At 71.5% G+C, this 110045-nt stretch carries 109 protein-coding genes and 6 tRNA genes (1 of these 115 only partly in view); 41 read left to right on the top strand and 74 right to left on the bottom strand.

All coding sequences use genetic code 11. The features are described from left to right. Window positions 1-119, top strand: partial view of a cation transporter gene (locus KV394_RS08545; protein ID WP_247982803.1) — the 3' end only. 565 nt of this gene lie to the left of the window's left edge; the window shows 119 of its 684 coding nt (coding positions 566-684); its start codon lies beyond the left edge, outside the window; the stop codon is at window positions 117-119. Between the two features lie 58 nt (window positions 120-177). Next, on the top strand, window positions 178-1083 hold the full coding sequence (locus tag KV394_RS08540) for an arginase family protein (RefSeq protein WP_247982802.1): 906 nt from the start codon (window positions 178-180) through the stop codon (window positions 1081-1083). 24 nt (window positions 1084-1107) lie between these two features. Here KV394_RS08540 and KV394_RS08535 read toward each other — a convergent pair whose 3' ends face one another. Together KV394_RS08535 and KV394_RS08530 are read right to left on the bottom strand one after the other, a co-directional pair. Beyond that, window positions 1108-2394: a hemolysin family protein gene (locus KV394_RS08535; protein WP_136031713.1), complete on the bottom strand. Its 1287-nt coding sequence runs from the start codon at window positions 2392-2394 to the stop codon at window positions 1108-1110. A gap of 94 nt (window positions 2395-2488) precedes the next feature. Beyond that, window positions 2489-3502, bottom strand: a complete 1014-nt coding sequence (locus KV394_RS08530; RefSeq protein WP_247982801.1) for a TerC family protein — start codon at window positions 3500-3502, stop codon at window positions 2489-2491. Between the two features lie 357 nt (window positions 3503-3859). On the opposite strand from KV394_RS08530, the gene aspS reads away from it, so the two are divergent. Further along, complete coding sequence (gene aspS / locus KV394_RS08525) at window positions 3860-5161, top strand: aspartate--tRNA(Asn) ligase (RefSeq protein ID WP_247982800.1); 1302 nt, start codon at window positions 3860-3862, stop codon at window positions 5159-5161. Between the two features lie 66 nt (window positions 5162-5227). Here the strand turns inward: aspS and KV394_RS08520 are convergent, their stop codons facing one another. Then, window positions 5228-5878, bottom strand: a complete 651-nt coding sequence (locus tag KV394_RS08520; protein WP_136031707.1) for a GntR family transcriptional regulator — start codon at window positions 5876-5878, stop codon at window positions 5228-5230. A gap of 154 nt (window positions 5879-6032) precedes the next feature. Then, a complete protein-coding gene (locus tag KV394_RS08515) occupies window positions 6033-6434 on the bottom strand; it encodes an arsenate reductase ArsC (RefSeq protein ID WP_206251770.1) in 402 nt (133 codons plus the stop codon). Window positions 6435-6759: 325 nt separating this feature from the next. Here KV394_RS08515 and KV394_RS08510 point away from each other — a divergent pair, with 325 nt between their 5' ends. From KV394_RS08510 to hrpB, 3 genes are all read left to right on the top strand, one after another. Beyond that, window positions 6760-7188: a MarR family winged helix-turn-helix transcriptional regulator gene (locus tag KV394_RS08510; RefSeq protein WP_136031703.1), complete on the top strand. Its 429-nt coding sequence runs from the start codon at window positions 6760-6762 to the stop codon at window positions 7186-7188. A 191-nt stretch (window positions 7189-7379) separates the two neighbouring features. Next, window positions 7380-8984, top strand: a complete 1605-nt coding sequence (locus KV394_RS08505) for an SPFH domain-containing protein (protein ID WP_247982799.1) — start codon at window positions 7380-7382, stop codon at window positions 8982-8984. A 234-nt stretch (window positions 8985-9218) separates the two neighbouring features. Further along, entirely contained in the window at window positions 9219-11768 is a 2550-nt protein-coding gene (gene hrpB / locus KV394_RS08500) for an ATP-dependent helicase HrpB (protein WP_247982798.1), read from the top strand. 15 nt (window positions 11769-11783) lie between these two features. Here hrpB and KV394_RS08495 read toward each other — a convergent pair whose 3' ends face one another. The 5 genes from KV394_RS08495 to KV394_RS08475 form a co-directional block, all read right to left on the bottom strand. Beyond that, complete coding sequence (locus tag KV394_RS08495) at window positions 11784-12518, bottom strand: ABC transporter permease (protein ID WP_247982797.1); 735 nt, start codon at window positions 12516-12518, stop codon at window positions 11784-11786. Beyond that, complete coding sequence (locus tag KV394_RS08490; protein WP_247982796.1) at window positions 12515-13297, bottom strand: ABC transporter ATP-binding protein; 783 nt, start codon at window positions 13295-13297, stop codon at window positions 12515-12517. Before KV394_RS08490 ends, KV394_RS08495 begins: the two co-directional genes overlap by 4 nt. Before the next feature lie 55 nt (window positions 13298-13352). Further along, entirely contained in the window at window positions 13353-13949 is a 597-nt protein-coding gene (locus KV394_RS08485; protein WP_136028991.1) for a TetR/AcrR family transcriptional regulator, read from the bottom strand. 49 nt (window positions 13950-13998) lie between these two features. After that, the gene (locus tag KV394_RS08480; RefSeq protein ID WP_247982795.1) at window positions 13999-14754 is read right to left on the bottom strand and encodes an AAA family ATPase; all 756 of its coding nucleotides are present in this window, start codon (window positions 14752-14754) and stop codon (window positions 13999-14001) included. A 107-nt stretch (window positions 14755-14861) separates the two neighbouring features. Beyond that, window positions 14862-16358 (bottom strand): L-serine ammonia-lyase, iron-sulfur-dependent, subunit alpha, encoded by a 1497-nt coding sequence (locus KV394_RS08475; RefSeq protein WP_247982794.1) that lies wholly within the window; start codon window positions 16356-16358, stop codon window positions 14862-14864. Between the two features lie 148 nt (window positions 16359-16506). Here KV394_RS08475 and KV394_RS08470 point away from each other — a divergent pair, with 148 nt between their 5' ends. Next, window positions 16507-16866, top strand: coding sequence for a hypothetical protein (locus tag KV394_RS08470; RefSeq protein ID WP_136045091.1), 360 nt, complete (start codon window positions 16507-16509; stop codon window positions 16864-16866). Window positions 16867-16929: 63 nt separating this feature from the next. On the opposite strand, the gene KV394_RS08465 is transcribed toward KV394_RS08470, so the two are convergent. Next, a complete protein-coding gene (locus tag KV394_RS08465; protein WP_247982793.1) occupies window positions 16930-18660 on the bottom strand; it encodes an L-aspartate oxidase in 1731 nt (576 codons plus the stop codon). A 71-nt stretch (window positions 18661-18731) separates the two neighbouring features. Between KV394_RS08465 and KV394_RS08460 the strand changes: the two genes are divergently transcribed. Further along, the gene (locus tag KV394_RS08460) at window positions 18732-19676 is read left to right on the top strand and encodes a LysR family transcriptional regulator (protein WP_372490570.1); all 945 of its coding nucleotides are present in this window, start codon (window positions 18732-18734) and stop codon (window positions 19674-19676) included. Between the two features lie 71 nt (window positions 19677-19747). On the opposite strand, the gene KV394_RS08455 is transcribed toward KV394_RS08460, so the two are convergent. Both KV394_RS08455 and KV394_RS08450 read right to left on the bottom strand, forming a co-directional pair. Beyond that, window positions 19748-19820, bottom strand: a tRNA-Arg gene (locus KV394_RS08455). 64 nt (window positions 19821-19884) lie between these two features. Next, on the bottom strand, window positions 19885-20469 hold the full coding sequence (locus tag KV394_RS08450) for an asparagine synthase (RefSeq protein WP_136028978.1): 585 nt from the start codon (window positions 20467-20469) through the stop codon (window positions 19885-19887). Window positions 20470-20602: 133 nt separating this feature from the next. Here KV394_RS08450 and KV394_RS08445 point away from each other — a divergent pair, with 133 nt between their 5' ends. After that, entirely contained in the window at window positions 20603-21442 is an 840-nt protein-coding gene (locus KV394_RS08445; protein ID WP_247982792.1) for an SDR family NAD(P)-dependent oxidoreductase, read from the top strand. 8 nt (window positions 21443-21450) lie between these two features. On the opposite strand, the gene KV394_RS08440 is transcribed toward KV394_RS08445, so the two are convergent. From KV394_RS08440 to KV394_RS08400, 9 genes are all read right to left on the bottom strand, one after another. Further along, window positions 21451-22314 (bottom strand): hypothetical protein, encoded by an 864-nt coding sequence (locus KV394_RS08440; RefSeq protein WP_136035606.1) that lies wholly within the window; start codon window positions 22312-22314, stop codon window positions 21451-21453. Beyond that, complete coding sequence (locus KV394_RS08435; protein ID WP_136028972.1) at window positions 22311-22556, bottom strand: hypothetical protein; 246 nt, start codon at window positions 22554-22556, stop codon at window positions 22311-22313. Before KV394_RS08435 ends, KV394_RS08440 begins: the two co-directional genes overlap by 4 nt. Window positions 22557-22650: 94 nt before the next feature. After that, the gene (locus KV394_RS08430) at window positions 22651-23313 is read right to left on the bottom strand and encodes a GntR family transcriptional regulator (RefSeq protein ID WP_136028970.1); all 663 of its coding nucleotides are present in this window, start codon (window positions 23311-23313) and stop codon (window positions 22651-22653) included. A gap of 79 nt (window positions 23314-23392) precedes the next feature. After that, entirely contained in the window at window positions 23393-24034 is a 642-nt protein-coding gene (locus KV394_RS08425) for an NADPH-dependent F420 reductase (RefSeq protein ID WP_136028968.1), read from the bottom strand. Window positions 24035-24092: 58 nt separating this feature from the next. Next, window positions 24093-24527 carry a Fe-S cluster assembly sulfur transfer protein SufU gene (gene sufU, locus KV394_RS08420; protein WP_136028966.1) on the bottom strand — a complete coding sequence of 145 codons (435 nt, stop codon included), beginning with the start codon at window positions 24525-24527 and terminating at the stop codon, window positions 24093-24095. Continuing rightward, window positions 24524-25831, bottom strand: coding sequence for an aminotransferase class V-fold PLP-dependent enzyme (locus tag KV394_RS08415; protein ID WP_136035604.1), 1308 nt, complete (start codon window positions 25829-25831; stop codon window positions 24524-24526). The genes sufU and KV394_RS08415 overlap by 4 nt, the downstream gene beginning before the upstream one ends. A 48-nt stretch (window positions 25832-25879) precedes the next feature. Then, on the bottom strand, window positions 25880-26683 hold the full coding sequence (locus tag KV394_RS08410) for a DUF1206 domain-containing protein (RefSeq protein ID WP_136028962.1): 804 nt from the start codon (window positions 26681-26683) through the stop codon (window positions 25880-25882). Window positions 26684-26750: 67 nt separating this feature from the next. Further along, window positions 26751-27386 carry a GyrI-like domain-containing protein gene (locus KV394_RS08405; protein WP_136028959.1) on the bottom strand — a complete coding sequence of 212 codons (636 nt, stop codon included), beginning with the start codon at window positions 27384-27386 and terminating at the stop codon, window positions 26751-26753. 96 nt (window positions 27387-27482) lie between these two features. Next, window positions 27483-28346, bottom strand: coding sequence for an AraC family transcriptional regulator (locus KV394_RS08400; protein WP_136044937.1), 864 nt, complete (start codon window positions 28344-28346; stop codon window positions 27483-27485). 177 nt (window positions 28347-28523) lie between these two features. Between KV394_RS08400 and KV394_RS08395 the strand changes: the two genes are divergently transcribed. Next, window positions 28524-29042, top strand: a complete 519-nt coding sequence (locus KV394_RS08395; RefSeq protein ID WP_247638346.1) for a hypothetical protein — start codon at window positions 28524-28526, stop codon at window positions 29040-29042. A gap of 94 nt (window positions 29043-29136) precedes the next feature. On the opposite strand, the gene KV394_RS08390 is transcribed toward KV394_RS08395, so the two are convergent. Next, window positions 29137-29228 (bottom strand) — tRNA-Ser (locus tag KV394_RS08390). A gap of 158 nt (window positions 29229-29386) precedes the next feature. Between KV394_RS08390 and KV394_RS08385 the strand changes: the two genes are divergently transcribed. Next, a complete protein-coding gene (locus KV394_RS08385; RefSeq protein ID WP_136028680.1) occupies window positions 29387-30091 on the top strand; it encodes a potassium channel family protein in 705 nt (234 codons plus the stop codon). A 17-nt stretch (window positions 30092-30108) separates the two neighbouring features. On the opposite strand, the gene KV394_RS08380 is transcribed toward KV394_RS08385, so the two are convergent. Further along, window positions 30109-31113 carry a LacI family DNA-binding transcriptional regulator gene (locus tag KV394_RS08380; protein WP_247982791.1) on the bottom strand — a complete coding sequence of 335 codons (1005 nt, stop codon included), beginning with the start codon at window positions 31111-31113 and terminating at the stop codon, window positions 30109-30111. 147 nt (window positions 31114-31260) lie between these two features. On the opposite strand from KV394_RS08380, the gene KV394_RS08375 reads away from it, so the two are divergent. The 7 genes from KV394_RS08375 (at window position 31261) to KV394_RS08345 (ending at window position 38532) form a co-directional block, all read left to right on the top strand. Then, entirely contained in the window at window positions 31261-32778 is a 1518-nt protein-coding gene (locus tag KV394_RS08375) for a sugar ABC transporter ATP-binding protein (protein WP_247982790.1), read from the top strand. Beyond that, on the top strand, window positions 32775-33794 hold the full coding sequence (locus KV394_RS08370; RefSeq protein WP_206251788.1) for an ABC transporter permease: 1020 nt from the start codon (window positions 32775-32777) through the stop codon (window positions 33792-33794). Before KV394_RS08375 ends, KV394_RS08370 begins: the two co-directional genes overlap by 4 nt. Further along, a complete protein-coding gene (locus tag KV394_RS08365) occupies window positions 33791-34900 on the top strand; it encodes an ABC transporter permease (protein WP_247982789.1) in 1110 nt (369 codons plus the stop codon). Before KV394_RS08370 ends, KV394_RS08365 begins: the two co-directional genes overlap by 4 nt. Beyond that, window positions 34897-35931 (top strand): rhamnose ABC transporter substrate-binding protein, encoded by a 1035-nt coding sequence (rhaS, locus tag KV394_RS08360; RefSeq protein WP_136028676.1) that lies wholly within the window; start codon window positions 34897-34899, stop codon window positions 35929-35931. Before KV394_RS08365 ends, rhaS begins: the two co-directional genes overlap by 4 nt. A gap of 54 nt (window positions 35932-35985) precedes the next feature. Beyond that, window positions 35986-36369 (top strand): L-rhamnose mutarotase, encoded by a 384-nt coding sequence (locus tag KV394_RS08355; protein ID WP_247982788.1) that lies wholly within the window; start codon window positions 35986-35988, stop codon window positions 36367-36369. Beyond that, window positions 36366-37532, top strand: a complete 1167-nt coding sequence (gene rhaI / locus KV394_RS08350; protein WP_247982787.1) for an L-rhamnose isomerase — start codon at window positions 36366-36368, stop codon at window positions 37530-37532. Before KV394_RS08355 ends, rhaI begins: the two co-directional genes overlap by 4 nt. Before the next feature lie 148 nt (window positions 37533-37680). After that, window positions 37681-38532 (top strand): alpha/beta hydrolase fold domain-containing protein, encoded by an 852-nt coding sequence (locus KV394_RS08345; RefSeq protein ID WP_247982786.1) that lies wholly within the window; start codon window positions 37681-37683, stop codon window positions 38530-38532. A 22-nt stretch (window positions 38533-38554) separates the two neighbouring features. Here KV394_RS08345 and KV394_RS08340 read toward each other — a convergent pair whose 3' ends face one another. After that, window positions 38555-39283 (bottom strand): SDR family oxidoreductase, encoded by a 729-nt coding sequence (locus KV394_RS08340; RefSeq protein ID WP_247982785.1) that lies wholly within the window; start codon window positions 39281-39283, stop codon window positions 38555-38557. A 146-nt stretch (window positions 39284-39429) separates the two neighbouring features. Here KV394_RS08340 and KV394_RS08335 point away from each other — a divergent pair, with 146 nt between their 5' ends. Continuing rightward, the gene (locus tag KV394_RS08335) at window positions 39430-41580 is read left to right on the top strand and encodes a nucleoside/nucleotide kinase family protein (protein WP_247982784.1); all 2151 of its coding nucleotides are present in this window, start codon (window positions 39430-39432) and stop codon (window positions 41578-41580) included. A 17-nt stretch (window positions 41581-41597) separates the two neighbouring features. On the opposite strand, the gene KV394_RS08330 is transcribed toward KV394_RS08335, so the two are convergent. Further along, window positions 41598-42581 carry a LacI family DNA-binding transcriptional regulator gene (locus KV394_RS08330; protein WP_247982851.1) on the bottom strand — a complete coding sequence of 328 codons (984 nt, stop codon included), beginning with the start codon at window positions 42579-42581 and terminating at the stop codon, window positions 41598-41600. A gap of 69 nt (window positions 42582-42650) precedes the next feature. After that, window positions 42651-43559, bottom strand: a complete 909-nt coding sequence (locus KV394_RS08325; RefSeq protein WP_136028602.1) for a tagatose-bisphosphate aldolase — start codon at window positions 43557-43559, stop codon at window positions 42651-42653. Between the two features lie 84 nt (window positions 43560-43643). Here KV394_RS08325 and KV394_RS08320 point away from each other — a divergent pair, with 84 nt between their 5' ends. Further along, window positions 43644-44858 (top strand): HAD-IA family hydrolase, encoded by a 1215-nt coding sequence (locus KV394_RS08320; protein WP_247982783.1) that lies wholly within the window; start codon window positions 43644-43646, stop codon window positions 44856-44858. A gap of 18 nt (window positions 44859-44876) precedes the next feature. On the opposite strand, the gene KV394_RS08315 is transcribed toward KV394_RS08320, so the two are convergent. From KV394_RS08315 to KV394_RS08260, 12 genes are all read right to left on the bottom strand, one after another. Further along, window positions 44877-45890 carry a 1-phosphofructokinase family hexose kinase gene (locus tag KV394_RS08315; RefSeq protein ID WP_247982782.1) on the bottom strand — a complete coding sequence of 338 codons (1014 nt, stop codon included), beginning with the start codon at window positions 45888-45890 and terminating at the stop codon, window positions 44877-44879. A gap of 15 nt (window positions 45891-45905) precedes the next feature. Then, window positions 45906-46640, bottom strand: coding sequence for an SDR family oxidoreductase (locus KV394_RS08310; RefSeq protein WP_136036972.1), 735 nt, complete (start codon window positions 46638-46640; stop codon window positions 45906-45908). Beyond that, on the bottom strand, window positions 46637-47392 hold the full coding sequence (locus tag KV394_RS08305) for a class II aldolase/adducin family protein (RefSeq protein WP_247982781.1): 756 nt from the start codon (window positions 47390-47392) through the stop codon (window positions 46637-46639). The genes KV394_RS08310 and KV394_RS08305 overlap by 4 nt, the downstream gene beginning before the upstream one ends. Next, window positions 47379-48863 carry a rhamnulokinase gene (locus tag KV394_RS08300; RefSeq protein WP_247982780.1) on the bottom strand — a complete coding sequence of 495 codons (1485 nt, stop codon included), beginning with the start codon at window positions 48861-48863 and terminating at the stop codon, window positions 47379-47381. Before KV394_RS08300 ends, KV394_RS08305 begins: the two co-directional genes overlap by 14 nt. Window position 48864: 1 nt before the next feature. After that, window positions 48865-49632 carry an SDR family oxidoreductase gene (locus KV394_RS08295; RefSeq protein WP_247982779.1) on the bottom strand — a complete coding sequence of 256 codons (768 nt, stop codon included), beginning with the start codon at window positions 49630-49632 and terminating at the stop codon, window positions 48865-48867. Window positions 49633-49690: 58 nt separating this feature from the next. Next, window positions 49691-50689, bottom strand: a complete 999-nt coding sequence (locus KV394_RS08290) for an ABC transporter substrate-binding protein (RefSeq protein ID WP_136028622.1) — start codon at window positions 50687-50689, stop codon at window positions 49691-49693. 51 nt (window positions 50690-50740) lie between these two features. Beyond that, window positions 50741-51823: an ABC transporter permease gene (locus KV394_RS08285; RefSeq protein ID WP_136028609.1), complete on the bottom strand. Its 1083-nt coding sequence runs from the start codon at window positions 51821-51823 to the stop codon at window positions 50741-50743. Beyond that, window positions 51820-52665 carry an ATP-binding cassette domain-containing protein gene (locus KV394_RS08280; protein ID WP_136028610.1) on the bottom strand — a complete coding sequence of 282 codons (846 nt, stop codon included), beginning with the start codon at window positions 52663-52665 and terminating at the stop codon, window positions 51820-51822. Before KV394_RS08280 ends, KV394_RS08285 begins: the two co-directional genes overlap by 4 nt. Before the next feature lie 3 nt (window positions 52666-52668). Beyond that, window positions 52669-54078 (bottom strand): FGGY-family carbohydrate kinase, encoded by a 1410-nt coding sequence (locus KV394_RS08275; RefSeq protein WP_247982778.1) that lies wholly within the window; start codon window positions 54076-54078, stop codon window positions 52669-52671. Further along, window positions 54075-55121, bottom strand: a complete 1047-nt coding sequence (locus KV394_RS08270) for a class I mannose-6-phosphate isomerase (RefSeq protein ID WP_247982777.1) — start codon at window positions 55119-55121, stop codon at window positions 54075-54077. Before KV394_RS08270 ends, KV394_RS08275 begins: the two co-directional genes overlap by 4 nt. Then, window positions 55118-56194 carry a LacI family DNA-binding transcriptional regulator gene (locus KV394_RS08265; RefSeq protein ID WP_206251804.1) on the bottom strand — a complete coding sequence of 359 codons (1077 nt, stop codon included), beginning with the start codon at window positions 56192-56194 and terminating at the stop codon, window positions 55118-55120. The genes KV394_RS08270 and KV394_RS08265 overlap by 4 nt, the downstream gene beginning before the upstream one ends. 124 nt (window positions 56195-56318) lie before the next feature. After that, on the bottom strand, window positions 56319-57326 hold the full coding sequence (locus KV394_RS08260; protein WP_247982776.1) for an aldose 1-epimerase family protein: 1008 nt from the start codon (window positions 57324-57326) through the stop codon (window positions 56319-56321). Between the two features lie 152 nt (window positions 57327-57478). Here KV394_RS08260 and KV394_RS08255 point away from each other — a divergent pair, with 152 nt between their 5' ends. The 7 genes from KV394_RS08255 to KV394_RS08225 all read left to right on the top strand — a co-directional run bounded on the left by KV394_RS08255 (window position 57479) and on the right by KV394_RS08225 (window position 66552). Then, window positions 57479-58318 carry a class I fructose-bisphosphate aldolase gene (locus KV394_RS08255; protein WP_247982775.1) on the top strand — a complete coding sequence of 280 codons (840 nt, stop codon included), beginning with the start codon at window positions 57479-57481 and terminating at the stop codon, window positions 58316-58318. Further along, entirely contained in the window at window positions 58315-59469 is a 1155-nt protein-coding gene (locus KV394_RS08250) for a Gfo/Idh/MocA family protein (protein WP_247982774.1), read from the top strand. The genes KV394_RS08255 and KV394_RS08250 overlap by 4 nt, the downstream gene beginning before the upstream one ends. Before the next feature lie 31 nt (window positions 59470-59500). Next, window positions 59501-60529, top strand: a complete 1029-nt coding sequence (locus KV394_RS08245; RefSeq protein WP_240753285.1) for a LacI family DNA-binding transcriptional regulator — start codon at window positions 59501-59503, stop codon at window positions 60527-60529. Between the two features lie 9 nt (window positions 60530-60538). After that, window positions 60539-61300, top strand: a complete 762-nt coding sequence (locus KV394_RS08240; RefSeq protein ID WP_247982773.1) for a DeoR/GlpR family DNA-binding transcription regulator — start codon at window positions 60539-60541, stop codon at window positions 61298-61300. A gap of 84 nt (window positions 61301-61384) precedes the next feature. After that, entirely contained in the window at window positions 61385-63421 is a 2037-nt protein-coding gene (locus KV394_RS08235) for a bifunctional aldolase/short-chain dehydrogenase (RefSeq protein WP_136028618.1), read from the top strand. Window positions 63422-63434: 13 nt separating this feature from the next. Next, the gene (locus tag KV394_RS08230) at window positions 63435-64844 is read left to right on the top strand and encodes a rhamnulokinase (protein ID WP_247982772.1); all 1410 of its coding nucleotides are present in this window, start codon (window positions 63435-63437) and stop codon (window positions 64842-64844) included. A 199-nt stretch (window positions 64845-65043) separates the two neighbouring features. After that, window positions 65044-66552 carry an Ig-like domain-containing protein gene (locus tag KV394_RS08225; RefSeq protein WP_282187155.1) on the top strand — a complete coding sequence of 503 codons (1509 nt, stop codon included), beginning with the start codon at window positions 65044-65046 and terminating at the stop codon, window positions 66550-66552. A 207-nt stretch (window positions 66553-66759) separates the two neighbouring features. On the opposite strand, the gene KV394_RS08215 is transcribed toward KV394_RS08225, so the two are convergent. The 4 genes from KV394_RS08215 to serS form a co-directional block, all read right to left on the bottom strand. Further along, window positions 66760-67989 carry an LCP family protein gene (locus KV394_RS08215; protein WP_136030468.1) on the bottom strand — a complete coding sequence of 410 codons (1230 nt, stop codon included), beginning with the start codon at window positions 67987-67989 and terminating at the stop codon, window positions 66760-66762. 52 nt (window positions 67990-68041) lie between these two features. Next, window positions 68042-68126 (bottom strand) — tRNA-Ser (locus KV394_RS08210). Between the two features lie 42 nt (window positions 68127-68168). Then, window positions 68169-68990 (bottom strand): HAD family hydrolase, encoded by an 822-nt coding sequence (locus KV394_RS08205; protein WP_136036384.1) that lies wholly within the window; start codon window positions 68988-68990, stop codon window positions 68169-68171. Further along, entirely contained in the window at window positions 68987-70291 is a 1305-nt protein-coding gene (gene serS, locus KV394_RS08200) for a serine--tRNA ligase (RefSeq protein ID WP_136030473.1), read from the bottom strand. The genes KV394_RS08205 and serS overlap by 4 nt, the downstream gene beginning before the upstream one ends. Window positions 70292-70347: 56 nt before the next feature. Here serS and KV394_RS08195 point away from each other — a divergent pair, with 56 nt between their 5' ends. After that, on the top strand, window positions 70348-71346 hold the full coding sequence (locus tag KV394_RS08195; RefSeq protein ID WP_247982771.1) for a diacylglycerol/lipid kinase family protein: 999 nt from the start codon (window positions 70348-70350) through the stop codon (window positions 71344-71346). 25 nt (window positions 71347-71371) lie between these two features. Here KV394_RS08195 and KV394_RS08190 read toward each other — a convergent pair whose 3' ends face one another. Then, on the bottom strand, window positions 71372-72031 hold the full coding sequence (locus tag KV394_RS08190; protein WP_136036068.1) for a TetR/AcrR family transcriptional regulator: 660 nt from the start codon (window positions 72029-72031) through the stop codon (window positions 71372-71374). 153 nt (window positions 72032-72184) lie between these two features. On the opposite strand from KV394_RS08190, the gene KV394_RS08185 reads away from it, so the two are divergent. Beyond that, entirely contained in the window at window positions 72185-72628 is a 444-nt protein-coding gene (locus tag KV394_RS08185) for a hypothetical protein (protein WP_247982770.1), read from the top strand. 596 nt (window positions 72629-73224) lie between these two features. On the opposite strand, the gene KV394_RS08180 is transcribed toward KV394_RS08185, so the two are convergent. From KV394_RS08180 to KV394_RS08170, 3 genes are all read right to left on the bottom strand, one after another. Further along, complete coding sequence (locus KV394_RS08180; RefSeq protein WP_136036705.1) at window positions 73225-73971, bottom strand: hypothetical protein; 747 nt, start codon at window positions 73969-73971, stop codon at window positions 73225-73227. A 58-nt stretch (window positions 73972-74029) separates the two neighbouring features. After that, complete coding sequence (gene cls / locus KV394_RS08175) at window positions 74030-75490, bottom strand: cardiolipin synthase (RefSeq protein WP_136029579.1); 1461 nt, start codon at window positions 75488-75490, stop codon at window positions 74030-74032. Between the two features lie 86 nt (window positions 75491-75576). Then, on the bottom strand, window positions 75577-75750 hold the full coding sequence (locus KV394_RS08170; protein WP_168387235.1) for a hypothetical protein: 174 nt from the start codon (window positions 75748-75750) through the stop codon (window positions 75577-75579). A 110-nt stretch (window positions 75751-75860) separates the two neighbouring features. On the opposite strand from KV394_RS08170, the gene KV394_RS08165 reads away from it, so the two are divergent. Beyond that, window positions 75861-76973, top strand: a complete 1113-nt coding sequence (locus KV394_RS08165; RefSeq protein ID WP_247982769.1) for a DUF4192 family protein — start codon at window positions 75861-75863, stop codon at window positions 76971-76973. Between the two features lie 11 nt (window positions 76974-76984). On the opposite strand, the gene lysS is transcribed toward KV394_RS08165, so the two are convergent. Beyond that, window positions 76985-78517: a lysine--tRNA ligase gene (gene lysS / locus KV394_RS08160; RefSeq protein ID WP_247982768.1), complete on the bottom strand. Its 1533-nt coding sequence runs from the start codon at window positions 78515-78517 to the stop codon at window positions 76985-76987. Between the two features lie 80 nt (window positions 78518-78597). Here lysS and KV394_RS08155 point away from each other — a divergent pair, with 80 nt between their 5' ends. Beyond that, the gene (locus KV394_RS08155) at window positions 78598-80511 is read left to right on the top strand and encodes a DUF2207 domain-containing protein (protein ID WP_247982767.1); all 1914 of its coding nucleotides are present in this window, start codon (window positions 78598-78600) and stop codon (window positions 80509-80511) included. A gap of 6 nt (window positions 80512-80517) precedes the next feature. On the opposite strand, the gene KV394_RS08150 is transcribed toward KV394_RS08155, so the two are convergent. The 13 genes from KV394_RS08150 to KV394_RS08090 all read right to left on the bottom strand — a co-directional run bounded on the left by KV394_RS08150 (window position 80518) and on the right by KV394_RS08090 (window position 92158). Next, complete coding sequence (locus KV394_RS08150) at window positions 80518-81216, bottom strand: DUF2520 domain-containing protein (RefSeq protein ID WP_206251817.1); 699 nt, start codon at window positions 81214-81216, stop codon at window positions 80518-80520. Then, window positions 81213-83342, bottom strand: a complete 2130-nt coding sequence (locus KV394_RS08145) for a PH domain-containing protein (protein ID WP_247982766.1) — start codon at window positions 83340-83342, stop codon at window positions 81213-81215. Before KV394_RS08145 ends, KV394_RS08150 begins: the two co-directional genes overlap by 4 nt. Continuing rightward, window positions 83339-83920, bottom strand: coding sequence for a PH domain-containing protein (locus tag KV394_RS08140; protein WP_136028521.1), 582 nt, complete (start codon window positions 83918-83920; stop codon window positions 83339-83341). Before KV394_RS08140 ends, KV394_RS08145 begins: the two co-directional genes overlap by 4 nt. Further along, the gene (locus tag KV394_RS08135; RefSeq protein WP_136045648.1) at window positions 83871-84353 is read right to left on the bottom strand and encodes a DUF3180 family protein; all 483 of its coding nucleotides are present in this window, start codon (window positions 84351-84353) and stop codon (window positions 83871-83873) included. The genes KV394_RS08140 and KV394_RS08135 overlap by 50 nt, the downstream gene beginning before the upstream one ends. Next, on the bottom strand, window positions 84350-84889 hold the full coding sequence (folK, locus tag KV394_RS08130) for a 2-amino-4-hydroxy-6-hydroxymethyldihydropteridine diphosphokinase (protein ID WP_136028523.1): 540 nt from the start codon (window positions 84887-84889) through the stop codon (window positions 84350-84352). The genes KV394_RS08135 and folK overlap by 4 nt, the downstream gene beginning before the upstream one ends. Then, window positions 84886-85281 carry a dihydroneopterin aldolase gene (folB, locus tag KV394_RS08125; RefSeq protein WP_136028524.1) on the bottom strand — a complete coding sequence of 132 codons (396 nt, stop codon included), beginning with the start codon at window positions 85279-85281 and terminating at the stop codon, window positions 84886-84888. Before folB ends, folK begins: the two co-directional genes overlap by 4 nt. 33 nt (window positions 85282-85314) lie before the next feature. After that, window positions 85315-86124: a dihydropteroate synthase gene (gene folP, locus KV394_RS08120; RefSeq protein ID WP_247982765.1), complete on the bottom strand. Its 810-nt coding sequence runs from the start codon at window positions 86122-86124 to the stop codon at window positions 85315-85317. After that, window positions 86124-86729, bottom strand: a complete 606-nt coding sequence (gene folE, locus KV394_RS08115) for a GTP cyclohydrolase I (RefSeq protein WP_168387203.1) — start codon at window positions 86727-86729, stop codon at window positions 86124-86126. The genes folP and folE overlap by 1 nt, the downstream gene beginning before the upstream one ends. A gap of 1 nt (window position 86730) precedes the next feature. Continuing rightward, the gene (ftsH, locus tag KV394_RS08110) at window positions 86731-88731 is read right to left on the bottom strand and encodes an ATP-dependent zinc metalloprotease FtsH (protein ID WP_136028527.1); all 2001 of its coding nucleotides are present in this window, start codon (window positions 88729-88731) and stop codon (window positions 86731-86733) included. 94 nt (window positions 88732-88825) lie between these two features. Beyond that, window positions 88826-89377, bottom strand: a complete 552-nt coding sequence (gene hpt, locus KV394_RS08105) for a hypoxanthine phosphoribosyltransferase (protein ID WP_136037241.1) — start codon at window positions 89375-89377, stop codon at window positions 88826-88828. Window positions 89378-89433: 56 nt separating this feature from the next. Next, window positions 89434-89961, bottom strand: coding sequence for a hypothetical protein (locus KV394_RS08100; RefSeq protein ID WP_136037242.1), 528 nt, complete (start codon window positions 89959-89961; stop codon window positions 89434-89436). Beyond that, window positions 89958-91895 carry an alpha/beta hydrolase gene (locus KV394_RS08095; RefSeq protein ID WP_247982764.1) on the bottom strand — a complete coding sequence of 646 codons (1938 nt, stop codon included), beginning with the start codon at window positions 91893-91895 and terminating at the stop codon, window positions 89958-89960. Before KV394_RS08095 ends, KV394_RS08100 begins: the two co-directional genes overlap by 4 nt. Next, window positions 91892-92158 carry a hypothetical protein gene (locus tag KV394_RS08090; protein ID WP_247982763.1) on the bottom strand — a complete coding sequence of 89 codons (267 nt, stop codon included), beginning with the start codon at window positions 92156-92158 and terminating at the stop codon, window positions 91892-91894. The genes KV394_RS08095 and KV394_RS08090 overlap by 4 nt, the downstream gene beginning before the upstream one ends. 134 nt (window positions 92159-92292) lie before the next feature. On the opposite strand from KV394_RS08090, the gene KV394_RS08085 reads away from it, so the two are divergent. Beyond that, window positions 92293-92889 carry a DUF937 domain-containing protein gene (locus tag KV394_RS08085; RefSeq protein ID WP_247982762.1) on the top strand — a complete coding sequence of 199 codons (597 nt, stop codon included), beginning with the start codon at window positions 92293-92295 and terminating at the stop codon, window positions 92887-92889. Window positions 92890-92918: 29 nt separating this feature from the next. Here the strand turns inward: KV394_RS08085 and tilS are convergent, their stop codons facing one another. Further along, complete coding sequence (gene tilS / locus KV394_RS08080; RefSeq protein WP_247982761.1) at window positions 92919-93911, bottom strand: tRNA lysidine(34) synthetase TilS; 993 nt, start codon at window positions 93909-93911, stop codon at window positions 92919-92921. A gap of 74 nt (window positions 93912-93985) precedes the next feature. Between tilS and KV394_RS08075 the strand changes: the two genes are divergently transcribed. Both KV394_RS08075 and ppa read left to right on the top strand, forming a co-directional pair. Further along, window positions 93986-94642 (top strand): TMEM175 family protein, encoded by a 657-nt coding sequence (locus tag KV394_RS08075; protein WP_247982760.1) that lies wholly within the window; start codon window positions 93986-93988, stop codon window positions 94640-94642. Window positions 94643-94685: 43 nt separating this feature from the next. Next, window positions 94686-95177, top strand: a complete 492-nt coding sequence (gene ppa / locus KV394_RS08070; protein WP_096713254.1) for an inorganic diphosphatase — start codon at window positions 94686-94688, stop codon at window positions 95175-95177. 60 nt (window positions 95178-95237) lie between these two features. Here ppa and KV394_RS08065 read toward each other — a convergent pair whose 3' ends face one another. Continuing rightward, window positions 95238-96587, bottom strand: a complete 1350-nt coding sequence (locus KV394_RS08065) for a M23 family metallopeptidase (RefSeq protein WP_136028535.1) — start codon at window positions 96585-96587, stop codon at window positions 95238-95240. Window positions 96588-96798: 211 nt separating this feature from the next. Between KV394_RS08065 and KV394_RS08060 the strand changes: the two genes are divergently transcribed. From KV394_RS08060 to KV394_RS08050, 3 genes are all read left to right on the top strand, one after another. Then, window positions 96799-96871: transfer RNA gene (locus KV394_RS08060), tRNA-Glu, on the top strand. A gap of 31 nt (window positions 96872-96902) precedes the next feature. Continuing rightward, window positions 96903-96976: transfer RNA gene (locus tag KV394_RS08055), tRNA-Asp, on the top strand. A gap of 68 nt (window positions 96977-97044) precedes the next feature. Continuing rightward, window positions 97045-97117: transfer RNA gene (locus KV394_RS08050), tRNA-Phe, on the top strand. Between the two features lie 44 nt (window positions 97118-97161). Here KV394_RS08050 and KV394_RS08045 read toward each other — a convergent pair. Continuing rightward, on the bottom strand, window positions 97162-98208 hold the full coding sequence (locus KV394_RS08045) for an alpha/beta fold hydrolase (protein WP_247982759.1): 1047 nt from the start codon (window positions 98206-98208) through the stop codon (window positions 97162-97164). Window positions 98209-98270: 62 nt separating this feature from the next. On the opposite strand from KV394_RS08045, the gene KV394_RS08040 reads away from it, so the two are divergent. Beyond that, on the top strand, window positions 98271-98729 hold the full coding sequence (locus tag KV394_RS08040; protein ID WP_247982758.1) for an anthrone oxygenase family protein: 459 nt from the start codon (window positions 98271-98273) through the stop codon (window positions 98727-98729). A 72-nt stretch (window positions 98730-98801) separates the two neighbouring features. Here KV394_RS08040 and KV394_RS08035 read toward each other — a convergent pair whose 3' ends face one another. The 7 genes from KV394_RS08035 to KV394_RS08005 all read right to left on the bottom strand — a co-directional run bounded on the left by KV394_RS08035 (window position 98802) and on the right by KV394_RS08005 (window position 104555). Continuing rightward, the gene (locus KV394_RS08035; RefSeq protein WP_247982757.1) at window positions 98802-99197 is read right to left on the bottom strand and encodes a sigma-70 family RNA polymerase sigma factor family protein; all 396 of its coding nucleotides are present in this window, start codon (window positions 99195-99197) and stop codon (window positions 98802-98804) included. Further along, entirely contained in the window at window positions 99194-100129 is a 936-nt protein-coding gene (locus KV394_RS08030; RefSeq protein WP_247982756.1) for an RNA polymerase sigma-70 factor, read from the bottom strand. The genes KV394_RS08035 and KV394_RS08030 overlap by 4 nt, the downstream gene beginning before the upstream one ends. Continuing rightward, window positions 100119-100889 (bottom strand): SDR family oxidoreductase, encoded by a 771-nt coding sequence (locus KV394_RS08025; RefSeq protein ID WP_247982755.1) that lies wholly within the window; start codon window positions 100887-100889, stop codon window positions 100119-100121. Before KV394_RS08025 ends, KV394_RS08030 begins: the two co-directional genes overlap by 11 nt. Before the next feature lie 123 nt (window positions 100890-101012). After that, complete coding sequence (locus KV394_RS08020) at window positions 101013-101576, bottom strand: hypothetical protein (RefSeq protein WP_247982754.1); 564 nt, start codon at window positions 101574-101576, stop codon at window positions 101013-101015. A gap of 236 nt (window positions 101577-101812) precedes the next feature. Then, window positions 101813-102751, bottom strand: a complete 939-nt coding sequence (locus tag KV394_RS08015) for an alpha/beta fold hydrolase (protein WP_247982753.1) — start codon at window positions 102749-102751, stop codon at window positions 101813-101815. Between the two features lie 69 nt (window positions 102752-102820). Then, window positions 102821-103564, bottom strand: coding sequence for an alpha/beta fold hydrolase (locus KV394_RS08010; protein WP_247982752.1), 744 nt, complete (start codon window positions 103562-103564; stop codon window positions 102821-102823). A 40-nt stretch (window positions 103565-103604) separates the two neighbouring features. After that, on the bottom strand, window positions 103605-104555 hold the full coding sequence (locus KV394_RS08005; protein ID WP_247982751.1) for an alpha/beta hydrolase: 951 nt from the start codon (window positions 104553-104555) through the stop codon (window positions 103605-103607). Window positions 104556-104762: 207 nt separating this feature from the next. Here KV394_RS08005 and KV394_RS08000 point away from each other — a divergent pair, with 207 nt between their 5' ends. Both KV394_RS08000 and KV394_RS07995 read left to right on the top strand, forming a co-directional pair. After that, complete coding sequence (locus KV394_RS08000; RefSeq protein ID WP_247982750.1) at window positions 104763-105551, top strand: SDR family oxidoreductase; 789 nt, start codon at window positions 104763-104765, stop codon at window positions 105549-105551. A 91-nt stretch (window positions 105552-105642) separates the two neighbouring features. Next, entirely contained in the window at window positions 105643-106398 is a 756-nt protein-coding gene (locus tag KV394_RS07995) for an SDR family oxidoreductase (RefSeq protein WP_247982749.1), read from the top strand. Window positions 106399-106492: 94 nt separating this feature from the next. Here the strand turns inward: KV394_RS07995 and KV394_RS07990 are convergent, their stop codons facing one another. The 4 genes from KV394_RS07990 to KV394_RS07975 form a co-directional block, all read right to left on the bottom strand. Beyond that, on the bottom strand, window positions 106493-106909 hold the full coding sequence (locus KV394_RS07990; protein ID WP_136045379.1) for a hypothetical protein: 417 nt from the start codon (window positions 106907-106909) through the stop codon (window positions 106493-106495). 60 nt (window positions 106910-106969) lie between these two features. Further along, entirely contained in the window at window positions 106970-107815 is an 846-nt protein-coding gene (locus tag KV394_RS07985) for a transposase (protein ID WP_247982748.1), read from the bottom strand. A 26-nt stretch (window positions 107816-107841) separates the two neighbouring features. After that, window positions 107842-109167: a VCBS repeat domain-containing M23 family metallopeptidase gene (locus KV394_RS07980; RefSeq protein WP_136029387.1), complete on the bottom strand. Its 1326-nt coding sequence runs from the start codon at window positions 109165-109167 to the stop codon at window positions 107842-107844. A 138-nt stretch (window positions 109168-109305) separates the two neighbouring features. Next, complete coding sequence (locus KV394_RS07975) at window positions 109306-109566, bottom strand: hypothetical protein (protein WP_136029385.1); 261 nt, start codon at window positions 109564-109566, stop codon at window positions 109306-109308. A gap of 169 nt (window positions 109567-109735) precedes the next feature. On the opposite strand from KV394_RS07975, the gene KV394_RS07970 reads away from it, so the two are divergent. Then, window positions 109736-110041: a DUF7882 family protein gene (locus KV394_RS07970; protein WP_136029383.1), complete on the top strand. Its 306-nt coding sequence runs from the start codon at window positions 109736-109738 to the stop codon at window positions 110039-110041. The last annotated feature ends 4 nt before the right edge of the window (window positions 110042-110045 follow it).

Below are 110045 nucleotides of genomic sequence, written 5' to 3'. Positions count from 1 at the left end.
CCGTCCGCGAGGGGATCGAGGCCTGGCGCGGTGACGCGTGCGCGACCTCGGTCGGCATGCTCCTCGAGGAGCACGACCACGAGCACGACCACGACCACGAGCACGACCACGAGCGCTGAATCCACTCCCCTCGCGCGGGCGGAGCGAATGTCGGTCGCCCCCGCCAGAGTGGACCGCATGATCACTCTTCTGTCCGCTCCCAGCAACCTCGGCCTCCGTCCGCCCGAGCCCGGGAGCGTGCCCGGCTCGGCGAAAGCGCCGGAGGCGTTGCGCGAGGCGGGCCTCTACGAGCGGTTCGCCGCCCGGGGCGCGACCGACTCCGGCGTCGTCCTCCCCGGCCGGTACGTGGCCGACGACGACGTGCGTCCGGCCGGTCGGGTCCGCAACGAGGCCGCGTTCGTCGACCACTCGCTGCGCCTGGCCGCGCGCATCGGCGACGCGATCGACGCGGGGCAGGCACCCCTGGTGATCGGCGGCGACTGCGGCATCCTCGTCGGCGCCGGGATCGCTCTGAAGAGACGCGGCGGAGCGGGACTCGTGCACATCGACGGCCACACCGATTTCCGCCACCCCGGCAACAGCGAGGAGTGCGCGGCCGTCGCCGGCGAGGCCCTGGCGGCGGCGATCGGCCTGCACTGGCCGGCCATCGCCGACATCGACGGCCTGTCCCCCTACTTCCCGGCGGGGCGCACCGCCCACGTCGGACACCGCGACGACGACGAGGAGCAGGAGGAGGTTCGCGGCCTCCTGGCACGCGTGACCCCCGCGGCCGAGGTCTCCGCGCGCGGAGCCCAGGCCGTCGCGTCCGAGTCTGCCGCAGCGGCGGGTGAGGCGTACTGGCTCCAGCTCGACGTCGACGTGCTCGACCCGTCCGTGATGCCCGCGGTGGACAGCCCCGATCCCGGCGGCCTCTCCGCCGACGAGCTGACGGCGCTGCTGCGGGGCCTCGCTCCGCGGGCGATCGGTGCGAGCATCACCGTGTTCGATCCCGACCTCGACCCCGACGGCCGCTATGCGCGGCTGCTGGTCGAGGTTCTGAGCGAGGGCCTGAGCGAGCTCGGCAGCGGGGTGCGTCCGGCCTGACCATGCCGGCCGGACGCTCCGCGCTCAGTGCTCCGCGGCGGGCTCCGGCTCGGCGTGCAGCGTCACCCGCACCCGGGCGATCCGGCGCCGATCCACCTCTGCCACCTGGATGGTCGCGCCGGGCACCTCGACCGTGTCGCCGACCACCGCGAGGCGTCCGAGCTGTTCCGTGACGAATCCGGCGATGGTGTCCGACGATCCGCGCGGCATGGCCAGCCCGGTGGCCTCCTCGAAGTCCTGCAGGTTGAGGCGTCCGTCGAGCCCGTCGTCGGCCGAGATGAAGACCTCGGCGTCGTACTCGTCGAAGATCTCGCCGACGACCTCCTCCACCAGGTCCTCGAGCGTCACGAGCCCGTCCGTGCCGCCGTACTCGTCGACGACGACCGCGATGTGGTGGCCCTCCGCGCGCATGCGGGTCAGCGTCGGCAGCACCCGGGCGGTCGAGGGGATGTAGGGGATCTGGCGCACGAGGGCCGCCAGCGGTCGCTCCGGGTCGTCGGCCGCGGCCTCGAACAGGTCGCGCACGTGCACGAACCCGGTGATGTCGTCGATCGAGGTGTCCGACACCGGGTAGCGCGAGAACGGCAGCTCCCGCACCTGCTGCATGGCAGCGCCCACGGTGGCGGCCTGGTCGAGCGCCACCACCTCGGGTCGCGGTCGCATGACCTCGCTCACCTGGCGGCCGCGCAGCGACAGCACGTCGTCGAGGATGCGGCGCTCGTCGTCGGGCAGCCCCTGGTGCGTCGCGACGATGTCGCGCACCTCCTCGTCGGTGAGCTCATCGCTGGTCTTGTGCGGGTCGCCGCCGAGCAGCCGCACGAGGGCGTTCGTCGACACGGACAGCAGCCAGATCACCGGTCGCATGACGGTCGCGAAGCCGTTCAGGGCCGGGGCGACGGCATACGCGAACTGGGCGTTGCGCTGGATCGCGAGACGCTTCGGCACGAGCTCGCCGAGCACGAGCGACAGGTACGCGATCACGAGGGTGAGCACGAGGGTGGCGACCGTGAGCGCCACGGCGGGGGCGAGTCCCCAGCTCTCGAACAGGGGCGCGAGCGACGGAGCGATCGAGGTGGCGCCGTAGGCGGCAGACGCGAAGCCCGCCACGGTCACGCCGATCTGCACCGCCGAGAGGAAGGTGTTGGGGTTGCGGGCCAGCCCGGCGACCTTGGCGCCGCGCTTCCCGCGCTGGCCGATCGCGTTGATCTGGCTCTCGCGCAGCGTGACCAGCGCCATCTCGGTCGCCGCGAAGACGCCGCCGATCAGCACGAACACGAGGACGAGGGCGATGTTCAGGAGCAGGTCGCCCATCAGCGGGCTTCCTCTCCGGGTGCGGGGTGAGCGCCCGGGATGAACCGGGCGCCCGTACTGTCAGAGTCCGAAGAGTCAGAACAGCGCTGCGCGCTCAAGAGTGCTCCTTGTCGATGGGGGTGGTGCCGGTCGTGGGGGGAAGAGAAGCGGTCTTGCGGGTCTTGAGCAGACTCGCGACGGTGGCGACGGCGATGGTCGCGGTGATGAAGAGCAGCGAGAACCAGATCGGGATCTCGGGCGCCCACAGCATCGGCTCGCCGTTATTGATGAACGGGACCTCGTTGACGTGCAGCGCATGCAGCACCAGCTTCACGCCGATGAACGCGAGGATCACGGCGAGGCCCTGGGCCAGGTAGACCAGGCGCTCCAGCAGTCCGCCGATGAGGAAGTACAGCTGGCGCAGCCCCATGAGGGCGAACGCGTTGGCGGTGAACACGATGTACGCCTGATCGGTGAGACCGTAGATCGCGGGGATCGAGTCGACGGCGAACACGAGGTCGATGAACCCGATCGCGATGATGGTCAGCAGCATCGGGGTGACGAAGCGCTTCCCGTTCTTGACGACGGTCAGCCGGTCGTTGTTGTACTCCTCGCTGACGGGGAGGTGACGGCGCACGAAGGTCATGAAGCGGCCGTTCGCGGGGTTGCTCTCGTGGTTGCTGAACGCCTGGCGGTAGGCGAGGAAGAGCAGGAGCGCGCCGAACACGTAGAAGATCCAGGAGAAGTTCTCGATCAGCGTCGCGCCGACCGCGATGAAGATGCCGCGCAGGATCAGGGCGATCACGATGCCGATCATCAGCACCTTCTGCTGGTAGATCTTCGGCACGGCGAACCCGGTCATGACGATCAGGAACACGAAGAGGTTGTCGATCGACAGGGCCTTCTCGGTGAGGTACCCGGCGAAGTACTCGCCGCCGTACGTCCACCCGGAGACCATGCCGATGCCCACGCCGAAGAGCAGCGCCAGGCTGATGTAGAAGATGGACCAGCGGGCGGATTCACCGATGGTCGGCTCGTGCGGCGTGCGCACGTGGGCGAAGAACTCGTACACGAAGAACGCGATCGTGACCGCGATCGTGATGACCCAGATGAGAGGGGTGACGTCCAAGGGATACTCCAGATTCGGCGTGGCAGAACAGCGCCAAAGTCTTCTCCATCCCGAATCGGGACCGGTGGGCCGGGATGCGATGCATCCGTAATGACGACCAGACCGTGTCGGAGTACTCCCCTTGGAGGTCCCAGAGTACGAGACGCCCATATCGGAATGCTGTGGATCTGCCGAGAACCCGGTCCCCTAGACTGGCGGTGGCGACTGCGGGGCGTGACGACCCCCGGCCTCGACGGCAAGCGGTCCCCGCGCGTCCGGCGTACCGACGAGAGGCCGGTGTCTCACCGGCGAAGGTGTGGTGGCACCGCGATCTAGCCCCCGCCCGCACCTCCAGGGCTTCCACAACCTGGAGGAAGAATGAGATCACCCGACCCCGGTCGCACGCTCGCGACCGAACTGTCCCGCACCGCGCCGGGCCGGAGCGTCACGCTCCTCGGCCACGTGCACCGCCGCCGCGAGCTCGCCTCCGTCGCCTTCCTGATCCTGCGCGACCGCTCCGGGCTGGCGCAGGTCGTGCTGCGGCCGAGCGAACTGCCCGACGGCGGCCTGCCGCCCGAGGAGACCGTCGTCCGCGTCACCGGCACCGTATCCGCGAACCCGCAGGCGCCCGGTGGCGTCGAGGTCGCCTCGCCTCGGATCGAGCTGCTGTCCGAGCCCGCAGCGACCCCCGTGGTGGACCTGTGGCGGCCGACCCTCGACGCGACGCTGCCCACGCTGCTCGACCACGCGCCGGTGCTGTGGCGCCACCCCGCCCGCCGGGCGACCTGGGAACTGGGGGCCGCGAGCCTCAGGGCCTTCCGCCGCACGCTCGACGCCGCCGGCTTCACCGAGGTCCACACGCCGAAGATCGTGGCGACCGCGACGGAGTCGGGCGCGAACGTGTTCCCCGTGGACTACTTCGGCCGTCCGGCGTACCTGGCGCAGAGCCCGCAGTTCTACAAGCAGCAGCTCGTCGGGGTGTTCGAGCGCGTGTACGAGGTGGGGCCGGTGTTCCGCGCAGAGCCCCATGACACCGTGCGGCACCTGGCCGAGTACGTGTCGCTCGATGTGGAGTTCGGCTTCGTCCGCGACCACCGCGACGTGCTGTCGCTCCTGGGGGAGGTGCTGCGAGGAATGCTCGACGGGATCCGCGCGGAGGCGGCCGCGGCCGTGGCGCAGCTCCGGGTGCCGCTGCCGACGATCCCCGAGGAGATCCCGGTCATCCACTTCCGCGACGCGCTGCGCCTGGTGGGGGCGCCCGACGACGAGCCCGACCTGGCACCGGCGCACGAGCGCGCGCTCGGCGAGTGGGCCATGGCCGAGTTCGGCAGCGACGTGCTCGCGGTCGAGGGGTACCCGATGGCCAAGCGTCCGTTCTACACGCACCCGCAACCCGACGACGAGCGCTGGAGCAACAGCTTCGACCTGCTCTTCCGGGGGCTGGAGCTGGTGACGGGCGGGCAGCGGCGGCACCGTCACTCCGAACTGGTCGCCGCGATCAAGGCCGGGGGCGAGTCGCCCGACGCTTACCGCGGCTACCTCGAGGCGTTCGCGCACGGGATGCCGCCGCACGGCGGGTTCGCGATCGGCCTGGAGCGCTGGATCGCGCGACTCGTCGACGCGCCCAACGTCCGCGAGGTCACGCTGTTCCCGCGCGACCTGCACCGCCTGACGCCGTAGCGCGAGAGCGCCGGACACGACGAGGGCGGCCGCACCGCGCGGCCGCCCTCGTTCGGTGTCCTCGTCCTACTCGGCCGTCGTGCCGGCGAGGCCCTCGGCCTCCGCGCGGTCGATGATGGAGGGCAGCACCTCGTCGAACAGCGTGACGAGCACGGCGCGGATCTTGACGGCGTCGCGCTCCTCGAGGGCGTCACGGATCGAGGCGACCACGTCGCCCACCGCCGCCCAGTCGAACACGTCTTTGGAGTGCTGGCTGAAGCGGCGGATCTGAGGACCGAGCCGCTCGATCACCGTCGCGCGCGCCGCGTTGCCCTCGATGCGAGCGAACCCGGTCGCTGCACCGCGCAGCGCGGCGCCGAACCCGATGACGTCTCGGGAATTGACCGCCGTCGCCATGTCGTCCGCGAGCTCGACCAGATACGACACGTCGTCGTCTTGGATCACCGGCAGCACGTGACGCACCGAGCCGATCCAGATGTCGCCGAACAGGTCGACCGCATTGCGGACCCGGTTGAGATCGATGGGGGCAACCCGCGTGTAGCGGTTGCGCTGCATCTCGACGAGCCCGTTGTCGGCCAGGCGGTCGAGCGCATGACGGATCGGTGTCTTGGAGGTGCCGAGGCGTTCCGCGAGTTCGTAGTCGCGCAGTCGCTCCCCCGGGGGCAGCTCTCCGCTGATGATGGCGTCCTGCAGCCGCACGAACGCCTCGTCGCTCATCGACCGACGCTCGAGCGGACCACCTGAGAGTGTCACGCGTTCCTCCAGTTGGGGAGTATTGGAGAGTGAAGTTCTACGTTTCAGCAATATATCCCACTTCGGGGGAAAGGGCGAGGAACGCCCACGCCCACGGACGGTGAGCCCGGAGCTCGGCTCAGATCAGCTCTCCCACGAGCGTCTCGATCCGCGTGCGGATGTCATCGCGGATCGGCCGCACCGCCTCGATCCCCTGCCCTGCCGGGTCCTCGAGCGTCCAGTCCTCGTAGCGCTTTCCGGGGAAGATGGGGCACGCGTCGCCGCATCCCATCGTGATCACGACATCCGACGCCTTGACGGCGTCCACGGTGAGCACCTTCGGCTGCTCGGCGGTGATGTCAATCCCGACCTCGGCCATGGCCTCCACCGCGACGGGATTGATGCGGTCCGCGGGCAGCGACCCCGCGGACCTCACCTCGATGCGGTCACCGGCGAGCTCGCGGAGGAACCCCGCGGCCATCTGCGAGCGTCCGGCGTTGTGCACGCAGACGAAGAGGACGGAGGGGGTGGTGGCGGTCATGGCGCTCCTGGGTGGATGGGTCAACGGGTGGTTGAGACCGCGAGGTGGGCGTGACTCCATATTGATGACTATCGATATAAAGAGCAAGCCGCGAGCGCCCCGCGGCGGCTTCCGGCCGACTCGGTCGGATCGGGCCCGCGCGTCGCGCGAAGATTCCGTGACCAAACCGTTGCATTCGTTACCTCGTCGTTATACAGTGATCGCACGGTGAATGTTTGCTGTGGCATCCACCGCATGTGATTGCAGGACACTCTTGGTGCAAGGGACAAGGGCCGGTCGGGAGCCTCTCCGACCGGCCCTTTACTGTGGCCGCTACGCTGTGAGGATGACCGATCGCAAGCTCGCCCTGGAGGCCTGGGAGAGCCTGTTCCGCGCGCAGCACGAGCTGTTCACGGACATGATGGCCGACTTCGATCACAACGAGCTCGCGCAGGCCGAATACGACGTGCTCCTCACCGTCACCCGCTCCCCCGACATGACGGCGCGACTGCGCGACATCACCGCGAACATGCTGATCAGCCAGCCCAGCGTCTCCCGCCTCGTCGATCGCATGGTCGCCCGCGGGCTCGTCGCCAAGTGCCCCGACCCGGATGACGGCCGCGGTGCACTGATCCGCGCGACCGACGCCGGCGCCCGGGCCTTCCGTTCCCTCGCCACGGTGCACGGCCGCTCCATCGCGTCACGCATGTCCCGGCTCGACGACGACGAGCTGCGCCAGCTGCGCGACCTCGCGGAGAAGCTCCGCAACCGCTGACCGCGACCGCGTGAACGGGGAATGAGCCCTTCTCCCCACCCCGCCTCTGCCGCATCTTCTCCCCGATGTGTCGGCGATCACCCCCGCGCAGAGCGGGCCCTCCGGGGTTTCTGGCAGGGTGGAACCGAGTCCCGGCACACCGCGCGGGCCCGTCAGACCGCCCCCTCGGGGGGGACCAAGGGAGGTCATCCATGGAGATCGCCGGAATCGTCGGCATCCTCATCATCATCGGTATCGCCGTCGTCGCAGCGGTCATCCTGCTGCTGATCCTGCTGCTCTTCGCCCGCAGCTGGATCAAGGTGGCCAGGGCCGATGAGGCGCTCGTCATCTCGGGCCGCAAGCAGAAGGTGCAGCGCGCGGTGATCGCCGCCGACGGCACGAGCCGCTCGGAACTGTCGGAGTCGCCGGTCACGGTGATCGTCAACGGCAAGTCCCTCGTCAACCCGATCACGCAGCGCCACGAGATCATCTCCCTGCGCTCCCGTCAGGTCTCGCTCAATGCAGAGGCGCAGTCGCTCGACAACGTCACCCTCAACGTCGACGGCGTCGCGATCGTGAAGATCGGCTCCGACCCGCTGCTCGTGCGGCGTGCCGCGGAGCGCTTCGCGTCGCAGGACAAGGCGATCGAGCAGTTCACCACCGAGCAGCTCGAGGGTGCGTTGCGCGGCATCGTCGCGACCCTCTCGGTCGTCGAGCTCATGCGGGAGCGGAAGAAGTTCTCCGACCAGATCGCGGCCGACGTCTCGCAGGAGCTCGCGGAGCAGGGCCTCATCCTCGACTCCTTCCAGATCAAGGGCATCACCGACAAGGTCGGCTACATCCAGTCGCTCGGGGCGCCGGAGATCCAGGCGAAGCGACAGGCCGCCGAGATCTCGCAGACCAACGCCGACCGCGCGATCAACCAGAAGAACATCGCCAACCAGGAGGCGAACCTCGTCGAGCAGACGGCGCTCGATACCAACACCGCCAACGCGAACGCCGGCATCGGACGAGCGCGTGCCGAGGCGGAGCAGGCTGAACAGCTCGCCCGCGCGCAGGCCGAGCAGGCCGTGCTGCAGCAGCAGGCGGAGAACAAGCAGGCTCAGCTCGACGCCGACGTGAAGCGCGTGGCCGACGCCCAGCGCTACGAGGCCGAGACGCGCGCGCAGGCCGAGCTCTACACGCGTGAGCGCGCCGCCGAGGCCGCCGCGATCGAGCAGGTCAAGCAGGCCGAGGCCCGCACGCGCATCGCCGAGCAGCAGGCGCAGGCCGACAAGGCCCGGGCCGACGGTGAGGCCGCGGCCGCCATCGCGAAGGCCACGGGTGACGCCGATGCGCTGCGGGCACAGGCCGAAGCCGAGGCCGAGGCCCGCCGCCTGCGCGCGAACGCCGAGGCCGAGGCCATCCGTGCCGAGGGTGAGGCGCGCGCGGCCGCCGTCGAGGCCGAGGCCAAGGCCATCGCCTCCAACCAGGACGCCTTCCTGTCGCAGCGCGTGCTGGAGGTGCTGCCGTCGATCATGGCCGAGTTCGCCAAGGGCTACGCCGCGATCGGCAACGTCTCGATCGTGGGCGGCTCCGGCGACGACGGGGCCTCCCAGGTCGTCGGCGCCGACAGCGCGAAGGCTCTGCGCTCGGTGTTCGACAGCGTGCACTCCGCGACCGGGCTCGACCTCGCCGGGATCATCCAGGGCCAGGCCGTCGGACGCGGCATCGGTGCCGGCGTCGCGGAGGCGGGTGCCCCCGCCGCGTCGGCGCCGCGTACGCCCGCCCCGACCACGCCGCCGCCCCCCGCGCCCCCGGCAGCTGCCGCGGAGTAAGCGCGATTGCCTCCGCGGAGTAGGCGCGACAGCCACCGCGAAGTGAGCGCGATTGCCACTGCGGAGTAGGCGCGACAGGACAGCGGATGCCGCGGCCCACCGGGTCGCGGCATCCGCTTTCTGCGTCCGGCGACGTTCACGACTCCTCGATTCCCGAGCCTCGGGTGGGCTGAGGGCCGGATCGGAGGCCGGCGGCGCAGGAGGGGACACGTCGTGAACCGGCAGACTGGGGCGATGACGTCCGCCGCCTTCGACCTCGCCGCGATCGGCGCTGGGCTCTCGTTCGCGGCCGCCCTCCCCGACGTCGCTGCGGCCCTCGACGTCGACCATGCGGTCGTGGTGAGCGCTCCGCCCGGCACCGGCAAGACCACACTCGTCCCGCCCCTGCTCGCCTCTCGCGTTCCCGGCCGCGTGATCGTGACACAACCCCGCCGCGTGGCGGCACGCGCAGCGGCCCGACGACTCGCGCAGCTCGACGGCTCCACCCTGGGCGAGCGCGTGGGATTCACCGTGCGCGGCGAGCGCTCCGTCGGACCGTCGACCCGGATCGAGTTCGTCACGGCCGGGGTGCTGCTGCGGCGGCTGCTCGACGACCCGGGCCTCGACGGCGTTGACGCCGTGATCATCGACGAGGTGCACGAGCGAGCTCTCGAGACCGACCTGCTGATCGGGCTGCTGTCGGAGGTGCGGCTGCTGCGCGACGACCTGACGCTCGTCGCGATGTCCGCGACCCTCGACGCCGCCCGCATCGCCGGCGTCATCGGCACAGACGAGCGTCCGGCTGCCGTCGTCGAGCACGCTGTGCCCGCCTTTCCGCTCACCGAGCGGTGGGCGCCGAGCCCCGGCCCGCGACTCGACGAGCGCGGGGTGTCGTGGGAGTTCCTCGATCACGTCGCCCGCACCACCGTCTCCGCCGCGCGCGACCTGACCCGCGACGATCCGACCGCCGACGTGCTGGTCTTCGCACCGGGAGCTCGCGAGGTGGCGGAGATCGCCCGCCGCGTCCGTGACGCCGACGGGTCGTACGACGTGCGCGAGCTGCACGGTCAGCTCCCCGCCGCCGCGCAGGACGCCGTGATCCGCGGGAGGCGCGCCTCCGACCCGCCGCGCATCATCGTCACGACGTCGCTCGCCGAATCGTCGCTCACCGTGCCGGGGGTGCGCCTGGTGGTGGACAGCTGCCTGGCGCGACAGCCGCAGCGCGACGCCGCCCGCGGGATGACGGGACTCGTCACGACTGCCGCACCCCGCTCCTCGTGCGTGCAGCGCGCCGGCCGCGCCACGCGTCAGGGACCCGGCATCGTGGTGCGCTGCGTCGACGAACGCACCTACGCCGCGGCACCCGCCCGCCCCGCCCCCGAGATCGCGGTGGCCGATCTGACGGATGCCGCACTGCTGCTCGCGTGCTGGGGTGCTCCCGGCGGCGCGGGACTGCGCCTGATCGACCCACCGCCGGCCGACAGCCTGGCGGACGCCCTGACGGTGCTGGGCGCACTCGGCGCGATCGACGACGAAGGACGCGCCACCGTCGAGGGCCGTGACCTGGCGCGGATCCCGACCGACCCGCGGCTCGCCCGCGCGCTCCGCGACGGCAGTCCGCTCGTGGGTGCGGCGCTGGCGGCCGATGTCGTCGCCCTGCTGAGCGGCGACGTGCGCATCGCCGATGCCGACGCGGCGCAGGCGCTCGTCGCTCTCCGCAGCGGACGCACTCCCGACGCCCGGTGGCGCACCGACGCGGATCGCCTCCGACGACTGGTCCCCGCGACGCCGGGCGTCCGCTCCGGTCTCGACGGCACGGGTCTCGTGATCGCCCTCGCCTTCCCCGAGCGGATCGCGCAGCGGGTCGAGCGCACGGCGGACGGGGCGACGTTCCTGCTCGCGTCCGGCACCAGGGCGGGGATGCGCGGACCGCTCGCGGCGTCGGAGTGGATCGCGGTCGCCGACGTCACGCGCGCCGCGGGGCGTGCGGCGGCAGGGTCGGGAGCGATCATCCGTGCCGCCGCTGCGCTGTCCGAGGCGCAGATGGAGCGGGCCGCACAGCACCTGATGACCGACCGGGTCGAGGCCGCGTTCACGAACGGACGCGTGCAGGCCAGGCGCGAGCGCCGCATCGGCGCGATCCTGCGAGCTTCGGTGCCGGTGCGTGCCTCCGCCGACGAGGGCAGAGATGCCGTGCGCCGGGCGCTGCAACGCGACGGGCTCGGCGTGTTCGCGTGGTCGGAGGCGGCCGACACCCTGCGTCGTCGTCTGTCGCTGGTGCGGCGCGAGCTCGGCGACCCGTGGCCCGACGTGTCGGATGCCGGCCTGCTCGCGACCCTTGACGCGTGGCTCGGGCCCGAACTCGACGCCCTCGCCGCCGGCACTCCCGCGGCACGGATCGACCTGGCCCCGCCGTTGCGCCGGCTGCTCCCCTGGCCCGAGGCGTCGCGCCTCGATGCCCTCGTCCCCGAGCGGCTCGAGGTGCCCAGCGGCTCGCGCGTGCGGATCGGCTATCCCGACGCGGACGACACGTCCGCGCGCCCCGTCGTGGCTGTGAAGCTGCAGGAGTGCTTCGGCTGGGCCGAGACTCCCCGACTCGTCGACGACCACGTGCCCGTGCTGTTCCACCTGCTGTCCCCCGCCGGGCGTCCGCTCGCGGTCACCGACGATCTCGCGTCGTTCTGGTCGGGGCCGTACGCGCAGGTGCGCGCCGAGATGCGCGGACGCTACCCCAAGCACCCCTGGCCGGAGGACCCGTGGTCGGCCGCCCCCACCCGCCATACGAAGAACCGCACGCCGCGCTGAGCGGAGGCCGCCTGGTCAGGCCGTGCGACGCCGCAGCGTGAGCGACGCGAGCACGAGCGCACCGACGCAGAACGCGACCACCACGAGCAGCGGGCGGTACACGTCCCACCCGCCGTCGCCCGCGGCGACCGCGTTGATCGTGTCGATCGCGTAGCTGAGCGGCAGCCAGTCCGAGATCGCGTGCAGAACGTCGGGCATCTGGTCGCGCGGCATGAACAGCCCGCCGAGGATGATCTGCGGGAACACCAGCACCGGCATGAACTGCACCGCCTGGAACTCCGTCTGCGCGAACGCACTCGCGAGCAGCCCGAGCGCGGTGCCGAGCAAGGCGTCGACCACCGCGACCAGGCCCAGCTGCCACAGCTCGCCCTCCACGTCGAGCCCGCACACCCCCACCGCGAACGACACCGTGATCACCGCCTGCAGCAGTGCCATGAGCCCGAAGGCCAGGGCATACCCGAGGATGAAGTCGGCCTTGCCGAGCGGGGTGGTCATGAGCCGTTCGAGGGTGCCGGAGCGGCGCTCACGCAGCGTGGTGATCGAGGTGATGAGGAACATCACGATGAACGGGAACAGTGCCAGGATCGCCCCGCCGAACTGGTCGAACACGCCCTCCTGCTCCGCGAACAGCCAGGCGAACAGCCCGACCAGCAGGCTGGGGGCGACGAGCATCAGCGCGATCGAGCGGGGGTCGTGCCGCAGCTGCGTCAGCACGCGGGCCGCGGTCGCGAACATGCGGCGGCCGTTCATTCCCCCTGCTCCTCTCCGTGCTCCCGGGCACCGCGTCGGGATCGGCGCGTGATGTGCTCTGCCGCACGGTCCCGTTCGATCAGCGTGAGGAAGGCCGCCTCCGGATCCGCGGCGCCCGTGTCGGCCAGCAGCGACGCGGGCGTCGTGTCGGCGATGATCCGCCCGTCGCGCATCAGCAGCAGCCGATCGCAGCGCAGCGCCTCGTCCATCACGTGGCTGGAGACGATCAGGGTCACGCCGCGGTCGGCCAGGCCGCGGAACAGGGTCCACAACTCGGCGCGCAGCACGGGGTCGAGGCCGACGGTCGGCTCGTCCAGCACGATCAGCTCCGGCGCGCCGACGAGGGCCATCGCGAGGGAGACGCGCGTGGACTGCCCGCCGCTGAGCGACTCGACCAGCTGGCCGGCCTGGCCCCGCAACCCGACCTCGTCGATCACGCGCTCCACATCGCCCCGGGGAGCCCCGAGCAGCGCGGCGACGTAGACGAGGTTCTGCCGCACCGTGAGGTCGCCGTACACCGCCGCACCCTGGGTGCCGTAGGCCACCCGGTTCCGGAGCTGTCGCGATCCGCCGGGCTCGCCCAGCACGGTCACGTCGCCCGATTCGACGCGCTGGACCCCCACGATCGAGCGCATGAGGGTGGTCTTGCCGCAGCCGGAGGGACCCAGCAGTCCGGTGACCTGTCCGCGCGGGATGGTGAGGTCGACGCCGTCGAACACCCGCACCTTTCCCCGTCGCACCCGGAGCTGCGCGATCGCGACCGCCGCGTTATTCATCATGCGATGAATTATGCGCCCGCCGTGCCCCCACGGTCAACGGCGAGGAGCCGCGGTCTCAGTCGAACAGGTACCGCTGCACCGTGGGACCGACGCGGTGCACGAGGTCGCCGATGTCCGCCGCCGCGAGGGGCCCGAGCGCCAGCACGTAGCGCGTCACGATCAGTCCCGCGATCTGCGAGGCCACCAGCGTCGCGCGCAGCTCCGCATCGGGAACGGCCAGCAGCTTCGCGATGCGCCCGATCAGCTCGCGCGCCAGGAAGCCCGCGAGCAGCGGCGAGGTGACGCGGCTGCCGAGCGCCGTGCGGATCAGCATGACCCCGCGGCGCCGCACCTCGGGGCGCTCGAACGCCTCCAGCACATAGCGCACCAGCCGCTCGCCCACCTCGTCCCGCGGCCCCGCGACGATGCCGGGCACGTCGATGTCGGGTCGCAGCGGTATCCCGACCGCCTCCGCGAAGAGGTCGGCCTTGGTGCCGAAGTAGTGGTGCACGAGTGCCGAGTCCACCCCGGCGCGCCCCGCGATCGAGCGGACCGTCGAGCCGTCGTACCCCTGCTCGCCGAACTCGTCGACCGCGGCCGCCAGGATGCGCTCGCGCGAGTCCGTCCCCCCGCGCGGGCGACCGCGTCGGCGGGGTGCGGTGTGCTCGGTCATGCCCGTCAGCCTACGACCCGCACGACGGCGGCCTCCCGCCGGACGCGGCTCAGTCCAGCAGGTGTCGCAGGTACCGGCCGGGCTCGCCGAGGAACGAGCGCCAGTGCCGCACGAGCTCCAGGTCTTCCCAAGCCGCCGGGCGCAGACCCCACTCCCCCACCTCCAGGATCGTCGCTCCCGGAAGAGCGGCGAGGACCGGGGAGTGCGTCGCGCACAGCACCTGGCCTCCCTCGTCGGCGATGCGCCGCAGCACGGCCATCAGCGACAGCGTCGACGTGAACGACAGCGCGGCCTCCGGCTCGTCCAGGCAGTAGAACCCGGGATCGTCGAACCGGCTCTCGAGCACGGCCAGGAACGACTCGCCGTGACTCATCTCGTGGAACGACACCTCGGCGCCGCTCGTCGACGGGTTCTCCTCCAGGTAGGTGTAGAAGGAGTGCATCGTCTCGGCGCGGAGGAAGAATCCCCAGCGATCGGCGCCGATACCGCGCTGCAGCCGCAACCAGCTCGACAGCTCGGACTCGGTCGCCCTGGTGCGGTGTCGCGCCTGCCGCGAGCCGCCCTCGGGCGACAGGCCATACGCGATCGCGATGCCCTCCACCAGGGTGGACTTGCCGCTGCCGTTCTCACCGACGAGGAAGGTCACACCGGAGTCGAGGTCGATGCCCTCCCGCAGCACTTGCGCCACCGCGGGAATGCTCGTGGGCCAGCGGCCATCGATGGGCGGGGCATCCGAGGACGCCCGGACCGAGACGACCGGCTGCTGCCTTCGCCGTGTGGACGTCGGCTCCCAGAACGAGTCCATCCGCACCTCCCGCTCTCCGGCCCCGCCACGAGGGTATCCGCCGGGTCCGACAGGCCGCGCGTCGACGTCCGCTCCGAGGCTATCGACCGGCTCCGACACCCGCCCGCTCAGCACTCGATGACGTTGACCGCGAGACCACCCTCGCTCGTCTCCTTGTACTTGGTCGACATGTCCGCCCCCGTCTGCCGCATGGTCTCGACCACGGCATCGAGCGACACGTAGTGGCTGCCGTCACCGCGCAGGGCGAGACGGGCCGCGGTCACCGCGGTCGAGGCGGCGATCGCGTTCCGTTCGATGCACGGGATCTGCACCAGCCCGCCGATCGGGTCACACGTGAGGCCGAGGTGGTGCTCCATGGCGATCTCGGCCGCGTTCTCGATCTGCCGGTTCGTGCCGCCCATCACGGCCGTGAGCCCGCCGGCGGCCATCGCGCACGCGGAGCCGACCTCGGCCTGGCACCCGCCCTCCGCGCCGGAGATGGAGGCATTGGCCTTGAACAGCGAGCCGAGCGCGGTCGCGGTGAGCAGGAAGCGACGGATGCCGCGGCGGCGGTTGGCCTCGGCGACCGCCGGGTCTTCGCGTTCCTCGGCCGCGGTGGTCGGCGGCGGCGTGCCCTCGAAGCCCAGCAGTGCGCTGCCGACGAGCTCGCCGTACGGGGTGACGGCGTTGCCGGCGCCGAGGCCGGAGTCCGCCAGGAACCGCCACCAGTACATCGCCACGGCCGGAAGGATCCCCGCGGCGCCGTTCGTCGGTGCCGTCACGACGCGGCCGCCCGCCGCGTTCTCCTCGTTCACCGCGAGCGCGAACGCCCCGAGCCACTCGCCCGGGAGCTCGCGGTGCCCCTCGGCCTCGACCGCCTCGAGCTGGCCGCGGATCGTGCCCGCCCGTCGCTTGACCTTGAGGATCCCCGGCAGCACACCGTCGGCGTGCAGCCCCGCATCGACGCACCCCGACATCGCATCCCAGATGGCGTCGAGCCCGGCCGCCACCTCCGCTTCGCTGCGCAGCGCCATCTCGTTGCGGCGCGCGACCTCCGCGATCGACAGGCCCTCCTCGTCGCACAGCGCCAGGAGCGACGCGGCATCGGCGTACGGGTAGGGGAACGCGCCCGTCGAGATCTTCGCCGCTTCGCCGTCGCGCCGGATGAATCCGCCGCCGATGGAGTAGTAGGTGTCCTCGGCCACCACGGCGCCGTCCGCGGCGGTGGCGGTCAGGGTCATGGCGTTGGGGTGACCGGGCAGGCGCGTGCGCGGCGCGAACACGATGTCGTCCTTCGCGAACGCCACGTCGTGGACCCCGCCGAGGCGCAGGGCGGCGCCGTCGGGGAACTCCTGCCACGCGGCCCGCACGGCGGCCGGGTCGCACGTCTCAGGGCGGAGGCCGCGGAGCCCGGCGACCACCGCGTCGGGCGTGCCGTGGCCGATGCCGGTCGCGCCGAGGGAGCCGTACAGCGTGCAGCCGACGCGGGTGACGCGGCCCAGCTCGCCCGGCGCCGTGAGCCGCTGCGCGAAGTCGAGGGCCGCGCGCATGGGGCCGACGGTGTGCGAGCTGGACGGCCCCACTCCGATGGAGAACAGGTCGAAGGCCGAGACGTACGCAGTCACCCCTCCAGGCTACGCCGGGTTCCGGCATCTCGGTTCATCGTGGTTAACCCGAGCGCGTCGGGGACCCGGCCGCCCGCCCGTCAAGCCCCTTCAGCTCGGCCGCTCGGCGGGGCACGCTGGAGGCACGACAGCGCAGGAAGGGACGATCATGACCACCAGCACTCCCGAACCCGAAGCCCCCGAACCGGAGTCCACGGACGAGCTCTCGGCGGAGGCGCAGACGCCCACCCCGACCCCGGCGTCGGAGGGCCAGACCACGCACGCCCCCACCGCCGACGCGGACGAGGGCGAGGCGAGCACTCCCCCGGAGGCCGAGTCGCCGGAGGACGCCGACCCGTCCGAGGTGCCGAGCACGGAGGAGCTCGAAGAGCCGAGCACCGAGAAGGCCCCCGGCCAGGAGCCGAAGGCACCGGAGCGGAAGGGCGACCCCGAACCCGACCACGAGGCGGTCGGCATCGGCGTGATCGGACAGCCCCAGGTCGGCGAGAACGACCCCTCGGGGCAGTGACGCCCCCGTCGCTCCTCCCTGGATCGCTCTGACGAACGACGGGAGGAGCGACGGGACGGCGGGTTACTCCACGAGCTTCCCGGCGGTGTCGACGTCGCGCATCAGCTCGGCAATCTCAGCGGGGACGGGCGGGATCTCCTCGCGGGTGACGCCGGTCGCGGGCGACCACACCAGGTTGACCTGCAGCGTCGGATCGGTGTCGGGGTAGTCGCTGCGGTTGTGGCAGCCACGCGTCTCGCGCCGTTCCCGCGCCGCCTCCAGCGTGGCACGGGCGGCGAGGGCGGAGGCCTTCAGATCGAACGCGTGGGCGAGGTCCTGGAACCCGGCGATGTCCGGGTGGATGCCGATGTCCTCCATGCGCCCCTCGATCAGGTCGAGGTCGGCGAGCCCGGCCCGCAGCCCCTCCTCCGAGCGCACCACGCCGGCGTACTCGGTCATGAGGTTGCGGATCGCGCGCTGCAGGGCGCGCACGTTCTCGCGCCCCTCGGCCGCGAGCAGGTCGTCGATCTCGGCGCGGGCCGCCGCGACCGCCTCCGCCGACCGCCGCTGGGCGTCGAGCCCCGCGGCGTGCGCCATCGCCGCCTGACCGACGATCCGCCCGTACACGAGCAGCTCGATCAGCGAGTTGCCGCCCAGCCGGTTCGCACCGTGCAGCCCGCTCGACGCCTCGCCGATCGCGTAGAGGCCCTCGACATCGGTGCCGTGGTCCTCGGACCGCACCCAGACGCCGCCCATCGAATAGTGCGCGGTGGGGGCGATCTCGATCGGGTCGGTCGTGATGTCGAGCATCTGCAGCTCCATCATCGTCTGGTAGACGCGCGGCAGCCGGGTCATGATCGTCTCGCGCGGCAGGTGCGACACGTCGAGCCACACGCCGCCGTTCTCGGTGCCGCGCCCCTCCTGGATCTCGGTGTACGCGGCGAGCGCGACGCGGTCGCGCGTGGAGAGCTCCTTCCGCTCGGGGTCGTAGCGCTCCATGAATCGCTCGCCGAGCGCGTTGCGCAGGATGCCGCCCTCGCCGCGCGCCGCCTCGGAGATGAGCGTCCCTGCCGCGTTCTCCGGCTCGATGATGCCGGAGGGGTGGAACTGCACGAGCTCGGGATCGCGCAGTCGCGCGCCCGCGTCGACGGCGAGCCGGAAGGAGTCGCCCGTGTTCTCGTCGCGTCGGGAGGAGGTGCGCCGCCAGATGCGGTTGTGGCCTCCGGCCGCGAGGATCACGGCGTCGGCGTGGATGAGATAGCGGGTGCCGTCGGCCTGGTCGAAGCCGTACGCGCCGAACACGACGTTGTCGCGCACGAGCAGGCGGGTGATGTAGACGTTGTCGAGGATCGGGACCTGGAGCTGCTCGGCCCTGCGGACCAGGGTGCGCTGGATCTCGAGCCCCGTGTAGTCGCCCGAGAACGCGGTGCGACGGTAGGTGTGCGCGCCGAAGAACCGCTGGGAGATGCGACCGTCGTCCTCGCGGGCGAAGTCCATGCCCCAGCGCTCGAGGTCGCGGATGCCGCGCTCGGCGCCGCGCGTCACCACCTCGACGGTGTGCGGGTTGGCCAGGAGGTAGCTCTCCTTGATGGTGTCGGCGGCGTGCTGCTGCCAGCTGTCGTCGGCGTCCATCGTGCCGAGGGCCGCGTTGATGCCGCCCGCCGCGAGGGAGGTGTGGGCGTCCTGACGGGGGCGTTTGCCCACGGCGAGCACGTCGACGCCGTGTTCGGCGACCTCGATCGCCGCCCGCAGGCCGGAGCCGCCGGTGCCGATCACGAGGACCGTGGTGGAGATCTGTCGTTCGGGTGCAGTCATGGTCTCGACGCTAGTTAGGACAACCTAATAACTCCAATGCATAGTTCGAGTGGAAACCATACGGGTAGGCTATGGCCATGAACCTCGAGCAACTCCGCGGGTTCGTCGAAGTCGCCCGCCTCGGACACTTCACCCGCGCCTCCGAGCACCTGCACCTGGCCCAGCCCTCGCTGAGCCGACAGATCTCCACGCTCGAACGCGAGCTCGGCGCCGAGCTGTTCCACCGCGCCCGTGGCCACATCGCGCTGACGGCGGCCGGGGAGACGCTGCTCCCCCGCGCCCAGCGCATGCTCGCCGAAGCCGACGCCATCCGCGACGAGATGGGCGAACTCGCGGGGCTCCGGCGCGGCCGTGTGCGGCTCGGGGCACCGCCCACGCTGTGCATCAGCCTCGTCGCCGAAGCCCTCAGCTCGTTCCACGACTCCTACCCCGAGGTCGACCTGCACCTGATCGAGGGCGGCTCCCGCCTCCTGGTCGAGCAGCTCGCGGTCGGCGCCGTCGACATGGCCCTCATCACCCAGTCCGACGGTCCGCCGCCGGCCGGGGTCAGCCTCACCCGCACACCGTTGCTCGCGGAGGAACTGGTCGTCGTCTCGTCCGCCGCACGCCCGCCGGTCGCGCGCACCCCCGCGATCCCGCTCAGCCACCTGGCGACCCTGCCGCTCATCGCCTTCGACGAGAGCTACGAGCTGCGGGCCACGACCGATGCCGCCTTCCGCGCCGCCGACCTCACCCCGAACCTGGTGCTGGAGGGCGGCGAGATGGACTCCGTGCTGCGCTTCGTCGAACGAGGGCTCGGCGTCGCCGTGGTGCCCGCGATGGTCCTGTTCGACCGGCCGACGCTGCGGTCCGTGCGGCTCGCCCACCCCGCCATGACCCGCACCGTCAGCCTGGCCCACCGGTCCGACGTCAGCCCCGCCGTCGCGGTCGCCGCCATGCGGCAGGTCATCCTGACCACGGCGTCCGACGTCGCCCGCCGCGACCCCGCGATCACGAGCCTGCTCGACACGGACTGAGACATCCGCCCGGGATGCAGAAACGGCCCCCGCCGAAGCGGAGGCCGTATCGTCACTGTCTCAACACAGTGTGCGCCCGAAGGGACTCGAACCCCTAACCTTCTGATCCGTAGTCAGATGCTCTATCCATTGAGCTACGGGCGCCCAGCCCGCTCAGCGGGCCGTAGAACAGCCTACAACAGTCGCGAGACGAAAGCGAAACGAGGGGTCAGTCGCCCTTCGCTGCCGCCTTCTCCTGCTTCTTGCGGCGCTTCTCCTTCGCCCGCTGCGCCGACGACAGGGCCTGCAGGTCGACCAGGCGCAGCGCCTGCATCCGGGCCTCGCGCATCCGCGCGTAGTCGGGGTCCTGCTCCGGTCGCATGCCCTCCACGCGCAGCCGCCGGTCGAGGTTGTGGCGGACGTCGGCCCATGCCGCGGCCCTCGCCTCCTCGACGATCGCCTCGAGCTGCTGCCGGTCGTCCATCATCTCCCGCAGCCGCTGGGCCACCCCGGTCGACTGCTTCGCGCGGCGACGGAGGTTGCGCACATCGCGGTCGCGGTAGTCGTGCGTGCCGACCGGATCGGAGTGCCGCCCCCTGGCCCGCTTGCGCAGCGCCGTGACGGTGGCCGCCGCCTCCTCCGACTCCTCGGCCATCGCGCGCAGGGCCTCGCGCGCGTCGTCGACGTAGCGGTCGAGATCGAACACGCCGCCCTCTGCAATGGTGCCGATGAGGATGTGGTTCTTCACGGCGAGGCGCGCGGCGGCCGTCGCGATCGCGACGCCTTCGGCGATGGCATCCGCAGTCCGTCCCACCGGCACCTCCTCTCCACGAGCGTACCGGTATCGATGCGGCCCGGTCTCGGCCAGAATGGTTCGGCATCCAGCATCTCGCAGGCGTCCGACATCGGTCGGCGACCGCCCGGATCGCACGCGCAGGGAGGCGGCGATGAAGCATCTCGACCTGGTCGGCAGCACCACCGTCATCACAGGCGCCGCGAACGGCATGGGGGCCGAGATCGCGAGGCTGCTCGCTCCCCGCGGCGTGCACCTGGCCCTCCTCGACCACGACCGTGCCGCGCTCGACGCCCTCGCGACCGAGCTGGCCGGCACCACCGTGACGACGCACGTGGTCGACCTCCGCGACGACGACGCGGTCTTCGCGACCGCCGCGCAGATCACCGCCGTGCATCCGCGGATCACCGCCCTGATCACGTGCGCCGGCTCGTCCATGCTCGGCGACCTCGACCAGCTGACCATGGAGGAGATGCGCTGGCTGACCGACGTGAACCTCTGGGGCACCGTGTCGATCACCAAGGCCCTGCTGCCGTCGCTCCGTGCCGCGCCGGCCGCCCACATCACGCACCTGGCGAGCGTGTACGCCCTGGCCGCTCCCGCCGGCCGCATCCCGTACGCGCTGAGCAAGTTCGCCGTCCGCGGCTTCTCCGAGGCGCTGCGCCACGAGCTCGAGGGCACGACCGTCTCGGTCGGCGCGGTCTACCCGGCGGGCGTGCGCACCGGCATCATCCTGCACGGGCGGTACGCCGCCGCGATCGACCCCGCGGTGGCCGCCCGCGCCGCCGCCGCGCAGGCCGCGATGTACCACACCGACCCCGCCGACGCGGCTGCGCGCATCGTCCGCGCCACCGAGCGCCGGGCCGCCCGCACGATGGTCGGACGGGAGGCACGACTGATCGACGCGCTCGTGCGGCTCGCCCCGACCGCCTACTGGCGGGCCCTGCGCCGGCCGCTGCGTGCCGCGATCGACACCAGGACCCCGGTCGACTGAGCGGAGCCTCAGCGCACCGCGCCCACCCAGATGCCCGACGCCCAGGCCTGCTGTTCGCCGTTGCAGCCGACCGATCCGGGGAAGCCGCGTACCACGGCCATGCAGTTGGCGAGGAACTCCGGGTCGTTGCCGAACAGCGCCCCGTAGGAGCCCGACGAGGTGAGGGCGCCCCACACGCGGAACTGGTAGATATGCGCCAGCTCGTGCGCCATCGCCCAGTTCAGGCGGCCGGTGCTCCAGCCCGCGATGTCGGCGCGGTACTTGATGTACCCGTTGCTGTTCGCGCACGCGGGGGCGTTGCCGCCGGCGCACGACGACGACTCGTACAGCCCCACGCCGCCACCGCCCACGCGGTCGAGGGCGGCGCGCACGCGCGCGTAGCCGTCCGGCCCGCTCGTGCTCCAGGCGGGGCCGCCCGGGCCCGGGTTCTGCGACGCCTGCCACGACGCGACCTCGGTGCCGATCTTGGCCGTGATCGCATGGATCGTGGCCGTGGCCGCGACCACCGTGGCGGGGTCGTCGTCTTCGGCGAGCACGGTCTGCTGCACCGACAGCGCCGAAGCGCGATGCGTGGCCGTGTCGACCTTGCCGTCGGCGCCCTGCAGGGCGGTATTCAGCGCCGCGAGCTCGGTGAGGAACGCCGGGCGCACCTCCAGCACCGCTGCCCGATCGGACGTCGTCTGCTCGGCGCCTTCGATCGAGGCGGCCAGATAGTCGGTGCGCTGGGTGGCATCGCGGTACTGCCCGGTGAGGGCGCGCAGCTCGGCGATCGCGTCGAGCCGCTCGTGCTCCAGTGCGTCGGCGCGGGCGAGCACCCCGACGGCGAGCAGCACGGCGGCAGACAGCGTGACCGCGAGCACGCGCCGGATCACTTCAGGAACCCCGTGGTGTCGGCGATCTTCGCATCCTGCTCCGCGATCTGCGCGCGCAGGGCCGTGAGCTGCGCGGCCAGCTCCAGGTTGTCTCCGCGCGACGCCTCCAGCGCATCCTCGACGCGCGCGATCTCCGCCTTCACCGCGGCGACGGAGGCGGCGCGCTCCTGATCGGCGACGACCACGAGCGCGGCACCGCCCAGCAGCAGCAGGCCCCCGATGACGACAGCAAGACGGCGCATCCCGCTCCCCAGACAGCGACAGTGACCGGACCGGTTCCGACCGCACCAATATACAGCCGCGGTCCCGCGCTTCGTGGGCCGGTCGCGCGACGGATCAGAGTGCGACGTCGGCGCGGAACAGCCGCCGCTCGGCGGCCGCCTGCCCGCTGGCCAGGTGCGCGGGAAGAAGCGTGCGCAGCCGTTCGACGTCGCGCGCGGCGACGGCTTCCAGGATCACCCGGTGCTCCTCGGCCATCGCGACCAGGTCGTCGTGCTGCCCGAACAGCCAGCGCAGCCGGGTGAGGAACACCGCGATGAGCTCGCCGAGCATCTCGTTCCCGGCCAGGTCCACCGCGACCTCGTGGAACTCGGCGGCCGTGCGGCGCGCGGTCTCCGCGTCACCGTCTCGGGCCGCCGCCGCCTCCCGCTCATACGTGTGACGCAGCCGGGCGAGGCCGACCTCGTCGTGACGCTCCGCCGCGAACACGAAGATGAGGGTCTCGATGGCCTCTCGCACCTCAGCGAACGCGCGGATGTCGTCGTGCGTGAACTCCCGCACCACCGCCCACGAACGCGGTCGAGCGGTCACGACGCCCTCCGCGACCAGGGTACGGATGGCCTCGCGGACGGGAAGCCGCGAGACGTGCAGCTCGGCCGCGATGTCGCGTTCCACGAGCCGGGCGCCGGGGGGTCGCCGGCCCAGCACGATGTCGTCGCGCAGGATCCTCGTGACCCTGACCGACTCGAGCTCGCCGCCCGCCCCCATAGCCCCCGCCATCCGGGCATTGTCCCACCCCGGCCGGGGTTCCTCAACTTTTGGTATCCCAGCCGGGGTGGACGGGCTCGCCCGCGGCGACTCAGGGCAGGCGGTTCGCCTTCGCCAGGTTCGCCGTCAGCTCCTCGGCGTTCTGGCGCGTGACGTACGCGGGACGGTCGCGCTCGACCCGCCACGACTCGCTCAGCGGGCCGATGTTCACGGTGTCGAAGCCCGCCTGGTCGTAGAACCGGGTGACGAACGCCACCGCCTCGGCGTCGTCACCCGCGGTCGCCAGCGCGCGACGGTCCGGGGTGCCGGCCGGGGTGCCGCCGGTCGTGATGTCGCTCGCGTAGATGTGGTTGAACGCCTTGGCAATCTTCGAGGTCGGCAGCTGCTGCTGCAGCAGCTCGGACGTGGTCGTCTCGCCCCGGTCGAGAGCCTCGATGTGACCGTCACGCTCGAAGTAGTAGTTGTTGGTGTCGAGCACGATCTTGCCCGCCAGCTGCTCGGTCGGCAGCTGGTCGATCGCGTGCAGCGGCACGGTGACCACCGCCACGTCGGCGGCCGCCGCCGCCTCCTCCGCGGTCGCCGCCCGCGCCTTCGGGCCCAGCTCCGCGACGAGGTCGGCCAGCGTCTCCGGGCCGCGCGAGTTCGCGATCACCACGTCGTAGCCGTTCGCCACCGCGACGCGCGCGACCTGGCTGCCGATGTTGCCTGCACCGATGATTCCGAGAGTAGTCATGTTCGGCCCAACGCCGAGCGGGCGACTCTATTCCCGTGAATCGGTCATCGGGGACGGCTCACAGGCGCGTCAGTGCGTCCTCGGTCGCCACCCACGCGAGCATCGCGCACTTCACGCGCGCGACGTACTTCGAGACCCCGCCGAGCGCGGCCGCGTCGCCGAGCAGCTCCTCATCGGGTGCGATCGTGCCGCGCGAGCGCATGGCGTCGCGGAACGCCGCGATGCGCACCTCGAGCTCCGGCACGCTGAGCCCCTCGGCGAGCTCGGCCAGCAGCGACGCGGACGCCTGCGAGATCGCGCAGCCGTGCCCCTCCCACGCGATGGCATCGATCGTCCCGTCGTCGCCCCGGTGCACCTGCAGGGTGATCTCGTCACCGCACGTCGGGTTGAGCTGGTGCGACTGCGCCGGGATCTCGTCGCGCAGCCCGTAGCCGTGCGGCGTGCGCGAGTGGTCGAGGATCAGTTCCTGGTACAGGCTCTGCAGGTCGCTCATGCGCCCCTCCGGAAGAAGTCGATCGCCCCGGCGACACCCGCGATCACGGCGTCGACCTCGGCCTCGGTCGTGTACAGGTACGTGCTGGCCCTTGTCGACGACGTGACCCCGAGCCGCCGGTGCAGCGGCTGCGCGCAGTGGTGCCCGACACGCACCGCGATGCCCAGGTCGTCGAGGAACTGTCCGACGTCGTGCGCGTGGATGCCCGCCACGTCGAAGCTCGCGAGTCCCACGCGCGGCAGATCGATGCCGGCTCCGAGCACGCGCACGCCGTCGATCGCGCGGAGCCCGTCCACCAGGCGCCGGCCGAAGGCGGCCTCGTGCGCGGCGATGCGCGACATGCCCACCTCGTCCAGGTAGCCGACCGCCGCGGCGAGCGCGATCGCCTGCGACACCCGCTGCGTGCCCGCCTCGAAGCGCTGCGGCGGCGGCAGGTACTCGGCCTCGGTCGTGGTGACGGTCGTGATCATCGAGCCGCCCGTGAGGAACGGGGGCATCGCGGCCAGCACCTCGCGCCGGCCGTACAGCGCACCGATGCCCGTCGGCCCCAGCATCTTGTGGCCGGAGAGCACCGCGAAGTCCACGCCCAGCGCCCGCACGTCGAGCGGCAGGTGCGGGGCGGACTGGCACGCGTCGAGCAGCGTCAGGGCACCGACCCCGCGGGCGAGCGCGACCAGCTCGTCGACCGGGTTGATCACGCCGAGCACGTTGGACACGTGCGTGAAGGCGATCAGTTTCGTGCGCTCGGTGACGAGCTCGGCGGCGACGTCGAGCCGGAGGGCGCCGTCGTCGTCCAGCGGGATCACCCGCAGCGTGGCGCCCGTGCGCGCCGCGAGCTCCTGCCACGGGATGAGGTTGGCGTGGTGCTCCATCTCGGTGGTGACGATCTCGTCTCCCTCGCGGAGGCGCAGGCGCTCCGCGGCCGTGCCGCCGCGTCCGAGCGAGGCGTTCGAGAGGGAGTAGGCGACGAGGTTGATCGCCTCGGTCGCGTTCGAGGTCCATACGATCTCGTCGTCGTCGGCACCGACGAAGCGGGCGACGGCGGCCCGCGCATCCTCGAACAGCTCGGTCGCCTCGGCCGCCAGCGTGTGCGCACCCCGGTGCACCGCGGCGTTCATCGTGGTCGCGTAGTCGCGCTCGGCGTCGAGCACGGCGTCCGGTCGCTGCGACGTCGCGCCCGAGTCGAGGTACACCAGCGGATGGCCGTTCACCTGCGCGCGCAGGATCGGGAAGTCCCCGCGGATCCGCTGCACCTCGGTCTCGGTCAGCGGTGCGATCACGTCGACTCCGGGAGAAGCGCTCATCGTTCCAGTCTCCCATCTCCCGGACGCGGCCGGCGCGGGGGTCTGGGGCTACGACATGCGCGCGAGCCGGGCCCTGGCCATGCAGAACACGCCGTACAGAGCGAACCCCACCCCCACCGCGCCGAGCACCAGCCCGCCCAGCGGCAGCGCGAGCAGACTGTGCAGCGCCGCATCCAGTCCCGCGGCCTTCTCCGGGTCCTGGGTGACCGCGGCGACCACGAAAAGCACCCCCGTCACGGCGACCGCGACGCCCTTGCCGAGGTAGCCCGCCACCCCGAGCACCACGATGCCCGCGCGCCCCGCGCCGGTCGGCAGCTCGATCAGCTTCTCGAACGACCGCGTGATGCCGCTGCCGATGAAGCCGAGGCCCACGCCGACCACCGACAGGCCGAGGATCACCAGCAGCGCCACGCCCCCGGGCGCCGACAGCACGATCTCGCTGAGCGTGCGCGACGCGTCCTCCGACTCGGCACGACCGCCCACCGCGTAGATGATCGCGAGGACCGCGACCACGAGATAGGAGCCCGAGATCCCGGCGAGCTTGATACGACGGCCCCACTTCTTCGTCTCCGCGGGGTCGGCGGCGAGGAAGGCGCTGGCGATCTGCCAGGCGGCGAGCGCGATGAGCCCCACCGCGATCGACAGCAGCAGCAACCCGCCGATGGGGTTGTCGCGGATGCGCTCCATCGCCCCGTCCTGGTCGGCGTCGCCCGAACCGCCCACCGCGATGCTGAGGGCGATCGCGCCGATCACGACGTGGATGAGCCCCAGCACGACGAAGCCGACACGGGCGGTCCTCCGGAACGCGGTCGAGTCCTTCGCCGCGCGCGCCGCATGCTTCACGCTGCTCATGGGGGAAGCGTATCGCTCGGCATCCGAGCCGAAGAGGGGGTTGCTTTCGTCCGCGCCCGCGGTGAACTCACTCGACCCGCGCGACCGGCTGCCGCAGGATCGTGCGGAGTTTCGCGGGGTCGGTGCGGCGGATGTCGCTCAGGTACACCTCGTGGTGCCGACCGGTCATGCGCAGTCCGTGCTCCGGGATGAAGCGGTGGTGCAGCTCATCGAGCACCGGGGCCTCGTCGTCGAAGGGGCCGACGTGGAGCGTCTGCACGCACAGCCCCTCGTGCAGGGTCTCCAGCCGCACGGAGCGCAGGGCCGGCAGGGGCTCGCGCTTCTTCGCGCTCTTCGCCTCGACGGTGTCGACCGCCCGCGCGAAGAGGTCGGGGGTCACGTGGTCGCCCACCAGGAGAAGCAGCGTCCACTCCCACTGCGACTTGTCCCGGCGCGACGTGAACGACTCCATGTCGGCCGCGTGCCACAGCCCCTCGAGCGGCATCACGACGGTGTCGATGCCGAGCTCTTCACGGCTCGCGAACTTGAGCGTGTACGCCAGGGGGAACAGCGCCGCCACGGCCTGCGCATACACGGGCGACGTGTTGGGGTCTCCCGCGCCGTCGATCATGAGGTACCGCAGCGGCGGCACCTCGAGCACGCGGAACTCTCCGCGTCGTGCGCGGTAGGAGTCGAGGGTCTTCTTGGGGTCGATGGCCGCCATCGCCTGCCTCTCCGGGTGGGACTGCTCGGTGCGGCACAGTGTGCCAGGGGCCTCCGACACCGGGGCGGGACGGCTCGGCCGCCCCGCCCCGGTGACTCACTCCGCTTCCACGGGCAGCCACAGCTCGCACGAGGCCGTGTCTCCGCGGAACTCGCGATACCGCACCATCGACGGACCGGGGCGCAGTCGCCACGGGTTCGACGGGAACCACTCGGTCGCGGTGGCCGCCCACAGGTCCTGCAGGGTCTGCGGGAACGGGCCGTCGGCGGCGAACACGGCCCAGGTGCCCGCCTCGAGCCGCAGCACGTCGAGATCCTCCGGCACCGGGGTCGTCTCCTCCAGCGCGACGCCGTGGAGATACGTGAGCGGTGTGCCCTCGGGCGCGTCCGGCTCCACGTCGGCTGTCACGGCGAGGATGCCCGAGGGCTCCGCGTCGTTCAGACGCTTGAGCCGCGCGTGCTCCTCCGCCGGGATGGCCGCGATGTGCTGCTGGATGTGCGGGTTCTCGCCGCGGTGGATCAGCGGGACCTGCGTGGCATGACCGACCAGCTGGAGGGCGGGTCGGGGGGTGATGGTGACGTCCATCGGGGTGCTCCCTTCGACGCTCAGGCGGAACCGGAGCGTGGGTTGTGTACGGAGAGGACCCCCGTCACGGCGCGCCTCGGCCGGACCGATGCCGTGCACGGCGCGGAACGCCCTGCCGAACGCCTCGACCGAGCCGTAGCCGTGCCGCACGGCCACGTCGAGCAGGCTCGGCGCACCGCCGACCAGTTCCGCGGCGGCGATCGTCATCCGCCGACGGCGCACGTACTCCGACACGGGCATGCCCGCGAGGGCGGAGAACATCCGCCGCAGGTGGTACTCGGTCGTGCCGTGCGCACGCGCGACGGCCGCGACGTCGAGCTCCTCGTCCGGCGCGGCTTCGACGCGGTCGATCAGGGCGTTGAGGGTGCCGATCATGGGTTCCTCCTTTCCCCACCAGCGTGTCCGTCCATCGGGGTGCGGCACCCGATCATTCTGGTCCGTTCCGGTCGTGTGCCGCCGCTCCCCCGCAGCGTTCACACCCCGTTTGACTGCACTGTGAACACGCATCCCGTATCGTCGGAGTTTCTGGGGGAGCACGGGGAGCGAGTCGGCATGCAGGTGAGAGACCTCCTCTTCGGCGTCCCCTCCGGCCTCCCGCCGCTCGCAGACACCGAGGATCCGTTCGCCGACGCCCTCGCTCTCGTGGACGCTCAGGTCACGCGCGTGATCGTCGACATCCCGGCCGGTGTGGTCGGGGTGCTGCTGGAACTGCGCCAGTCGACCCGGCTCCGCGGCACGACGGCCCTGCTGCGGGTGACCGGGGCGGTGCGCCAGGAGTGGACGGGCTCCGCGTCGGCCAACCGCTTCACGGCGTGGTCGATCACGGACGCTGCGGTCGACCGCGACCTCACCGCGATCCGCATCGCCCTGCACTGCCTGCCGGCGGGGTCGCTGCACCTGACGGGGACCGCGGCGGACTTCGTGCTGCTCTCCGCGCGACCCGATCGCACGCCGCCCTCCTCGACCGATCCCGCCGCCCTGCTCCGGTTCGGCGTGGTCGACGAGTCCACCGTGTGCGACCCGCTCGGCGCCGCGCACCTGCGCTCCTCGGCACCGTTCCCGCGCCACTGAGCGGCGACCGCACGGGCGGACCGCGGGCGACTCGTGCTGCGCGATCGCTCGAGATCGAGCGCCGTACCGTGATCGCGGTTCGCGGGGGAAGAACTGGCGGAGACGAGGGGATTTGAACCCCTGGTCCCCGTAAGGGGACTCCACCTTAGCAGGGTGGTGCACTAGGCCGGACTATGCGACGTCTCCAGGCATCCGGCCCGAGAGCGCGGATGCACTCGACCAGTGTAACGGGTTCGACGCGCCCTGACGAACCGCGGCCACGGCCGCGCCTCCCGACCCGCGCGCGACCGGCTGGGATACTGGCCGCGCGCGGGAGTCACACCACCGCGACGGAGAGGATCGCCATGAATCCGCACCCGCACGTCGGCGCTTCCCTGGGCACCGAGGACAGCGCCTGGAGCTACCGGGCGGTCGGCTACGCGATCGTGCTGCTGCTCTTGGGCGTCTCGTACGGCCTGTGCGCCGCGCAGCCGAGCGCCGACCCGAGCCCGTGGGCGTTCCTGGTCATGCTCGCGACGGTCGCGATCGTGTTCCGCGTGACGGGCGCCCGTGCGCTCGTGCAGCGGGTGACGTGGGTCGTGCTGTCCACCGCGGGCGCGGCGGCCCTGCTGGCGACCTTCTTCGGCACCGGCAGTCCCGCCCTGGCGGTCGGGTTGTCCGCGGCCTCGATGGTGGCACTGCTCGTCGCACCGTGGGCGATCATCGCGCATCAGGTCACGCGACGCGGGCTCGACATCGAGGCGCTGCTCGCCGCGGTGACGGCGTACATCCTGGTGGGGATGTTCTTCGCCTTCGCGTACAACCTCGCCTCGCAGTTCCTGTCGCAACCGCTCTTCATCGGAGCGGAGACCGACTCGCTCGGCGATCAGCTGTTCTTCTCCTTCACCGCCCTCACCACGACCGGCTACGGCAACCTCATCCCCCGGGGCGCCGGCATGCAGGCCGTCGCGGTGGCCGAGGGCATCACGGGGCAGCTGTTCCTGATCACGGCGGTCGCCCGCATCATGCGCGGCGCGAGCGCCCAGCACCGGTCGTCGGCCTCAGCCTGACGGCATCGCCGGCGGGGTCACGCGCCGGTCGTGGAGCGCCGCGCCACCAGCTCGGGGCGGAACAGCACGTGCTCGGGCTCCGGCGCCCGCTCCCCCTGACCCTGCAGCAGCAGATCGACCGCGGTGGAGCCGATCAGGGCGGCGGGCTGACGCACCGAGCTGAGCGGGATCACGGCGGCCGCGGCGAAGTCGATGTCGTCGTAGCCGATGATCGCGATGTCGTCGGGCACCCGGGCGTCTCCGGTCATCACGAGGCTCTGCAGCAGGCCGAGCGCGACGAGGTCGTTCGCCGCGAACACGGCATCCGGACGATCCGCCGGGGAGCGGCCGAGGATCCGCGACCCCGCCTGCCTCCCCTCCTCGACCGTGAGAGCGGCGGTCGCGAGGAACTCCAGGGCGACCCCGGCGTCGGCGGCCGCGGCCTGTGCCCCGCTGAGCCGGTCGGACACCTGCCGCAGTGACACGGGTCCCCCGACGAAGGCGATCCGCCGACGGCCGACCGCGAGCAGATGCTCCATGGCGATCCGGCCGCCCTCCACGTCGTCGACGGCGACCGAGGCGAAGCGCTCGTCCTGCGACTCCCGGTCGACGAGCACCGCGTGCGTGCCGCGCTCGTGCATGCGCGCCAGGCGCGGCAGCGACTCGGCCACGGGCGTCACCAGCACGCCCGTCACCCGCTGCTCCTCGAACAGGTCGAGGTGCATGGCCTCGCGTTCCTGCTTCTCGTCGCTGTTGGCCACCAGCACCGAGAGCCCGTGCTGATCGGCGCGCTCCTCGGCGCCGCGGATCACCTCAGCGAAGAAGGGGTTGCGGATGTCGAGCACGACCAGTCCGATGGTGCGGCTGCGTCCGGCGCGGAGCTGCCTGGCCGCGTCGTTGCGCACGAAGCCGAGCCGATCGATCGACGCCTGGACCCTGGCCACCGTCTCGGCGGCCACCTTCTCCGGCCGGTTGAGGACGTTCGACACCGTGCCGACCGAGACACCCGCGTCCTCCGCGACCTCGCGCACGCTGACCGCCATCCGCGACCTCCCGTCCTCCGGCGTGTGAAACGACTCACATTCCGCTCGGGACTCACACTCTCATGCCGTCTTGACAGCAGTCAACACATCGCCTAATCTCATCTCCGACAGGGTTTGAAACGATTCATTCCCTCAATGGAGAGAGAAATGATGTCCTCACCCGCGACGGCGCCCGTGCTCGAGCTCGCCGGCGTCCAGAAGGCCTTCGGCTCGGTGATCGCCCTGCGCTCCGGCACGATCACGGTCGACCCCGGCTCCATCCACGCGCTCGTCGGCGAGAACGGTGCCGGGAAGTCCACGCTCGTGAAGATCGTCGCCGGCCTCTACCAGCGCGACGCCGGAACGTTCCGCCTGAACGGGGCCGGCGTGGACTTCACCTCCACCGCCCAGTCCAAGGCAGCCGGTGTCGCCGTCATCTACCAGGAGCCGACGCTCTTCCCCGACCTGTCGGTGACCGAGAACATCTTCATGGGCCGCCAGCCCCTCGGACGCTTCGGCCGCATCGACCGGAAGGCCATGCGGCACGAGGTCGAGCGGCTCTTCACCCGCCTCGGCGTCACCATCGACCCCGACCGCCCCGCGGAGGGGCTCTCGATCGCCGACCAGCAGGTGATCGAGATCGCCAAGGCCGTCTCCCTCGACGCGGCACTGCTCATCATGGACGAGCCCACCGCCGCCCTGTCCGGCGTGGAGGTCGAGCGCCTGTTCGCGATCGCGCGCAGCCTGCGCGACGAGGGGCGCGGCCTCATCTTCATCTCGCACCGCTTCGACGAGGTGTTCGCCCTCTGCGACACCGTCACCGTGATGCGTGACGGCGCGTACATCGCCACCTCCGCCGTGGCCGACACCACGGTCGACAAGCTCGTGCGCCAGATGGTGGGCCGCGAGGTCGCCGAGCTGTTCCCCAAGCAGGAGGCCGCGATCGGCGAACCGCTGCTCGAGGTGGAGGGCCTCACCAGCCCCGGGCTCTTCCACGACATCTCGTTCACCGTGCGCGCGGGCGAGATCGTCGGACTCGCCGGGCTCGTCGGCGCGGGACGCAGCGAGGTCGCCCGGGCCGTGTTCGGCGTGGACGGCTACCGCGAGGGCACGGTCCGCATGACCGGCCGGCGCATCCCCCCGCGGCGCCCCGTCGACGCCATGCGGGCGGGACTCGCGCTCGTCCCCGAGGACCGTCGCAAGCAGGGCCTCGTGATCGAGTCCGGCGTGGGCGGCAACATCACCCTCGCGATCCGCCGGCGTCTGGCCCGGCTCGGCCTGCTGACGACCGCGATGGAGAACCGGGCCGCCCGTGAGTGGGCCTCGCGCCTCGAGGTGAAGACGCACGCGCTCGACACGGTCGCCGCCACGCTCTCCGGCGGCAACCAGCAGAAGGTCGTCCTGGCGAAGTGGCTCGCGACGCAGCCCCGGGTGCTGCTGATCGACGAGCCCACCCGCGGCATCGACGTCGGCACCAAATCCGAGGTGCACCGGCTGCTCTCCCAGCTCGCCGGCCAGGGCATGGGCATCCTCATGATCTCGTCGGAGCTACCAGAAGTGCTCGGCATGGCCGACCGGGTGCTGGTGATGCGCGAGGGCCGCATCACCGCCGAGATCCCCCGCTCGGAGGCCACCTCCGAGAACGTCATGTTCGCCGCGACGCACGCATCGGAGCTCTCCTCGTGACCACCGCCATCCCCGTCTCCGCGCTCACCACGCGCATCTCCGGCATCGGCAGGGCGCGCGAGTTCGGCATCCTGCTCGCCCTGGTGCTCGTGATCACCGCCGCGACCCTCAACAACCCGAAGTTCCTGTTCAGCGCCGACGGCTGGCGCGACCTGCTGCTCACGCCCTCGATCCTCGTGCTCGTCGCGGTCGGTCAGGCCATCGTGCTCATCACCCGCAACGTCGACCTCTCCGTCGGCTCGGTCATGGGACTCACGGCCTACCTCACCGGACGGCTCTTCATCGACGTGCCCGGCATCCCCATCGTGCTCGTCGTGATCGCCGCCGTCGTGCTCGGCGCCCTCCTCGGACTCGTCAACGGCGCCCTCGTCGCCTACGCGAAGGTGCCCGCCATGGTCATCACGCTCGGCACGCTCTACGCCTACCGGGGCATCAACGTGCTGTGGACCGGCAGCGACCGCGTCAACGCCTCCGACCTCCCCCGCGACTTCCTGGCGCTGGGCACCGGACAGCTCCTGGGCATCCCGATCCTCGCGGTCGTCGCGGTGATCGTGCTCGCCGCGGCCGCCTGGTACCTGAAGAACACGCGCGGCGGGCGGGAGTTCTACGCGATCGGCTCCGACCCCGCAGCCGCCGAGCTGTACGGCCTGCGCGTCACGCGCCGCGTGCTGACCGCGTTCGTCCTGTCGGGTGCGCTCGCCGGGCTCGCCGGGGTGTTCTACGCGGCACGCTACGGCACCATCAACTCCCAGGCCGGAGCCGGATGGGAGCTCGACGCGGTCGGCGCCGCGGTGATCGGCGGCGTCGCCATCACGGGCGGCATCGGCTCGGTCTGGGGTGCGGCGATCGGAGCCGTGCTGCTGCTCACCATCAACCGTGCCCTGCCGATCCTCGGCATCCCCGACTTCTGGCAGCGCGCCGTCGTCGGCCTGCTCATCATCGGCGCCATCGTGCTCGACCGCGTGCTCGCGGTCCGGCAGAGACGGCGGCTCATCGAGGCGAGGGACCAGTCATGACCACCGCGACCACCACCACCGCGAGCGCCCGCGTCATCCGCGACTACGACAAGCCGCTGTGGCGCCGGCTGCTCCTCACGCGCGAGGCCGCGATCGTCGGGCTGCTGATCGTCGTGGCCGTCGTGGCCGCCACGAGCATCCGCGGCTTCGGTCAGCCGATCACCCTCACCTACCTGCTGCTCGACATCGCCCCGATCCTGCTGATCGCGCTGCCGATGACGCTGATCATGATCACGGGCGAGATCGACCTCTCGGTCGGCAGCATGGTCGGACTGTCCAGCGTGGTCACCGGAGCGCTCGTGCAGGGCGGCCTCCCGTTCGAGATCGCCGCGCTCGCCGCGCTCGCGGTCGGCATCGTCGGCGGCGCGTTCAACGGCTTCCTGGTGACCGTCGTCGGGCTCCCCTCGCTCGCGGTCACGATCGGCACGCTCGCGCTCTACCGCGGCCTCGCGGTGGGCCTGCTCGGCACGGCCGCCGTCACCGACTTCCCGGAGTTCTGGAGCGACCTCGCGAAGGCCAAGATCGCCGGCACGCCCATCCCCGTCATCACCATCCCGTTCCTGGTGCTGGTGGCCGTGTTCGCGGTCCTGCTGCACTTCACCCCGTTCGGTCGCGGCGTGTACGCGGTGGGACTGTCGAAGGACGCCGCGCACTTCTCCGGCGTGCACGTCGAGCGCACCAAGCTCGTGCTCTTCGTGCTCTCCGGCGCGGTCGCCGCCTTCGCCGGCATCTTCTACACGCTCCGCTACGGCAGCGCCCGCGGCGACAACGCCACGGGCCTCGAGCTCCAGGTGATCGCCGCCGTCGTCCTCGGCGGGGTGTCCGTCTTCGGCGGTCGCGGCAAGATCTACGGCGTCATCGCCGCCGCCTTCCTCATCGGGGCGCTCGCGAGCGCGCTCCGCCTGGTGAACGTCACCTCCGACGTCATCAACATCATCACCGGCACGCTCCTCGTGATCTCGGTGGTGGCCGCAAGCGTCCTGGCCTGGCTGCAGAAAGCACGCCGCCGACCGGGCAGAACCCCCGCCGGTGCCGGCACCACAGCGCCAGGGGCACCGATGGACGCCGCGACCGCGGCATCCCCCGACGAAAGGAACGAACAATGACGTTTGCACGCAAGCGCGTGACCGCCTTCGCCGCCCTCGCGGTGGCCGCGGCGGTCGCCCTCACCGGCTGCGCCGGATCCGGCGACGGCGGCAGCGGCAGCGGCGGAGAAGGCGGCGGCGACGCCTCGATCACCTTCCTGCCCAAGAACCTCGGCAACCCGTACTTCGACACGTCCAGCGAGGGCGGCAAGAAGGCCGTCGAGGAGTTCGGCGGCACGTTCTCCGAGGTGGGACCGGCCGAGGCCACGCCCGACGCCCAGGTCAGCTACATCAACACCGCCACGCAGCAGGGCGTCGGCGCGCTCGTCGTCTCGGCGAACGACCCCAAGGCCATCTGCGACGCCCTGAACGAGGCCCGCGACGCGGGTGTCAAGGTCGTCACGTTCGACTCCGACACCAACACCGAGTGCCGCGACCTGTTCATCAACCAGGCCGACTCCGAGGGCATCGCGAAGGTGCAGATCGACCAGATCGCCGAGCAGATCGGCGGCGCGGGCGAGATCGCGATCCTCTCCGCCTCGGCCAACGCGACCAACCAGAACGCGTGGATCGACCTGATGAAGGAGTACGTCGCGAGCGACTACCCCGACATCACGATCGTCGAGACCGTGTACGGCGACGACGACGACCAGACGTCCTTCGACAAGACCGCGGCACTGCTGCAGAGCCACCCCGACCTGAAGGGCATCGTGTCGCCCACCACGGTCGGCATCGCGGCCGCCGCGCGCTACCTCTCCACGTCCGACTACAAGGGCACCGTGGCCCTCACCGGGCTCGGCACCCCGAACCAGATGCGCGAGTACGTGGAGGACGGCACCGTCACGTCGTTCGCGCTGTGGAACCCGGAAGACCTCGGCTACCTCGCCGCGTTCGCCGCCCACGCCCTCATCGCCGGAGACATCACCGGCAAGGAAGGCGACACGTTCGACGCGGGCGACCTCGGCGAGTACACGGTCGGCGCCGACGGCGTCGTGCTGCTGGGCGACCCGTTCGTGTTCGACGCCGACAACATCGGCGACTTCGACTTCTGAGTCGCCCGTCCGGCCGGTGCCGCGTGGCACCGGCCGGACACCGAAAGGACCCTCATGACCCGCGTGGCCTTCCAGCTCCAGGTGCGCCCCGAGCTGCTCGACGAGTACGTGGCCAGGCACTCCCCCGTGCGGCCGGAGATGCTGGCGGAGATCGCCGCCGCCGGACGACGCGACTACAGCCTCTTCCTCGGCGCCGGCGGCACGCTCTTCGGCTACTACGCGACCGACGACGACCGGGCGGCCCAGGCGTACCTCGCCGCGTCGCCCGTCGCCGCGCGGTGGGAGGCCGAGATGAGCCGCTTCTTCGTGGGCCTCGACGGCCGCCCCGATCAGGCCGCCACCTCCCTCACCGAGGTATTCCACCTCGAAGACCAGCTCGCCGCGGCGAGCGCCACCGACTCCTCCGCCACCACCGACACCGAAGGCCGTGCATCGTGAGCATCCTCACCCTCGACATCCTCGCCGCGCTCGAGAAGCAGAGCATCGAGCTGCCCAGCTGGGCCTTCGGCAACTCCGGCACCCGGTTCAAGGTGTTCGGCACGCCGGGCACCCCGCGCGACCCCTACGAGAAGATCGCCGACGCCGCCCAGGTGCACGCGCACACCGCCCTCGCGCCGACCGTGGCGCTGCACATCCCGTGGGACCTGGTCGACTCCTTCGACGACCTGCGCCGTCACGCCGAAGACCACGGCGTGACGCTCGGCACCGTCAACTCCAACACCTTCCAGGACGACGACTACAAGTTCGGCGCGCTCACGCACGAGGACGCCGCGATCCGCCGCAAGGCCATCGACCACCACCTCGCGTGCATCGACGTCATGGACGCCACGGGCAGCCGCGACCTGAAGATCTGGCTCGCCGAGGGTTCCAACTACCCCGGGCAGGCCGATCTGCGCGGTCGTCAGGACCGCCTGCACGACTCGCTGCAGCAGATCTACGCGCGCCTCGGCGACGACCAGCGGCTCGTGCTCGAGTACAAGTTCTTCGAGCCCGCGTTCTACCACACCGATGTGCCGGACTGGGGAACGTCGTACGCCCAGGTGAGCGCGCTCGGTGACAAGGCCCTCGTGTGCCTCGACACCGGTCACCACGCGCCGGGCACGAACATCGAGTTCATCGTGATGCAGCTGCTGCGGCTCGGCAAGCTCGGCTCGTTCGACTTCAACTCCCGCTTCTACGCCGACGACGACCTCATCGTCGGCGCGGCCGACCCGTTCCAGCTGTTCCGCATCCTGTTCGAGGTGATCCGCGGTGGCGGCCTGAACAATCCCGACGTCGCCTTCATGCTGGACCAGTGTCACAACGTCGAGGACAAGATCCCCGGGCAGATCCGTTCCGTGCTGAACGTGCAGGAGATGACCGCGCGTGCCCTGCTGGTGGACCGCGAGGCGCTGTCTGCCGCGCAGCGCTCGGGCGACGTGCTGACGGCGAACGCCGTGTTCATGGACGCGTTCTCGACCGACGTGCGCCCGGCGCTCGCGGAGTGGCGCGAGTCGCGCGGCCTGCCGGCCGACCCGATGGCCGCCTACGCGGCGTCCGGGTACCAGCAGCGCATCGCGGAGGAGCGCGTGGGCGGCGTGCAGGCCGGCTGGGGAGCCTGACCCACCGGCGCGAACCGTCGCTCGTCTGCCATGCTCGACGCATGTCCTCCCCCGACGAGAAGCCCTCCCGCCGCGGCGCGATCATCGGTCTGCTGTTCTTCGTGATCGGCACCCCGCTCGCGGTCTGGCTGCTGTACACGGTGCTGCCGTGAGCGCGGACCTCCACATCGCCGACCGGGTGCTGGACGGACCGCACGGCGCGCTGCGCGTGCGCCTCTACACCCCGGCGTCGCCGACCGGCGCGGGTCTCGTCTGGGCGCACGGCGGAGGCTTCGCGGGCGGCGACCTCGACATGCCGGAGGCGGATGCGGTGGCGCGGGCCTTCGCGGCGCACGGCATCGTCGTCGTGAGCGTGGACTACCGCCTGGCGCCGATGACCCCGGACTGGACGAGCCGCCTGGGCTCGCCGGAGCGCGGCGGCATCCACTACCCGGTGCCGCACGACGAGATGGTCGCCGCGTTCCGCTGGGCCGTGTCCTCCCCGATCGCCGCGCGGGGATGGGCGATCGGCGGCGCGAGTGCGGGCGGCAACCTCGCCGCCGGCGCCGCCCTGCGACTGACCCACGACGGCGGACCGGTCCCGGGCCTCGCGGTCCTGGCCTATCCGACGCTCCAGGCCGTTCAGGACGCCCCCACCCGCGAGCTGCGCGCCCTGCTGGACGCGCAGCCAGACGCCGACGTCTTCACCCCCGCGTTCGTGCGCGGCATGTACGAGAACTATCTGGGCGGACCGCTGGACGGCGCCGACGTCTACGCGATCCCGGGGACAGCCGCGCCCGCGCAGCTCGCGGCCTTCCCCCCGACGATCATGGTCAACGACGAGACGGACGAGCTGCGCATGTCGGGAGAGGCCTTCGCGCGCGCCCTCTCGGCCGCCGGCGTCGACGTCGACGTGTCGACCGAGCCGGGCACCACCCACGGGCACCTCAACCGCCCGGACGCCCCCGCGTTCGCGGCCACCGTCGAGCGCTTCGCCGAGCGCCTGCGACAGCTTCCCTGAGGTGCCGGGCGCCGTGGCCGCCTCAGCGGCTGGTGTAGCCGCCGTCGATGGGGAGCGAGACCCCCGAGATCATCGCGGCGCCGTCGCCCAGCAGGAAGACGATGGGGGCGGCGATGTCGTCTTCGGTGGCCCACCGGTGCAGAGGCATCGCGTCGAGGAAGGGACCCTCGATCTCGGGGCGTCCCCAGTACCAGGCCGACATCGGCGTCATCACCACGGTCGGGTTGACGCTGTTGACCCGGATGCCGTGGCCGCCCAGCTCGAGCGCCGAGACGCGCGTGATGTTGTCGAGCGCCGCCTTGGACGAGCCGTAGGAGATGTGCCCGGCGAGGGCGACGAGGCTCGCCTGGCTCGACACGTTCACGATCGCGCCGCCCTTGCCCACGCGGATCATCTCGCGCGAGGCGTACTTGGTCACCAGCAGGGCCCCGCGCGCGTTGATGCTCATGACCCGGTCGAACACCGAGATGTCGGTGTCCATGGGGGTGGCGATCTCGCCGCCCCAGCCGCCGCAGTTGACGACGCCGTAGAGGTCGCGGCCCTCGATCGCCGCGCGGATCTCGCCCTCGTCCTCGAGGTCGAAGGCGAGCGGCGTGGCGCCGGTCTCGCGTGCGATGTCGGCGACGCTCTCCGCGGTGCGGCCCGCGGCGAGCACGTCGGCGCCGGCCGCGACGAGGTGGCGGACGGTCGCGCCGCCGATGCCGCCGCCGGCGCCGGTGACGAGGATGGTGCGGCCCTGGAATTCGGTCATGCGCGTCTCTCTCCATCGAGGGGTGTTGTCCGGTGCCCCGGGTCGCTTGACACCGGTGACATGGCCAGCGTAGCGTGCTCCGCAGTCGCCCACATCGTCCCTCGCCCTCCGATGCCCCGCGTCGACCACAGGAAGACCACGAAGCCGTGATCCAGACCCCGCCGCCCGCGCCCGACTCCGACGTCGCGCTCTCCGACCTCGTGGAACGGGCGCGGCGCCTCGTCGCCGACGGCCGCCGCCGCATCCTCGGGATCGCCGGCACCCCCGGCGCCGGGAAGTCGACGGTGAGCGCCGCCCTCCTCGACGCGCTCGGGCCGCAGGCGGTGGTCGTGGGCATGGACGGCTTCCACCTCGCGAACGCCGAGCTCGTGCGCCTCCATCGCCGCGACCGCAAGGGCGCCCCCGACACCTTCGACGTCGCCGGCTACCTCGCCCTGCTGCGGCGGCTCCGGGCCCCGGCCGACGGCGTCGTGTACGCCCCCGCGTTCGACCGCGGGCTGGAGGAGCCGATCGCCTCCGCGATCCCGGTCCCCGCCGACGTGCCGCTGATCATCACCGAGGGCAACTACCTCCTGCACACCGGACACGGATGGGAGCGCGTGCGCGAGCTGCTCGACGAGAGCTGGTTCCTCGACATCGAGCCGGACACGCGCCGGCGGCGGCTGGTGGCACGACGTCGCAGCCACGGCCATCCCCTCGACGAGGCGACCGCGTGGGTGCGCGACGTGGACGAGGCGAACGCCGCCGTGGTCGAGGGGAGCCGCGCGCGCGCCGACCTCGTCGTGCGGCTCTCGTCACCCGCCGCCCCGGTCGCCCCGATCACCCTCTCGGCCGGGACGCTGCAGCGGCTGCCCGCCGCCGTCACCCGCCCCGCCTACGACCGCGCCCGCGTGCGACCCGGCATCGTGCACCTCGGCGTCGGCAACTTCCACCGCGCGCACGAGGCCATGTTCGTCGACCGGCTCCTGGCCGCGGGAGACGCGGACTGGGGTATCTCCGGCGTCGGCCTGCTGCCCCACGACGCCGCCATGCGCGACGCCCTCGCCGCGCAGGACGGGCTGTACACGCTCGTGACCGTGACGCCCGACGGCACGGAGTCGGCCCGCGTGATCGGCGCGCTCACGGAGTATCTCTTCGCGCCCGACGACCCCGAGGCCGTCCAGGCGCGCCTGAGCGACCCCGCCACGCGCATCGTCTCGCTCACGATCACCGAGGGCGGCTACGGGATCGACGAGCGCACCGGCGCCTTCGTGCCGCAGGACGCCGGGACCCTCGCCGACCTCGACGACGCCGCGCACGGGCGCGGTACCCCGCCCCGGAGTGCTCTCGGACACCTCGCCGCCGCCCTCGCCCGCCGCCGCGCGGCCGGGATCGCGCCGTTCACCGTCCTGTCGTGCGACAACATCCCCGGCAACGGCGGCGTCGCCCGCACAGCTCTCAGCGGCTTCGCCGACCGGCTCGACCCGGAACTCGGGGCCTGGATCCGCACGAACGTGGCGTTCCCCCCTTCGATGGTCGACCGCATCACCCCGGTGACCACCGACGAGACCCGCGCGCTCGTCCGGGAGCGCTTCGGCGTGGACGACCGGTGGCCGGTGCGCTCCGAGGACTTCGTGCAGTGGGTGCTCGAGGACCGTTTCCCGCTCGGCCGCCCGGCGTTCGACACGGTCGGCGTGCAGCTCGTCGACGACGTCGAGCCGTACGAGCTCATGAAGCTCCGGCTGCTGAACGCCTCGCACCAGGCGATGAGCTACCTCGGCATCCTCGCCGGGGCGACCATGGTGCACGAGGTGTGCGCGGACCCGCTCTTCCGCACCTTCCTGCGCGGGTACATGCATCAGGAGGCCGTTCCCACCCTGCGACCCGTACCGGGCATCGACCTCGACGCGTATGGGGAGCAGCTGCTCGCCCGGTTCGGCAGCACGGCCGTGCGCGACACCCTCGCCCGGCAGGTCGTGGACGGCTCCGACCGCATCCCCACCTTCCTGCTCCCGGTCGTGCGGGAGCGGCTCGCCACGGGCGGCTCGATCGCGCACGCCGTGCTCGTGCTCGCGGCCTGGAGCGTCTTCCTCGAGGGTGTCGCGGAAGACGGGACACCGACCCCGGTGTCCGACCGCCGGCTCGCCCTGCTGCGCGCGGCGGTGGCCGCCGAGGCCGCGGAACCCGGCGCGTTCCTGGACTGCACGGAGGTCTTCGGCGATCTGGGGCGCGACGCACGGCTGCGGGCGGAGTTCGTCGCCGCGCGCGCCTCGCTCCGCACGCTCGGGGCCCGCGCGAGCATCGCCGCCCTGGGCTGACCCGCGGGTCGAGGGGCTCAGACCGGGGCGGCCCCGGTGCGGCACGACTCGCGCTCGACCAGGTCGACGTCGATCACCGCGACCGCCGGCCCTGCGGGCTCCGCACCGCCGAGCCGGTCGAAGATGCGCTCCGCGGCGAGCGTGCCCAGGCGATACGGGTCCTGGTCGATCACGGTGAGCGCCGGCGTCAGAACGTCGGCCATCGGGAAGTCGCCGAAGCCGACGATCGCGAGGGGCTCGTCGCGCAGCGCCGCGGCGAGCGCCATCGAGCACCGCGCGTTGGCCGAGAAGAGGGCGGTGGGCGGGTCGTCGAGGGCCCGCAGCTGCGCCACCGCCTGCCGCGCCGCCTCCCGATCCGAGACGCCGGACCGCACCAGCTCAGCGTCGGCCGCGATCCCCGCCTCCGCGAGCCCGCGTCGCCAGCCCTCCAGCCGGTTCGCCTCGGTGGACAGGTGCACGGCGTCGCCGACGTAGGCGATCCGCCGGTGCCCGTGGCCGATCAGGTGCTGCACCGCCACCACGGCCCCGCGCTCGTCCGCCTCGACGAACGTGTCGGCGTCGAGGCCGACGGGCGCCCGGTCGACGAACACGATCGGCGTGTGCTCGCGCCACCGCTCCAGCCAGGAGTGGTCGACCCCGACCGGGGCGATCACCAGTCCCGACAGCTGCCGGCCGAGCATCGACTCGATCGCCGGACGCTCCCCCTCCGGGTCGGACCCCAGACTCGTGACGAGCGTGGACAGTCCGCGCCCGCGCGCGACGTCTTCGATGGCGCGGGCGATCGAGGCGAAGAACGGGTCGACGATGTCGGGCACCGCGACCCCGATGACCGAGGTCCGCCCGGCGCGGAAGGTGGTGGCCAGCACGTTGGGGACGTAGTTGAGCTCGCGCATGGCCTGCTCGACCAGGGCTCTGGTGTGCGGCAGCACGTGCGGGTCGTCGTTGAACACGCGCGAGACCGTCTTGGTGCTCACGCCGGCGCGCGCGGCGACGTCACGCATGGTCGTCACAGGTACCTCCTCGCCCCCGGGGCGGGGCAGCCTCCGGCCACCCTACCGGCCGCGCCGCGCTCAGCCGCGCCCGTCGACCGCGGCGGCCAGCTCGCGAAGTCGCGGCAGCGCGCGGGTCGTCAACAGTTCCTCGCGGCGGGCGGCGTCGTACGAGAGGCTGTCCTTCCACAGCGAGCGTCCGGCCATCGCTCCCGCCGCCCCGTTCGCGACCGCCGTGGTGACCTGACCGATGAAGGTCTCGTGGTCGACCCCGGCCGACAGCACCGCCCACGGCACCCCCTGGGCCGCCTCGGTCACCGCGGCGCTGGCCTCGGCGGATCCCGGGTACTGCAGCTTGAGGATCTTCGCACCGGCCGCGACGGCGAGCGCGGCCCCCTCGGCGACGAGCGCCGGGAAGGCGTCCGCGTACTCCTCCTCGGTCTCGTCGTCGAGGCGGTAGGTGAGCAGCTCGACGATCAGCAGGAGTCCCTCCGCCTCGCACTCGGCGATGAGCGCGCGCATCTCGTCGGCGACGCGGGAGTCGCGCCCCTGCCGGTCGGGCCGCGTGTAGTAGAGCATCTTGGCGACCCCGCCGCCGAGCTCGCGCACCGTGCGCGGGGTGACGCCGGGCACGAAGCGGGTGTAGCGCAGACCGTCGACGGTCTCGAAACCGGACGCGTCGAGGCCCACCACGAGGGCGGTGTCGCGGTCGAGCACGCCGTCGTCGACGACGGCCGGCAGGGCGACCTCGGGGTCGAGCAGGATGGCCGGCGCGTGCACGGCCAGGTGGCGCACGAGGTCGGCCTTCACCGCCGACAGCTCTTCGCGGGTGATGGCGTCGGGGCCGCCCGGTGCGTCGGGGATGGCGGCCTTCATGCCGTTGCGCTGGTCGGCGGCGACGATGAGCATGCCGCCGTCGGGGGTGGAGAGGGACTGCAGGGCACGGCGTTCGAGCGTCGTGAGCGGGTTGGCGACGGTGCGGGTGAGCATGGGTTCCTCTTCTCGTGGGCAGAAACCGATGATCCGCGGAAAATCAACCATGACACCGGTGTCTTTCTCTTCTATGGTGGGGGTATGACCGAGACCTGTCAACCGTCGGACGCCCGCGTGGTCGTCGTGGCCGGGGTCGCGGGAAGCGGCAAGACCACCCTCGGCCGCGCCCTCGCCGCCGAGCTCGGCGTCCCGCTCCTCGACCTCGACGCCGTCACGACCCCCCTCCTCGATGCGCTCCCGCCCGAGCTCTGGGACGGCCACTGGCTGCGCGGGCCGCACGCCGCCGCCGTACGCGAGGGTCGCTACGCCGCGCTGCGGGCCGTGGCCGCCGACGCCGTCGCCACCGCGGGCGGAGCCGTGCTCGTGGCGCCCTTCACGCGCGAGCTGCAGGGCGGAGCGGCGTGGGAGCTGCTCCGCGCCGCGGTGGCTCCGGCGACCCCGCACGTGCTCCACCTCACGGGCGACCCCGACCTGCTCGCCGCGCGACGTGCCGAACGGGCGACCCCGAGAGACCTCCACCGCGCCGACGAGACCCCGCCGCCCCCGGCGATCCCGGTGACCCGCATCGACGCCGACCTGTCGACCGCGCAGCAGCTCGCGCGCGTGCGCGTCGTCGTCGGGCCGCGTCCGTCGCTCGACCCCGACGCCGTGGTCTTCCGCCGGACGTTCGACGCGGTGCTGTTCGACCTCGACGGCACCCTCGTCGACTCCACCGCCTCGGTCATCCGGTCGTGGCGCCGCTTCGCCGCCCACTACGGCGTCTCCGCCGAGGCCCTGCACGAGAACCACGGGCAGCCCGCTCACGTGCTCGTGTCGCGGCTGCTCGCCCCCGCGCAGCACACCGAGGGCCTCGACCGCATCCTCGACCTGGAGCTCTCCGACGCGGTCGACCTGCCGAGCGTGCCGGGAGCGCGGGCCCTCTACGACGCGGTCCCCGCGCACCGGCGCGCCATCGTCACCTCGGGAGCCGCACCCCTCGCCGCCGCGCGACTGGCGGCCGCCGGGTTCGCGGCACCGGGGGTGTTCGTCACCGCCGACGACGTCACCCGCGGCAAGCCCGACCCCGAGCCGTTCCGCACCGCGGCGACCCGCCTGGGAGTGGACCCCGCGCGCTGCCTCGTGGTGGAGGACGCAGCCGCGGGGATCGCGGCCGCCCGGGCCGCCGGCTGCACGGTGCTCGCGGTCACCGGCACGGTCGACGCCGAGGCGCTGCCCGCCGACCTGGTCGTGGACGGCCTCGACCGCGTCGCGCTCACCGCCGACGCCGACGGCCTGCACCTGCGCCCGCTCGGCTGACGGGCGCCCGGGGCGGGGTCAGACCGCCGGTTCGGTCAACCGCGTCACCGGGTCGGGCTCGTCCGTGACGACCGCGCGCGGCGCCGCCTCCACCGCGTCGAGCAGCGTGGTCGGACGGCTCACGGCGAGCGCCCCCCAGGAGGCCGCGGTCGCCGCCGCCGTCGTCAGCGCCGCCCGTCCCCCGGACGCGCCGCCGAGACCGTGCAGGAACCCGGCGAGAGAGGCATCGCCCGCGCCCGCCGTGTTCACGACGGCCGGAGCGACCGCCCGCGCGTGGACCACCGCCGCGTCCGTCACGACCAGCACGCCGTCGGCCCCCATGCTCGTGTACACCGTGGCGACACCGCGGGCGACCAGCTCGCGCGCGGCCGCCGTCACCTCGCCGACCGTGCGCAGCGGACGCCGCACGAGCTCGGCGAGCTCGTGCGTGTTCGGCTTCAGCAGCGCCACCTCCGCCGGGTCGGCCACCAGCTCCGCGAGCGCGGCGCCGCTGGTGTCCACGGCCACGCGCACCCCGGCGCCGCGCACCGCGCGTACGACGTCGGCGATCCGGGCCTCGGCGCCGGTCACCTCCGGGAGCGTGCCCGACACCACCAGCCACGAGGCGGCGAGCGCGCGGCACGCCCCCACCACGGCGGACCGCGTCTCCTCCCAGGCCGCGGGTGTGAGCGGCGGCGTCGGCGCGTTGACCTTCGTGGTGGCACCGCCCGCATCGATGATCGACGTGTTGACCCGGGTGGCCCCCGGCACGGTCACGATCCGCAGCACGTCGGCCAGCGGCGACTGCGCCGCGAACGCCACGTCGTCCGCCCCGAGCACCACCACCGCCGCGGTGGCCACCCCGGCCGCGCGCAGCGCCGCCGACACGTTCACGCCCTTGCCGCTGACCTCCCGCTCCCAGCCGGACGCGCGCACGAAGGCTCCGCGCTCGAGCGGGACGGGCAGCCGGTATGTGGCATCGATCGCCCCGGCCGCCGTCAGCGTCACGACGGGCCCGGCGGTCGCCTCCGGCAGCGCACGCGGCTCGGTCACGGCTGATCCCCCCGCTCAGATCGGCTGCCCGGTCGGCAGCAGCACCAGGTCGCGCACGACCACGTGCGCCGGCCTGGTCAGCATGAACAGCATCGCATCCGCCACGTCCGACGACCGGATGCCCGTGCCCTCGGCGATGCGCTCCGCCTCCTCGGGCGAGCCGTGCGCGAAGCCCCACAGCGGATTGAGGACGACCCCGGGCGCGATCGCCCCGATGCGCACCCCGCTGTCGGCGTACTGACGACGCACCGTGTGCACGAACGACTGCACGGCGTGCTTGCTGGCGGAGTACACCGGCTCCCACTCGATGTCCTGGTGCCCCGACACCGAGCTCGTGACGAGGATGTCGCCGCTGCCCTGCGCGAGCAGCGGGGGGAGCGCCGCGCGCACCAGCGCCATCACACCGGTGACGTTGGTGGCCACCACCGCCGCGATCTGAGCGACCGTCGCATCGGCGAGATCGCCGCCGAGATAGATCCCCGCGTTGGGCAGCACGATGTCGAGGCGGCCGTGGCGGCGCAGGGTCTCGGCCACGACGTCCTCGGCGCTCTGCGGCTCCGACACATCGGCGGCGATCGTCGTGACCCGCTCCGGATGCTCCGCGGCGAGCGCCGCGAGCCGCTGCTCGTCGCGCGCCACAGCGACCACGTGGCAGCCGGCTGCCGCGAGCGCCTGCGCGGTCGCCAGCCCGATGCCCGAGCTCGCCCCGGTCAGCAGCGCCACCCGGTCCTTCACCGACACACCGCTCATCGTTCCCCTCCTTCTGCGAGCAGCGCCCGCCGGTAGATCTCATCGGGCCGGGTGTCGATGCGCCGCACCTCGTCGGCCGGCATGAACCGCACCCCGCCCAGCGTCTCGGCACCGATGATCGCCCGCGCGCACTTCTGCGCCATCGCGGTCATCCCGATGACCTGGTCGGCCGTCGCGCCGGTGGCGAACATCCCGTGGTTCTGCAGGTACACGGTGACGGGCGGCGAGCCGTGGGCGTCGATGTGCCCCGCGAGCCGCGCCCGCACCTCCCGCGCGAGGGCGAGACCCGGATCGATGTAGGGCACCAGCAGCGGGGTCGCTCCGAGCACCACGATCTGGTCGGGGAACAGCGCACCCTCCACCAGCAGCTCGGGTCGCTGCGAGCACAGCACGGCGTTCACCGCGGTCGGATGCGCGTGGGCGATCACCCGCGCCGGCGTCTGGTCGTAGAGCACCACGTGCAGCAGCGCCTCGACCGAGGGCCGTCGTCCCTCCGCCTCCGCGACCCGGTCGAAGTAGCGGTCGACATCGGCGCCCGTCGCGCGCTCGTCGTCGATGAGCTCGCGCGCCTCGGCGAGCACCAGCGGCACGAAGTCCTCCGGGCGGGCGGCCCCGAGCACGGCGCCCGAGGCCTTGACCAGCATCGTGTCGCCCTCGCGCATCGAGGTGTTGCCCTCGCCGAGGACGGCCGCGTCGAGGGCGGGGTCGCCGAGGCGGCGGCTGAGGGCGGCGAGCAGCTCACGCGAGGTCATGCAGGGGCTCCGATCGGGTGGGGGCGGGGTGGTGGACGCGCGGCGGGCCGTCGCCGTCGTCGACCGGGAGGGCACGGGCGGTCGCGGCGTCGGGCAGGTCGCCGGCGGCGAGCGCGACCTGCAGCAGCACACCGCGGACGGATGCCTCGACGGGCCCGGCGATGACGGGAAGCCCGCCGCGGGCGGCGGTGCGGGCGCACAGCAGGGCGTTGCGCGCGCCGCCGCCGACGATGCGGATGCGCTCCAGGGTGCGTCCGCTCCGGCGGGCGGCGAGCGCGACGGTGTCGGCGTAGGCGACGGCGAGGCTGTCCACGATGGCGCGGACGAGGTCGGCCCTGGTGGACGGCGGCTCGGCCCCGCCCTCGACGCACGCCCGCACCAGCCGCGCGACCAGGTCGTCCGGGGCCTGCAGCGCGGGGTCGGCGGGATCGAAGAGACCGGGGTAGGACGACCGGGCCGCCGCGTCGAGCAGCGCGGTGAGCATGTCGAGCGACGGCTCGGCCTCGCCGTCGGCGGCGGCCCACTCGCGCAGCGTCTGCTGCAGCAGCCACATGCCGCTGAGGTTCTTCACCAGCAGGGTGTCGCCCCCGGCGCCGATCTCCTGGGTGAAGCCGTCGCGGCGGGCGCGGTCGTCGCGCAGCAGCGCGGGCAGGGCCACCCCGGCCACCCCCCAGCTCCCGCTGGAGACGACACCGGTCCCCTCGTCGTCGGCGGCGGTCACGGCCATGAATGCGGCGGCGGTGTCGTGCGCCGTCACCGCGAAGACGGGCACCGGGTGCGCGGCGCCGATCGCCGCGGTGACCCGGGCGGTGGTGGGCCCGGCCGACGATCCCGTCGGCACCACGGGAGGGAGCCGGGCGGGAAGACCCGCGGCGAGCGCGGCCGACCAGTCCCCGGTCGCCCGGTCGAGCAGCGCGGTGGTCGAGGCGAGCGACGGCTCGGCCCCCACCCGCCCGGTGAGCAGGTGCACGACGATGTCGGCGGTCAGCAGGATCGTGTCGTCGGGGTCGCCGATGCCCGCGGACTGGTCCTGCCGCAGCTGATGGGCCGTGTTGATGGCCTGGTCGAGCACCCCGGTGACGACGTAGTCGGCGGCGAGGTCGCGGCCGGCAGAGGTGCGGGCCGCGAGGTCCGGGTCGGCAGCGCGGTGGTGCCGCACGAACGGACGCAGGGCGCCGTCGACGGTGAGCCGGGCGTAGTCCACGCCCCACGCGTCCACGCCGATGCCGCGCAGCTCCGCTCCCTCCTCCGCGGCGATCGCGACGCCCGCGCGGAGTCCGGCGAGCACGCCGTCGAAGAGCGCAGGCACGTCCCACCCGAGCCCCTCGGCGCGCGGCACCGGGGTGTTGGGGAACCGGGCGGCCTCCCGGACCTCCATCCGGGGCCCTTCCGGCGCGTCGGGGCGCAGCAGGCCGACCATGATGCGCAGGCTCGACGAGCCCAGGTCGACGGCTAGGTAGGCGGCCGTCATGTCAGATCGCGGTGTAGCCGCCGTCGATCACCAGCGTCTGCCCGGTGAGGTACGACGAGGCCGACGAGGCGAGCAGCAGGAGCAGGCCGTCGAGGTCGGCGGGCACGCCCATGCGGCCGGCCGGGATCATCGACACCCAGTCGGCGGCCAGCTCGGGGTTGGCCTCGGTGAACTGGCGGGTCATGTCGGAGAGGATGTAGCCGGGCGCGATGGCGTTGACCCGGATCGCGGGCGCCCACTCCACGGCGAGCGACTTCGCCAGCTGGTCGACGGCGGCCTTCGACGCGTTGTACGACGCCTGATGCTGGGGCACGTTGACCACCCGGCCCGACATCGACGAGATGAGGATCGCGGACCCCTCGCGGCCCTCCGCCCGCAGCGGTCGGGCGAAGGCCTGCGAGCAGTAGAACGTGCCGCTGAGGTTCACGTCGACGACCTTCGCCCACGTGCCGGGATCGACCTCGGTCGAGTCGCCCCAGATGGTGATGCCGGCCGCGGTCACCAGCAGGTCGGCGACGCCGAGCTCCTCGCGCACGGCCGCGAAGGCGCGCTCGACCGAGTCGGCATCGGTGACGTCGACCAGGGCGGCGGCGGTGCGGGCTCCGGTCTCGGATGCCAGCCGCGCGGCGGACTCCTCGACCTCGGGCAGCAGGTCCAGCAGCGCCACGCGCACACCGGCGCGGGCGAGGGCGGTGGCGAGCGAGTAGCCGATGCCGCGGGCGCCTCCGGTGACGACGGCAACCTTTCCGGCGAGATCAGGGAAGCTCATGGGGTCCTCTCGGGGGTGACTCCGGCGACCGGGGGATCCCCGGTCGCCGGAGGGGGTGTCAGCAGGTCGACTTGTAGACGGCGTCGGCGCCGTCGGTGTCGATGTTCTCCTTGGTGATGACCGTGAACCCGGTCTGGATCTTCTCCTCGGTGGCGTCTCCCTCGAGGGCGGCGAGCGCCTGGGCGACGCCGTCCTTGCCGATGGTGGCCGGCTCCTGGGCGACGAGCGCCTGGACGACGTCGTTGCGGAGCGCCTCGACCTGCGCGGGTCCGGCGTCGAAGCCGACCACGGTCACCTCGCCCTGCTTGCCGGCCTGCTGGATGCCGGTCGCGGTGCCCTCGGCGGCGAACAGGTTGGCGGCGAAGATGCCGACGATGTCCGGGTTGGCCTGCAGCGCGGCGGTCACGATGCGGGCGGCCTCCGCGGGCTCGTTGTGCGAGTACTCGATGCCCAGCGACTCGAACTTCGAGTCCTCGGCGACGGCCTTCTCGAAGCCCTCACCGCGCGCGTCCGACGTGGAGATGCCGGGGTCAATCGAGACCACGAGCACCTTGCCCCCCTCGGGGTGCGCCTTCTGGATGGCCTCGAACGCCGCGGCGCCACCGCCCTCGTTGTCCGACGCGATCTGGGAGACCGCCATCGACGGGTCCTCCAGGGTGGTGTCGACGAGGACGACCTTGATGCCGGCGTCGGCCGCGGCCTGGATGGGCGCCTGCATCGCGGTCACGTCGGTCGGGGCGATGAGCAGCGCGTCGGGCTTGGAGGCGACGAGCGCATCGACGATCGGCTTCTGCAGCGTCGGGTCGAACTTCTCCGGGCCCTGCACCTGCACCGTCGCTCCGGCCTCCTTGGCCGCTTCTTCGATGCCGCACTGCATGGAGATGTAGAACTCGTCTCCGGCCACGCCCTGCACGAACGCGATGTTGTAGCCGTCGTCGCCGCCGCCGGATCCGCCGTCGCCGCCCGCGTCTCCGCCCCCGCCTGCGCAACCGGCGAGGATGAGCGTCGCGGACGCGCCGAGTGCGGCGATGCTGATCGCTTTCCTGTTCCACTTCATTGTGATCACCGTTCTTCTCTTGACTGTGTGTGGATGGTGGTGGGCCGGGCGTCAGGTACGCCGGCCCCCGCTGACGAACTTGCGCCAGAGGCTCTGGGAGTTGCCGCGCATGGCGGCCGAGCGGCGGACCTGGTCGACGTAGACGGCGGTGATGAGCACCGCGCCGACGGCGACCTGCTGCCAGAACGGCGGCACGCCGGTGATGACGAAGCCGTTCTGCAGCACCGCGGGGATGAACAGGCCCACGACGGTGCCGACGATGGTACCGACGCCGCCGAAGAGGCTCGTGCCGCCGATGACGACCGCGGCGATCACGTTGAGGTTGGTCTGCGACTGCCCGGCGATCGCGGTGGTGGAGAACTGCGACAGCGAGAGGATGCCCGCGACGCCGGCGAGACCGCCGGAGAGGGTGTAGATCGCGATGAGGTGGCGGTCCACCTTCACGCCCACCCGTCGCGCGGCGAGCTCGCTCGATCCGACCGCGTAGGTGTGCAGGCCGAAGCGGGTGAAGTGCAGCACCACTCCGCCGATCACGATGATCACGAGGGCGATGACCGAGATGGTGGGGATCGTGCCGAGCACGTTGCCGTAGCCGATGGTGGTGGTCAGCACGGCGGGCACCTCACGGATGTCGACGCCGCCGGTGAGGATCTGCGCGAGGCCGAGCGACATGCCCAGCGTGCCGAGCGTGACGATCAGCGGCGGGATCTTCGCCTTGGCGATGAGGAACCCGTTGAGCAGTCCCCAGCCGATGCCGCAGGCGATCGCGACGAGGATGCCGACCACGGCCGTGCCCCAGCCCGCCCCGCCGATGGCGCGCATGACCATGGCCGAGACGACGCCGGAGAACACCAGCACCGAGCCGATCGACAGGTCGATGCCGGCCGTGATGATCACGTACGTCATGCCGACGGCGAGCACGGCGAGGATCGAGGCGTTCTGGATGATCAGCCGGAAGTTCGACCACTGCGCGAACGTGTCGGGTGCCAGCAGGCTGAACACGACGACGATCGCGATCAGCACGAGCAGGATCTGGAAGGCCTGGGCGCGGAGCAGGTTGCGGAAGTAGCCGTTCTTCGGCTCCTCGAGGGTGCCGATCGCCACGGTCTCCGTGGGGGGCTTCGTCGTGCTCATCGGTTCGGCTCCTTGTCAGCGGCGGAGGTCTCGGCGACGTCGCCTTCGGGGGCGACGTCGGCCACGGGCGGGGCGGCGTCGCGGGTCACGGCGCCGGTCATGAGGCCGACGAGCTCCTCCATGGAGGTGTCGGCGGCGGGGATGTTGGCGACGCGCGTGCCCAGGCGCAGCACCTGGATGCGGTCGGAGACCTCCATGACGTGCGGCATGGAGTGCGAGATGAACACCACGGCGATGCCCTTGTCGCGCACCCGGCGGATCGTCTCGAGCACGTTCTGCGTCTGCCGCACGCCCAGCGCCGCGGTGGGCTCGTCGAGGAACACCACGCGCGAGGCCCAGTGCACGGCGCGGGCGATGGCGATGGCCTGCCGCTGGCCGCCCGACATCTCCCCCACCGGTGAGGTGAGCGAGCGCACGGTGGCGCCCAGCTCGTCGAAGGCGGCCCGCGACTGGGCGCGCATCTCCTTGGTCTTCATGAAGCCGAGGGCGCCGGCGACGCCGGTCTGGCGCAGCTCGCGGCCGAGGTACATGTTCTGCACCGGATCGAGGTGGGGCGCGAGCGCGAGGTCCTGGTAGACGGTCTCGACGCCGAGCGCGCTCACCGCGGACGGCGTGGACATGTCGGCCTCTTCGCCGTCGAACAGGATCGTGCCGGAGTCGACGGCGAGGTTGCCCGAGAGCGCCTTGACGAGCGTCGACTTGCCGGCGCCGTTGTCGCCGATGAGGGCCGTCACCTCCCCCGGATACACCTCGAAGTCGACGTCGTTCAGCGCGCGCACGTGGCCGAACTGGCGCGAGAGTCCGCGCGCCTGGAGAACCGGAACCGTAGAACTGAGCGACATGGGTCAGCTCCTTCCCTTGCTGTTGTCGTGATCGGAGTGGCCGGAACGGAACGCCGCGGCCACGCTCTCGAAGTCGGTGCGGGTGCTCGCGGCGAACGCGGCGAACAGCGCGGCTCCGTAGGCGGTGGCCTCGTCGTGCGTGGCGACCGTGACATCGGGCAGCACGAGTCGGCGCGCGCGGACGACGCTCGCCATGCTCGACCAGCCCCCGGTCAGCACGGTCGAGGTGGGCGGCGCGACCTCGCGGTCCATGACCTCCATGAGCTCGGCGCACATGTCGTTGCCGTGCAGCAGCGTCGCGGTGAGCAGTTCCGCCGGGTCGAGGCCGTCGCCGTTCGCGACGATCTTCAGCTCGCCGTCGTCGTTGCGGGCACCGCTGACCGCGAGGGCCCCGTCGGCGAGGGTGCCGGTGACGGGCAGCGCCATCACGGCTTCATCGATCCGCGCCCGGCCCGCGGCGTCGGCGATGCCCAGCAGCTGCAGCACGCGCCGCATGAGCAGACCGGACTTCGTGCCGGCGAGCAGCACGTATTTGCCCGGCAGCACATGACGCACGGTGTTGATGCCGGCGAGGGCGAGCCGTTCGCGCGCGTCGAACGGCAGCGGGCCGTCGAGCACCCGCACCAGCGCCTCGGCCGTGCCCATCGAGTCGTACAGCTGTCCGCTGTGGACGGCGCCCACCGCGACGGCGGAGACGAGGTGGTCGTGGCCGGCGACGGTGAGCACGGCGCCGCGGAAGCCGTCGGGCATGGCGTCGTCCGAGAGGATGCCCACGGCGCTGCCCGCGCCGACGCGCTCCGCGAGCAGGTCGTCGCCCACGCCGAGCACCTCGAAGGCGGCGTCCCACGGGGTGCTGTCGTCCTGGTCGAGCAGCCCGGTGCGCGACGCCAGGGAGTACTCGGCGACGCGGGGGCCGCCGAGGGCGTGCACCACCAGCTCCGGCACGGTGAGGAAGGTGCGTCCGCGCAGGTCCACCCCGGACTCGCGCAGGTGCAGGATCTTGGCGATGGAGGCCAGCGGGCCCACCGGCAGTCCGGTCCGTCCGAGGAACTCCGCGCGGAAGGCGTCGGGGGTGGCGAGGATCTCGGCGGCACCGCGCGGGTCGAACCAGGCCATGACGGGCGCCGCGGGCTCTCCGGCGGCGTCCAGCAGCACGCCGGCCTCGGCCATGCCCGACACTCCGAGCGCGAGCACGCGGTAGGGGCCGTGCACGCGCAGCAGGACGTCGGCCTCGTGGGCGAGCTCGCGGACGGTGTCGACGGCGACCGTGGCGGGCATCTCGGCGCGGCCGTGCTCACGGCTCGTCCACGGCGACCGGCGGCTCGCGACGAGCACCTGGCGTCCGTCGGTGTCGGCGACGAGGAGCTTGATGCTGGTCGATCCCATGTCGACCCCGACGACGTAGCCGTTCATCGGATCCCGGTCCCGGTGAGCGTGGTCGGCCATCCCGCGCCCGGCTCGGCGACGAGCACGCGCGCGTCACCCGCGAGATGCCAGGCGCCGAAGGCGTGCGGCACGGCGAAGGCCTGGCCGTGCGAGACGGCGATCCGGCCGGACGCGCCGACCAGCTCGCCCTCCCCCTCCTGCACCAGCACGACGCCGAAGCCGGCAGGGCGCTCGGTCGAGACGTTCCCGGCGACGGCCGCGTCCCAGAGACGGAAGAAGGGGTCGGCGGCGGCGGGCAGGAGCGAGCGGAAGCGCGGGCCGGCGGGCGTCGTGCCCGCGTCGCTGATCAGTGCGGCGAGCTGCTCGGGGGCGAGGCGGTCGGCCGAGACGGCGGGCATCACGGCGTCGAAGCCGAGGTCCAGGTGCGACTCCTCGCGGGTCGAGGTGGTGACCGACCACTCCAGCAAGATGGAGAAGTCGGTGGGCTCCTGCACCTCGGCGACGAAGATGCCGCCGTCGATGGCGTGCGCGGTGCCGGCGGGCACGAGGATGCCCATGCCCTCGCGCACGACGACGCGGTTCATGTGTGCGAGCATCCACTCGCTGTCCTGGGCGTCGCGTCGGCGGTCCAGCTCAGCCCGGTCGAGGTCGGTGTTCCAGCCGAGGTGCACAGCACTGTCGGGCTCGGTGTCGAGCACGAACCACGCCTCCGTCTTGCCGTACGGGCAGTCCAGGTGGCTCGTGGCGAACGCCCGGTCGGGGTGCACGTGCACGGGGAGGCGCTGCCGGGCGTCGAGCAGCTTGACCAGCAGTCCCACGTCGCCCGCGTCGGCTCCGCTCTCCGGGCCGGTCCAGGCCGCGGGGTCGGCGGTCACGAGGTCGCGCAGCGGGGCGCCGTCGGCGGTGACCGCGAGACCGGTGTCCGGCGTCCCGAACCGCGACACCGTCGCGCCCAGCCACTCCTCGGGCTGGTGGTCGGTCTCCGGCTCGATCCCGCGCAGCGCCGCGATGCGGTCGCCGCCGCGGTAGAAGTGCTGGACGGGGTTGGGCGGCAGCAGGACCGGGTTCATCGCAGGTCTCCGATCGGGCGGGCCGATGCGTCGCGCTCGGGGGCCATCTCGCCCGAGCCGCGGGCGATGAGGCGGGTGGGGACGACGATGTGCTCCGGCTCGGCCTGGGGGTCGGCGCCGAGCTGCATCAGCCGCCGGAACGTCGCCTCGCCGATCAGCCGGGGGTCCTGGTCGACGCAGGTGATGCCGGGGGTGAACACGTCGGCGAACTGGAAGTCGCCGAACGAGATCAGCGCGGGCATCGGCACGCGGTCGGCACTGAGCACGTGGATGGTCGCGATGGCGGCGGGGCTGGTGGCGCAGAAGAGGGCCGTCGGCGCGTCGGGGCGGGCGAGCAGCTCGCTAATCGACCGCTCTTCGCGGTGGCGGCCCTGCGCGATGATCAGGCTCTCGTCCACCTCGACCCCGGCCTCGGCGTGGGCGTCGCGGTAGGCGCTCAGGCGCTCGAACACGGTGGGGTACGGGATCTCCTCGCCGATGAAGCCGATGCGGCGGTGCCCGCGGGAGAGGAAGCCGCGGACGGCTTCGAGCGTGGCGCCGTAGTCGTCGACGACGATCGAGTCGATGCCTTCGCGCGAACGGTCGACGCAGATCACCGGGAACCGCTGCCGCAGCGCCGCGAGCTCGGCGGACTCGATCGCGAAGGGCGAGATGATGAGCCCGCGCAGGCGGTCGCCGGTGAGACGTTCGAGCTGTTCGCGCTCCTGTGCGGCGTCGTGCACGGTGCTGGCGAAGAGCACGTTGAGGCCCTCGGCGACGGCGAGCTCCTCGACGGCGCTGACGAACGCGGCGAAGAACGGGTCGGAGATGGCGTCGATGAGGATGCCGATGGTGTCGGTGTCGCCGCGCTTGAGCGACCGGGCGCGACGGTCGGGCACGAAGCCGAGCTCGAGCACCGCGGCGGCGACGCGTTCGCGGGTCTCGGGAAGCACGCCGCTCTCGCCGTTGACGACGCGCGAGACGGTCTTGATGCTCACGCCGGCGAGCTGCGCCACGTCGGTGATGCGCGCCCGGCGGCGCCCGTCACGCTGGGTGCCCACCGTCGCGCTCGACTCGTCGCGCTCGTGCTCCATTGCCACCTCGACATCGTTGTCATCGTTGAATCCGCGGCCATCGCGAGTTCGATGGGAACATCATGCGACCGGGTCGACAACGTTGTCAAGCGCCGATTCGAACGCAGCCCACCGCTGCGAGCGGTCACGCGCCGGGCATCACCTCGACGTCGACGCCCAGTTCGAGCACCCCGCCGGGCGCCAGCGGGCGCAGCAGTCCGCGAGCCCGCGCATCGGCCCGGCCGAGGATCGTCGGCACGGTCGCCGGCTCGATCCCCAGGACGACGTGGCCGCGCTCCTCGGCGACGCGCCACTGGAACAGCGCCGGCAGGCGTGCGGTGTCGACGGCGATGCGGACCGCCGCCCCGCGCGGGCTCGCGACGACGATGTCGACCCGCTCCCGAAGCGGCAGCTCGTGGCGGAACACCTGCTCGGGATACGACTCCGCCGGGGCCGGGAACCGGTCCCACGAGCCGAGGCCCGCCCGCGCCTGCGCGTCCCGGGGCTCGACAGCGGTCGCCGGCGAGTGCAGCACGGTCCCCTCGTCGACCAGCGGCCAGCCGAGGTTGAGGTGGTAGAGCACCATGGGCTCCACGGCGGCCGCCCCGCGGTTGACCACGTGGTCCTGCACCCGGACCAGGCGCGACCCGATCGGCGTGCTGATGCGGCGCCGGAGTTCGAGGTGCACCCCGAAGACCTCGACCTCGCGGACCGTGCCCTCGACCACGACCTCGCGGTCGGTCACCTCGGTGCGCGTGACCTCGGCGCGCAGCGACGAGTATCGGCCGTGCAGCGGATGCGCCTCACCCTCATCGACGGACGGCGCTCCGAAGCTGCGCAGTCCGCAGGTCGTCAGCAGCCCGCCCCCGAACGACCGGAGCCAGCCGTCGTCGTCCGGCCCGGGGACGATCGGGGGGAATCCGGTCGCCGAGGTCCACGCGAAGGGCATGCCCGCGACCCGCAGCTGCGCCAGGTCGAGGCCGCGATCGGGCAGGATCTCGAGGTCGAGGTCGCCGTTGACGACCCGGATCCGACGGCTCCCCGCGTCCGGTCCGTCGGTCCGCAGCGACGACTCCACCGTCACGGCCTGCCCGCGGTGTCCGAGCCGTCGCCAGGCCTCGTCGATCGGCGCCCCGTACAGCTCCGCCACCATCGCCCGCCCTTCTCCCGCGCCGTCCTGGCGCGCGTGCGGCCACCGTAGCAGGCGCTCGTCCGGCCCGGATCGTCGCGATTGACAACGTTGTCTCGTCTCTGCATACTGATCGTGCGCATCGCCGCGCCACCCTCACGCAGAGAGCACCATCGATGACGAAGCCTCGCCTCCACCGCCTGTTCCACGCCCGCTCCGGTCGCGCCCTCGACGTGGCCGTCGACCACGGGGCCTTCCACGAGCACTCGTTCCTCACCGGCATCGAGGACATGGCCGCGACCGTCCGCACACTCGTCGACGCGGGCCCGGATGCGATCCAGCTGACGCTCGGACAGGCCCCCCTGCTGCAGTCCGTTCCCGGCAAGCAGAAGCCGGGCCTCGTGCTGCGCACCGACATCGCCAACGTCTACAACGACCCGCTGGAGTCGCCGCTGCACTCGATCCACGTGCCCGACGCGATCGAGGTGGCGGTGCGGCTCGACGCGGTCGCCGTGTGCGTGAACCTGCTCGACCTCCCCGGCCACCCCGAGGTGCGCGAGCAGTGCATCCGGTCGATCCTCGCGCTGCGCACCGACGCCGAGCGCTACGGCATGCCCCTGATGATCGAGCCGCTGGTGATGCAGACCCGGGCGGGCGCGGGGGGTTATGCGGTGGACGGCGACACCGCCAAGATCGTCACGCTCGTGCGGCAGGCCAGGGAGCTCGGGGCCGACCTCATCAAGGCCGATCCCACCGACGAGATCTCCGACTACCACCGCGTCATCCAGGCCGCCGGCGACACCCCGGTCCTCGTGCGCGGCGGCGGACGCGTCGACGATCGCACGCTCCTCGAGCGCACGGTCGCCGTCCTCGCGCAGGGTGCCAGCGGCATCGTGTACGGCCGCAACGTCATCCAGCACGACGACCCCCGGGGCATCACCGCAGCCCTGATGGCCGTGGTGCACGACGACGCCTCGGTCGACGACGCGCTCGGCCTGATCGGAGCCGCGCGATGAGCGGGCGCCGCGTGAACGTCGGCATCATCGGCGGAGGTCTGATGGGCCGAGAGATCGCGGCGGCCCTGCGCCGCTGGCCCGCGCTCGTCGACCACCCCGCCGACCCGCAGCTCGTGGCGGTGTGCGACATCAACCCCGCGGCCCTGGAATGGTTCGCCGGGATCGACACCGTGCGCCTCACCACCACCGACCACCATGAGCTGCTGGCCGATCCCGACATCGACGTGGTCTACATCGCCGTCCGCCACGACCTGCATGAGCAGCTCTACGTCGACACGATCCGGGCGGGCAAGGCCCTGCTGGCCGAGAAGCCCTTCGGCATCGACGGGGCCGCCGCCGACGCGATCCTCCGGGCGATCGACGAGACCCCCGGGTCGTTCGTACGGGTGTCGAGTGAGATGCCGTACTTCCCCGGCGCCCAGTGGGCGGTCGACTACGTGCGCTCCGGGGCGCTCGGTCGCATCGTCGAGGCGCGCTGCGCGTTCCTGCACGCCAGCGACCGCGATACGGCGAAGCCGCTGAACTGGAAGCGCCAGCAGCGGTTCTGCGGCGAGGCCGGGGTGCTCAACGACCTCGGCATGCACACCTGGCACGTGCCGCTGCGCCTGGGCTGGATGCCCGAGACCGTCAGCGGCGTGCTGCAGGACATCGTCACCGAACGGCCGGGACCCGACGGCACCCCGCAGCCGTGCGACACCTGGGACAACGCCGTCCTGCACTCGTGGGCGACGCACGACGGGGCGCGGTTCCCGCTCACGACCGAGACCAAGCGGATCGCCCCCGGCGAGAAGAACACCTGGGAGTTCGAGGCGATCGGCATGGAGGGCGCCGTGCGCTTCAGCACCAAGAACCCCAAGGAGGTGCAGGTGTTCGCGCTGATCGACGTGCCGGGGGTCGGGCGCGAGCAGAGCTGGCAGCGCATCGACGCCGGCAGCCAGTCGGTGTGGCCCACGGTGACCGGGCCGAACTTCGAGTCGGGCTTCTCGGATGCGATCCTGCAGATGTGGGCGGCGTTCCTCGCCGAGCATCAGGGGCTCCTCGGCGACGGCTTCGGCACCGTGCGACCGGAGGAGGCGGCCGCGACGCATCGGATCTTCGCGGCGGCCATCGCCTCGCATCAGTCGGGCGCGGCCGTCGCGCCGCGCGGGTGAACGGCGCGCACGCTCCTATCGTGGAGAGGTGGTGAGCGGAGGGCGCACGATGCGCGGCAGCGGCAGGCCGACGATGAACGACGTGGCCGCCGCGGCGGGGGTCAGTCTGAAGACCGTCTCGCGCGTCATCAACGCGGAGCCCAACGTCGACCCCGCCCTGGCCGACCGCGTGCGCGAGGCCATCGACCGCCTCGGATACCACCGCAACGCCCTCGCGGCGAGCCTGCGCTCCGGCACCAACGACACCATCGGGTTCCTCGCCGCCGACCTCTCCAACTCCTTCTCGATGGGGATCGCCGCGGCCGTGTCGGCCGTCGCGTCACAGCGGGGTCTGCACGTCCTGATGGCCTCCAGCGAGGAGGATCCCGCCGTCGAGCGCCGCCTCGCCCTCGACCTCTGCCAGCGCCGGGTGGGCGGGCTGATCCTGGTCCCCGCCGCGACCGATCACGGCTACCTGGCGCCCGAGGTCGCCCACGGCACGCCGGTCGTGTTCCTCGACCGCCCGGGCGACGGCATTCCCGCCGACACCGTGCTGCTCGACAACCGCGGCGGTGCACGCGCGGCGGTCGCCGAACTGCTGGGCGGGCATGAGCGGATCGGGCTCCTGCTCGACGCGACGGAGATCTACACGATGCGCGAGCGGCTGGCCGGGGCCGAGGAGGCGTTCGCCGCCGCGGGCCGCGCGCTCGATCCGTCGCTCCTCGTCACGGGCATCCACACCCCGCAGGACGCCGCGGCTGCCACGGCGCGCCTCCTCGACGGCCCCCGCCCGCCGACGGCCCTATTCTGCGGCAACAACCGCGCGACGGTCGGAGCCCTCGAAGAGCTCACGCGGCGTGACGCCGACGTCGCGGTGACCGGCTTCGACGACTTCGAGCTGTCGTGGATGCTGCCGCGGCCGCTGCGCGTGGTGGCTTACGACGTCGCCGCACTGGGCGCCCTGGCCGCCACCACGCTCCTCGACCGCATCGCGGGGGACGCCGCCGCGCCACCCGCCCTGCACCTCGTGCCGACCACGCTCGTCGATCGCGGCGGTCGGCAGCGCACGCCCACCGGCTAGATTCCCGGTATGGCTCTTTCCGGAAACCTCGACGCTCAGCGCCGCCGCGACGAGCTGGTCACGATGGCCGAAGGCCCCGAGGGCGTCTCGATCGACGGGGCAGCGGAGCTGTTCGCGGTGTCGTCGATGACGATCCGGCGCGACCTCCTCGAGCTCGAGGCCGAGGGGCGGGTGCGACGGGTGCGCGGCGGGGCGACAGCGGCTCCCCGCGCCCGGCCCTTCGACGCCCGGCGCAGCATGCGGGCGAGCGCCAAGAGGGTGATCGCCGAGAAGGCGCTGCACCTGGTGCCGGCCGCCGGGACGGTGGCCCTCGACGCGTCGACGACGATAAGCACGCTCGCCGCGGTGCTCGGACCGCGCGACGCACTCGCCGTGTACACCAACGCCGTCGAGACCTTCCAGCTGCTGCAGCCGCGGGAGGGGGTGACCGCGGTGCTGTCGGGCGGCACCGCCGAGCCGACCACGGGCAGCCTGATCGGACCCCTCGCCCTCCGCAGCCTGCAGGCGGTGTACTTCGACGTGTTCTTCGCCTCGGCCGATGCCCTCGACGAGGGCGACGGCTCCTCCGAGGTGTCGGTGGAGGAGGCCGAGGTCAAGCGGGCGCTCGCCGCGCAGGCGAGCACCACGGTGCTCTGCGTCGATGCGACCAAGCTGGGCCGTCGGTCGGTCGCCCGCGCCCTCGAGCCCGCGCAGGTGGACGTGCTGATCACCGATCTCGATCCGGCGGATGAGCGCCTCGACCCCTTCCGGGGGATCGCCGAGGTGCGCTGACCCTTGGCGCTCGCGTCAGATCGTGTTATCTTTCACAGGACTTAACAGCGCTGCGGCGCTCCCCCGATGGTGCAGGAGATCGTCATGACCAACCCGACCGCCGCCGAGCTGATCGCGCGGAGCAACCGTCTGGGCGCAGACCCGAAGAACACCAACTACGCCGGGGGCAACACCTCGGCCAAGGGCACCGAGATCGATCCCGTCACCGGGCAGCCCGTCGAACTGCTGTGGGTCAAGGGCTCGGGCGGCGACCTGGGCACCCTCACCGAGAGCGGCCTCGCCGTGCTGCGCCTCGACCGGATGCGGGCGCTCGTCGACGTGTATCCCGGAATCGACCGCGAAGACGAGATGGTCGCCGCGTTCGACTACTGCCTGCACGGCAAGGGCGGGGCAGCCCCCTCGATCGACACGGCCATGCACGGACTCGTCGACGCGGCACACGTCGACCACCTGCACCCCGACTCGGGCATCGCGATCGCGACCGCCGCCGACGGCGAGGCCCTGACGACCGCGATCTTCGGTGACCGCGTGGTGTGGGTGCCGTGGCGGCGCCCTGGTTTCCAGCTCGGACTCGACATCGCCGCCATCAAGGCGGAGAACCCCGCCGCGATCGGCTGCATCCTCGGCGGGCACGGCATCACGGCGTGGGGCGACACCTCCGACGAGGCCGAGGCGAACTCCCTCTGGATCATCGACACCGCGGCGGCGTACCTCGCCGACCACGGCCGCGCCGAGCCGTTCGGTCCCGTCCGCCCGGGGTTCGAGGCGCTCCCCGAGGCCGACCGTCGCCGTCGGGCCGCGGCCCTCGCCGGCACCATCCGCGGCATCGCCTCGACCGACAAGCCGATGGTGGGGCACTTCACGGACGATGCCGTCGTGCTCGACTTCCTCGCAGCCGAGAAGGCGCCCGCCCTCGCGGCCCTGGGCACCAGCTGCCCCGATCACTTCCTGCGCACCAAGGTGAAGCCGCTGATCCTCGACCTGCCCCCCACGGCGACCGTCGACGAGCAGATCGCGCGTCTGCACGAGCTGCACACGCAGTACCGCGCCGACTACCGGGCCTACTACGACGCGCACGCCACCCCCGACTCCCCCGCCATCCGCGGCGCCGACCCGCTCATCGTGCTCGTGCCCGGCGTGGGCATGTTCTCCTACGGCGCGAACAAGCAGACCGCGCGCGTCGCCGGCGAGTTCTATGTCAACGCGATCAACGTCATGCGCGGCGCCGAGGCCGTGTCGAGCTACGCCCCGATCTCCGACGCCGAGAAGTTCCGCATCGAGTACTGGGCGCTGGAGGAGGCCAAGCTCCAGCGGCTGCCGAAGCCGAAGACCCACCAGGGTCGCATCGCGTTCGTCACCGGCGCCGCCTCCGGCATCGGCAAAGCGATCGCGACCCGATTGGCCGCCGAGGGCGCCTGCGTGGTCGTGGCCGATCTCGATCTCGAGAAGGCGCAGGCCGCGGCCGCCGAGCTCGGGAACACCGACGTCGCGATCGGCGTCGCCGCGAACGTGGCGGATGCCGAGGCCGTGCAGGCCGCGCTCGACGAGGCCCTGCTCGCGTTCGGCGGCGTCGACCTGGTCGTCAACAACGCGGGGCTCTCCCTGTCGAAGCCGCTGCTGGAGACGACCGAGAAGGACTGGGACCTGCAGCACGACGTCATGGCCAAGGGCTCGTTCCTGGTGTCGAAGGCCGCGGCCCGTGTGCTGATCGATCAGAAGCTCGGCGGCGACATCATCTACATCTCGTCGAAGAACTCCGTGTTCGCGGGCCCGAACAACATCGCCTATTCCGCGACCAAGGCCGACCAGGCCCACCAGGTGCGGCTGCTCGCGGTCGAGCTCGGCGAGCACGGCGTGCGGGTCAACGGCATCAACCCCGACGGCGTCGTGCGCGGCTCCGGCATCTTCGCGTCGGGCTGGGGCGCCAACCGCGCCGCCACGTACGGTGTCAAGGAAGAGGACCTCGGCCAGTTCTACGCCAACCGCACGATCCTCAAGCGCGAGGTCGTGCCGGAGAACGTCGCCGATGCCGTCTACGTGCTCACCGGACCGGAGCTGAGCCGGACCACCGGCCTGCACATCCCCGTCGACTCCGGCGTCGCCGCCGCGTTCCTGCGATGAGGGTCACCGGCCGATGAACGACACGAGGGTCAGGGCGGTGGCCGCGGTCGACCTGGGCGCGACCAGCGGCCGGGTCATGATCGGGCGCATCGGCCCCGGGGTGCTCGACCTGGAGCCCGTCTCGCGGTTCCCGCACGGAGCGGTGGAGCGTGCCGACGGACTGCACTGGGACTTCGCCGCCCTGTACGAGCACGTGGTGGACGGGCTCGCCGAGGCCGTCCGCCGCGAGCCGTCCATCGAGAGCATCGGGATCGACTCCTGGGCCGTGGACTACGGGCTGCTGCGCGACGGCGAGCTGCTCGGGGAGCCGTTCCACTACCGCGACCGCCGCACCGCCCGTGGCGTGGCCGAGGTGCATGGCGAGGTGCCCTTCGCGGAGCTGTACGAGCGCAACGGCCTGCAGTTCCTGCCGTTCACGACGCTGTACCAGTTCCGTGCCGACCCGCGTCTCACGGAGGCGGACACGGCTCTGCTCATCCCCGACCTCCTCGCGTACCTCCTCACGGGCCGGCGCGTGGCGGAGCGCACGAACGCCTCCACCACCGGCCTGCTCGGGGTGCGGTCGGGCGAATGGGACACCGAGCTCGCGGTCAGGGCGGGGATCCCGCCACGGCTCCTGCCCGAACTCGTCGACGCCGGCACGGTCGTCGGCACGCTGACCCCCCGGGTCGCGGCACGCATCGGTGCGAGCCTGCCCGTGGTGGCGGTGGCCTCGCACGACACCGCGTCCGCCGTCGTCGCCGTTCCGCTGGAGTCGTCCTCGTCCGCGTTCATCTCGTGCGGGACCTGGGGCCTGGTGGGCGTCGAGCTGCGCGCACCCGTGCTCACCGACGACGCGCGGGAGGCGAACTTCACGCACGAGCGCGGAGCCGACGGCCGGTATCGCTTCCTGCACAACGTCACGGGGCTCTGGCTGCTCAGTGAGACGGTGCGCGCGTGGGAGGCCGAGGACGGTGCACCGATCGCACTGCCGGAACTGCTGGCCGCGGCGTCGGCCGTCACCGACCAGGTCCCGGTGTTCGACGCGAACGACCCGTCGCTGAGCGCGCCGGGAGACATGCCCGCCCGGATCGCCGCCCTGCTGCCGCAACCGGCGCCGTCGACGCGTGCGGCGTTCGTGCGCTCGATCATCGAGTCCATCGCCGCGGCGTTCGCCGAGGCGGTGCACACGGCCGCCGAGCTCTCCGGCCGCAGTCTCGACCGCATCCACCTGGTCGGGGGCGGCGCGCTCAACGACCTGCTCTGCCAGGCGACCGCCGACCGCTCTGGCCTCCCGGTCCTCGCGGGCCCGGTCGAGGCGACCGCCCTGGGGAACGTCCTGATCCAGGGCCGCGCACTCGGTGCGACCCGCGGCACGCTGGAAGACCTTCGCGCCCTCGTCGCCGCCACCCATCCCCCGAAGGTCTTCGCGCCCGGCGCCTGATCCGAACGGCGAAAAGGGGCGGTTCCTTTCCCGTCGGAGAGGAACCGCCCCTTGTTCGTCGCACCGCTGGTGCTTTCGCGCCTGCCGAGCTCGGCCCCTCCGCGAGCTCGACGGGCTCGACCCTCCCGACCATAGGGTAACATGCTACGCGTTAGTGCCACCACTCGCCTCTTCAGGCAGCGCTCACAAAGGACAATCAATGACGAAGACCAGATATTCGCGCGCCCTCGCCACCACCGGCGCTTTCACCGCTCTCCTCGCGAGTTCCCTCGCTACCGCGTCCACCGCCTCGGCGGCGACCATCGATGGAGCCATCACCAGCGTGGAGGTGGTGCAGAGCAGCGCCGCCGCCGGGTCGGACGTGCAGATCGATCTCGCGTGGAGCGTGCCCGACGGCTCGCACGCGGGCGACACGTTCACGCTGCAGCTCCCGCCCGAACTGCTCGCGCTCACCCAGGGGTTCGCCCTGACCGACACCGATGGCGCCGAGGTCGCGGAGGCGTCCCTCTCCCCCGACGGGCTCGCGACCTTCACCCTCACCGACTACGTCACCACGCACCCGCTCTCCGTGCACGGCACGGCGCACTTCTGGGCCGAGTTCCAGACCACGCAGACCGGCACGACCGTGCCGATCACGTTCACGGGTGACGGGGGCGTCACGTTCGACGATGGCATCGAGGCCACGGGCGTTCCGGGCATCGACCGCACCGCCCCCAGCAAGGCCGGCGCCTGGACCGACCTCGCCGATCAGGGCACGACCCACCCGCAGGGTGCCCTCCAATGGACCGTGGCCTCACCCCGCGGCCCGTTCTCCTCCCTTGTGTTCGACGACCCGGCACAGCCCGGCCAAGAGGTCGATTGCACGTCGCCGATCCTCGTGCGGCACACCTCGACGGCGGATGCCGACGGCTTCCTCACCGATCTCGTGCCGGTGGACGCCGGCGACTACACGGTCGACTGCACCGCCCAGCAGCTCACGGTCACGATGGGCCGCGCCGTGGCCGACGGCGAGATCGTGCAGGTCAAGTTCCAGAACAGCGTGACCGACCCGTCGCTCGACGTGTACCGCAACACCCTGTCGGTCACGGCGGACGGCGAGTCCTGGAGCACGCCCGGATCGATCCGCCGCCTGAGCGCCGGCGGCGAGGGCGCCGGCACCGGTGTGGGACAACTGGCGATCACCAAGAGGGTCGAGGGGGCCGGGACGCCGACGGGGCCGTTCGCCGTCGTCGTCGACTGCCAGTGGGCGGGGGAGTCAGCACCCGACTATCCCCGCACCCTGACCTTCACCGGTGCCGAGACGCAGACCCTCACGGCACCGGTCTCCAGCGTGTGCACCGCCACCGAGACGGAGAACGGCGGCGCGGCGAGCGTCGCCGTCGGCCCAGCGGCGACCGTCACGGATGAGGCCGCGGGTACGGCGGAGATCGTCGTCACCAACACCTTCCCGGCGGCCCCGCCGGTGGACCCGGCCGACCCCGGCACTCCGGCCGACCCCGGCACCCCGGCCGACCCCGGCACTCCGGCCGACCCCGGCACCCCGGGCACGCCCGCGCACCCGGCGGCTCCGGCCGATCCGAGCGCCGGATCGCTCGCGACCACCGGCGGCAGCACGTCGCCCTGGGTCCTGACCGGCGGAACGGTGCTCGCGCTCATCGGCGCCGGGCTCGTGGCAGCGCACGTCGCGCGCACACGTCGCGCGCGCTGAAACACCGCAACTCCGCCGCAGACATGAGGGCGGGGCCAGGTTCTTACGGACCTCGCCCCGCCCTCGCTTCGTCTCCGTCCGACCGGGCCCCCACACTCGGCGTCGCAAGCGATCGTCCCCGCCCTCCGTGCATGCCGGCTGGAGCCTCGATCGCTCTGGGGCGGACGGGTCCGCGCCCGGCCGCGCGCAGAGACGACGCCTGGCGCGTCAGCGCACGTTGCCGTTGGAGCAGGTCTGCTGTGCGGCCGAGTTGCCCTTGATGCTGTCGGGCAGCGCCACCACGTCGCTCGGCGTCGCGTTGGGATCGGGCGTCGCCTCCACCGGGGTGGTGGGCTCCGCCACGATCACCCCGTCGTTGCTCGTGTTCTGATGCGTGACCTGGAGCTGGGCGTTCTTCTCGATCGCATCCCACATCACGTCAGCCGCCTGCGTGTTCGGAACCACCTTGTTGGGGTCGGCGCTGTCCTGGTTCGTCGGGTACTGGAGGAACACGATGTCCTCGAAGGGAACGGACTTCACGGCGAGCGCGATCTGCGCGATCTTCATCGGATCGGCGAGCGACGTGCTGGTCTCGAGGTTCTGGAGGCCGATGTTGGCGAGCTTCAGCATGACCGGGACGTTGCCGAGGGTGTCGCTGCTGATCAGGGCGCGCGCGAGGCTCGACATGTACTGCTGCTGGTTGCCGATGCGTCCCAGGTCGCTGCCGTCGCCGACGCCGTGCCGGGTGCGCAGGAACTGCAGCGCCTCGAGCCCCTGGAGCCAGTGCGTGCCCGCCTCCATGTCGAGGCCCGTGTAGCGGTCCTTGATCGGGTTGGCCAGGCAGACCTCCACACCACCGATCGCGTTGGTGATCTCGATCACGCCGCCGAACGTGACGGATGCCGCGAACTGCACCTCCTGGTCGGTCAGCTGCGAGATCGTCTGGACGACGCAGTTGAGGCCACCGTCGGTGTAGGCGGTGTTGAGCGGCTGCTTGCTCATGGCGGAGTGGACGTTGCCGTCCTCGTCCTCGCACTCGGGGATCGGCACCATGAGGTCACGCGGGAAGCTGACCACCGTGATCCGCCGGGGTTCCTGCGAGACGTGGACCAGCAGGTTCACATCGTTGAGCGTGCCCCCCGCGTCGCGACCCGTGCAGCGATCGCCGAAGAGATCCTTGTACTTCTCCTCGCACGTGTCGACGCCCGTGAGAACGAGGTTGAAACCACCCTTGTACTCGCCGATGTCCGGCGGAACGTCTTCCTGACCGTCGAGGTCGACCGCGTTGGCGGAGACCGTGCTGGAGAAGTCGTAGAAGATGTAGGTGCCGACACCGATGCCACTGACCAGCACCACGGCCAGGCCGATCGCGATGAACTTCATCAGCTGACCCAGGGTGCCGGGGGTGTGCTGCTGACCGTGTCGCGCGAGGGTATGACGGCGTCGGTTGTCGCTCACTCGGGCCCTTTCGGATTCGGCACGGCGCGGAGGGTTCGCCGTGCTCGGTATGCGGAGGGTGTGGGATTCGAACCCACGAGACATCTCTGCCCACTGGTTTTCAAGACCAGCTCCATCGGCCGCTCGGACAACCCTCCCGACAGATACGTCTGCCGACCAGGCGTGAGTCTAGCCGAACTCTATTCTCGTGCGTCGACCTGGGCGGGCGCTGGAAGCGTGTCGAGCGCGGTCGCGAGGCCCCCCGTTTCGACGTCGGTCGTGACCTCTCCCGCGGCGTCCTTCACCTCGTCCGGTGCCTGCCCCATCGCCACCGCACGGCCCCCGCCCGCGAGGGCCCAGCCGAACATCCCGATGTCGTTGCGACCATCCCCCGCGACCAGCACGCGGTCGCGCTGCAGTCCGAGCTCGTCGCGCACCCGCTCCAGCGCCGTTCCCTTGTCGACGCCCTGCGGAGCGATGTCGAGCCAGGCGGTCCAGCCGATCGCGTACGACACCTCGTTGAGCCCCGCGTCGGCCACGAGCCGGTGGAAGTCGTCCTCGTCGTGATCCGGCGAGACGACCACGATGCGCGACACCGGGAGATCGCCGAGCCGGTCGAAGTCGACCTGCCGTCCGCCGTCGAGCGTCCAGTCGTCGAGCTGCTCGGTGAAGAGCCGCTGTCCGGAGCCGAGCTCGACCATGTATCGCGCGTCCGGGAGGCGGTCACGGAGCAGAGCCAGCGCGGGAGTCGGGTCGAAGGTCTCGACGTGCCAGCGCTCCCACCGGTCGCCCACGCGCCGCATCGTCACTGCGCCGTTCGAGCAGACGACGAGATCCGCCGTGAGACCCAGCTCCTCCACGTAGCGCTGCGTCCCCATCCAACTGCGCCCCGTCGCGATCGTGACCAGGTGTCCGGCGTCGCGCACGCGGGCGATCGCCTCCGGCACACCGGGGCTCATGGTCTCGTCCTGGAGCAGGATCGTGCCGTCGACGTCGAGGCCGACCAGCCAGGGCGCGCTCACCGGGCGGCCTGCGCGTCGGCGAGCGGGCGGATCACCTCGAGTCCGCCGAGGTAGGGGCGCAGCACCTCGGGCACCCGCACGGAGCCGTCCGCCTGCTGGTGCGTCTCGAGCAGGGCGACGATCCACCGGGTGGTCGCGAGCGTGCCGTTGAGCGTGGCCACGTGCTGCGTCTTCGGCGCGGACGCCCCCTCCTCCACCGGCGGCCGGTACCGCACGTCGAGGCGCCGGGCCTGGTAGGTCGTGCAGTTCGAGGTCGACGTGAGCTCGCGGAACGCACCCTGGGTGGGCACCCACGCCTCGATGTCGTACTTGCGCGCGGCGCTCGAACCGAGGTCGCCCGCGGCGACATCGATCACGCGATACGCGAGGCCGAGCGCGGTGAGCATCTGCTCCTGCAGCGCGACCAGCCGCAGGTGCTCGGCCTCCGCGTCCTCGGCCGAGGTGTAGACGAACATCTCGAGCTTGTTGAACTGGTGCACGCGGATGATGCCGCGGGTGTCCTTGCCGTGCGATCCCGCCTCGCGGCGGTAGCACGTGGACCAGCCCGCGTAGCGGAGGGCGCCGTCGGACAGGTCGACGATCTCGTCCTTGTGGTAGCCGGCGAGCGCGACTTCGCTCGTGCCGACCAGGTACAGGTCGTCGTCCTTGTCGAGGTGGTACACCTCGTCCGCGTGCTCGCCGAGGAAGCCGGTGCCCTGCATGATCTCCGGCCGCACGAGCGTGGGCGTGATCATCGGCACGAAGCCGTTCTGCAGCGCCGTGTCGAGCGCGAGGTTCATGAGGGCGATCTCGAGCCGGGCGCCGATCCCGCGCAGGAAGTAGAAGCGCGCGCCGGAGACCTTCGCGCCGCGCTCCATGTCGATCGCGCCGAGCAGCTCCCCGAGCTCGAGGTGGTCGCGGGGCTCGAAGTCGAACGCCGGGACGTCGCCCACCCGCCGCAGCTCGACGAAGTCTTCCTCGCCCCCCGCCGGCACACCGTCGATCACGACGTTCTCAATGCGCGCGAGGGCCGCGGCCGCGTGCTCCGAGGCTTCGTTCGCGGCGTGCTGCGCCTGCTTCACGCGGTCGGCGAGGTCCTTCGCCTGGGCGACGAGCGCCGCCTTCTCCTCCTTGGGGGCCTTGGCGACCTGCTTGCCGAAGGCGTTCTGCTCGGCGCGCAGCTCTTCGAACGCGGCGAGCGCGGCCCTGCGCGATCGATCGGCCTCGAGTGCGACGTCGACGGTGCTCTGGTCGTTGCCACGGGCAGCCTGCGAACGGCGGACGATCTCCGGGTTTTCGCGGAGGAGTGCGAGGTCGATCATTCCGCAAGTCTACGAGGTGCGGCGGAGCCCCTCGGCTGCCGGTCTAGAGTAGCGCCATGCGCACGAGCCCCCCTGTCACCTCGCAGGCGGCACTCGTGTACAACCCGGTGAAAGTGGACGGGAAGCGGCTGCGGGCGCAGGTTCGAGACCTGTGCCGCGAGGCGGGCTGGCAGCACCCGGCGTTCTACCCGACGACGGTCGACGACGCCGGGCAGGGAGCCACGGCCGAGGCGCTCGCCCGTGGTGTGGACGTGGTGCTGGTGGCGGGCGGCGATGGCACGGTGCGCGCGGTCGCGGAGGCCATCGCCGGCACCGGGGTGCCGCTCGCGATCCTGCCGAGCGGCACCGGCAACCTCCTCGCGCGCAACCTGGGACTGCCGCTGACCGACCCCGCCGAGATGATCCGTGCCGCTCTGGGCGACTTCCGCCACCCGATCGACATCGGCTGGGCACGGCTCACCCGCGCGGACGGCGAGGAGGTCGAGCATGCCTTCGTGGTGCTCGCCGGCATCGGCCTGGATGCCGACATGATCGCGAACACGCGCTCCGACCTGAAGCGATCGGTCGGGTGGATCGCATACGTCGACGGTGCTGCGCGATCGCTCCCCCGGGCCCAGCCGTTCCGCGCCGTCTACCAGATCGGTGAGGGGCGCCTGCACTCCACCAAGGTCCACAGCATCCTGTTCGCGAACTGCGGCACGCTGCCCGCCGGCATCTCGCTGATCCCCGACGCGTCGATCACCGATGCCGCACTCGACGTCGCCGTGATCAAGCCGACCGGTGTGCTCGGCTGGCTGGGTGTGTGGCGCAAGATCTGGTGGGACAACTCGGTGCTGCGCCGCTTCCGCGCGGGACGCCTCGTGCTGGAGCGCCGCGGCACGGACGCCTCGGTGCACTACTTCCGCGGCGCGGCGGCCGAGGCGGCGGCGCCCGCTCCCACGCCCGTCGAGCTCGACGGCGACGAGTTCGGCGAGGCCGTGCGGGTGGTGTGCCGCGCCGACCCGGGCGCCCTGCTGCTGGCGCTGCCCGCCGGCCACCCCGTGCACATCCTCTGACGGGTAGCGGCGCGGTCAGCGCACCCTACGCGCGAAGCTCACGCGCCCGCGGGCCGACGACGATGTGAGCGAGCCGGTCGCGAGTGAGCAGCACAGCGTCTTCGACAAGCCGCAGGTAGGCGCCGCTGTCCCTTGCCAACTCGGCAAGTCCGATGATGCCAGATAGGAGGTACTTCGCCTCTCTTGGCGGATCGGCATCCGGAGCGATCAGCTCTTTCCGTTGCGCTTCTTCGAGGTAGTCGGTCAAGCGCGCGAGCCACCCGCTGAACTTGGGACTTGCGGGCGGCGAGCCGTCGGTCCTCCGATCCATCAGCATGAGCGACACTCGCGCCAGCGGGTCGTGCAGGAGGCTGTCGGTCACTTGCTCCGCTACGGCGACGATCGCATCGAGCGGGTCATCATCCGTGCGTTTGGTTCCCATGAAGACACCGCCGGGGAAGGCGAGATCGACGATGGTCCCAACCAAGGCCTGTTTGGTTGGGAAGAAGTAGGTGACGAGGGACTTCGAGGTTCCCGCAACCTCCGCAATGCGACGGAAACTCGTGCCCTCATAACCGAACTCGTCGAACACACGCACGGCTGCCTCAATGATCTCGGGTGCCGCGTTCAAGTCCGGGCTCATCACCGAGCGGGCATTGAGCGCCCTCAAAGCCGTTGTGCGCGCGCCGTTCCGTTTCGCGCTCATCGCTCCACCTCCTCGTGGCCACTGTGAGTGACCCTACGCACTGGACAGCCGGTCAGGAGGTGGCGCGTAATACTTCAGTTCCCTAACCGATTGGTCAGTTCGTAGCTTCCCGGACATCGCGGCGCTCACCGCGATCGAGAAGGGAAGAGCATCATGAAGAGAAGTGTCGTAACCCTGTGTGCCGCCGCGTGCATCGCCATCGCAGCGGCTGTGGCTCCGCAAGCAGCGAGCGCGGCCACAAGCGCACAGACCGAAGTACGCGCGGCCAGCCCCATCGGCTCCGCAACGATGAGCACGGGTCAGTACGAGTACATCTGCATCGGCTCGGACGGAAGCAGTTGGTCGCTGCGCGTCGGAGAGCCAACCACGGACTGCCACGGCAGCTTCCTACACAAGTACATCAACGGAGTGATGGTGGCGAACTACAAGTTGTCGGTGACAGGAACCGTGATTGATCACCCAAAGCCGGACCCGATCGGGTGTCTGATGTCCATCGTCAGCGGCGTCTTCGGCGTACTTAGCGCAGACGGATCGCTCATCTGGATTTCCGCGCTCGGCTTCACCGGAATGGGAGGAATCATGACCTGCCTCGCGTAACGCTCATTGATCAGAGGGGGCGACGGTGAGCCGGCGTCCCCTCGCCCTGCGAGGGCAACTGAAGGAGTACGAGCAAGCAGGTGGTGACGATCATGAGCACGAAAGTCGCCACGGGCACGTACCACGTGACCCAAGGTCGCAGAGGGACCCCCAAAGACCGCAATGGAATGACGATCCCCAGCATCGCTGGGATGAGAATCGCCGCGAACGAGAAACTCCTTGCGTCCCATGCCCTCTGACGCCTACCGCGACTTCGCCGATCAGAGGCTTGTGCCGCAGTTCGGCTGGATGCGCCGAGGATCACGAGAGCAATCGGCCAGACCCAGAAGTCGCCGACCAGAAGTAACAGAGCCCCGACTGCGGCGAACAAAGCCGCGACCACCACGCGGGCAAAAACTTCCCACCTCCACCGGGCAGTGATGCCAGTCGGTAACACTTCACTTTCGCGCATGTCTGCGAGCATACGCCCGTCGAGCTCGACGGCGACGAGTTCGGCGAGGCCGTGCGGGTGGTGTGCCGCGCCGACCCGGGCGCCCTGCTGCTGGCGCTGCCCGCCGGCCACCCCGTGCACATCCTCTGACGGGGCGGCGCCGGGGTCAGCGCACCTGCACCGTGCCGTCGAGTCCGCCGCCCACGAGCGTGAGGGTGAACGGCGCGTCGTCGTCCACGTCGTCCTCGGGGAACTCGATCACGGTCGCACGCGGCGCCATGTCCATCGTGCACACCTGGGTGTCGTCGGTGACGAAGGTGACCGTGCCCGCGGAGCCCGAGCCCTCGGCCGATTCCACGACGGGCGGGCATCCGGACGAGCCCCACGTCAGCAGCACCAGCCCGCCGTCGTCGAACCATCCCGCGGACGGCTCGTACGACGTCGGGTCGCCGGGGGTGCCGGTCGCGTCCGGGTCGCCGTCGAGGTCGATGTCATCGGAAACGTCCCCGTAGGTCACCTGGAGGGTGATGTCCTTGGTCGGATCCACGCCCTCCGGCAGCGCGCCGACGCTCGCGCGGGGAGCGAGATCCGCCGTGCACGCTTTCTCCGTCGCGCCGTCACCCTCGGGTTCGACCAGCGTGACCGACACCGTCTGGCCCTCCGCGGAGACCTGGTCGACCTGGGGCAGGCACGTGGAGGAGCCCCAGCTGACGACCGCGAACATGCGCCCGTCGTCGAGCAGTGCGCCCTCCAGGTCGCCCGAATCGTCACCGCCGCCCGCGTTGCCCGGACCGCTCGACGGCTCCGATGTCGAGTTCGGGGCGGTGTTGCCCGGACCCACCGTGCAACCGGCGAGGAGCAGGGCCGCGGCGAGCGCGGAGGACGCGACGAGGAGGAGCCGGCGAGGAGTCATGCCCTCAGGGTACTCGCGGCATCCTCCCCTGCCTACGGGGCTCGGCGCGCGGGGCCGGTCACTGCAGCGCCGAGGTGAGCCGCGCCAGGTTGTCGAGCACGGTGGACCGCAGCGGCTGCTGCATCCACTCCTCGAGCGTGAGCTCGCGGCTGAGCGACCGGTACTTGTCCTCCACCTCGCGCATCTCCCTGACGAACTCCTCGCCACGGACGAGCATCGACACCTCGAGGTTGAGGCCGAACGAGCGCATGTCCATGTTGCTCGAGCCGATCACCGCCACCTCGTCGTCGATCGTGAGGCTCTTGGTGTGCAGGATGTAGGGCTTGCGGTACATCCAGATGCGCACCCCCGCCCGCAACAGCACCTCGTAGTAGCTGCGCTGGGCGTGGTAGACCATCGCCTGGTCGCCCTCCTCCGAGACGAACAGCTCGACCTGGACGCCGCGATCGACCGCTGCGGTGACGGCCAGCAGCAGCGCCTCGTCCGGGACGAAGTACGGGCTGATGATCATGATCTGCTTCTTCGCCGCGTACAGCAGCGCGAGGAAGAGCCGGAGGTTGTTCTCCACCTCGAACCCCGGACCGGACGGCACGACCTGGCAGTCCAGATCGCCGGAGCCGATGTTGGCGTGCGCGATGTCGATCTCCTGGAGGACCACATCGGTCTCGCTGTACCAGTCGCTCAGGAAGATGGCGTTCACGCTCAGAACGACCGGCCCGTCGAGGCGCACCATGAGGTCGACCCAGTGCAGTCCGCGGCGGATGTTCTTGCGCAGGTTGTAGGTCGAGTCGGTGATGTTCTGCGACCCGAGGAACGCGATGTTCCCGTCGACGACGAGCAGCTTGCGGTGGTTGCGCAGGTCGGGGCGCTGCATCTTCCCCTTGAGCGGCTGCACGGGCAGCATCAGGTGCCAGTCGGCCCCCATCGCGTTGAGTCGTGCGACGGTCTGGCGGTAGCGCGGCTTGCCCCGGTTGGCCCAGTGGTCGAGCAGGACGCGCACCGCGACCCCGCGTGCCGCGACCTCTTCGAGCGCGCGGAAGAAGTTGTCGGTCGATTCGTCGGACTGCAGGATGTAGAACTCGACGTGCACGTAGTCCTGGGCGGTGCGGATCGCCTCCGCCATCTCGTCGAGCGACTCCTGGTAGTCGGAGATCAGGTGCGCGCCGTTGTCACCGGAGAGCGGGAGGGCTCCGAGGCGCTGGTTCATCTGCACGATCGGCCCGAACCACGCGGGGGCGTTCGGACGCAGCGTGCCGAAGTGCAGGTGCTCGCTGGTCTCGGCGATGTACTCGTTGATCTGGTCCTGCTTGCGGCGGCGGGCCCGCGGCAGTCGCGGGTTGCCGATGAGGAGGAAGAGGAACACGCCGACGAAGGGGATGAAGAACACCGCCAGCAGCCACGCCATCGCTGCCGTGGGACGCCGGTTGCGCGGGATCACGATGATGGCGGTGACGCGGATCGTGATGTCGAGGAGCAGGAGGAAGACCGCGAACCACCAGCCCCAGGTCCAGGCTGTCATCGCACCCCCTCGCCCGCATCAGGGGTCATGACCCCGGTGCGCGCCAGACCAGGCACGCTCGCTTCACAGTAGCGGATGGGTCGGACTCAGGTGCGCGGCGGGAGTCCGCGCGCGGCGCGTTCCTCGGCCTCGATCTGGGCGTGCACCTTCCGCTCGGTGCGGTCGAAGCGCAGGATGCCGCGGAGGACGACGACGAACACGATGCTGACTCCAATGGTCGGCAGGAGCGACCATGCCGCGGCGAGCCAGAAGTTGTCCATGACTCCATGGTACGCGAGGGTCTCCTCCACAGAGCCCGGTTCCCACGAATGCTCCCCCGACTGCGGGTTCGCGGCCCGCCACGCGATGCCGACCGGGCGATGCTCTCGGGATGACCACCGTGCTCAACGCCTCCGACTCCGCCCAGTTCCTGGGCATCGTGCCCACCCTCGCCGGGTTCACTCCGCGCCGGAGCATCGTGCTCCTGCCGTTCCGCGGCTCCCGCACCGACGGGGCGATGCGGCTCGACCCGCCCGACGACGCGATGCCCCCCGGCCGCTACGCCGCCTCGGCCGTGCGGCTCCTGCAGCGCGTCCGCGGCACGGACGGCGCCGCCGTCGTCGTGTACACGGACGAGGAGAGCGTCACGACGGCGGACGGCCTGGTGCTGCCCGGCGCCGTGGTGGTGGATCATCTTCTCGCCGGCCTGCGCGGTGCGGGCATGCGAGTGATGGATGCTCTCTGCGTGACGCCGGGCGGGTGGAGCAGCTACCTCGACCGGAAGCCGACGCTGAAGCCGCTCGCCGAGATCGGCCCCACGCCCGCGCACCCCTCGATCGGCGACGTGTCCGGCGACCAGCTCGCGGGAGCCCGGGTTCCGCGCGTGGGGGCACCCGAGCGCCAGCGCGTCGAGCGCGCGCTGACCGGGCTCCGCGGCGCGCTGGACGGGAAGGGCCGCGTGTCCGGTCGGGAGGATCCGCAGGCGCTCGCCGCGCTCGCGCTGCTGGACGACCTCCCCGGGCTCTTCGAAGCGGTGCTGAAGGGCCCGGACACGATCCCGCCCTTCGCCTGGGCGGCGCTGCTCTGGTGCCTTCAGCGCCCCGCGCTCCGCGACGCCGCCCTTGCGCAGTGGGCGAGCGATCGAGAGGGCGGTATCCGCGCGCTCCAGGCGCAGCTCGCCTTCCCCGCCTCGGGCAGCCCGATCCCCGACGAGCTCGGGCGGGTGTTCGTCGGCCGCGGACCCGCACCCGATCCGAACCGGCTCCGCAGCGCGTTGCAGGTGGTGCGTCATGCCGCAGCGAGGGCACCACGCACGGCGCGACCCGCGCCCCTCACCGCAGCGGCGTGGCTGTCGTGGGCACTCGGCCGCGCCATGCACGCCGGTCGCTACGTCGAGCTCGCGCGCGACATCGATCGGGAGTACAGCCTCGCCATGCTCCTCGAGAGGCTGATCGCCGAGGAGGCGCTACCCGACTGGGCCTTCCGCGGACGGACCCGCCGATGAACGGGTGCCGGTCACTTCACGAGGGGGAAGAGGATGGTCTCGCGGATGCCCAGGCCGGTGATGGCCATCAGCAGACGGTCGATCCCCATCCCCATGCCGCCGGACGGCGGCATGCCGTGCTCGAGTGCCCGCAGGAACTCCTGGTCGATCGGCATCGCCTCGACATCGCCACGGGCCGCGAGCTTCGCCTGCTCCTCGAACCGCTCCCGCTGGATGACAGGGTCGACCAGCTCCGAGTACCCCGTCGCGAGCTCGAACCCGCGGATGTAGAGGTCCCACTTCTCCACGACGCCCGCGATCGAGCGGTGCTCGCGCACGAGGGGCGAGGTGTCGACGGGGAAGTCCATCACGAAGGTCGGGCGCACCAGGTCGCCCTTCACGAAGTGCTCCCAGAGCTCCTCCACCAGCTTGCCGTGCGTGGCCTGCGGCGGCACGTCCACACCGTGGGCCTGCGCGAACGAGATCAGGTCTTCCACCGCGTCCTGCGGCGTCACCGTGCGGCCCGACGCCGCCGACAGCGACTCGTACATGGAGATGCGGTCCCACTCGCCGCCGAGGTCGTACGCGGTGCCGTCCGCCCAGGTCACGGTCGTCGAGCCGGAGACCGCGATCGCCGCCTGCTGCACGAGCTCCTGCGTGAGGGCGGCCATCTGGTTGTAGTCCCCGTAGGCCTGGTAGGCCTCGAGCATCGCGAACTCGGGGCTGTGCGTCGAGTCGGCGCCCTCGTTGCGGAAGTTGCGGTTGATCTCGAACACGCGCTCGATCCCGCCGACCACGGCCCGCTTGAGGTACAGCTCCGGGGCGATGCGCAGGTAGAGCTCGGTGTCGAACGCATTCGAGTGCGTGACGAACGGACGCGCCGACGCCCCACCGTGCTGCACCTGCAGCATCGGGGTCTCGACCTCGAGGTAGTCGTGGCTCGCGAACGTCGCCCGCAGGCTGGCGTTCACGGCGGCGCGCGCCCGGACGGTCGTGCGGGCCTGCTCGCGCACGATCAGGTCGAGGTAGCGGCTGCGCACGCGGCCCTCCTCGCTGAGCTCCGCATAGGCGTTCGGCAGCGGCAGGATGGCCTTCGACGCGATCGCCCAGTCGTCCGCCATGATCGACAGCTCTCCGCGGCGGCTCGAGATGACCTCGCCGTGCACGAACACGTGGTCGCCGAGGTCGACGTATTCCTTCCAGTCGGCCAGCGACTCCTCGCCCACGTTCGCGAGCGAGACCATCGCCTGGATGCGGCTGCCGTCGCCGGCCTGCAGCGTCGCGAAACAGAGCTTGCCCGTGTTGCGGCTGAAGACCACGCGGCCAGCCACCCCGACCACGACACCGGTCTCCGCGCCCGCCTCCAGCTCGCCGTACTCCGCACGCAGGGCGGGGATCGAGTGGGTCACCGGCACGCCCACGGGGAACGCGCCGCCCCCCGCATCCGAGCGTCGGGCGATCAGGCGCTCGCGCTTGGCGAGTCGCACCGCCTTCTGCTCGTGGACGTCGTCCTCGGGGGAAGAGTCGGTCGTGGCCGATTCGGGCGCGGCGGACGCGTCAGTCATGTGCGGGGCTCCTTGGAAGTCTCCCCCAGTTTACCGAGGCGCGATGCGGGTCCGCGGCCGTCGCTGGGTAGCCTCGGTGCATGGCCCTCTCCAGGATCGCCCGCGCTTCCGCCGCCCTCGTCCTCGCCGCCGGCGCCATCGTCCTCCCCGTCGCATCGGCCTCCGCCGCTCCGGCACTCGCCTCCGCCCGGTCGGACCGCGCTGCGGTCGCGCCGGCGGCCGCGGCCGCCGCGGCCGCCGCGGGCACCGCGGCGCGCACGGTCGCCGCCGACGTGGACGACTTCTCGTACGCGTCGTGGGACGCCACCTACGACCTGAGTCTCGTCGACGGTCGCGCTCGCCTCCACGTGACCGAGACGCTCGTGGCACGGTTCCCTGAGTTCGACCAGAACCGCGGGATCGTCCGGGGCCTCGCGACCTCGTACGAGAACGCCCGCATCGACACCCGCGTGCTGTCCGTCACCGACGGCGAAGGGCGCGACGTCCCGTTCGAGACCGACGACGAGGACGGACTGCTGCTGGTGCTCACCGGCGACGACCAGTACGCGCGCGGCCTGACGACGTATGTGATCGAGTACGAGATGAGCGATGTCGTCCTGGCCACGTCGCCGAGAGACTCCGCGACGCCCGCGGTCGACGAGTTCTACTGGAACCTCCTTCCGCTGGACAGCACGCAGCCGATCGAGCGGTTCGACGCCGAAGTCCACGTGGACGCCGCGCTGGCCGCGAGGCTCACCGGTTCGACCCGCTGCTACCAGGGGCCGGCGGGATCCACGACCGCGTGCACGCTCGACGGTCCAGAACCCACGGGCGACGGCGCCACGTTCCGCACGTCGGCGGCAGATCTTGCGGCCGGGGACGGCGTGACGGTCGCGATCGGGTTCGAGGCGGGCACCGTGCAGCAGCCACCGGCCCGCACGCCCGACCCGGTCGCGGACGTCGGGCCGCTGGTGGCGGCGATCGGCGCGGTCGGCGTCGCGGTCGCGGGGTGGCTCGCCGTTGCAGGTTTCACCCGACGTCGCCGCCGCGCGACGGGGATCGTCGTCGCCCAGTACCACGTGCCCGACACGCTGCCGCCGCTCGTCGCCGCCGCGGTCATCCCGAAGGTGCAGGACGTCATCCCCGCGGAGATCGTGCACCTCGCGGTCCGCGGAGCGCTGCGCATCGAGGAGGGGGACAGCCCCGAGCAACCCCGACTTCGCCGTCTTCCTGCTGGTTCCGCACCGGACGAGCTCGATGCGGCCGCCCTCGACGCCCTGTTCCACGGCGCCGACGCGGAAGGCGTGGTCGACCTGCCGACCGCGAGCGAGAGCTTCGCCGCCCGCATGTCGGCGCTCACCACCGCCGGGTCCACGGCCGCCGCCACGCGGGGCCTCACGGAGCGGGCCCGGAGCCGCGGCGCCGTCGTCGTGCAGTGGTGTGCCATCGCGATCGCGCTGGCGGGCCTCGGGGTGGGCATCTGGGCCGTGGCGAGCGGGCGGCTGGCCGCGATCCCGGGGCTCGTCGCCGCGGCGTTCGCCGTGGTGCTGGTCGGCATCGCCGCCTTCTACTCGTTCTCGAAGCACACCGTGCTCACCCCGGAGGGTGCCCGGACGCTCGAATACCTCCAGGGCGTGCGAGAGTTCATCCGCGTGGCCGAGGAGGACCGCCTGCGCATGCTGCAGTCGTACACCGGTGCGGAACGCCGTGAGGTCGATGGTGCCGAGGTGATCCACGTGTATGAGCGACTGCTGCCGTACGCGATGCTGTTCGGGATGGAGGACGAGTGGGGCGAGGTCCTCGAACGCGCCTACACCCGAGAGCAGCGCGGCGCGGCCTGGATCGGCGATCCCACCTCGCTCGCGCTGCGCGTGCAGCTCGCGGCGTTCATGTCGTCGTCGCAGTCGGCGGCGACGTACACGGCGCCGACGACCGGGTCCTCGTCGAGCGGCGGATCGTTCGGCGGCGGCTTCTCGGGCGGCGGGGGCGGCGGCGGCTTCTCGGGCGGACGGTGAGCGCCGTCAGATCAGGGGTGGCGGCTCGGACGATTCGCGCAGCGCCCGCTCCACCGTGGACTGCACGAGCGCAGACAGGTACCCCCCGGGATTGTCGACGCCGATCTCACGCAGCCGGGACGTGGACTGCCCGATGATCGACCGCGAGAACTCGGTCACGGTCGCGATCGCATCCGCGTACGCGGGCCGGTCCGCGTCCGCGATCACCACCGGTTCGCAGCCCATCTCCACGGCCAGCGCCTGCGCGATGGGGAGGACGGCCGCGGGAGCGGTCACCGCGGCATAGCCGGCCTGCAACTGACGGAGATCGATCGATGTCCCGGTGAACGTGATCGCCGGGTGCACCGCCAGCGGGATCGCTCCGCGCTCAGCGGCAGGACGGAGCACCTCGATGCCGTGCGCCGCATCGGTGTGCAGCACCAGCTGACCCACCTGCCACCCGCCCACTTCGGCGATGCCGGCGACAAGCGCCGGGAGCTGCTCGGAGGGCACGGCGAGGATCACGAGCTCGGCCCGGCGGACGACCTCCTGCGTCTCGAGCACGGGCACACCGGGGAGCACGGCCGAGGCTCGTTCGTCGTCGGATCCACTGGTCATACCGACGACGGCGTGACCTGCACCGGCGAGCGCAGCGCCCAGCACGGGCCCGACGCGACCTGCACCGACGATGCCGACGCCCAGCCGGCCGTCCCGCATGGCGCTCATTCCTCGGTCGGAGCCGGCCTCGACGACCGACGGGTCGGCGGAACCACGGGCGGCTGCACGGGGGGCGTCGGCGGCGGCTGCACCGCGGGAGGCTGCACCGGCGGCACCGGCGGCGGCTGCACGGCAGGCGGCTGCACCGGCGGCGGCTGCACCGCAGGCGCCCCCACCGGAGGCGCCGCGGGAGGCTGCACCGCGGGCGACCCCACCGGAGGCACGGCGGGCGGCTGCACCGGAGGCGACCCCACCGGAGGCACCGCGGGAGGCTGCAGTGCAGCGGGCGACCCCACCGCAGGCGGCGGCACCGGCGGCGACTGCACCGCAGGCGACGGCACCGGAGGCACCGCGGGAGGCTGGACCGCGGGCGACCCCACCGGAGGCACCGCGGCCGACCCCACGGGCGGGGCGAAGGGCGCAGGCCGTGCACCCGGAGGTGGCGGCGGACCGGTGAACGCCTGGGGCTCCGGCGCGACCGCGTGCTCACTCCACCGGTGCGTGCGGTCGCGCGACGCCGCCTCAGCGGCCGCGCGGCTGACGTCGTCCAGCAGAGCAAGGGCGTCCGCGCGCTCCAGCCCCGCGAGGATCCCGGTGATCGGTCCGGGGACGGTGTGCACCTGCGCGCCGGACACCCGCTGCGCCCGATCGATCGGCCTCTGGTTCAGCGACACGCCCTGCAGTCGGGCCAGCGGGAACACCGCGAGCTTGCGCCAGACGATGCCCCGCCGCAGCAGCAGCCCGTCCGAGGTCACCGCGTACCCGTGGCGTCTCCAGGAGAAGGGCCGCCGCCACCACGCGCGCTGCGGCATGGTGCGGTAGGGGTCGTCCGCAGCGGGACCCACGACGCCCTGCTCCCACAGCAGCGGGATGCTCGCGGGCGGAAGGTCGGGAAGCACCAGCGCGAGCACCCGCTCGACATCGGCGCGCTTGCCCACCGGCAGCACCACGTTGAACTGCTGGCCGCTGCCGGAGGACTGCTGCGCCGCGCTCTTGCCGCTCATCCGGTTGATCTTGATGGTCCACCAGCCGAATGGACGCCACAGCAGCGACTGCGACACCTCGACCGCGAAGATGCGGCCGGGCGGAAGCGTCTCGGTGACGGTGGTGAGCAGCCCGTAGGTGATGCGCACGCCGTCCGGCGTCGGCGCGATCGAGTAGCGCAGCGACTTGGAGATCTGCGCCCAGGTGATACCGACGACGGCCACCACCATCGGCACGCCCATGCCGAGCCCGATCCCGAGCAGCACGATGCCGCCGTCCGGATCGCCGTCGACGAGGATGCCGATGATCGTGCTGCCGATCGCGATCGCGAAGATCGCACCGAAGAACACGAGCCACAGCAGACCCGAGATCACCTGCGAGCCGATCAGACGCCCCGTGGGGATCTTCACGACGCTCTCCGGCACCACGTCTTCCAGATCGACGCCCGCGATGAGGCCGGTGACTCCCTGGTTCATCGAGCCGACGAGCTGCGACCGTGCCGACACCCGCTCCCCCGGCACCTCCGCACCCGGGTTCATGGCGGCGTGCCGGGCGGCCCGTGCACCCGACGCCAGACGCAGGATCTCCGCGCGCACGCCCTCTGCACGCGGCGTGGCCAGGTATTCGAGCTCGACGTTGGCGTCGTTGCCCGCCCCGACCACCTCCAGCTTCGCGAGACCGATGATCCGGGCGGGGAACGGGCGCGTCAGGTTCACGCCCTGCACCCGGTCGAGCGGCGCACGCCGGTGCGACCGGAAGATGATGCCCTTTCGCACCTCCACGTGGTCGCCCGTGATGCGGAACTGCTGGAAGCGCCACACGAACCAGAAGATCGCCACGAGCACGACGACGAGCGCCAGCACCCCGAGCAGCGCCACGAGCGCGAGGTTGTTCGAGAGCACCCAGTCCACCGGGTCGCCGCCGGTGTAGTCGCCGTAGTGCGCCTCCTCCGGCGTGAACATGCCGACGAGCCATGCGATCACACGATCGCGCATGTTGGCGATCACGATGCCGGCCACGATGATCAGCGCCAGGCCGCCCTTGAACAGCGGTGTGAGCGGATGCATGCGGTGCCACTCGCCGTCGGCGAGGTTCGTCGACGGCGCCGCGGCCTGACCGACCGCGGAGCCGGGGAGCTGCGCCTCGCTCACAGGCCGGTCCGGCGGGTCTCGGCCACCTGGATGAGCGTGTCGCGCAGGGCCTCGGCCGCCGCCTGGGTGAGTCCGGGGATCTGCACGCCCGTCGTCGCCGCCGCCGTCACCATCTTCAGCTGGGACACGCCGAACGCCCGGTCGAGCGGGCCCTGCGTGATGTCGACCAGCTGCATGCGCCCGTACGGCACGGCGATCATGCGCTGCCACAGGATCCCCTTGCGGAACACGATGTCGTCCGCGCGCAGCATGTAGCCGATCGCGCGCGCCTGCCGCGGCAGGATCACGAGCGTGATCAGGGTGATCAGGATGATCGCGCCCGCGGGGATCCAGACCCAGTCCTGCTCGAGCACGACGTTCAGCACCACCGCGGCGACGGCGACGATGACCAGGAAGATGACGTTCTGCACGATCTGCGACACGACGTACCGCGGCGAGATCTGGTGCCACGTGCCGTCGAGCTCGAGGCGTGCCTCGTTGCGCGCCGTGCGCAACTGCGTGTACGTGCCGCGGTCCAGCGCGTCGAGGTCAGTGCCCTCCGCCGGGTTCAGGGGCGCGGTCTCTGGGTTCTGAGTCATCAGGATCCTTCGGGAGGGTGCAGAACTGTTCAGCGATGAGGGCGGCCACGACGAGCACGACTGCACTCGCGATCAGCGCGGCCATCGCCACTGTCGACCCTACCGGCGGATCGATCGGCCTCGTCAGAAGGAAGAGCAGCAGTCCTGCGCCGAAGCCGGCCATGATCGCGCCGAGCAGGCTCGACGCCCGCGCCAGTGTCGCGGCACGAAGCGCGCGGAACGGGTCGATACGCCTTCCGGAGCGGACGCTGCGGCGCACCGGCCAGGCGACCCCGAGCGCCGCGATCGCGATGAGCACGAGCAGCACGGGCAGCAGGAGCGACGGCGTGAACGTGGCCCGCCCTCCCGCGGTGAGCATCTGGTCGAGCGCGAACCCCACGGCACCCCCGAGGAGGGCGAGCACGGCGAGCAGCCCGGCGGACGTGCGCTTCATGCGTCGCCCCGCGCGCGCAGCCCCGCCACGAGGTCGTCGACGCGTCCGTGTCCGACCAGTGCGGCGCCGGGGTCGACGTCGAGCCACGGCTCCAGCACGAACAGGCGCTCGGCCGCGCGCGGATGCGGCAGCTCCAGCCGCGGGTCGTCCGATTCGACATCGCCGTACGCGATGAGGTCGAGATCGAGCGTGCGGTCGCCCCACCGTTCCTCCCGCACGCGCCCGTTCTCGTCCTCGATCGCGTGCAGCATGCCCAGCAGGATCTCCGGCGCCAGCCGCGTGGTGACGAGCGCGACCGCGTTGACGTAGCCCGGGGCGTCGGGGTCGGGACCGTCGAGGCGCACCGCCACCGTCTCGAACAGCCGCGAGACGCGCACGTCGCTCACCAGCGGCAGCCGACGGATGCGCTCGACGGCCGCGCGGATCGTCTCCTGCCGGTCGCCCAGGTTCGCCCCGAGGGCCACGACCGCGACCGTCTCCGGGCGACCGGGACGCGGGGCGGGAACGTCGGGCGGGCGCGTGAGATTGCGGCTCATACCGTGATGTCCTCCAGGGTCTCCGGCGCCCGGGTGCGGTGCACCGTGACGGCCACATCGGCGAACTCCAGCGGGATGGGCGCGTGCGGCTTGTGCACCGTGACGGTGACACCCTGCACGCGACGGTCGTCGAGGGCGACCGCGGCGATGCGCTCCGCCAGGGTCTCGATGAGGTTGACCGGCTCGCCGGCGACCACTGCGGCCACGCGTTCCGCCAGTTCGCCGTAGTGCACAGTGTCGGCCACGTCGTCCGATCCGGCGGCCTGCTCCAGCGAGAGCCGCAGACGCAGGTCGATCGTGAACTCCTGCCCCTCCTCGCGCTCGTGCGCGTAGACCCCGTGGCGGCCGAACACCGTCAGCCCTGTCAGCACGATCTCGTCGAGGAAGTCCATGCCTCTAGCGTACGGCGCGGCTCCGACGCCGCCTCAGCCGCGCCAGGCTTTCGCGACCGCGAGCGCGTCGCGCGTCGCGGCGACGTCGTGCACCCGGACGGCCCACACCCCGGTCTGCGCGGCGAGGGCGCTCGTGACGGCGGTCGCCAGATCGCGTCGCGCCTGCGTCACCTCGCCGTCTTCGGGCCGTGCGCCCTGCAGCACCTCGGCGAGGAACCGCTTGCGCGAGGTGCCGATGAGCACGCGCGGGCCGAGCGCGACGATCTCGTCGAGGCCGCGCAGCACGTCCCAGTTCTGTGCCCCGGCCTTCGCGAAGCCGATCCCGGGGTCGAGGATCACTCGCGACGGGGCGATGCCGGCGGCGGCGGCCTCCCCCAACCGTTCCTGCAGCTCGCCCGCGACGTCGCGCGCCACCCTGCGGTACTCCGCCCTCGCGTACATGTCGTCCGAGAAGCCGCGCCAGTGGCCGATCGCGTAGTCGGCACCCGACTCGGCGACGGCCGCACGCATGTCCGGATCGGCGAGGCCGCCCGACACGTCGTTCACGATCCGGGCGCCCGCGCGCACGGCCGCCGCGGCCGTGGCGGCGTTCAGCGTGTCCACGCTCACCGGCACACCGGCCGCCGCGAGCTGCTCGATCACGGGGAGCACGCGACGCTGCTCCTCGTCTGCACCGACACGCTCCGCGCCCGGCCTGGTCGACTCCCCGCCGACGTCGAGCACGGTCGCGCCGTCGGCCCGCAACCGCAGGCCGTGCTCCACCGCGCGCTCCACGTCGAAGTAGCGGCCGCCGTCGCTGAACGAGTCGGGCGTGACATTGACGATGCCCCAGATGCCGGTCATCAGCGCGCGCCGGCGGACGGGACGGACATGCCGATCAGGGTCACGAGCTCGGCCCTGGCGACGGCGTCGGTGTACTCCCCGCGCGCGGCGATCGTAAGGGTCGACGCCTCGGTCTGCCGTCCGCCGCGCATCGTGACGCAGCCGTGGCTCGCATCGAGCACCACCAGCACGCCCCGCGTGTCGAGGTGCTCGGCGATCGTGTCGGCGATCTGCTCACCGAGCCGCTCCTGCACCTGCGGCCGTGCCGCGAGGATCTCGACCACGCGCACCAGCGCCCCGAGGCCGACGACCTGCTCGCCCGGAAGGTAGGCGATGTGCGCGTGCCCGGCGAACGGCAGCAGGTGGTGCTCGCACACCGAGCGGAACCGGATGTCGCGCAGCAGCACCGCACCGGACGGCAGGGTGTCGGGGGCAGGACCGCGCGTCACGCTGATCGTGTGCGCGAGGGGCGCTCCAGGGTCCTCCCCCACGCCGGAGAAGAACTCCGCGTAGAGCTCCGCCATGCGCGCCGGGGTCTGCTTGATGCCCGGTCGGTCCGGGTCCTCGCCGATCGCCTCCAGCAGCTCGCGGGTGAGCCGCTCGACGCGCTCCCTGTCGACCGTCACGTCACGCCGTCGCGGGGCGGGGGTTGCCTGCTCCTGCCGATCCCTGCTGCGCACGCGGGGCAGCGGACGGCGCCTCGACGGAGGCCGCGAGCGACACGTCCTTCTTCGGGACCTCGATCGGCGGGCGCTCCGACACCGGACGGTCTTCGCTCGACAGCCACAGCGGGCGCTCGGGCAGCTTCTTGACCTCGGTGAAGATCTCGGCGATGCGGTTGTGGTCGAGGGTCTCCTCCTCGAGCAGCGCCAGCGCGAGACGGTCGAGGATGTCGCGGTTCTCGCTGATCACCGCGTACGCCTCGTTGTGCGCCTGCTCGATGAGGGCGCGCACCTCGGCGTCGACCCGCTCCGCCACCTTCTCGGAGTACTCGCGACCGCGGCCCATGTCCCTGGCCACGAACATGTCGCCGCCCTCGGTGCCGAGCTTGACCGGGCCGACCTGCGTGGTCATGCCGTACTCGATGACCATCTTGCGGGCGATCGAGGTCGCCTTCTCGATGTCGTTCGATGCCCCGGTGGTCGGGTCGTGGAAGACGATCTCCTCCGCGACGCGGCCGCCCATCGCGTAGGTCAGCTGATCCTGCAGCTCGTTGCGGGTGACGGAGTACTTGTCGTCGATCGGCAGCACCATCGTGTAGCCGAGGGCCTTGCCGCGCGGGAGGATCGTGATCTTGGTCACCGGGTCGGTGTAGTTCATCGCGGCGGCGGCGAGCGCGTGACCACCCTCGTGGTACGCCGTGATGAGCTTCTCCTTGTCCTTCATCACGCGGGTGCGGCGCTGCGGGCCGGCGATCACGCGGTCGATGGCCTCGTCGAGGGCGCGGTTGTCGATCAGCTGCGCGTTCGACCGCGCGGTGAGCAGAGCGGCCTCGTTGAGCACGTTCGCGAGATCGGCGCCGGTGAACCCCGGGGTCTTGCGGGCGACGACCTCGAGGTCGACGCTCTTCGACAGCGGCTTGCCCTTGCTGTGCACCTCGAGGATCTTCTGCCGGCCCTTGAGGTCGGGCGCGTCCACGCCGATCTGGCGGTCGAAGCGACCGGGGCGCAGCAGCGCGGGGTCGAGGATGTCGGGGCGGTTGGTGGCCGCGATCACGATGACGTTCGCGTTCGGGTCGAAGCCGTCCATCTCGACGAGCATCTGGTTCAGCGTCTGCTCGCGCTCGTCGTTGCCGCCGCCCATGCCGGCGCCGCGGTGGCGGCCGACGGCGTCGATCTCGTCGATGAAGATGATCGCGGGGGCGTTCTCCTTCGCCTGGCTGAACAGGTCGCGCACGCGCGAGGCGCCGACGCCGACGAACATCTCGACGAAGTCCGAGCCGGAGATCGAGTAGAAGGGGGCACCGGCCTCCCCGGCGACGGCACGGGCGAGGAGCGTCTTGCCGGTTCCGGGAGGGCCGTACAGCAGCACGCCCTTCGGGATGCGGGCGCCGATCGCCTGGAACTTCGCCGGGTCCTGCAGGAACTCCTTGATCTCGTGGAGCTCCTCGATCGCCTCGTCGGCACCGGCGACGTCGGCGAACGTGACGGTGGGCGTCTCCTTGTTGACGAGCTTGGCCTTGGACTTGCCGAACTGCATGACCTTGCCGCCACCGCCCTGCATCGACGACAGCAGCCACCAGAACAGCAGGCCGAGGAGCACGAGCGGGAGGAGGAGCGAGAGGAAGCCGTCGAACCAGGTCGCGCGCGGCACCGCGTCGTTGAAGCCGTCCTTCGGGGCGGCCGCGTCGATCGCGGAGACGACCTCGTCCGCCCGCGCCTCGACGTAGTAGAACTGCACGTTCTCGGAACCCTCGAACGGCTTCGACAGGGTCATGTCGACGCGCTGGTCGCCGTCGGTCGTGACGACCTCGGTGACGGTCTTGCCCGAGAGGAGCTCGAGGCCCTGCTGCGTCGTGATCTGCTTCGGCGCACCCAGGTTCGAGATCAGCAGGAATCCGCCGAAGAGCAGCACGCCGATCAGTGCGACGTAGATCAGCGGGTTGCGGGTGAGCTTCTTCACATCCATGGTCGGATCAGCGTATCGCCTCCCCGCTAGGGGGCCGCTGTGCGTTCACCCACGGCGCAACGGTTCCGCGGCGTGCGCGGAGGTGTGCGGAGGCTCAGCTGTAGACGTGCGGCGCGAGGACCGCGACGTCGCGGAGGTTGCGGTAGCGCTCGGCGTAGTCGAGGCCGTAGCCCACCACGAACTCGACCGGGATGTCGAAGCCGACGTACTTGCAGTCGATCTCGACCTTCGCGGCCTCGGGCTTGCGCAGCAGCGCCAGCACCTCGATCGACTCGGCACCGCGCGACTCGAAGTTCTCCAGCAGCCAGCTCAGGGTGAGGCCGGAGTCGATGATGTCCTCCACGATGAGCACGTGCTTGCCGTGCAGGTCGGTGTCGAGATCCTTGCGGATCTGCACGACGCCGCTGGACTTGGTGCTCGCGCCGTAGCTCGACACCGCCATCCAGTCCATCGGGGCGTGGAACGGCAGAGCCCGCGCGAAGTCGGCCATGACCATGACCGCCCCCTTGAGCACGCCCACCAGCAGGAGGTCTTTGCCCTGGTAGTCGGCCGCGACGCGCGCGGCGAGCTCTTCCAGCTTCGCGGTGATCTCCTCCTCGGTGACGAGGATCTGTGCAAGGTCGTCCTGGATCTCCGCGGCGCGCATGGATCGATTTTAGGCGACGTCGCCGGATGCTCCGACCCCGACGGGCGGCATCGGCGTCAGGAGCGGATCTCGTCGTGGTCGCCGCGGGTCGTGCGGGGGCTGAGGACCGAGAGCTCGACGGTCTCGAACTTGCCCTCCTCCGTGCGCACCCAGGTCACCTCGACGTACCAGTCGTCCTTCGCGTAGGCGTCCGCGGTCCGCCGGCCCTCTCCGGTCTCGCGCGCATCGGTGTGCTCCCACCCGTCGTCGAGCAGACCCGCCGCGATCGCCTTCGCCGCGTCCTCGGAGGCTGCGGCGCGCTGCACCGGCTCGACGTAGACGTCCACCTGCCACCACACCTGGTCGTCGGGCGACGGGTCGGCGGAGACCGGGTTCTGCACCATGCGTCCGCTCGACTCGACGTCGGGAGCGGTCGTCGGGGCCAGCTCCGCCGGGATCATGCCGACCATCTCGTCGGCCAGCGCCTCGGCCTCTGTCCGGTATTCGTCGAGTCGGCTCTCGTCGGTGGTCATGGTGCATCCTCCCAGCGTCAGGGCTACGAGGACGCCGGCCATCAGCGCGATGGCACGTGCGGTCCTGGTCATCCCTCGATCCTCGCGTACTCCGGCACGAAGTCCGGCTTGTCGATGCCGTCGGTGCGCACCGGGGCCTGGACGATCGGGGCGCCACCCGGCACCACGATCGGCCGCGGGTTGTAGACGTCGTCCGGTGCGAACAGCATCGCGTCGCCGCCGGTGATCACGGCGATGATGTTGTCGAACGCCACGGAGCGCGGGTCGTACACCGAGCTGTGGCTGTCGATGCCGCGCGGTGTGCCGTTCCCCTCGACGTTGTAGTCCTCCAGGTCGACGACGCGGCCGCCGCGCTCGTCCTGGATCCACCCGGTCTCCAGGCGCGTCACGCCGTCGGCCGTGAGCGGCGACTGCCCGTGCATCTGGCCGGCGCCGTTGCCCTGGATGAGCCCGACGACGAGATCGCCGCGCGCCATCATCGAGTAGTGCGGCACGGCCGAGGTGTGCGGGAAGTCCTCGACGCCGCTCACTCCCGCCCCCATGCCGGCCGCCGAGACGTAGAGGATGCGGTCGGCGACGAGCCCGGCCTTCTCCGCGAGGCCCACGGTCGCGCCGCCGTAGCTGTGCCCCAGCACGGTCAGGGTCGAACCGCTCGGCTTGTCGATCCCGGCGACGAAGTCCACGAGCTTCGGGGCGAGGTCGCGCGAGTAGGAGGCATCGGTCGGACCGGGGAGCTCCAGCTGCGGGAACGTGCCGCCGGCCCACTGGAACACGGCCGTGTCGGGTCCCGCCGAGCGGTACAGCTGCGCGCCGGTGCCGTCGCCGAAGCTGGTCATCGTGGTCGTGGTGCCCGGCACCGACACGGCGACGTTGCGGATCCAGGCGGGGATGTCGCCGGTCGTCGGGTCGATGGGGCCGTGGTAGGTGCCCACCGCGTCGGCACCAGGGTCGAACACGACGACGCGCGCACCGGCGCCCTTGTCGGTGTGCTTGCGTTCGCTCTCGTCCCACCACGTGTAGTCCTGGTCGAGCAGGCTCTGCCAGTAGTCGATCGGCTCGCGCAGCTTCGCGATCTCGTCGAGGTAGCCCTTCGCCTCCCACGCGTCCGCGCGGTCGCCCGTCTTGAGGCTGTCCACGAGCGCCTGCAGCCGGGCGATCTCAGCCTCGCGTCGCGCGATCTCGTCGCGGATGTTCTTGTGGTTCGCGGTGACGCGGTCGCGGATCGGGATGCCGTTGAGGTTGCCGAGCAGGAGGGAGGATGCCGCCAGGAGCGCCGTGCGGGTCTCCTCGTCCATCGCGTTCCACGTCTCGCGGATGATGCCGGGGTCGCCCAGCCCGGCGAGCGACTCCGCCGTGATGCCGTTGACGTCGCCGGCCCAGATGAGCCCGGCGGCCGAGAAGCCGCCCGGGCCGACCTTCCCGCCCTGGGTCACCGCGACGACCAGGGGCACCGCGGCGAGCGCGGTCGCGGCGCGCTGATCGATCGTCGCGCGCTCGTCGGCCAGCGCGTTGTAGGAGGAACGGGCGGCGTGGTACGCGTCGATCGCCGCCTGCCAGCGGTGCAGGTAGCCCGGGTCGTCCAGGTACATCCACGACGGCAGCACCGCGTCCCAGGGCAGCGCCCACCCGGCGACGAACTCGCTGGCGGCGTTGAGCGCCTCGGCGCGTCGGACGAAGATGTGGTCGTAGGCGTTCTGCGCGGTCCTGAGTCGACGGGCGGCCTCGCCCTTCAGCGCCTCGAGGTCGGTCGCGTACGTCGTGATCGCGGCGGAGATGCCGTCGAGGCCCTCCGCGGCCTCCCCGAACCGCTGCGCGAGGAGCAGGACGCGTGCACCGAGGGCGTCGGACGCGGAGGCGGTCATCGACGTCAAACCCGCGAGCGCGGTGTCGGCGTCACCCTTGCGTGCACGGGCGGAGGTCGCGCGGGTGGTGAACGCGGTGGCCGCACCGGTCACCGCACCCACGTCGCCGCGGGCGGGGTCGTCGATCAGTCCGGGCAGGCTCATCGTGCCGCCTGCGCGAGAGTGTCGTCCGACGCGGTGAAGGTGCTCGCCGCCGCAGCCGCGTCGGAGGCCGAGTTGGCCGCCGTCTGCGCGAGGGCCGAGAGGGCCTGCGACACGAGCGACTCGATCTCGCCGAGCGCCGCCTCCACCGTCGGCGAACCGGTACCGGCGAAGGACAGGCACGAGGTGATGACCGGCGCACCCGCCGCGGTCAGTCGCGCTCTGGCCGCCTCCAGCGTCTCGCCCTGCACATCGAGGTCCGTCATCGATGCTCCTTCCCCCCGTGCCTTCACGATAGGAGCAGGCCCCGGTCGCGGTCGATGGGGACATCTCCCCATCCGCGCACGAGCGCACTACTGTGAGCGGGAGACGGGCGGACGCCCCCGACGGAAGGATCCCCATGGCCCTCGACGACATCCTCAGCCAGGTTCCGATCGACGACATCGCGAAGAAGCTCGGCGTCTCGCACGACGAGGCGAAGACCGCGGTCGAGCAGGGCGGCGCGGTGCTGCTCGGCGGGCTGGCGAAGAACGCGGAGACCCCCGAGGGCTCCGACGCGATCCAGAAGGCGCTCAAGAAGCACGAGGGCGCGACGGGCGCCGCCTCGGTCGACGACATCGACCAGGCCGACGGCGGCAAGATCGTCGCGCACATCCTCGGGTCGAAGGAGAAGGAGGTCACCACGCAGCTCACCGAGTCGAAGGCGACCCCGGGCATCGACTTCGGCAAGCTCCTGCCGATCCTCGCCCCCATCGTGATGGGGCTGATCGCGAACGCGACGAAGGACAAGACGGCGAAGACGGAGCGGACGGCCGAGGGCTCCGGAGGGATCGGCGATGTGATCGGCGGCATCCTCGGCGGCGGCGGTCAGAGCGGCTCGGGCTCGGGCGGCGGCCTGGGCGACGTGCTGGGCGGCCTGCTCGGCGGCGGCAGTGGCTCGGGCGGCGGGATCGACCTGGGCGGCATCCTGGGCGGGCTGTTCGGCGGCAAGAAGTAACGCTCGCCCGACCTGCCGCGCCCGGCGACTCAGCGCCCGGCGGCGGTGAACACGAGGCGCCCACCCTGGCGCCGCGCCGAGCAGCCGGGCAGGTCGATGGGGCCCTGTCCGCTCCAGTCGGTGACCAGGCGGGCGACCTCGACCGTCTGGGTGCGGGTCAGGCTCACGCCGAACTCGCTGTCCACCACGAGGCGGATGATGCGGTTGCGCAGCGCGGCAGGATTGGCGGCGAGGGCGGCGACGCTCACGGAGATGCCGGCCTCGGCGTGCTCGACGATGTCCTCGATGGTCTCGTGGATCATCTCGTCGAACGCCTCCGCGTCCTCACGCAGCTGCTCGGCCGTGCGGGCCAGGGCCTCCGCGATCCCGGGGCCGAGCTCGGCCTCCAGCACCGGCAGCACGCGGTCGCGCACGCGGACACGGCTGTACCGGTCGTCGCTGTTATGCGGGTCGTCCCAGGCGTCGAGCCCGGCCGCCGCGCAGAACGCCCGGGTGGTCGCACGGCGCACGCCGAGCAGCGGCCGAAGCCACCGCACACCGTCGTCGTCGGCACGCTCGACGGCCATGCCCTGCAGGCTCGCGGCGCCGGAACCCCGGGCGAGCCCGAGCAGCACGGTCTCCGCCTGATCGTCGAGCGTGTGGCCGAGCAGCACCGCCGCGGCCCGGAGGTCGTTCGCCGCGTCGCGCAGCACGCGGTACCTCGCGTCGCGGGCGGCCGCCTCCGGTCCGCCATCGCCCGACACCTCGACCCGGACGACGAGGGGGTCGAGGCCCAGGTCCGCAGCGGTTCGCGCGGCCCGCTCGGCCACCGCGGCGGAGTCGTCCTGCAGCCCGTGGTCGACCGTGACGGCGGCGACGCGGAGACCTCGCTTGGCGGCCTCGAACGCGGTGGCGGCGGCGAGCGCGAGGGAGTCGGCACCGCCCGACAGCGCGACGATCACGGTGCTCCCTTCGGGGAGGTCGGCGAGCGCGGTGCGCACGGCGAGGCGGATCTCGGCGACGGCGGGATCGAGCGACGGCATCACTCCACGCTAGGGCACCGCCAGCGCCTCGCGACCCCCTGGCTCCCGCCCACCCTCGCCGATATTCTGGCGCGGTGACCGAGAACGCGAGGCCGTACCTGTATCGGACCGAGCGGTTCACGGCCTTCGTCGACGCGGTCGTCGCGATCGCCATGACGCTGCTCATCCTCCCGCTGCTGGAAGCCGTCTCCGACATGGCGGCGGGGAATCGGAGCACGGCCGAGTTCTTCACGGAACACTCCGGCCAGCTGCTGAGCTTCGCGCTGAGCTTCCTCCTCATCGCGGTGTTCTGGATGGGGCATCACAGCCAGTACCGCGACGTCGAGCGGATCACCCCGGCGCTGCTGTGGATCAACGTGGGCTGGATGGCCACGATCGTGTGGCTGCCGGTGCCGACGGCGATGCTCGGCCAGCTCGACTCCGATCCGCTGCAGGCGGTCGTGTACATCGGGACACTGATCGGCACGCAGGTCACGACCCTCGGCGGCTGGCTCTACCTGCTGCGCCACCCGCAGCTCACCACGGCGTCCGCGTCGGTGCTCCGCGCGGGCATCGTCGGCGACCTCGCCGCGATCATCCTGTTCGCGATCGCCCTGGTCATCGCCGCGCTCGCCGCGCCGAACGGCTACGCCGCGCTCCTGCTCCTGCTGCTGAACGGGCCGCTCGCGCGCCTGCTGAACCGGCGCGCACGCGGTCACCGCACGGACGTCGAGCCGCCGGCCCGCGAGTAGGCTGGTCGGCGGCATCCAACCGAACTTTCTGAGGAGCACACGCATGGGCGCACACGACGCCGTCATCGAGATCCCGCGCGGCAGCCGCGTGAAGTACGAGGTCGACCACGAGACGGGGCGCGTGCACCTCGACCGCGTGCTGTACACGACCTTCGGCTACCCGGCCGACTACGGCTACTTCGACAACACGCTCGGCGAAGACGGCGATCCGCTCGACGTGCTGGTGCTGCTCGACCACGCGATCTACCCCGGTGTCGTCGTCGAGGTCCGCCCCGTCGCGGTGCTCAAGATGAGCGACGAGGCCGGCGGCGACGACAAGCTGGTCGCGGTCCTGTCGAAGGACCCGCGCTGGGCCCACATCCAGGACATCGACGACATCGCCGAGTACACGAAGAAGGAGATCGCCCACTTCTTCGAGCACTATAAGGACCTGGAGCCCAACAAGTGGGTCAAGGTGGACGAGTGGGGGAACGCCGCCGAGGCGCAGCGCATCCTCGACGAGGCGATCGCCCGGTTCGGCGAGCAGGGCCACTGAGCTGATGCAGAAGACCCCCGGAGCACGGTGCTCCGGGGGTCTTCTGCTGCGCGACCGATCTCAGACGGAGATGCCCCGGTCGGCCATGAAGTTGATGGGGTTCGTGTAGCGGCCGTTGATGTACACCTCGAAGTGCAGGTGGCAGCCGAACGAGCCGCCCGTGTTGCCGGCGTAGGCGATGACCTGTCCGGCCTCGACCCACTGGCCGTTGCGGACCGCGAAGCCACCCGGCTTGATGTGCGCGTAGCCCGTGGCGACGCCGCCGCCGTGCTGGATGCGCACGTAGTTGCCGTACCCGCCGTTGTAGAAGGCCGCGTCGACGGTGCCCGAGTGCGCCGCGTAGATCGCCGCCCCGCAGCCGTTCGCGAGGTCGACCCCGTAGTGCCAGCTGGACGAGCAGCCGCGGGAGTTGCACTGCTGCGAACGGGGACCGTAGCCGGAGCTGCGGTAGCCGCCGTGCGGACGGACCCAACCCCCGGAGCCCGGGGTTCCTCCCCCACCGCTGTTGCCCCCCGCGTTCGCGGCGGCCTCCTCGGCGGCACGGCGCTCGGCCTCCTTGCGGGCGGCCTCGACGCCGGCCTGGTACTGCGCGACGGTGGTGGCGGTGGTGTCCTTGAGCGCGGCGAGCTGCGCCTGCATGGTCGCCAGGTTCGCGGACTGCTCGTCGAGGGCGGCCTGCGCCGCATCGGCCGCCTGCTGCGCGGCGACCATCTTCTCCTCGGCGATCTTCTGCAGCCGGTCGCGCTCGTCTCGCGCGACGACGGCCTGGTCGCTGAGCGACTGCGCGGCGTTGCGGGCGGCGACGGCGTCGTCGTACACCGAGCGGTTGTACTCGAGCAGCTTGTCCATCGAGCCCAGTCGCGCAAGGAGCTCATCGGCGTTGCTGGCCGATCCGGCGAAGAACAGCTCGAGCGAGGTGTTGTCGCCGCCGTTGCGATACAGCTGCGCAGCGACCTGCCCGGCCTTGCGGGCGGACTCGTCGGCCGCGGCGGCCTGGGCGTCGGCCTTCTCCTGCAGCGCGTCGGCTTCGGCGATCGCGGCGAAGTAGGCCTGCTGGGCGTTGTAGAACTCGTTCGACGCAGCCTCGGCGGCGGCCTGGGTCTCGGCGACCTTCTGCGTCAGCGACTGGATGAGGCCTTCGATCCGCGAGACCTCGGCCGCCTTGGCGGCTTCGTTCTGCTTGGCGCGCTGCACGTCGTCCCAGCTCGGGTACGACGCGGCATAGGCGGCGGAGACGCCCGACGAGATGCCGAAGGCGCTGAGGGCGACCACGCTGAGGGCGCCGAGGCCGATGGCCCCGCGACGGCTGATGCCCGCCTTCCAGAACGCATGGCTCTCGGCCGGGCTGGGCGCGCAGCCGCACTCCGCGGAGGCGGCGGAGGCAGCATCCACCGGATTCTTGTCGTTCACGCGGCCCCTTCCGCCGGTTTCACAGATGTCACACTAACAACAACATTCACATCCGCACCAGCGAAATGGCACGGCCCCCGCAGCACCATCGTGACCTCCATGGTCCTCCCGAAACACGCCCGGGGGAAGACGCATCGCCCTCGATTCGCGATTTGCTCGCGTCATCCCTTATGCTTGAGCGTCGGCAAGGAAGTCCTCCCGGGACTGACTCGGCCCCATCGTTTAGCGGCCTAGGACGCCGCCCTTTCACGGCGGTAGCACGGGTTCGAATCCCGTTGGGGTCACTCCATCCGATACAATTGAAAACACCAGTATGGCCCTGTAGCGCAGTTGGTTAGCGTGCCGCCCTGTCACGGCGGAGGTCGCGGGTTCAAGTCCCGTCAGGGTCGCTCCGTGCGACGAGCTCTTTCTTCGGAGAGGGCTCTTCGTCTAGGACGCGGCAGCACCATCGCCGCGCGGCTCTGTAGCTCAGTTGGTAGAGCGTTCGACTGAAAATCGAAAGGTCACCGGATCGATGCCGGTCGGAGCCACAAGGCTGATCATTACAATCAGCCCAGAAACCCTCGCCTAGCTTCTACATGGCGGGGGTTTTGCTTTGCCCGCCCACCGGCATCGCGTCGACCGCATGGGGCAGCGCGTGGGTGACGAGACTCACGAGGAACGTGCCCGGCTCCTCGAGCATGCACAGATGCGCCGAGTTCTCGAACCAGACGACGTGCGTCGACGGTGCCGTCACGTGCTCGAGCCAGCGCACGACGGGGCCCGTAGGCGTCGTCCAGTCGTGGCGTCCGAGGAACTGCAGCATCGGCACCTCGAACGCCGTCTGATCGCGGGCGTCGAAGCCGAGCAGGGCCGGGAGCACCGCGGTCATGGTCACCTGCTGCCCGACGCCGATCAACCCCAGGTCGGCATCGGTGTAATACGGAGACAGCTCCTGCGACTCCGTGAAGTACGCGAAGTCGGACCGATACGCGGACAGCCCCCCGTAGTGCTGGGCCCACCTCCGGCAGGTCACGATGCGTTCGACGGTCAACGGCTCCGCGCCGGGATACTCCCCGAGCGACTGCAGCTCCGCAACCGCCCGCCCATTCCCATCCGCGACGGCACTCCGCATCGCGTGACCGAAGCTGTCGACCTCGTTCTCGGGACCGGAGATGACCTGGCCGACGCCGATGTACGCCCACAGCAGGTCGGGTCGCTGCCTGGCCACAGTGAGGCCGATGATCGTCCCCCAGCTGTGGCCGAGCACCCCGACCTTCCGGACGCCGAGCTCGGCCTGCACCCACGCGATCAGCTCCACGAGATCGTCGACATACCTCTCGACACGGAGATCCAGCCCGTCGGACACGGTCGCCGCGGACTTGCCACTGGCGCGCTGGTCGTAGTTGACGACGGTGAAGTACTCCTCGACCCCGCGCTGCCAGATCCACGACGACGGCAACGACGGGAGCGCCGGACCGCCGTGGCACACGACGAGCACCGGGTTCGCCCTGCTGCGGCCGCGGATCGAGACGAACTGCTCGACGCCGCCGAGCTCGACGAACGCCGTGCGGTCGATCGCCTCGGGGTTGGGAAGGCGGCACAGATCCGCGATGACGGTGCGGCCGAGGTCTTCGCTCATGTCGGTCAGCCTAGGAGGGCCGCGCATCCGCGGCGACGCGACGATGTCGTAGAGTGCCCGACGTGGAGCTCACAGACGCACTCGCCGCCGTCGGCCTCGTCCTTCTCGCGCTCGGAGGCGGCACGTTCTGGTCCTTCTCGACCGGGGTCATGCCGGGCCTCGGGCGCACGGACGACCCGACCTTCGTCGCTTCGATGCGCGCCATCAACCGCGCGGTGGTGAATCCGCTGTTCCTCCTGCCGATCTTCCTGCCCCCGGTGTTCCTGGTGTGGGCGGGGCTGCTCGCGCTGGACTCTGCGCGCGGGTGGCTGCTCGCCACCGGCGGGGTCGTGTTCTTCCTCGGCGCTGTCGTCGTCACCGTGGCCGGCAACGTCCCGCTGAACAATGCGTTGGACGGCTCGACGACTTCTGCCGCGACCACACGCGCCGCGTTCGAACGCCGATGGAACGCGCTGAACGGCGTGCGCTCGGTGGCGTCCGTCGTCGCGATCGCGGTCGCGGTGTGGGCTCTGCTCGTCTGAGCTGCGCGTCCGCTCCGCGCGATGACGACCGCTCATCGCAGACGGCCCCGACGGCACAGCAGACTGACGCGGTCAGCGATTCCAGTGTCGGAGCTTGTCGGGATTGCACACCAGCCACACCGTGGCCAGCCGACCAGCCGTGACCTCGGCCGTGAGCACGCCCACCACCCGACCGTCGCGGGCGAGGGTGATGCCGGGCGTTCCGTTGATCGAGGCGGCGGCGACCGAGGTTCCGGCGGTCATCACGGCCGCGAGCTCCGCCGCCGCGGCAGCCCGACCGGCGAGCGGGAGGGACGCCGTCTGCCCGCGGCCGCCGCTGTCGACGACGAGGGTCACCGCGCGGCGCATCACGTCGCGGATCGCGAGCTCGTCACGTGCCTCCAGGGCGTCCGACAGCGCCCTCACGGTCTCCTCCGGGGCGCCACGACGCCACCGGCGCGACCACGCCGGGCCGTGCCTGCGGGTCATGCGCCGACCGCAGCCACATGCCGCAGCTTCGGCGGGCTCATCACCCAGAGGAGCTGCAGGATGCCCTCCTCCGACGTCGTCGCGGTCACCACCGTGGTGATGCGCCCGTCCTCCGACAGCGTCGCCGCGGGCTGCCCGTTGACCTCGACCCAATCGATGACCTTGCCCGTCCAGAAGTGATGCGCGAACGCGGAGACGAACTTCGCCACTCTGCTGCGTCCGATCATGGGGATGCGCGCGGCCAGCTTCACTCCGTTGCCGTCCGTGTAGCTGACGACGTCCGCGGCGAAGAGGGACTCCAGCTGGCCGACATCCCCCTTCTGCGCCGCCGTGAGGAACGCTTCCAGCAGGCGCTTCTGGGCGGCCGGATCCACGGTCGCGTTGCGCGCCGACGACAGGTGCGCGCGCGCCCTGCTCACCAGCTGCCTGGCGCTGGCCTGACTTGACGAGATCACCTCCGCGATACGCGGATACGGGTAGTCGAAGGCCTCGCGGAGGATATAGGCGGCTCGCTCGGTCGGCGTGAGCTTCTCGAGGGTGAGGAGGATCGCGAACTGCAACGCCTCGGCACGCTCGGCGCCCAGGGCCGGGTCGTCCTCCGTGTTCACGGGTTCCGGAAGCCACGGCCCGATGTAGGTCTCACGACGGACACGGGACGACTGCAACACGTTGATCGACAGCCTCGTCGCGATGGTGGTGAGGAAGGCCACCGGCTCCTGCACCTTCGAACGATCCGTGTTCTGCCAGCGGATCCAGGTCTCCTGGACGATGTCCTCCGCGTCGGCGACAGTGCTCAGCATCCGGTAGGCGATGCCGAACAGACGCCGTCGGTGCGCGTCGAACGTCTGCAGCGCGTCGTCCAGTTCGGTGCACACACCCAGATTGTCGTCGGTCGGCGCCCGTTCCTCCAGCTCCACCTCGTCAGCGCTCATGGGACACCGTGCGCCGGCCCTCTTCACGGACCCAGGTCTCCAGGGTCGTCGGCGCCTCCACGGACGGCGGATGCGGGAGCAGCAGATCCCCGGAGATGGTGAATCCCACCGGGGTGATGTCGTCGTCGGCCACGACGTACCGCGGGTCGTTGTCGACGCGGAGTACGCGGTTCACGAACGCCGGCAGCAGCATTCGCTCCGGCCCGCCCATGTCCAGGGCACCGTCCAGCGGAGAGCCCAGCGCGAGTTCGACCAGCTTCTCCGCGACGTCGGACGCGGCGACCGGCTGCACGGGCTTCGCGGGCAGACGCACGGTGTCCTGATCGGTGTTCCACTCGGCGATCATGCGTGCGAAGTCGTAGAACTGCGTCGAGCGCAGGATGGAGGAGCGAATCGACCCCGAGCGGACAGCGACCTCCTGCGCTCCCTTGGCCGCGAAGTAGCCCTCTTCACCGGTGTGATCGGCGCCGACGATCGAGAGCAGCACGTGGTGCTTGACCCCGGCCTTCGCTTCGGCCTCCATCACCCGGTGCGTCGTCTCCTCGAAGAAGCGCAGGGCGTCGGGGCTCGACACGTCCGGGGCGTTGGTCACGTCGATCACGGCATCGGCGAGCTCCAGCGCGGCATCCAGGCCACGACCCGTCCGCGCGTTCACCCCGCTCGTCCGCGATGCGACCACCACGGCCTGGGCTCGTCGCTCCAGGTTCTCGACGACCTTGCGGCCCACCTGCCCGGTCCCGCCCAACACGACGATTCGCATATCTCGCTCGCTCCATTCTCGACGACGTCGGCTCCTGCACAAATCGTCTCTAGGTCTGACAGCACGCCCCGCCGATCTGTGACAGCTTCGCGAAAGAAGTCCGGACGGCGGGAACCGTCGGCATCAGTCGGGGTAGGCGTCCCGGATCCGACGTCGCTCGTAGGTGAGCGTCGCGATGAGCAGCAGCGACCCGACGACGACACCCGACGCCTGTGCGAGAAGCGACGGGACCCCGATGAAGATCATCAGCAACGCGACGAGGGCCCCGCCGAGGACCGAGTTCACCGTGCCGATCATGCTCGCCATCGTGAACAGGAACGACGACCGCTCGTAGCGCACCCCGAGCTCCCCGGTGCGCGGGTTGTCGAGGACGATCAGGTCGGGCCCCGAGGGGTGCAGACCGATGAGATGTTCACGGATGCGCACCATGCGCCGGCGCACCGTGATGTTCTCGACGCTGGTGTCGACCAACCGCACGACGGTGAACCAGCCCAGCAGGAAGATCGTCGGGAACACCGTCGCGGTGAGGGCCGCGAGCAGCGCGGGCGACCCGCCGGCGAAGCCGATCGCCACCAGCCCGCTCGACAGCGTCGACAGGTAGATCGAGCTGCGCGTCCCCGCCTCCGAGATCGTCGAGCTGGCGACGGACTGCAGAACGAACAGCTCCGTCCCCACGGCGCTGTTCAACGCCGCTGCGTCCGGATTCGGCCTGCCGACCGCGGTCACGGCGCGACCCGATGTGCGGGGGCCACGTCGTGCCTCGTGACCGCGAACCGATTCGTCATCCTGCTCCCTTTCCGTTCGGGGCGTGACAGACCACGCCCTCCGTTCACATCGATGACCGGTCGCACCGGCGAACTGTGACACAGACCTCGGCACACCGGGCGTGCGGCGGCAGTCACTGCGCTGACGCGTCCCGGGATTCAGGGTGTGCCGGCACCGTCACCGGGCGGCTCGGCGACGTCAGCGACCGCCTGGGCGAACGCGTGTGGCGCCTCGGCCGGCAGGTGGTGCCCGGCGTGCGGGATCCGCCGATGCTCGCGGGTGCCGGTGAACAGGTGCGCCTGCGGGGTGCCGTCGGTCGCCGGGAAGTTGCCGTCTGCGGTCCCGTCGAGCGTGATCGCGGGAACGCTGATCGGCGGGGCCAGGGCCAGCCGTCGCTCGAGCTCCTCGTACTCCTCTGCCCCTGGCGCCAGGCCCAGCCGGTGGCGGTACGAGTGGATCACGACATCGACGTAGTCGGGGTTGTCGAAGGCGAGCGCGGCGCGGTCGAGCTCGGCGTCGCTGAACGCCCACTCCGGCGAATTGCGCCGCCAGATCACCTGGGCGATGTCCCGCCGGTTCGCATCTAGTCCCCGTCGGCCGCGTTCGGTGGCGAAGTACCAGAAGTACCAGAACCCGGCCTCCAGGTCCGGACGGATCGGCGACTCCTCGCCGGCGATGTTCTGGATGAGGTAGCCGTTCACCGAGACCAGCCCCGAGATGCGCTCCGGCCACAGCGCGGCGACCACGCACGCGGCGCGTCCACCCCAGTCGTAGCCGGCGAGCACGGGCTCGTCCAGGTCGAGCGCGTCGATGAACGCCCGCAGGTCCGAGCCGAGCGCCGCCTGCTGGCCGGTGCGCGGGCGTCGATCGTCCAGGAACCGGGTGGGTCCGTGTCCGCGGAGGTAGGGCACGACGACCCGATAGCCGGCTTCGACGAGCAGTGGTGCGACCTCGACGTAGCTGTGCACGTCGTAGGGGTAGCCGTGCAGCAGCACGACCGGGTCGGCGGACGGGTCGCCGAGGTCGACGTAGGCCACGGACAGGTCGCCCGCGTGGATACGGTCGACCGTGCGGAAGAGGGAGGTGTCGGAGCTCATGCGTGATCCTTCTCGTCGGTGGTGTGGCGCCCCGCGCCGGCGCACGCCGTGCGGGACGCCACGATCTGCTCAGGCCGCGCTCGACGCGGCGCCGGCGACGTACGCCTTCCCGGCGGCGGCGATCGTCTCGGCGATGACCTCCGGGTGCGACACCAGTGCCGCGTGCGAGGCCCCGGTGATCTCGCGCGTCCCGCGAGACGCTGCCCGCTCCGCTCCCGCACGGAAGATCGCGACCGGGATGTTGCGGTCCTGGTCTCCGAAGACGTGCCACGAGGGGATGTCCTTCCACGCCGGGCGCGTGGTCGGCAGGGTGTCCGTGAGTGCCGCCTCCGCGACCGGGCGCTGCGTGGCCGCCATGAGCGCTGCCGTCTCCGGCGCCACGTCGGCCGCGAACTGCTGGTGGAAGGCTTCAGGGCGGATGGCGAGCTCGTTGCCGCCCGCCGTGAGCAGGTACACGGACAGGGCGTCGCCGAGGGTGCTGCCGGGTGCGCTGTTCGACAGCCCGAAGGCGCTCTCACCCGTCTCGGGGGCGAACGCCGACACGTAGACGAGCCCGACGACGGCGTCGTTCCCCGCCGCGGCCTCCGTGATCACCAGACCGCCGTAGGAGTGTCCGACCAGCACGATGGGGCCGGCGATCGACGCGATCACGTCGCGCACGTAAGCCGCATCGCCCGCGAGGCTGCGCAGCGGGTTGGCGACGGCGACGACGTTCACGTCATGGCTCTGCAACTGGGCGATGACGCCGTTCCAGGAGGCGGATTCCGCGAAGGCGCCGTGGACGAGGACGATGGTGGGCTTCTCGATGGTCATGATCTGTTCTCTCTGTTGGGGGTGGGAGGGGTGGGGTGGGTCATGCGGCGGCGAAAGCCGTGCGCAGGACGCGGACGGCCTGCTCGATCGCGGCGGTGCTGGCGGCGGAGCTGCGCAGCGGGTTGAGCATCATGAAGTCGTGGATGGTGACGTCGTAACGCACGAGGGTCGTGCGCACGCCCGCCTCGATGAGCCTGCGGCCGTACGCCTCGCCCTCGTCGCGCAGCACGTCGTTCTCGTCCACGACAAGGAACGCCTCCGGCAGTCCCCGCAGCTCCTCAATCGATGCCCGCAACGGAGACACGGTGACGTCGTCGCGGGCGTCGACCGCCGGCACGTAGCTGTCCCAGAACCAGGCCATCGCGTCGGCGCGGAGGTGATATCCCTCGGCGAACTCGCGATAGCTGTCGGTGTCCTGGCCGGCGTCGGTCACCGGGTAGTACAGCGACTGCTGGAGGAAGGTGACGTCGCCGCGACGCTTCGCGAGGATGGCGACGACGGCCGCCATGTTGCCTCCGACGGAGTCTCCGGCGATGGCGATGCGAGAGGCATCGAGACCATGCGCTGCGCCGTTGCTCGCGATCCAGCGCGCACTCGCATACACCTGCTCGATCGCGACGGGGTGGTGCGCTTCCGGAGAGCGGTCGTACTCGACGAAGACGATCGCCGCGTCCGTGCCGGTTGCGAGGTCGCGGACGAGGCGGTCATGCGTGCCTGCGTCACCGAGCACCCATCCCCCACCGTGCACGTAGAGGACGACCGGGAGCTGCCCGGCGGAACCGACCGGCTTCACGATCCGTACGCGGACGTCACCGATCTCGGCGGGAACGGTCACCCATTCCTCGTCGACGTCCGGCTTCGCGATCGGGGCAGCCTGTACGTCGTCGAGCAGCTTCCTGGCTCCGTCGACGCCGAGGTCGGCGAGGAACGGGGGCGTGGAGGTGGCGTCGGCGAAGGCTTGCGCTTCCGGCTCCAGAACATGGTCGGTCATGACGGTTCCTTTCAGATGGGAGGGTGAGCCGTCTCCGATCGCGGCCGATCCTGTGGCTCATGCAACAAACGACCAGGTGAGCGCGGCGATTGTGACAGTTCTCCTCCCGCGACTTTTCTCGACGGGTCCTGTCACACCGGGCACGGCTGCGCGGTCACACAGGTACCGGCCGCTTCCCTGACGGCCATCGACGAGTGAAGGAGCACCATGAGAATCACGGTCATCGGCGGGACGGGACTTATCGGCAGCCGACTCACCCGGGCACTTCGGCAGGCCGGCCACGACGTTGTGGTCGGCGCACGTGCCACGGGCGTGAACTCGTACACGGGTGAAGGGCTCGCGGAGGCGCTGGACGGTGCCGATGTGCTCGTCGACGTGTCGAACTCGTCGTACACCGACGAGGCCGCCGCCCTGGACTTCTTCTTCACCTCCACGATGAATCTGCTCAGCTACGGCAGCGCGGCGGGCGTCGGGCATCATGTGGCGCTGTCCGTCGTCGGAACCGACCGCCTCGCCCGAGCCGAGGGCGGCTACTTCGCGGCGAAGGCGGAGCAGGAGCGGCTCATCGTGAAGTCGCAGCGTCCTTACTCCCTCGTGCACGCGACGCAGTTCTTCGAGTTCATCCGGAACATCACCGACCAGGCGAGTCGTGGCGGTCGAGTGCGCGTCGCTGACGTCCTCGTGCAGCCCATGTCTGCCGATGACGTCGCGGCGGCGGTGGCAGAGACAGCTGTCGGTGAACCGCTCTTCGGGATGGTGGAGTTCGGCGGGCCCGAGGTGTTCAGCCTCGAGCAGATCGCCGCGCAGGATCTGCGCTCCCGCCAGGACGACCGCGAGGTCGTCGCCGATCCCCTCGGAACCTATTTCGGGGCGCGCCTGCACAGCCGCGACCTGCTTCCCAAGTCGACGGCGCGGATCGCTCCGACCCGATACCACGACTGGCGCACTCTCCCCCGCGAGGGCGACATCAGCGAGGCGCTGCTGCGCGCGGAGTGACCGCTCCCGCACTGCACGCCGTCACAGACCCGACCGCACCGCGGTCACCACTGAAAGGCACCTCTTCCGGTGCCGCGAGAGGAAGACAGAAATGGCAAAGATCGTCGTCATCGGAGGCACGGGCCTGATCGGCTCGAAGGTCGTCTCGAAGCTGAACGCCCACGGGCACGAGGCCATCGCGGCTTCGCCGAACACCGGGGTGAACACGCTCACCGGCGAGGGAGTGGCGGAGGTGCTCGCCGGCGCCGACGCCGTCGTCGACGTCTCCAACTCCCCCTCCTTCGCCCCCGACGATGTGATGGAGTTCTTCACCACGTCGACCACCACGCTCCTCCGGGCGGAGAAGGCCGCCGGGGTCCCGCACCACGTCGCACTCACGATCGTCGGCACGAACCGTCCGCAGAGCATCCCCTACTTCGCGGCCAAGGTCGCTCAGGAGAAGCTGATCCGCGAGTCCGGCATCGGGTACTCGCTCGTGCACGCCACACAGTTCTTCGAGTTCATCGGGAGCATCGCCGACATCTCCACCGAGGGCGACACGGTCCGCCTTCCCGGCGGCCTCGTGCAGCCGATCGCCGCCGAGGACGTCGCCACCGCCGTGGCGCGCACCGCGGCGGGAGAGCCGCAGGGCGACATCGAGATCGCCGGGCCCGAGGCGTTCGGCATGGACGAGTTCATCCGTCGCGGCCTCACGTTCCGCAACGACCCGCGCCACGTGGTCCGCGATAACACCGCGCCGTACTACGGGGCGCAGATCGAGGAGCGCACGCTGGTGCCGCTCGACGGCGCGCAGATCTTCGAGACGACGCTCGAGGAGTGGCTGCCGCTGAACCCGCCGCGCTCCTGACGCGGCGCGCCGGCGCCGTTCGCCGAAGCGGTGAGCGTGCCTTCACGGTTTCGGTGTTCGGCGTCGGTGCTCCCGCGCCTGAATCCGCTCGCCCTCACCCCGCCGGCACGAACACGTTGTCGAACAGCCGCTCGGTCCCCTCGGGCGTGGGCGAGCCGTCCGGCGCGACCTCGTACGTGCCCAGCTCGCCGCTGAGGCGCACCCAGGTCCCGTTGTCGGCACAGCCCGTGGCGTACGCGTCATCGCTCTGATACGCGACCACGCAGATCCCGCTGCCGGACGCGGGTCGTGCGAGCCACAGCGACACGTCGCCGTCCTTCCCCACGAACCGGGCGGTGTCCGGCGCGACGACGCCGTCGTTGTCGTCGACCGCGGCATCCGGCAGGGCGTCAGCCGCCTGAGGCTCCTTCTCGAGCACGGCGAAGTCCGCCCCGCCCATGCATCCGGACAACACGGTGGCCATGACCACCGCGGCCACGCCCACAGCGCCGACCCTCGTGCTCCGCTTCACGGTGCCCCCTCGCCTCTCCGTATGCCAGCCATCGTCGCACACGTGCCGCGCAGACCGGGGTCAGAGCGCATCGAGTGCCCGCTGCGCCGCCTCGCGATCCCGCGCCGCCTCGTCGCGCGACGCCACGGCCTCCTCCTGACGCTCGGTCGCCCCCGGCAGCTCTCCCGCGATGCGCTCGGCCTCCCTGCGCAGCTGTGCGAGCTGCGCCTCGAGGTCGGCGATGTCGTCGTCGAGCTCCTCGGCGCGCGCGCGAAGCGTCCGCAGCACATCGTCCTGTTTCGCCACTGCACGCTCCGCCGCCGCGAGCTCCTTCTCCGCCGCGGTCACGCGCCGTTCGGCCTCGCGTCGAGCCCGCCGCGCGGAGAGCTCGTCCGCGCGGCGCGGCGCGGCGGGCGCGAGTGTCGGCACCTCCCCCGCCACGGCCTCGCGGACGTCGTCGCCCGACGCGTTCGGCTCCAGGGCGCGCAGGAGTCGTCCCGACGCCACCGCCGCCGCCGCGTCGGGGTCGAAGAAGGCGGCGGAGATCGTCTGCTCGACCGCGTCCAGCGTCGCCGTCGTCACGCGTTCCCCGCGCGACTGCGCGAGCTGTCCCGCCGCCTGCGCCAGCCGTCGCGTGAGGGCGCGCCGCTCACGTCCGAGCTTCGCCAGCGCTGCGGCGTCGAGGTCCGCCTGCGCCTCCCGCAGCTCGGCGGCCAGGCTCAGCGCCTCCCCCAGCTGCTCCGCCCTCTCCCGAGCGAACACGTTCACGACCCACGCCGCGACCGAGGGCTTGCGCAGCTCTCGCACGGCCGCGGCGGTGGCGGCATCCGCGGTGTCCTTCGCACGAGCGGTGCGCGCCGCCACGAAGTCGCCCGGCGACGCCGCGTACAGGTCCGCGACGATCTCGTCGAACGTGGAAGCCGCCATGCGCCCACGATACGCGGCGCCAGACCCTACTCGATCGTGAGGTGTCCGCCCCAGTCGGAGCCCACGAGCGTCTTGGTCCCGAAGGTCCCGTCGCCGAGACCGCTGTACAGGTAGACCTCGCCCGCAGGGGTGCGTCCGAGGAGGTCCGCCCGGCGGTCGCCGTTGTAGTCGACCCCGCCCGTGAGCGCCGTGAACTCGATCCACCCTTCGCCGACGACCCGCGCCGTCTGGAAGCCGTAGTTCGCACCACGGTAGAAGTAGAGCGTCCCGGTGTCCGACGCGGCGATCAGGTCGCCCTTCCCGTCGTTGTCGAAGTCGCCGCCCACGATGAAGTGGAAGCCCTCCCACCCGACGCCGAGTGTGGTCACGCGCCCGGTGAAGCCGCCGGAGCCGTTGCCTTCGTACAGCGACATCGCCCCGTTGGGGGCGACGCCGATCACGTCCTGTCTGCCGTCGCCGGTGAAGTCGGCGCCGGAGACGATGTGCAGCAGGCCGTACCAGCCGTTCCCGATCGCGGTCCCGGCCGCGAATCCTCCCGCACCGTTCCCGGCGTAGAACTCGAGCGTGCCGTCGGATCTCGCCGCGATCAGGTCGGCCTTCGTATCGCCGTTGAAGTCGGCGTGGGTGACGTGGCGACGGCTGCCGCCCCAGAGTCCGAGGGCCGTGGTCGCCGCGGCGAACGACCCCTGGCCGTTGCCGGTGCGCAGACGCAGGTCGCCGTTGCCGGCGACCACGAGCACGTCCGCGTTGCCGTCGCCCGTGTAGTCCGCGGAGGCGACGGTGCCCGAGCCGGTGCCGAGACCGGGGAAGAACAGCGGGATGGTGGCACCGCGCGTGACGTTCGACAGGCACGTGAAACCGTTGTTGATCTGCGAGTAGACGCGGCCGTTCAGCCAGACCTCGAAGTGCAGGTGGTAGGCGGCGGAGTTGCCGGTGTTGCCGACCACGCCGATCTGCTGGCCCCGCAGCACGCGGGTGCCCGGCGGGTACCACGCGGTGCTGGCCATGTGGGCGTAGCGGGTGACGTAGCCGCCCGCGTGCTCGATGTCGGTGTAGTTGCCGTATCCGCCGTTCGACGTGCGCGTGCGGACGACGCCGTCGTAGGCCGCCAGGATCGGGGTGCCGCCGTTGCGTGAGATGTCGATGCCGTCGTGGGCGCGGTAGTTGCCCAGACAGCCGTCACCGACCTTGGACTGGATGTTGCCAGACGCCGGGTAGACCATGTAGCCGTCGGGCGCGGCGGCCGCGGCCGGGTCGCCCGTGGTGAACGCAGGAGCCAGGGTGCCGAGCATCACCGCGAGCACGGCGACGATCCCGATGCGGCCAAGGCGCAAGCGGGACGTGCGCTTCATCGTGACGTTCTCTCTTGCTCAGCGGCCCCAGGGACATCATGTCCACCGCGGTCACCGTACCAAGCGCGGAGCGCGATACCCGTCAACGCCACCCCGCGGGCGACGGATCGGTCGGGGCGGGTTCCGGCGCTGTCCGCGTCAGAGCAGCTCGTGGTCGAAGAAGTCGCCTCGGGGGAAGATCGCGACCGGAGGCTCGTCGGGTTCGGCGTCGTGCGGTTCGACCGAGATCACGACGTGACTCATCGGGGAGACGAGCACGTTCACCCGCGACCCGTCCGCCACGGTGAACGCGACGAACCCGCCTCCCGCCCGGACCGCGGCATCGATCTCCTGCTTCATCCCGTCCGCCGACTCACCGGGTGCGAGCACGAAGCCGACATCGTTCACGACGATCCGCACGCGCGCCGTCCTCTTCGCCTCATGTGTCACTGCCGTCACCTGTCCCGTCTGCGCGTTTCCGAGGCCCGCCTGTTCGGCGACAATAGGCCTCCGGTTCCTCGCACCGAAGGGGGTTGCGCCGATCAGGGATGAGAGGCAGAGGGCCTCGGAGCGGTGTACGGTCAGCACTATGGGCAGACTCCGCTACGACGGTCATTCCGACCCGATTCTCATCGAGGATGAGACCCTGGCGCACCTGAAAATCGTGATCTCCACGAAGCTCCGTCGACAGGAGAGCTTCATGATGACCTGGCTGCCCGTCGCAGCCGGGGTGGACAAGCGCGCGACGATCTGGATCCACCCGGCCATCCCGCTCCAGTTCGGCTTCGACGCGGCGGAGCCGCCCCGCATCGACCCGCACCGCGTGCAGGAGATCATGCAGGCGCTCAACTCCTCCGGCGAGCTCGTGCTGGACGCGCTCACCGCACCCCGCTGAACGG

This window comes from Microbacterium sufflavum, from assembly GCF_023101165.1.
Lineage (GTDB): Bacteria > Actinomycetota > Actinomycetes > Actinomycetales > Microbacteriaceae > Microbacterium > Microbacterium sufflavum.
Note: the sequence above shows the minus strand (reverse complement) of the source record. Positions and strands in the feature narration are given on the sequence as shown.

What these genes read in the sequence shown, in the direction of transcription:
- KV394_RS08135 (WP_136045648.1), bottom strand. Translation starts at nt 84,353, where the DNA reads ATGAAGCGCACGTCCGCCGGGCTGCTCGCCGTGCTCGCCCTCCTCGGG.
- cls (WP_136029579.1), bottom strand. Translation starts at nt 75,490, where the DNA reads ATGACAGCCTGGACCTGGGGCTGGTGGTTCGCGGTCTTCCTCCTGCTC.
- KV394_RS08030 (WP_247982756.1), bottom strand. Translation starts at nt 100,129, where the DNA reads ATGAGCGCTGACGAGGTGGAGCTGGAGGAACGGGCGCCGACCGACGAC.
- hrpB (WP_247982798.1), top strand. Translation starts at nt 9,219, where the DNA reads ATGACGTCCGCCGCCTTCGACCTCGCCGCGATCGGCGCTGGGCTCTCG.
- KV394_RS08170 (WP_168387235.1), bottom strand. Translation starts at nt 75,750, where the DNA reads ATGGACAACTTCTGGCTCGCCGCGGCATGGTCGCTCCTGCCGACCATT.
- KV394_RS08465 (WP_247982793.1), bottom strand. Translation starts at nt 18,660, where the DNA reads ATGACTGCACCCGAACGACAGATCTCCACCACGGTCCTCGTGATCGGC.
- KV394_RS08415 (WP_136035604.1), bottom strand. Translation starts at nt 25,831, where the DNA reads ATGAGCGCTTCTCCCGGAGTCGACGTGATCGCACCGCTGACCGAGACC.
- KV394_RS08035 (WP_247982757.1), bottom strand. Translation starts at nt 99,197, where the DNA reads ATGACCCGCAGGCACGGCCCGGCGTGGTCGCGCCGGTGGCGTCGTGGC.
- tilS (WP_247982761.1), bottom strand. Translation starts at nt 93,911, where the DNA reads ATGCCGTCGCTCGATCCCGCCGTCGCCGAGATCCGCCTCGCCGTGCGC.
- hpt (WP_136037241.1), bottom strand. Translation starts at nt 89,377, where the DNA reads ATGCGCGCCGCGGAGATCCAGGACGACCTTGCACAGATCCTCGTCACC.
- KV394_RS08235 (WP_136028618.1), top strand. Translation starts at nt 61,385, where the DNA reads ATGACCAACCCGACCGCCGCCGAGCTGATCGCGCGGAGCAACCGTCTG.
- KV394_RS08015 (WP_247982753.1), bottom strand. Translation starts at nt 102,751, where the DNA reads ATGAGCTCCGACACCTCCCTCTTCCGCACGGTCGACCGTATCCACGCG.
- KV394_RS08285 (WP_136028609.1), bottom strand. Translation starts at nt 51,823, where the DNA reads ATGAGCACGACGAAGCCCCCCACGGAGACCGTGGCGATCGGCACCCTC.
- sufU (WP_136028966.1), bottom strand. Translation starts at nt 24,527, where the DNA reads ATGAGCGACCTGCAGAGCCTGTACCAGGAACTGATCCTCGACCACTCG.
- KV394_RS08400 (WP_136044937.1), bottom strand. Translation starts at nt 28,346, where the DNA reads ATGATCGGCACCCTCAACGCCCTGATCGACCGCGTCGAAGCCGCGCCG.
- KV394_RS08195 (WP_247982771.1), top strand. Translation starts at nt 70,348, where the DNA reads ATGCGCACGAGCCCCCCTGTCACCTCGCAGGCGGCACTCGTGTACAAC.
- KV394_RS08495 (WP_247982797.1), bottom strand. Translation starts at nt 12,518, where the DNA reads ATGAACGGCCGCCGCATGTTCGCGACCGCGGCCCGCGTGCTGACGCAG.
- KV394_RS07995 (WP_247982749.1), top strand. Translation starts at nt 105,643, where the DNA reads ATGGCAAAGATCGTCGTCATCGGAGGCACGGGCCTGATCGGCTCGAAG.
- folP (WP_247982765.1), bottom strand. Translation starts at nt 86,124, where the DNA reads ATGACCGGCATCTGGGGCATCGTCAATGTCACGCCCGACTCGTTCAGC.
- KV394_RS08395 (WP_247638346.1), top strand. Translation starts at nt 28,524, where the DNA reads ATGCAGGTGAGAGACCTCCTCTTCGGCGTCCCCTCCGGCCTCCCGCCG.
- KV394_RS08240 (WP_247982773.1), top strand. Translation starts at nt 60,539, where the DNA reads ATGGCTCTTTCCGGAAACCTCGACGCTCAGCGCCGCCGCGACGAGCTG.
- KV394_RS08280 (WP_136028610.1), bottom strand. Translation starts at nt 52,665, where the DNA reads ATGTCGCTCAGTTCTACGGTTCCGGTTCTCCAGGCGCGCGGACTCTCG.
- KV394_RS08470 (WP_136045091.1), top strand. Translation starts at nt 16,507, where the DNA reads ATGACCACCAGCACTCCCGAACCCGAAGCCCCCGAACCGGAGTCCACG.
- KV394_RS07970 (WP_136029383.1), top strand. Translation starts at nt 109,736, where the DNA reads ATGGGCAGACTCCGCTACGACGGTCATTCCGACCCGATTCTCATCGAG.
- KV394_RS08445 (WP_247982792.1), top strand. Translation starts at nt 20,603, where the DNA reads ATGAAGCATCTCGACCTGGTCGGCAGCACCACCGTCATCACAGGCGCC.
- KV394_RS08085 (WP_247982762.1), top strand. Translation starts at nt 92,293, where the DNA reads ATGGCCCTCGACGACATCCTCAGCCAGGTTCCGATCGACGACATCGCG.
- KV394_RS08410 (WP_136028962.1), bottom strand. Translation starts at nt 26,683, where the DNA reads ATGAGCAGCGTGAAGCATGCGGCGCGCGCGGCGAAGGACTCGACCGCG.
- KV394_RS08100 (WP_136037242.1), bottom strand. Translation starts at nt 89,961, where the DNA reads ATGACCAGGACCGCACGTGCCATCGCGCTGATGGCCGGCGTCCTCGTA.
- KV394_RS08460 (WP_372490570.1), top strand. Translation starts at nt 18,732, where the DNA reads ATGGCCATGAACCTCGAGCAACTCCGCGGGTTCGTCGAAGTCGCCCGC.
- KV394_RS08515 (WP_206251770.1), bottom strand. Translation starts at nt 6,434, where the DNA reads ATGACCGCCACCACCCCCTCCGTCCTCTTCGTCTGCGTGCACAACGCC.
- KV394_RS08150 (WP_206251817.1), bottom strand. Translation starts at nt 81,216, where the DNA reads ATGAGCGCCATGCGGGACGGCCGGCTGGGCGTCGGCATCGTCGGTGCA.
- folB (WP_136028524.1), bottom strand. Translation starts at nt 85,281, where the DNA reads ATGGACTTCCTCGACGAGATCGTGCTGACAGGGCTGACGGTGTTCGGC.
- KV394_RS08325 (WP_136028602.1), bottom strand. Translation starts at nt 43,559, where the DNA reads ATGCTCACCCGCACCGTCGCCAACCCGCTCACGACGCTCGAACGCCGT.
- KV394_RS08425 (WP_136028968.1), bottom strand. Translation starts at nt 24,034, where the DNA reads ATGACTACTCTCGGAATCATCGGTGCAGGCAACATCGGCAGCCAGGTC.
- KV394_RS08490 (WP_247982796.1), bottom strand. Translation starts at nt 13,297, where the DNA reads ATGATGAATAACGCGGCGGTCGCGATCGCGCAGCTCCGGGTGCGACGG.
- KV394_RS08095 (WP_247982764.1), bottom strand. Translation starts at nt 91,895, where the DNA reads ATGAGCCTGCCCGGACTGATCGACGACCCCGCCCGCGGCGACGTGGGT.
- KV394_RS08365 (WP_247982789.1), top strand. Translation starts at nt 33,791, where the DNA reads ATGACCACCGCGACCACCACCACCGCGAGCGCCCGCGTCATCCGCGAC.
- KV394_RS08165 (WP_247982769.1), top strand. Translation starts at nt 75,861, where the DNA reads ATGACCACCGTGCTCAACGCCTCCGACTCCGCCCAGTTCCTGGGCATC.
- KV394_RS08250 (WP_247982774.1), top strand. Translation starts at nt 58,315, where the DNA reads ATGAGCGGGCGCCGCGTGAACGTCGGCATCATCGGCGGAGGTCTGATG.
- KV394_RS08375 (WP_247982790.1), top strand. Translation starts at nt 31,261, where the DNA reads ATGATGTCCTCACCCGCGACGGCGCCCGTGCTCGAGCTCGCCGGCGTC.
- folK (WP_136028523.1), bottom strand. Translation starts at nt 84,889, where the DNA reads ATGAGCCGCAATCTCACGCGCCCGCCCGACGTTCCCGCCCCGCGTCCC.
- KV394_RS08025 (WP_247982755.1), bottom strand. Translation starts at nt 100,889, where the DNA reads ATGCGAATCGTCGTGTTGGGCGGGACCGGGCAGGTGGGCCGCAAGGTC.
- KV394_RS07985 (WP_247982748.1), bottom strand. Translation starts at nt 107,815, where the DNA reads ATGGCGGCTTCCACGTTCGACGAGATCGTCGCGGACCTGTACGCGGCG.
- KV394_RS08520 (WP_136031707.1), bottom strand. Translation starts at nt 5,878, where the DNA reads ATGAGCGACGAGGCGTTCGTGCGGCTGCAGGACGCCATCATCAGCGGA.
- KV394_RS08000 (WP_247982750.1), top strand. Translation starts at nt 104,763, where the DNA reads ATGAGAATCACGGTCATCGGCGGGACGGGACTTATCGGCAGCCGACTC.
- aspS (WP_247982800.1), top strand. Translation starts at nt 3,860, where the DNA reads ATGAGATCACCCGACCCCGGTCGCACGCTCGCGACCGAACTGTCCCGC.
- KV394_RS08505 (WP_247982799.1), top strand. Translation starts at nt 7,380, where the DNA reads ATGGAGATCGCCGGAATCGTCGGCATCCTCATCATCATCGGTATCGCC.
- rhaS (WP_136028676.1), top strand. Translation starts at nt 34,897, where the DNA reads ATGACGTTTGCACGCAAGCGCGTGACCGCCTTCGCCGCCCTCGCGGTG.
- KV394_RS08260 (WP_247982776.1), bottom strand. Translation starts at nt 57,326, where the DNA reads ATGGTGGCGGAGCTGTACGGGGCGCCGATCGACGAGGCCTGGCGACGG.
- KV394_RS08405 (WP_136028959.1), bottom strand. Translation starts at nt 27,386, where the DNA reads ATGGCGGCCATCGACCCCAAGAAGACCCTCGACTCCTACCGCGCACGA.
- KV394_RS08510 (WP_136031703.1), top strand. Translation starts at nt 6,760, where the DNA reads ATGACCGATCGCAAGCTCGCCCTGGAGGCCTGGGAGAGCCTGTTCCGC.
- serS (WP_136030473.1), bottom strand. Translation starts at nt 70,291, where the DNA reads ATGATCGACCTCGCACTCCTCCGCGAAAACCCGGAGATCGTCCGCCGT.
- KV394_RS08005 (WP_247982751.1), bottom strand. Translation starts at nt 104,555, where the DNA reads ATGACCGACCATGTTCTGGAGCCGGAAGCGCAAGCCTTCGCCGACGCC.
- KV394_RS08380 (WP_247982791.1), bottom strand. Translation starts at nt 31,113, where the DNA reads ATGGCGGTCAGCGTGCGCGAGGTCGCGGAGGACGCGGGTGTCTCGGTC.
- ppa (WP_096713254.1), top strand. Translation starts at nt 94,686, where the DNA reads ATGGGCGCACACGACGCCGTCATCGAGATCCCGCGCGGCAGCCGCGTG.
- KV394_RS08340 (WP_247982785.1), bottom strand. Translation starts at nt 39,283, where the DNA reads ATGACCGAATTCCAGGGCCGCACCATCCTCGTCACCGGCGCCGGCGGC.
- KV394_RS08010 (WP_247982752.1), bottom strand. Translation starts at nt 103,564, where the DNA reads ATGACCATCGAGAAGCCCACCATCGTCCTCGTCCACGGCGCCTTCGCG.
- KV394_RS08320 (WP_247982783.1), top strand. Translation starts at nt 43,644, where the DNA reads ATGACCGAGACCTGTCAACCGTCGGACGCCCGCGTGGTCGTCGTGGCC.
- KV394_RS08540 (WP_247982802.1), top strand. Translation starts at nt 178, where the DNA reads ATGATCACTCTTCTGTCCGCTCCCAGCAACCTCGGCCTCCGTCCGCCC.
- KV394_RS08480 (WP_247982795.1), bottom strand. Translation starts at nt 14,754, where the DNA reads ATGGACTCGTTCTGGGAGCCGACGTCCACACGGCGAAGGCAGCAGCCG.
- KV394_RS08435 (WP_136028972.1), bottom strand. Translation starts at nt 22,556, where the DNA reads ATGCGCCGTCTTGCTGTCGTCATCGGGGGCCTGCTGCTGCTGGGCGGT.
- KV394_RS08535 (WP_136031713.1), bottom strand. Translation starts at nt 2,394, where the DNA reads ATGGGCGACCTGCTCCTGAACATCGCCCTCGTCCTCGTGTTCGTGCTG.
- ftsH (WP_136028527.1), bottom strand. Translation starts at nt 88,731, where the DNA reads ATGGATGTGAAGAAGCTCACCCGCAACCCGCTGATCTACGTCGCACTG.
- KV394_RS08180 (WP_136036705.1), bottom strand. Translation starts at nt 73,971, where the DNA reads ATGACTCCTCGCCGGCTCCTCCTCGTCGCGTCCTCCGCGCTCGCCGCG.
- KV394_RS08230 (WP_247982772.1), top strand. Translation starts at nt 63,435, where the DNA reads ATGAACGACACGAGGGTCAGGGCGGTGGCCGCGGTCGACCTGGGCGCG.
- KV394_RS08290 (WP_136028622.1), bottom strand. Translation starts at nt 50,689, where the DNA reads ATGAAGTGGAACAGGAAAGCGATCAGCATCGCCGCACTCGGCGCGTCC.
- KV394_RS08485 (WP_136028991.1), bottom strand. Translation starts at nt 13,949, where the DNA reads ATGACCGAGCACACCGCACCCCGCCGACGCGGTCGCCCGCGCGGGGGG.
- KV394_RS08355 (WP_247982788.1), top strand. Translation starts at nt 35,986, where the DNA reads ATGACCCGCGTGGCCTTCCAGCTCCAGGTGCGCCCCGAGCTGCTCGAC.
- KV394_RS08295 (WP_247982779.1), bottom strand. Translation starts at nt 49,632, where the DNA reads ATGAGCTTCCCTGATCTCGCCGGAAAGGTTGCCGTCGTCACCGGAGGC.
- KV394_RS08300 (WP_247982780.1), bottom strand. Translation starts at nt 48,863, where the DNA reads ATGACGGCCGCCTACCTAGCCGTCGACCTGGGCTCGTCGAGCCTGCGC.
- KV394_RS08310 (WP_136036972.1), bottom strand. Translation starts at nt 46,640, where the DNA reads ATGAGCGGTGTGTCGGTGAAGGACCGGGTGGCGCTGCTGACCGGGGCG.
- KV394_RS08090 (WP_247982763.1), bottom strand. Translation starts at nt 92,158, where the DNA reads ATGACGGACCTCGATGTGCAGGGCGAGACGCTGGAGGCGGCCAGAGCG.
- KV394_RS08430 (WP_136028970.1), bottom strand. Translation starts at nt 23,313, where the DNA reads ATGGCGGGGGCTATGGGGGCGGGCGGCGAGCTCGAGTCGGTCAGGGTC.
- KV394_RS08265 (WP_206251804.1), bottom strand. Translation starts at nt 56,194, where the DNA reads ATGGAGCACGAGCGCGACGAGTCGAGCGCGACGGTGGGCACCCAGCGT.
- KV394_RS08255 (WP_247982775.1), top strand. Translation starts at nt 57,479, where the DNA reads ATGACGAAGCCTCGCCTCCACCGCCTGTTCCACGCCCGCTCCGGTCGC.
- KV394_RS08270 (WP_247982777.1), bottom strand. Translation starts at nt 55,121, where the DNA reads ATGAACCCGGTCCTGCTGCCGCCCAACCCCGTCCAGCACTTCTACCGC.
- KV394_RS08225 (WP_282187155.1), top strand. Translation starts at nt 65,044, where the DNA reads ATGACGAAGACCAGATATTCGCGCGCCCTCGCCACCACCGGCGCTTTC.
- KV394_RS08155 (WP_247982767.1), top strand. Translation starts at nt 78,598, where the DNA reads ATGGCCCTCTCCAGGATCGCCCGCGCTTCCGCCGCCCTCGTCCTCGCC.
- KV394_RS08330 (WP_247982851.1), bottom strand. Translation starts at nt 42,581, where the DNA reads ATGCGTGACGTCGCCGCGCGCGCCGGCGTGAGCACCAAGACGGTCTCG.
- KV394_RS08190 (WP_136036068.1), bottom strand. Translation starts at nt 72,031, where the DNA reads ATGAGCGCGAAACGGAACGGCGCGCGCACAACGGCTTTGAGGGCGCTC.
- KV394_RS08140 (WP_136028521.1), bottom strand. Translation starts at nt 83,920, where the DNA reads ATGACTCAGAACCCAGAGACCGCGCCCCTGAACCCGGCGGAGGGCACT.
- KV394_RS08185 (WP_247982770.1), top strand. Translation starts at nt 72,185, where the DNA reads ATGAAGAGAAGTGTCGTAACCCTGTGTGCCGCCGCGTGCATCGCCATC.
- KV394_RS08045 (WP_247982759.1), bottom strand. Translation starts at nt 98,208, where the DNA reads ATGAGCGAAGACCTCGGCCGCACCGTCATCGCGGATCTGTGCCGCCTT.
- KV394_RS08385 (WP_136028680.1), top strand. Translation starts at nt 29,387, where the DNA reads ATGAATCCGCACCCGCACGTCGGCGCTTCCCTGGGCACCGAGGACAGC.
- KV394_RS08305 (WP_247982781.1), bottom strand. Translation starts at nt 47,392, where the DNA reads ATGACCTCGCGTGAGCTGCTCGCCGCCCTCAGCCGCCGCCTCGGCGAC.
- lysS (WP_247982768.1), bottom strand. Translation starts at nt 78,517, where the DNA reads ATGACTGACGCGTCCGCCGCGCCCGAATCGGCCACGACCGACTCTTCC.
- KV394_RS08275 (WP_247982778.1), bottom strand. Translation starts at nt 54,078, where the DNA reads ATGAACGGCTACGTCGTCGGGGTCGACATGGGATCGACCAGCATCAAG.
- KV394_RS07980 (WP_136029387.1), bottom strand. Translation starts at nt 109,167, where the DNA reads ATGAAGCGCACGTCCCGCTTGCGCCTTGGCCGCATCGGGATCGTCGCC.